The sequence below is a fragment of the Wolbachia endosymbiont (group A) of Clivina fossor genome, assembly GCF_964026865.1.
In the GTDB taxonomy this organism is placed as follows: Bacteria; Pseudomonadota; Alphaproteobacteria; order Rickettsiales; family Anaplasmataceae; genus Wolbachia.
In genome coordinates, this window is sequence record NZ_OZ034707.1 from 1,384,113 (window position 1) to 1,499,455 (window position 115,343).

Sequence of the window (115,343 nt, forward strand, 5' to 3'; positions counted from 1 at the left end):
CCTGTATATAAAGTTCGATTATTCTTGCTTGCAAGTATGTAAACGTAATAATTTTGCATATAACTTAGATCCCAGTGTCACGCACTGGGATGACAGGAGAGAGGACACTATATGTTTATTTGATTGACAAATAAACACTAACAAATAAGATACACACCACATTAAATTGTGGTGTGTACTAGCTGGTTAGAAAGAAAACTTCACACCAGTAAGAAGGAGAATTCCTTGGTTAGAAGGTGCCTCTTCTGTGGTACTACCTGCTTTTGTAATCTTATGATTTGCGTTTTGTTTCTCGTTAGTCATAAAATAATGGAGAGCTGCGTAAGGAACAAATTTGCTCTTACTGCAAGCAGGAGAAAGATCATATTGAACGCCAAGTGCACCATCATGAAGCATATCTCCATCATTCATTCTGCTACCAAAGTACGTCAAACTTGTGTAGATATTCTCATATTGATAGCCAGCTCCTACAGTCCAATACATGGTGTCCATACTATCTTCACCAAATTGAGCTTTCAGCCCTTCCATTCTTTTGTTAGCATCAGGAAGCAGTTCATATTTTTCAATTTTATTATTAGCATCTTTTGTCAGTATTTCAATACCTTTTGGTTGACCAGATTTACCCAAATATGCAAAAGAAGCGGCAAATTTTACGCCTTGGTCTTCATTAATCTTATAATCAGCGCTTACACCCAAATTAACACCCATAAGGTCATTGTACTCTACAAATTCCTTATAAAGATGCTTATCTTTACTTGGTTTTTTCGCTTGACCATACTCACCAACTGCAGAAGTTTTAACTTTCACCTTATATTTATCAAAGTCATATTCATATGATGCACCAGCACTTATTATGTGCTCATAGTCTGGACCGACATGTTTTATCTCTTCCTTATGTTTTATTTTATCATTATCTGTACTATCCTTGAAAGGAACTGTTTCTTTTACAGTAAACAAGCTACTATCATAACGAGGTGAGTAGCTGATACCAAATCTTGCGCCCATATAATTTGGTGAGTAGTAAGCAACTCTAAATGGCAGTGTAGTCATAACATCTTTGTTGTATTTCCCTGCCATGCGGAAAGAGAATTTTTCACTTTCACTCGAAAAACTTTCAGTGTAAAGACGTGGTGTTACATAAAATGGAAAGCTCGCAGCGCTTCCTTCTAAGTTCACTTTTCTGAACCAGTCACTATCTGCAGCTCCGTCAACAGTTGCAATTCTTGTTGCATCAAGTCTCATCAGAGCCTCAGGACCAAATTGATAACCAAGCTTTAGATCACCATGTTTTGAATTTAAAAATACATGTGCACTCCTGCTCCTTGCAGCGTAAACACCCTGTGAAGCCCCTTTGCCTTCTGTAACTGGGACGTGAAATTGCACGTCAGCACCATAAAGAAGACCTAAATCTTCATTTTTATTTTCTGCTCTGAGGTGTAATATCGTATCAGCAGTCATACCCATATCGTTGCTGTAATCACCAATATTTCCTATTCCACTAGGGAATACGGGATTTGCTCCTTGTATCCTATCCTGAGGGGCAGTATAATACTCTATAGATCTGTTTGGCATAACGTTGTAACGTTTATACTCTTCACCACTTGGCCCTGCTTTGCCATAGCTTTGAGCATCAACAACACCACCAAAAGTTATTCTTAAGCCATCTTTTCCTTGGTTGGTGTCGATAATATCAACTCCACCAACTGAAACAACAGGACTTGCCTTACCTTTTTCCTCTGTATTTTTGTTAACAATTTTTACATCCTTCTTTACATCTTTAGCTTTAATTTTAGCATTCTTAGTTTTAGAAGCCTTAGTTTTTGAAACTTTACCTTTTTCTATATTAGAATTCTTAGCATTTAGAGCTTTCGCTTTTGAATCCTCTATAAGCTTTGCTTTTTTCTCATTTGCTAGCCTGATCTCCTCTTTTTTCTTAAGCTCTTCAGCTTTTTTTCTTGGATCAGCATTACATATTCTGTCCATCTTTTCTTTCAGTTTTTTATTTGATGTTTTCATAACTTCTGTTTTTCCAGAAGTTTTTGTGCTCTCTTGCTTTTTTATTTCCTTCATACTCTCATCAGGAAAGTCAGCTGCAAAACTGCTGAAAGAACATAAAGTTAATAAAGAAACTAGAGCAGTTCTAGTATAAATAGATTTTTTCATGAAGTGCCCCCAAAAAATTTCGAAATCATTGTCTTAAATGTAAATATATAAAAATGTTGAAAATTCAACTTAAAGCAATCTTATAGCGAAAACAAAAGTAAAGTGCAACACCTTAAAAACAACTTTTTTAATATGCCTAACGTTTATATTAACCAAAATTTAGCACAAAGGTTAATATTTTTTGCTTGCTGGTGCATTATAACTCTACTATTTATTCTATGGAAGTAAAATTTTTTTATTCTAGCAATAGAAAGATTATAGAAAATACTATTGACAATAATATCAATCTACATTATAGTTAAATAAATTGTTTAGCTGATAGTAGATTGAGGTAGTTATGGATTTTAGTTTTTTACGCAATTGGTTTAGCACCACAGGTACTAGTGCAAGTAGTATAGATTCACAATTAGGTGATGTTGAACAATCAAGCTCCATCTTAGCAGATAACGGCAAATATAAGGTGGATGATGAGTTTGAGATCATTGAAGATTATGAATTTATAAATCCTGCTGATCCAAATGAACCACATTCTTTACCTTCTGCTTACCAGATAGATGAAAGTATCGCAGAAATTGCAGGGTTTGATAAGGAGAAATTATTGGAAATGAGTAATTTCTGTAAAATAAGCTATGGTGATAGTGACGATAAGTTAGATGAAAAAAAACATCATATATTAACTTGTAAAAATGTAAGTGAGGAAGATTTCATAGCTATTGAAGCAGATGGAAGAATGCACAAAGAAACTAATCCTTCTGAGGATATTATTTTTGAATTTAAAAAAATGTATAAAACTAGAGCTGAACTTTTTAGCGAAGGTTATAAAATCATTCCATTTGGTAATAGTTTCGAAGAAGATGCTGGGTATGTTTTCATAAAAGGTGAAGAAATAACAATAGCTTACCACGGTACTCGTGGCTTAAATGATGCAATCACTGATCTAAATGCATCTTTTACTACTTCAGAACTTTTACCTGACGGTGGAAGAATTCATCGTGGTTTTTATAATTCATTTACAGATTCATGGCCTAATCTTTATGGCATTTTGAAATCTCATGCTGAAAAACAAGGATCAGAAATCAAAGATTTTAAAATCAATCTCACAGGTCACAGTATGGGAGGAGCTATTGCTAAGATAGCTGCTTTATGCCTCAACAAAACAGAAGGCGCTGAAGATGTTCATGTTGCAACTTTTGCTGATCCAAGGGTTTTTGACCTGACTGCCAGTGAAATTTATAATGACGCTCTTCAGGAAAAAACCATAAGGGTCACTCACCATCAGCGAGATCCAGTGCCAGCATTGTGCCCTGGTTCGTTTGGTTATGCTCACGTAGGTGCACAATTAAGAGTATCGACACCAGAAAGATATTCTAGTCTAGTAAGTTATTTGCATGGAATAGATGGTTATCATGAGGCCGTTTATAGGATGGATGAAAGTGATTTTCGATCAAATAATAACGTATCTCTCTTTTACTATCCTGTTAGGATATTAAATCGAATTAACTCTGCAGTTTTAGGTAATGCTCAACATTATGCTGCAAAATTAGGAAGTTATATTCTCGGTGGAACAAATTTTTTTGAGGAAGTAAAAAAGGAATATCAAGATAATAAATTAAAAAATTCTTCTCAGGTTGAACAAGTAGAAGTTGAGCAGATAGCACATGAAAATTCCTCATCTATTCAGATTGAACAAGTAGAAGTTGTGCAAAGCAAGATAGCATATGAGAATTACTTGTCTACTGCAAGGAGTTTATAACTATTACTATGGAGCAATTATTAGATTGCTCCATAACATCTATTCATTTAAATTCAATATAAAAATTTCCACCACAAGTTATTTGCCATTCTTCTTTAAATTTCTTTAGGTATTCTTTTTTTTCGCACTCTAAAAGCAGCTCTTCCACGCTTTTGTTGTAGCTTTCAGTAGTGATCCTTCCCTGATGATGCATGAACCTTAAGTAAATCAAATAAGTATTAACCACATCTGTTTCACAATAATCTCGAATCTCTTGTATCTTGCCGCTATCGTATAAGCCCATAACTTGTGACCCATCAACTCCAATCTTACCAGGAAGATTAAACGCTGCACAAACTTCGTTCATTTTTACTCTTGCAGAGGCTCCAAAATCAGAGAGGGTTTCAAGTAAGTCACAATGCCAATCACTACTATATCTCTGATTGTAACTATTCCACTTATCACCAGCTTTATGAAAGTATTCTGCTTGAATGCCATGGACCATAGCACGATACTTCAGTACTGGTATATCAAAAGTGCGTCCGTTGAACGAAACTAATCTTGGCTTTTTCTCTGATATGTAGTTAAAAAATCCTTTCACTAGCTCCTTTTCACTGGAATTTAGTGTGCCTCCAGATCTTATTTCTTGCAGTGTGAACACCTCATAACCGCTCTGGTGGCTTATATTGCAAAGTAAAAAACTGATAACTACAATTTTGTGGAAGGGCTGACGCAGAAAAGAGTTTTGCCCGTTTGTTATTTCCAGGTGGTATTTTGTTAATGCATCCCTTTTCTCTTCTACACTACTATCATCACTAATATTGAGTAAATTTTTGCAGGAATTTACATCTGGTATAGTTTCAATATCAAATACTAACAAAGAATTAAGCATTGCCTATATACTCCTCAGGACAGTCGATCCAAGGTCGCACTTTCACAAATAAAAAGAGGTGTACCTTGCACTCAAATAATTTTTCTAGTTCATCACGTGCTTCGATATTAATTTTTTTAATATTACTGCCACCTTTCCCTAGCACTATTTTTTTATGACTATCTTTCAACACGAATACAATCTGTTTGATGACTAAACTCTTATCTTTTTTTTCCTCAAATTGTTCAGTTATAACAGCTGTAGAGTATGGCAATTCTTCACGCAAGTTCAAGAATAATTTTTCTCTTGTAATTTCTGCTGATAAAAAATTTGTCGAGGAATCGGTTATTTGATCTTCTTCATAAAACCAAGGGCTCACCGGTGCAACTTCAGACAAGTAATTCATTAAATCAGAAAGTCCATCATTCTTTAATGCTGATATCGTAAAAACTTTTTCAAATTTATAAAGCAAATTCAGATGCTCATGCGCCATCTTGAGTTCTGGCCTTTTTACCAAATCAGTTTTATTGATAACCAAAATGCATCTGCCTTTTGTGCGCTGCAGCCGCGTAAATATAGTCTTAATTCTTTCTATATTTTTCAAATAATTGCTTACATCAACAAGTAACAAAGTGATGTCATCACCCTTGATTGCTGACCATGCAGATTTGACTAAAGCTTTTTCAAGTTTTGTTTCTGCTGAGAAAATTCCTGGGGAGTCAGTAAAGACAATTTGTGTGTTGTTGCATGTTGCAATACCCCTTATTTGCGTCCTTGTTGTTTGCACTTTGGGTGTAACAATTGCAATTTTCTTGCCTATGATGTTGTTAATTAATGTAGACTTCCCAGCATTTGGTAAGCCAGCTATGGTTACAAATAAGCACTTTTGTTCTTTCACAAAGGAAATTATAAAGAAAACTGGATGCCAGTGTCAAGCACTGGAATGACAAGTTCTCGGCAACCCCTACGTCATACCGTCACGGTATCTCTAGATCCCGCTAACACGTAGCGGAATGACAGCAATCCTACGTCATACCGCCGCGAACCGTCATACCGTGATTTATTCACGGTATCTCATCCGCTAACAAGCAGCGGGATGACAGCAATCCTACGTCATACCGCCGTGGTATCTCTTAGCATAGATCCCGCTAACACGTAGCGGGATGACGATTGTCAGGGTGTCATCCCAGCGCCCCTATGATGTCATCCCAGCGCCCCTATGATGTCATTCCAGTGCCCCTATGATGTCATCCCAGTGCCCAGACACTGGGATCTAGTTTTCCATAAATGGTGCATTTTAACATAACTTTTATACTTGATAAAATTCCTGGATTCCAGCATCAAGTGCTGGAATGACACCTCTCTTTGAGCTATAAACATTAAGAAATTTACCAAATGAAAAAAAAGGCAAAAGAAGCCCCGAGTAGCGAGTTTTGACTCTATATTACTGTAAGTGGCGCTGTAATAATGTGCTGACGCTTAGTTTAAGCGCGGTTTGGCTGAATGTAGAAAAAATTTAAAAGACATGCAGCCGCTATAATTTTATGTAATCCGCCAATAAATACCCTGAGTTTTTTACTGAATTTTGTCATTGAGCCTGCAGGTCAAAAACAAGTTTTGAGTCATAAATACCCTTATTGTCATAATAAGGGCGCTGGCGAAATATGTCAAGGGATTTTTGACGAAATGATTTTGAAAGTAAAGAGCGGGAGAAGGGGTTCGAACCCTCGACCTCAACCTTGGCAAGGTTGCGCTCTACCAACTGAGCTACTCCCGCAATTAAATTAACCTAAATTTACTTAATTATAGGCATATACAGCGATTTGTAAACCCCGTGTACACGAAAAATGTGAGAGCCCATAAATTTGCGTGGTTCCTTCTATGATCTTTTCGTATACTTAAGGCTCATTTTTGATTATCATAGGTTTTCAATTGTGCCAAAAAATGTATTAATTTTATGGGAATATTTTTATATAAAGACGACTTGCCAGCTAGTTCAATACCAGATGATATAAGGTCTATAGCTGTTGATACCGAGGCAATGGGGCTACTTCATAGCAGAGATAGATTATGCCTTGTGCAGCTCTCTTTTAATGATGGCAACGTTCACTTAGTTCAACTCAAGAACGATTACACAGCGCCAAATTTGAGAAAAATATTAGAGGATAAAAATATAACTAAAATATTTCACTTCGCGCGATTTGATCTGAGCATAATACATTATTACTTGAAAACTTGGGCACTTCCGTGCTATTGCACAAAAATAGCTTCACGGTTAGTTCGCACTTACACAGATAATCATAGCTTAAAAGAATTGTGCTTAGAACTACTTGATACCAAATTAAATAAGCAACAGCAATCTTCTGATTGGGGAAATGAAAATTTGACAGACAAACAAAAAAATTATGCTGCATCTGATGTTTTGTATCTCCATAAGATAAAGGAAAAGCTAGATTTAATGTTGGAACGTGAAAATAGAAAAGAATTGGCCCAAAAGTGCTTTGAATTTCTTCCTACTCGCATTGAGTTAGACTTAATGGGTTGGGAAAACATGGATATCTTTAATCATCAGATATAACCATTTGTGAGAAGTTTTTTGTTTGTGCAAGACACTTTAGGGCAATTTTTCAGAAGAATTTAGTTGATTAACTGTTGATTGATGCGCTATATTTTACAAGCAATCGTTCTAAGTTTAGGTATTTTATGAGTGATGACATTATATCAGTAAATGATCAAAATTTCAAATCTGAAGTCACTGACTATAAAGGGTTTGTTCTGATAGACTTTTGGGCAGAATGGTGTGGGCCATGTAAAAGTCTAATGCCGCGTATTGAACAGTTGGCTAAAGACAGAAAAGGCAAGATTAAGATCTGCAAGTTCGACATAGATGAAGGGACTGAAGTGCCAAGTAAGTATGGAGTGCAATCTATACCCACTTTAATCATATTTCAAGATGGTAAGGAAATTGCACGCAAAATTGGTGCAACAAATGATTTGCTAAGTTGGGTTGATAGTGAAATAAGCTAATAGACAAATTTGCTTTTGTGTGTATTATAAATATTGATAAAAGGGATTGTAGCTCAGTCGGTTAGAGCAGTTCGCTCATAACGAATTGGTCGTAGGTTCGAGTCCTACCAATCCCACCATTGTGTTGATCTTAGCATGATCGTAACAATGAGAAAACTATAGTATATGAATTATATGTTGATATAATAGAGGAAATAATGGAATTTACTAAATCTTTGAATAATAAGTTAGATGAGTTGCACTTACTAAATCATCCATTCTACCAATCATGGAATACAGGAAGCTTAAGCTTGCAAGCTTTACAAACCTATGCTAAAGAATATTATCACCACGTTGCTGCGTTTCCTCGTTATATCAGTGGTATACATTTTTTGTGCCCAGATCTAAAAATGCGACAGGTTTTGCTTGGTAATTTGATAGAAGAAGAACAAGGTGATGAAAATCACCCAGAGTTATGGAAACGTTTTGCTGAAGGGCTTGGTGTAACACGGTCTGATCTCCATAAGGATGCACAGATTAAAGAGACACAGGAGTTAGTTGATGGTTACTTTGATATTGTACGATCAGACTTTGCTTCCGGTTTGGGTGCACTTTATGCTTATGAACGTCAAACTCCAGAGGTTTCTAAGTCTAAAATTGAAGGTTTAAAAAAACACTATTCAATAAGTGATGAGCGTTCTCTTCAATTTTTTACGGTTCATATGCATGCTGATGAATGGCATTCTGAGGAATGTGCAAATCTTATTGCAGACTTAAGCGAAGAAGAGCAAGAGAAAGCCATGCAAGGCGCTAAAAAAGGAGCAAAACTCTTGTGGGGTTTTCTTGACGGGATAATGAACACTAGTGTGTGTCATTAATTGTAAGTAGATTAAACTCAGTGATATTAAAATGCAATGTAATCTTCTTATATCTGACCTGCGGCTTTGGGTTCATTTAGGATGTAGTGCAGAAGAGAAGTTTCATTCTCAATTAGTTAGTGTTAATATTGATTTTACCTTTAAATCCCCCCCTTTAGGACTTACAACTGACCGGCTTGAGGATACTATATGCTACTTGGAGGTAGTTCAGAGTATTCAATCTCTCGTTCAAAGCAAGCAATTCAATTTAATCGAGCACTTAACCCATGATATATACAGAGCCATTAATAATCTTTTGGTGCAAAAAAAACATATTATTTCTTCCATAAGAGTGACTACTCACAAAGTTGCACCACCCGTTCCCGGTGTGCATGGAGGTGTTCTCTTTACTTATTGTAATACATTACAAGAACAGGAAGATAACTAATGATCTATATTTCTATTGGCTCAAATATAGGAAATCGCTTTTCCCATTTACAAAGGGCTGCTCAGTTACTAAAGGAACGCTATTTTAAAGATTTAAAGTCTTCGATCATTCTAGAAACTAAGGCCATTTTACCAAACGGTGCTCCACCTGAGTGGGATAAGCCATTTCTCAACATGATTGTCTATGGAAGTTGTTCTTCTTCTCCCGAAGAGCTATTAAAAGGTCTAAAACAAATTGAGTGTGATATTGGCCGTTCGCAGGTCTATGAAAAGTGGGCACCTCGCGTTATTGATTTGGATATTTTGTTATGGGATGATCTAACGCTCGATACACCCTACCTTAGAATTCCTCACCCAGAATTGATAAACAGACCATTTTTGCTTCACTTGATGGCAATGCTGAACCCTATGGATAATACTCCAATAATCAACAAGACGTTCGGTACTGTTGCTTATGATATCCCTAACATTCAAGATTGTTTTTTAAAGAGTTTTACGCTTTCACCAGAGCTTGTAGGTATTGTCAATATTACTCCTGATTCATTTTCAGATGGTGGTCTTTATTATGATTCAGATCAAGCAACCAAGCAGGCACTGCGGCTGTTATCAGATGGTGCAAGCATAGTTGAACTTGGTGCTCAATCAACAAGACCTGGATCTTTAATGCAGATCCCAGAGGAAGAGTATGCACGTCTAAAGCCAGTACTTGATAATCTTAGCGATTATATGAAAGCTGGCGATATTAAAGTTAGCATTGATAGTTTCTGGCCAGATGTTATTTTGAATGTTTTAAAACACTACAAAATTACCTGGGTAAACGATCAGAAGGAAGCTCTAGATAATAATACCTTAAAAGCAATTGCTAGTAATGGTTGCAGCATCGTTATTATGCATTCACTTTCAATACCACCACATAGAGACAACATTATTCCAGACGACACTGACCCAATTGATATCATAAATAATTGGGCAGAGAAGAGCATTAGCAGGTTACTTACCCTAGGTTTTGATCAAAGCTCGATAATTATTGATCCTGGTATTGGTTTTGGAAAATCTCTATATCAGAATATCTGGCTTTTACGCAATATAGAAGCATTGCAAAGTTTTGGCTGCAAAGTTCTGGTTGGTCATTCTAGAAAGTCATTTATTTCTTCTTTTTCTACAGAACCTGTCTTTAACCGAGATTTAGAAACAATTGCTTTATCATCTGCATTGCACAACAAGGTTGATTTCCTTCGAGTGCATAATGTGCGTGATCACATGCGATTTTTTGTAGCTCAAGCTGCTTTACAGGAATGAAGATTATCGGAATTATGGCTGTTGATCCCAAGGGGGTGATTGGAATAAATAATGGATTGCCCTGGCATTATCCAAGTGAGTTAGATCATTTTCGTCAGGCGACTGACAAACAAGTTATTGTTATGGGAAGAAAAACATTTGAAACAATACCACAAAACATATTAAAGCCTATTGTTTTTTCTCGTAACAAATTAAGTCCTTGTTTTAATAAAGGCATAGAATGCACTATTGTTTCTTCTATGCAAGAGTTCTTGTCAATCCAAGGTAATTGGAGTTACCCTCAAATCTTCATGATTGGTGGAGCACAAATAGCGCACCTTTTTTTGGAGTATGATCTAATTTCAGAGTTTATCATAACAGAAATTCACAGACTTTATAAAGGTGATGTATATTTCAACTTAACACTTCTTGATGGATGGTATAAAACCGCTCTTGCTAAAACAAAAGATTATACTATATGTAGGTTAACACGTGATAAAGATGGAAGAAAAAATTGTGAAGCTCATTAAGTCTCTTAATTGTAAATTATGCCAACTGAAACAACAGGCAAGAGGGCTTTTATGAGAAACTTTTTGATGTAATAGTATGTATGTTAAAGCAATTTATACCCACCGCATTGAATGTGGAGAAGTATTAGAGCAGGTTCTTGATCGCTATGTTTCAGAGTTGCTAAAAGAGGAAGTTGTTCTTGCTATCACATCGAAAATCATTTCCATTTGTCAAAAACAAGTGGTTTGCAAAACTGCTTGTTCTAAAGAAGAGCTAATCAAAAGAGAAGCTGATGCAATTGTTGATATGGCTCACAGTATCTGTTTAACGATTAAAGATAATATCTTAATTCCATCTGCTGGTATTGATGAATCAAATGGTAATGAGGTGTATATTCTATATCCAAAAGATGTTCAGAAAACAGCTCTATCAATATGGAACTATCTCAAGACAAAACACTGCATAAAACATCTTGGTATTTTGATTACAGATAGTAATGTAACACCTATGCGTCGTGGGGTTACGGGCGTTGCTCTTGGTTGGTGTGGATTTGAACCACTTTATTCCTATATAGGCAAGCCAGATCTTTATAATCAATCACTGCAAGTAACACAAGTCAATCTTCTTGATGCACTGGCAACATCTGCTGTTTTAGTTATGGGAGAAGGGGCAGAGCAAACACCAATGGCAATAATTAGTGGTGCACCAAAGGTTCACTTTCTTACTCGTCCGCCAACTACAAAAGAAGAAAAAAGTGTTAAGATATCTATGAAAAAAGATCTTTACTCTCCTCTCCTCATGGGAGCCCGTTGGTTGAAGAATTAAAGAGAAACTTAAAAAATTTGCTATTCCTTTATAAGGAGAAATAGTTAAAGGAATTTACTCTATTTCTCCCTCTTTTTTTATTATTTTTAATCTATAGTTAACGTAAAAGAGATATGCAAGAACTCTATTGATCCATAGTCTGCAAATTATTAATAACACTTACTTTAAAGAACCTTACTTTACGCTGATCTTTGAGCGCTCTTTTGTGGTATTTTGTAAGAGTATAACTTGTGAAATCGTCTTCCCTATAGATTAAAGAGTTACACTGCTTTATATGTGATGCTATCCACTCTGCATAGTCCTGATGATCGGTTGCAATGAATATTTCCCCTGTTATAAGTATTTTTTTTGCTAATAAATTTAAAAATTCCGTATTAATTAATCGTCTTTTATTGTGACTTCTTTTTGGCCATGGATCTGGAAAGAGGATAAAGAATCTTTCAACACTGTTGTCAGGAAAATTTGCAATCAATTCTCTTGCATCTTCTGTCCATATTAAAATGTTTTTTATGTTTTGTATTTCTATGTTTGTTAGCAAGCGAGAAACCCCCTTTAAGTAGGGCTCACATCCTATAAATAATAGATCAGGTTCATTGAGCACCTGGTAAAGCATATTTTCACCGTTGCCAAAGCCTATTTCTACCCATATTCTTTTTCGTGAATTTACAATCTTCTCTATAGATTCCTTGCTGTTTTGAATAGAATATTTTTCCAATATTTCATCAACATCCGGTTTTAACCTGGACCTTCTGGAGAACGATCTAATCCACTTGCTATTCTTAAATAGCATATTCTTGATACATATATAATTTTCTCACTATATTTTATATAGCTTAAACAATTCTCGAAATGAATTAACGAAAAATTACTTGTCAATAATTATTAATATTATATAATATATGAGTTCTAATAAAGTTTAAATTAAAGGTCACATTGCATGAATAATAATGATCCAGTTGTAAATCTACCGGTTACTATCAGAAAGCTATCATCAAACAAGTTTATAGAAGAGATATGTCAAGGCCAATTTGAGGATCAAGATAATGCCTTGTTTGAAGATTCTTTTGTTAACAAAATTAAAGAAGGAGATGTGGTAGAAGGTGTAATTACAAGAATAAACCCTAACGACGTTGTGGTTGATATTGGTTTAAAGTCTGACGGGAGAATTCTGATCAAGGAACTCGGTTGTAATGATGAGATCATTATTGGCTCGAAAATTAGAGTTTATGTGGAAAGAATTGAAGATTATCATGGTAATGTTGTTCTTAGCCGTGAAAAAGCAATTAGAGACGAGAAATGGAATAAGTTGGAAGAAGATACAGTTACAAGAGCTGAAGTAAGCGGAGTTATTAAACGCTCAATTAAATGTGGTTTTATTGTTGATCTTGGTGACGGAATAAGCGCTTTTTTACCGCTGAGTCATGTGGATTTGAAGCAAGTAAAAGACGCGAAGCACCTTATTGAAACTGAACAAAAGTTCATCGTGCTTAAAATGGATAAGAAGCAAGGTAATATTGTAGTATCAAGAAAGCTGGTGTTAGAAAAATTGCACGCTGGTGAAAAAATTAAATTTTTAGAATCTTTAAATGAAGGCGATATAATAGAAGGAAAAATAAAAAGCATCACTCATTACGGTGTATTTGTCGGTATTCATGAATCAGATGTAGTGGGAGTTATAGATGGATTGCTACATATTACAGATATCTCTTGGAGTAGAGTGAGTCATCCATCTGCAGTTTTTGCTTGTGGCCAGACTATAAAAGTTAAAATTATAAAAATAGATAAGGAAAATGCTAAAATTTCCTTGGGTGTGAAGCAGCTAGAAGATAGCCCTTGGCAAGATGCAGAGTCAAAATATCCAGTTGATAGTGTGCATAAGGGTTATGTAACAAGCATAGAAGATTATGGATTGTTTGTTGAGCTTAGACCTGGAATTGAAGGTTTAGTGCACTCGTCAGAAATAACTTGGGTTAAGAGTAATTTACCAGTTAGTAGTCTCGTAACAAGGGGACAAGAAGTATATGTAAAAATTCTCAGTATTGACATTGCTAAGAGTAGGATGAGTTTAAGCATGAAAAGGTGTGTAGACAACCCTTGGCAAGTATTTATCAAGAAATATCCTCCTGGTTCTATTGTTTCTGGTGAAGTGAAGAATAATACCGGCTCATATGTATCTGTTGCTTTCAATGATTCTGAAATAGATGAGAACGTAGAAGGGACAATATATGTGAAAGATTTAAGTTGGTCTAAAAATAGCTCAGATGAGATAAAGAAGTATAATGTAGGTGATAAAATAGAAGCAAAAGTAATAAGGGCTAACGTGAATCGGGCAAGAATTTATCTTGGAATAAAACAAATAGAGTATGATCCTCTTGAAGAACTGATAAAGAAAGTTAAGGTAGGCGATAAAATACAGGTTATTGTAGGTAAGAGAGAAGATAATGGACTAGTCGTTGAAGTTGAGAACGATGTAACCCTTCTAATAGATCAAGAGCATTTACCGGAAAATAAAAAGTTCTCTATATCAGAAAAAATAGAAGTTGAAGTATTGGGTGTTGAAGAATATAACATAGTATTATCTGCTAAGTGATAAGGTTTACTTATTTTGGCTTCATATAAATGGCAACAAAGTCTGATATAATAGCGAGGGTAGCAAAAAGACATCCTTTTTTAGATAAGATTGTTATAGCAGCTATAGTTGATAGATTTTTTGGGATACTTTCAAGCACATTGAAGCATCATAATAGAGTTGAAATTAGGGGATTTGGTTCTTTTTCAGTTAGAAGTTATAACTTGAAAGAAACAAGCCATTTAATGTTACAGAAGTTTACAAAGAATCAATACTTTAAAACATATTTTCGTAGCAGTAAAAAATTATCTGATTTGATAAATGAATAAAAATTTATACCATAAATAAGATGAAAGTAGGGGTTTGAGTTTATACTGTACGATAGAAATTTTTAGCACCATATGCAAGTAGTAGAAATAGTTATACGTAATAACACATACAAAATATCTTGCGAAAGTGGGAAAAAGAGCCATTTATTACGTCTTGCTAATAGTTTTGACAAGCTAGTTGGTTCTGTATCTCAAAAAACTGGAGGTAAGGGTTCGGATGCATTAAATTTCTTACTTGCAGCGCTAATTCTTGAGGATAAAATTTTAGAATTAACAAAGCGGTTGGATGAAGCAAATCAAGAGCGCGAAAAGTATAGAAACGAGAAAAGAATAGAATATATTGAGGTACTAGATAAGGTAAATAAGATTATCACTAATCTTGAGTGCATAAAGGATTAGCTTCAATAAAGCAAGCAATTAAATTGACTATCTGACTATTTAAGCCAGGAGGGAGGTTTGTCTTACGAGTTATGTAACAATATAATTCGTAATCATCAAGATCAACTATTTTTTCGTATTCGATTAGTTCACTCAAGGAAAATTTATCAAGATATTTCAATGCGAAATGCCCTAAAAGTATATCGGTTTCTTTGCAACCCCTATGCCAGCTTCTATACATCAATTTTCTTCTGAGTAGTGAGGTATCTGTCATTACAATTAAACTTTTTTTTAATTTAAAAGTTAAACTAAATACTTGTCAAGCGAGGCGTATTTTAATATACTTAAGATTTGGTTAAGATCTAAATATACAGGTGGAATTAATTTCTAATCTTATTCATCAATTTAGCGATGGAATATATTGTTTTTTGTCATTTGCCTTAATCATTTCTGTTATAGTGTTTGTGCATGAATATGGGCATTATGTTGTTGCCAAAGCATGCAAAGTTAAAGTTGAATCTTTTTCTATAGGTTTTGGTCCTGAAATTTTTGGTTTTAACGATAAGTCTGGAACTAGATGGAAACTAAGCGCTGTTCCATTGGGTGGTTATGTTAAAATGTTAGGGGATACTAATGCAGCGAGTGTCCCAGCTGATCAAAAAGAATTAACTGAAGAAGAAAAGTTGTATTCATTTCATACAAAACCGCGGTATAAAAAAGCAGCAGTGGTTTTTGCAGGACCTTTTGCAAATATGATACTTGCTGTTATAGCTTTTACAATATTTTTTAGCACGGCAGGTTATTACCGCACTCCACCGGTGATTAGGGATGTAATTGAAGGAAGTGCAGCCAAACAAGCTGGCCTATTACCAGGTGACACTATTACACAAATCAATGAACATAAAATAAAATACTTTGAAGATATTTCACGTGTGATAATGTCGAACCCCAAGACGAGAATGGAAATTAAATATAGCAGAAATAATGAGGAGCGTAGAACTAGCCTGACTCCATTGACAATTGAGAGTAGAGATGTTTTTGGCAACATAATAGAAAGAGAAACTATAGGGATTATTTCAGTCAATACATTAAAGCAGTCATCTTTTCTTGGGGCTGTGAGCTTATCAGTAAGTGAAACTTACCACACTATGTGCTTAACGATCAAAGCTATCTTTCAAATTATCGTTGGTAAGAGAAGTGCAAGTGAAATAGGTGGACCAATAAAAATTGCAAAATATTCAGGGCAATCAGCCAAAAAAGGATTTATTATGGTTGTGTATCTCATGGCAATTATTTCAGCTAATTTAGCTGCGATTAACTTGCTACCAATTCCGCTACTGGATGGTGGGCATTTATTTCGTTATATTATAGAAGCAGTTATACGTAGAGATTTAAGTTTGAAATATCAAAAATATGAGGCTACCTTTGGTGCTTTCATTTTGTTCTTGCTGATGGCAATTGCAATTTCGAATGATATTAGGAGTCTTTTTTAAAATAAATATGAAAAAGCTATTTTACATACTAATAGTAATTTTTATCTCCTTTCCCGCTCTACTTGTTGCTTTAGAAAATAAGGAAAAAGTACAGATAAAAGATATCAAATGCATTGGCAATGAGCGAGTAAGCAATCAAACAATAGGGTTTTATATAAAGTTAGAACCTGGTAGCTATGTAGACGACGATGATATAGATTCGATTATAAAAGGTTTATATAAAACAAAGTTGTTTGCTAGTGTTAACGCTTATATCGATGATAAAAAAAATTTAGTAGTAAAAATTCAAGAAAATCCACTAATTAACAAGATAATATTAAAGGGTAATAAATTATTTAACAGCAAAGAGCTGCTAAATAATGTAATTCAATCAAAATCGCTAACTATTTTCACTGAAACAAAATTGCAAAACGATTTAATGAATTTAATCACTACTTATAGAAATAACGGTAAGGTTGGTGTTAACGTTGCATATGAGCTGAATAAGCTTGATAGTAATAGGGTCAATCTAATTTTTAAAATAAAAGAAGGTAAAACCTCTAAAATTAAGGATATAAGATTTGTAGGTAACAAAAACTTTTCTGAAAACGAGCTAGAGCAAGCTATTAAAGTGCATAGTAATGACATATTTAGTAAGTTATTTAGAGCCATGTTTAAGGGCGGAACTCGTTATTCACCACAATATTTATTGATTAACACAGAATTGCTCGATCGTTTTTATTCGTCTAAGGGATATATTCAAAATAATATTCAACCGATTGTTGAGATTGATAATAACAATCAGATAGAATTGACTTTTTTGATTGACGAAGGACAGCAATATTTGTTTGGAAATAATGAGGTTAATATTGAAACTGAAATTCAGGATTTAAGCCTAAAAGAAGAAATATTGGACTTTATAACAGAGGAAAACGATAAGATATTTAATAGAGTTAAAATTAATAATACAGTAGAAAAAATAAACAAGTATTTAAATGAGAAAGGATATATATTTGCAAAAGTTAATCCAGAGTATGCACAACGTGACAATGTTGTAGATGTGACCTACAGAGTGCTGCCGGGTAAAAAGATTTATATAAATCAAATTACAATTGATGGTAACGATCGCACTTTAGATAAAGTGATCAGAAGTAAGCTAAGTGTAGCAGAAGGTGATGCATACAATATATCTGAGATTCAAAAATCACGTAAAAAACTAATTAGTAGTGATTTTTTTGAAACAGTAAAAGTAAATAGTTACGCAGTTAATGACAATGCAGTAAATCTTGACTTAAATGTTAAAGAAAAAAACACTACTTCGTTGTATTTGGGAGGAGGTGTGTCTCTTCCTGGTGGAGCATTGATTAAAATTAACCTCAAAGACCGTAATTTATTTGGTACTGGAAAAGAGCTCTCTTTTGCTCTCGAAAAAAGTCAATACGTATTTTCTACTGATTTAGAGTTTGTTGAAAATAATTTTAACGATTCTGATACGTCACTAGGCATGGGTGTATTTTATGAAAAACAAGATAAACCAAACACTACTTTCGATACTTGTAACTGGGGAGGAACAGCAAAATTATCATATAAAATCTCAGAAAATCTCATCAATTCCTTTCACTATTCTTATAAGTATAATCATATACACATGGATAATAAGGGTGGAAAAGATGAGGATATCTCTCAGATAATAAGAGATCAAAAAGATGAACATCAGATTTCATCAGTAGGATACACATTGGCATATAATAAACTGGATAATCTTTATGCTCCAAAAGAAGGATATTTATTGCGTATAAGTCAGGATATTTCAGGATTGGGAGGGAATGTAAACTTCCTAAAATCTGAGTTCTTGTCTTTTTACACGCATCCTATATTAAGTAAAATTGACGATAGCATAATACTACGCTTTAAGATGGCAGCAGGTCATATTTTTTCTTATACCGATGAAGATCTAAACATTGGCCAGCACTTTTTTAAAGGGGGTAATGAGATTAGAGGGTTTGACCTTTCCGGCATTGGACCAAGAGCAGAAGACAAAAATAAAAGCTCATTGGGAGGCAAAACTTATTTTAATTTAACACAGCAAGTAGATTTCCCACTACCAAAACTATATGACTATGCTGGTATCAAAGGCTCATTATTTGTTGACTATGCAACACTTTTTGGCTTAGATGATAAAAATGAGAAATATAAAGATCCATATAATGATAGTAAGCTTATAAGAGTGTCACCAGGTTTTGGCTTTTCAATGCCTTCTCCTTTTGGTAGACTTAGATTAGATTTTGGGTTTCCTTTAGTAAAGGAATCTTATGATATAATACCATCACCAAATGTTAAATTTTCTATTGAAGCGGGGATTTGAATGAAATATATACAGTTATTTATATCAGTTATTGCCTTAATTATTTCCTTATTTGTGGGGTATAAGTTTGCAGGATATCAACCTCAGAACACAAAGGCTGCCATTATTGATAGTGATAAAGTTATCAATGAATCTCTTGCTCTGCGAAACATACAACAACAAATAAAGGAGCAGAATTCTAGATTACAACAAGAATTTGAAAGTGAGTTAGAAAAACTTAAGCCATCAAAAGAAGAATTTGAACTTTTGTCAGAAGAAGCAAAAAAGGAAAAGACAGAACAGTTTAATAAGCATACTGTAAATGCTAGAGATGCTTACGCTGAAAAAATGTTGTATTTAGAAGAAAGTTATAGAGATGCAGTAGAGAGTGTTTTTAACAAGATAAAAGAAGTTGCTAAAAAAACGGCAGAAAAAAACAACATAGATTTGGTACTATTTATTTCAAAAAAGAACCAAGTTTTATACTCTATGGATGAAGTTGATTTATCGGATATGGTATTAAACAATATAAACAAGGAAATACCTGAATTTGCTTTAAAAGGCATTGAGTAGGCTTATGCAATTTAATATCAGTGATATTATAAAAATACTACCACATTCTTATCCGTTTCTCTTAGTAGATAGGGTTATAGAGTGTGATCCTGGTAAAAGTATAAAAGCAATCAAAAATGTGACTTTTAATGAGCCATTTTTTATTGGTCATTTCCCTGGTCATCCAATAATGCCAGGAGTCTTGATAATTGAATCTCTAGCTCAAGCATCTGCTATATGTGTTCTTGGTAAAGAAAGTCAAGGTACAATAGAAAACAAAGCTATTTACTTTATGTCTATTGAAAATGCAAAATTCAGAAAGCCAGTCACTCCAGGGGACACACTGATTCTGCAAGCTAATGTTAAAAACGCACGTTTAAGTGCATGTAAATTTGAGTGTATTGCGTGTGTTGGTGAAGAAAAGGTTGCAGAAGCAACGATTTTAGCTATGCTACAAAATACGTAATATACAAAAGACAGTGTGCATACTGTATAATGCAGCTTAATATCTCATTTTCAAATTTATATACTCGCAGTGGATTAATAAAATTGGATGAGACATTTTTGAATTATATTAAATCATGTGATGAAAGCTTGTTTTGTTCATTAATTGAAGCAAGGAAAAATCAGATTGGTGATAGCCAGTTAATAATAGACCTCTCATATTTATTTGACGAGTTCATTGCAAAACTTTTCAACATTGAAAAAGAAATAGAAGAGCTAAAGAAAAAACACAATGACTTTGCTGTGATATATAAATGCAAAAGGTTATTTGTCCAACGCTACGCATTGAAGAAATACATTAATGTGGCGAATATAGATATTACTAACAAACTAAGTCATTTTCTCACTTTGCCAACAACAGAAAAAAATTTTGCCGAGCAGGTGATGCATTGGTTTGAAGATAAAGAAAATCACAAAGAAGAAATAGAACTTGCGGCACAATATGCAGTGTGGAGAGTAAAAAATAAACAGAGTATATTATTCAGTATTCATAAAAAAATCGACCACGAAAACCTCATGCCATTTTCTAAAAAAGAAGTGGACAAAGTTGAAGTGCTGTATTCAAATGAAGTAAAAAGACGATATGGTTTTGATCTAACAAGCAAAAAGGTGAGTTTGAACAAAGCATTAGATAACGCTCACTACTGCATATTCTGTCATAAGCAAAATAAGGACAGCTGCTCAAAGGGGCTAATTAATAACGACAATACTTTTAAACAGTCCCCACTAAAAGTTGAGCTGCATGGCTGTCCACTAGAACAGAAAATATCAGAAATGAATCTGGTGAAAAGCGAAGGTTACAGCATAGCAAGCCTTGCAATTGTGATGATAGATAACCCATTATGTGCGGCTACTGGGCACAGAATATGCAATGACTGCATGAACTCGTGCATATATCAGAAACAAGAACCCGTGAATGTGCCAATGATTGAAACAAGGATTTTGGATGATGTGCTTAGTTTACCGTACGGATTTGAAATATATTCTCTGCTCAGCCGTTGGAATCCTTTAAATTTTCAGCGTTCATTGCCAAGAGAAAACACCGGAAAAAACGTTCTAGTTGTAGGCCTTGGTCCTGCTGGTTTTAATTTAGCTCATCATTTGTTGAATGATGGGCATAACGTTATCGCCATTGATGGACTAAAGATTGAACCTTTAATCGATAATTTCCAGCTAATTAAAGATTTTGAACACGAAAAATTGAGTGAACGCACGGCAGGTGGGTTTGGTGGAGTGGCAGAATATGGCATTACTTCTAGGTGGGATAAAAATTACTTAAAAATTATCAGGTTATTACTAGAAAGACGTGAAAATTTTGCAATTTATGGCGGCATTCGTTTTGGTGGCACAATTACCGTGAAAGATAGCTTCAATCTAGGTTTTGATCACATCGCCTTGGCGCTTGGCTCAGGTAAGCCTCGAATGATAAAAATAAAGAATATGCTAGCTCGTGGGGTGCGCATGGCATCTGACTTTCTTATGTCGTTACAACTGACTGGCGCTCTTAAATTTGATTCTATAGCAAATCTGCAAGTTCGTATGCCGATAGTTGTCATAGGTGCGGGGCTTACTGCGATTGACACTGCCACTGAAGCTTTAGCGTATTATCCAATTCAAGCAGAAAAATTTCTTCTTCGTTATGAGATATTAGTTGATAAGTATGGAAAGGACTGTGTTGAAAAAGATTGGACAGAGGAAGAGCGCGAAATTGCGAATGAGTTTATATCGCACGCACAATTGATCCGAGAAAAGCAAAAGTTAGCAAAAAAAGAGAGTAGAGAAATAAAAATATTAGAGTTAATGCAGAGTTTGGGGGGAGTGAAAGTTGTATATAGAAAAGAGCTAAAAGATTCGCCAAGTTATCGATTAAATAGCGAAGAGGTGCAAAATGCACTGTCAGAAGGGATTTACTTTATTGAAAACTTAGAGCCAGTTGAAGTTGTGACGGATAAATATAATCATGCTGAATCAATAAAACTAATAGACACAAAATCCGGCGAAATCAAATGCATGAAAGCACGTTCTATTTTTATAGCAGCAGGTACTGAGCCAAATACAGTTATTGCAACAGAAGATAAAAAGCATTTTAAATTAAGTAATGGGTATTTTACTCATTTGAATTCATCAGGAAAAGAAATAGATCCAATATTTTCTCCTAAAATGCAAAATAAAGATAGAATATTAGTGCATAAGCAAGGCAATAAAACAATTAGCTTTTTTGGTGATCTTCATCCTTCGTATAGCGGCAGCGTCGTGAAAGCTATGGCAAGTGCTAAGAACGGCTACCCTATTATTTCCCAGCTTTTGAATAGAGTTAATAGCTTCGTTTCTGTCACTCCAGCTAGAATCTCGGAGTCATATGCACAATTGTATGAATGTTGTAATGTAAGAGTAACTTTCACCAAAAAAGATGTCATCCAAGTAGCTGACACTGAGATCCAGAAAAAAAATGCGTGGTCAAGCGTTGAAGATCTGGCTAACAAAGAATTTTTCAATAAAATCAAAGAGCAATTCACTGCAAAGGTTATAAAAGTTCAATATTTAACAGACAAAGTTGTGGAAATAGTGATCAAAGCACCACTTGCGGCAAAGAATTTTAAACCTGGACAATTCTTTAGGTTGCAAAATTTTGAAACCAATAGCAGAAAAGCCAATAATACAAACCTTGCTATGGAAGGTATAGCCGTAACCGGCACTGAAGTAGACAAAAAAAAAGGAATTATTTCCACTATTGTGCTTGAAACTGGCGGTTCCACTAATTTATGTAAATGTTTTAAAGAAGGTGAACAAGTAATTCTTATGGGTCCAACTGGAAGCCCTACTGAGGTTTACTAAGTCTGGATATTAAAGTGATGCCAAATTTTATTTCAAAAAGTAAATAATTTACTAACGCTCGTGCACAAATTAAAAATAAATTATGCACGAGTGTAGCATTGTGAATTAAGAATGCTATATTAAAGCTTACCTCACTATTAAAGCTATCGGTCAGATTAGATTAAAAACCTAATCTGACCGGTTTCTCTATAACCCTCTAAACTCTGATATAATTATATGATAATTAGTTTAATTAGTGGTTAATATGCAAATTGATTTTATTCATATATTGAGATAGCATAAACCATATTGGTTTAAATTATTGTGCAACTTTGTAAATCGTCACTGTTACTCCTACTGACTATATTAATAGTTATAGTCCTAAAATTACCTGAAAATTTGAGCATTGCAGTAAATTGGTCTCTCCCAATTCTAGATTTTGATTTATCTTTTCGTATCATACTAATATCTTTTTTATCAGTTGCATTTTTAGCTGTTCTACCAGCACAAAATTTGACTTTTTCAGAGATGCTATCTTTTGCTGCTTACACTATTAGTTCACTTTATGCAGTTTTATCTAAACATATGATATTGGTTATAATATTTTGTGAATTAATGACTGTCAGTGCATTTTTTATTATCGCAGCTGGCTGTAGAGATAGTGGACCTGCAATAAGGTACGCTTGTGTACACTTTTTCGTTGGAGTTATATTAATAGCAGGATTGGCACTTCAAAGCACTGACCTGATAATTTTGGGTTTATTGATAAATTGCGCTTGTTTCCCTTTTTCGTTTTGGGTTGTTGATGCATATCCTGCTGCATCGCTACATGGCACTACATATCTCTCTTTATTTACCACTAAAGTCTCTTTTTTAGTAATGCTTTTACACACTTATAACCTATGGCAAGATTGTACTGAAATATTAGCGCTTGTAGGCGCCATCACTGCAATTTACAGCATTATATTTGCTTCTCTTGAGCAAAATATTCGTAGATTTTTATGCTATAATATTGTAGGACAAATGGGCTTGCTGATTATTGCAGGAGGTTTACTCAGCCCTTCGGAAAAGGCAATACCAATTTTGATACTGCATATAATCTTCTCTCTTGTTTATCAATCATTATTGTTTGTGGTCAGCAATTCGATTATTTCACGAACAAAAACAATTAGTTTTAATGGAGTAGGTAAACTGATGTCAGTGGAAGGCATGTGTGCTATAATCGCAATACTTACAATGGCTGCATTTCCTGGAACCGCTGGATTTATCAGTAAATCATATATCACAGCTGAAATTGAAATGAACACTGTTGCCTTAAAAGGGTATAAAAATTTATATAAGGTTCTAAATTTGCTGCTTCATTTAAGCGTGGGGCTAAAGTTTCTTTATTACTTATTTATTGCAAAAAGTAAGTCAAAACCGTTAGCAGAGAGGGGGGGCAAAATGACTATGATCATTTTAGCATTTATATGCGTAATCGCTGGCAATCCTTACTTACCTATTTACAATAAACCTTCGATTTTCGATTTTGTGTACAACACAAAAAATATTTTGTCGCAATTTAATTTGTTATTATGTACCACTTTATTGTTTATTCCTTTACGCAAGTTATTTTACCCGAGAATAAATTTTAAAATGGATGTTGATTGGACTTTTAGAGCTTTCATACCCTATATTGTCTTGCTGTTCAATCAGTTAGTCTCTAAAACTAGAGAAATGTTTGCCAGCATAGTGCAAAACTTGACTAATTCACTTGCTGGTTTATACTTTAATAATATTACTAAACTTAAAGAAGTGCTGGATTATAACTCAGTGAGTTTTGTTTCAGCTTCTTCTCTCTTTTTAATAAGTATTCTACTAACGCTATTATGTTTAAATCGTTAACTGAAAGTTTAAATTCTGTATTTAGTAAACTGAGAGGAAAGTCAATCATTTCTGAAGATGATTTTAATCTTGCCATGCGTGAAATACGTATAGCTTTAATTGAAGCTGACGTTTCACTTGAAGTTGCGAAAAAATTCATCAATGACATTAAAGATAAAGTGATTGGGGAAAAAGTCATAAAAAGTGTTTCTCCAGCACAAATGATAATTAAAATTGTGCAGGATAATTTAGTTGCAGTTCTCGGATCAGAGAAAAGTGACTTAAATCTAGCAGTTAAACCCCCTGCTGTGATTATGATGGTGGGCTTACAAGGTGCAGGTAAAACAACTACCTCAGGAAAGCTTGCTTTAAAGCTAAAAAAGCAAAAGAAAAAAGTGATGCTTGCCTCTTTAGACATTTATAGGCCGGCTGCCCAGAAACAACTTGAGGTGCTGGGTAAACAAATAGACGTACAAACTTTATCTATAGTAATAAATGAGGGGCCTATTGCAATTACAAAAAGGGCACTGGCAACAGCAAAGAACGATAATTGTGATGTATTAATACTAGATACCGCAGGCAGGCTTCATATTGACAATAATATGATGAATGAGTTGAAAGCCGTAAAGGAAATAGCTTCACCTGCAGAAGTTATTTTAGTAGCCGACGCAATGATAGGCCAGGATGCGGTCAACATTGCCAAATCATTCAATGAGGCAATAGGTGTAACCGGCATTATTCTTACCCGTGTTGATGGTGATGCACGTGGTGGTGCTGCTCTTTCTATGAAAATGATCGCCGATTGTCCAATTAAATTTATTGCTTGTGGTGAAAAATTAAGTGACCTCGATGATTTTTACCCCGATAGAATTGCAAAAAGGATACTTAGCATGGGTGATGTTGTCTCATTGGTTGAAAAAGCTGCTGAGATTGTTGGTCAGGAAGAAATTGATAAGTTACAAAAGAAAGTAAAAAAGGGTAAATTCGACCTAAACGACCTAGTGGGAATGTTAAAAACTCTGAGTAAAATGGATGGTATTAGCAACATAATGAAATTCATTCCTAGTTCATTCACAAAAAAGCTAAGTAGCAGTGTGCCAGATGACAATAAAGTGAAAAAATATATAGCTATCATAAACTCAATGACTGAAAAAGAAAGGCAAAATCCAGATATTTTAAATGGCAAAAGAAGACTTAGAATTTCTAAGGGGTCCGGAACAAGTGTAACTGAAGTTAATCTTCTGATTAAGCAGTATAATCAAATGAGCTCTGTGGTAAATAAGTTCAGTAAAGTTGACCATAGTAAACTCAAAGAATCTGATTTGATGGATATGCTAAGCAGAAAGTAAGTCAGCAGGTAGTGGAATGAGACGATTGTCAGTAAACCTTTAGCTATATCAAAAGCGGCTTAGGTCTCGCAAAAAAATTTACAGCTTCTTGCCAGCCAAGAAATTTATTATTAATTTTAAGAAATACTATAGCTGATCCAAGCAACATGTCATACCGCGATTCATTCGCGGTATCTCAGCCGCTAACAAGAGATCCCGCTAACAAGCAGCGGGATGACGAATTACTATCTACACCGTCATACCGCCGCGGTATCTCTAGATCCCGCTAACACGTGGCGGGATGACGGGTGTCAGGGTGTCATCCGAGTGGCCTCCTTCCCCTGTCATCCCAGTGCTTGACACTGGGATCCAGGAATTTTATTAAGTTGATAAGCATAAAAGTAGCCGTTTTATGTTAAAATACAACGTTTTGATGATTATGAAAAGGCTGGATCCCAGTGTCTGGGCACTGGGATGACACCCTACTAGCGGAAGTTACTCTCAAATGTTTGTTCATGTTAGCTACAAACATTAAGAAATTTACCAAACAAAAAAAAGGCAAAAGAAGCCCTAGTCATTGTCTATTTTCAATATTGGCGTTTTTTTATGTTTTAAACGTTTAATAACCGCGACTCAGCTGCTTTTTAATGCAACTAACCTTTAGTCATAAATGTTTAAGAAATTTACTAAGCAGAAAAAAAGGCAAAAGAAACCCCGTGGTAATTAGTGTTCACTCTCTAATCCTGCAAATTGGCGTACTATACTGTCTTAAACGACTTATAAGCGCGTTTCAGCTTATATAGGTAAAAACCTAGAAATATTGTGAAGACATAAGGTGCACATAGTGCAAAAAATTAAAAATAAGACGCCAACTACGTTGTTTTCTTGCTGTTTAATCTGCACAGATGAAGATAACTGAATACCTTCAGTACCATGATAAGGGGGCTGGCGGAGTTTGTCAAGTAGGTTTTTTCGTTTCTATTGTAATGACAGTTATGGCCTGTGCAAGAAATCTATTGATTTACAGCAGGTTCTTTGTTACAGTTCATAGTTATGCAAAGAAACTTAAAGCCTCATGAGTTTATTTACAGCCAGTGATTTACATAATTTGGAACTGTATAGCTGAGTATTGTATATGATAATATTGATAACAAACGATGATGGCTTTGGAAGTGAAGGAATAAAATTACTCAAAGAGATTGCACGGAATTTTGCGTCAGAAATATGGATAGTGGCACCAGATACTGATAGAAGCGGGGCTGCAAGATCTCTTGATTATCCAGTGAAACAATCTATTGGAATAAACCAACATAGTGAAAGGGAATTTAGTGTGTCTGGTACTCCTGCAGATTGTGTCATTATTGCGCTAAATAAAGTTATGAATAAAAAACCAGACTTAATATTGTCCGGAGTAAATATTGGATCAAATGTCGGGGACGATATTTGTTATTCAGGAACAATTGGTGCTGTAATGGAAGGTGCTGCAAGGTCTATACCTTCTATTGCGCTGAGCCAAGTTTATCATGATAAAATAGACTGGCACAATACAAAGGTTTTTGCACCAAAGGTTATTGCCAAGCTAGTTAAGGTTGGTTGGCCTAAAAACACAGTGATGAGTGTAAATTTTCCTGCTACGGAAAAAGTAAAAGGAGTAGAATTTGCTGAACAAGGTGAATATAACATTGATGGGGATTTAACTTTTACTGAAAATTCGAATGGCTTTTTTAGCTTAAATTGGTCTCGAGAGCACTCAGGCAGTGGTAGTGTAAATAAAATAAAAGAAGGATTTATTACTATCACACCAGTAAAATTAGATTTTACAGATTATGATACATTGAATGCTATGAAAAATTCTTGTGCAGACGAATTTTCTTCTATAGCTGACTAAGAAAAACATTTGCATTGCTCCTAATTGATGTTTTCTATTGTGTTATCGCGAGCAATTATTTTTTCTTCACCTGTATCCATGTTTTTAATCTTTAAAGTTTTACTACTCAATTCTTCATCGCCAAAGATTAAAGCAGCTTTAGCATTTGCTTGATTTGCTTTTTTCATTCGGTTTTTAAGTGCTCCGCTATATTCGTAGACTACATATAAACCATTTCTGCGCAATTCATTCGCAAGTGTTAGAGCATGTTCATCAGCCTCTCTGCCGATCGGAATTAGGTAAATAGGTCGCTCTTCTTTCGGAGAATAATTGATTAACTCCATTATGCGTTCAATACCTCCTGCAAATCCTATCGCTGGAGTGTGTTTTCCACCTACTGAAGATACTAGATTATCGTATCTTCCACCGGCAAAAACTGCCCCTTGTGCACCTAAATCTTCTGTGACAAATTCAAATACTGTGTGACAATAATAGTCTAGACCTCGAACTAATTTGCTATTCACAGTGTAAGGTATGCCAAGAGCTTGCAGTCCATTTAACACCTGGTCAAAGAAATATGAAGATTCTTTTGTATAGTGATCACTGATTTTAGGCGCATCAGAAATTATTAATCTATCTTTCTCATCCTTAGAATCCAGTATTCTGAGTGGATTTTTGATCAACCTATTTTTGCTATCTTCTGATAGATCGTTTTGATACTTTGTAAAGTATAAGATCAAAGCTTCTCTATACTTAGTTATTGTTTCACTATCACCTAAAGAGTTGATTTCCAGCTTTACATTTTTATTGATGCTAAATTCAGTTAGTAAGTGCTGAGCGAGTGATATCAATTCAACATCGGCTTTTGAATCTTCTACACCAAAAACCTCAAAATTTATCTGATGAAATTGCCTCTGTCTTCCCTTTTGCGGTCTTTCGTAACGAAATGCAGGCCCTGTTGAAAATAATTTTATCGGCGTTTGCAGTTTTTTTTCAATTAATAGCCTAACAACCGCTGCAGTGAACTCAGGACGTAAAGTTATGCTCTTTCCCCCTTTATCATTAAAGGTGTACATCTCTTTAGTGATGATGTCTGAGCTATCACCTAAAGTCTTTGTGAAAACTTCCGTATATTCAAATATCGGAGTTTGAGCAGGCAAAAAGCCATATAGACTTGAGATTCTGCTTGCTGTTTGCTCTATGTGTTTAGACTTGTACCATTCATCAAACAGGAGATCTTTTGTTCCTCTAACCGTTTGATTAGTCATAGTGTGGTCTCTATACCTGCAACCTCTGGTATGTGGTAGCTCAGCATATTCTGCACTCCTTGCTTTAAAGTAATTGCAGCACTTGGGCATCCAGAGCAAGCTCCTTGTAACTCAACATAAACTATCCCGTCTTTATAGCCACGAAATTTGATATCGCCACCATCTTGAGCAACTGCAGGTTTGATATAACTTTCCATCAATTCTTTTATTCTATTTACAATTTCTATATCATTTTTATCAAAAAATTCTTCATCCGGTATATTATTATCATTTACTCCTTCTTTATCTAGTGCTTTTCCACCTGAAGTAAAGTGATCCATGATTGTAGTTAAAATTTCTACTTTTAATGTATCCCAATTAATTCCACCCAATTTTGTTACTGAAATAAAATCATGACCAAAAAACACTCTTACCACATGTTCTATTTGAAAAAGATTTGCTGCTAGCTTGGAGTTTTTTATTTCATCTGCATTTGAAAAATCAGCCGTTTCTCCTTCGTTTAGAATTGCAAATCCAGGGAGAAATTTCAGTGTGTTTGGATTTGGTGTTTCTTCAATCTGGATGAACATGTTATTTACCATGACAATTATAATTGTTACTATTTAATCATAAAATGATAAAAAAATATACATGTCATTCATCTTTTTTCTTTTTTTAGTATTCATAGTAGTTACATTTGTTTTGCCTAGCGTTGTTGTATTTTTTCTTTTCCTGACAAAAAAAAATAACATAAGTTTCATGATGAACTCTATATTGAGTAAGTTTTTGAACGAATTTAATAGCAGTAGAAGTTATACTGAAAATTACACTGGTGATAACATGTCCAAAGATGAGGCATTAAAGATACTGGGGCTGAATCCTGAGGCAAGTCAAAATGAAATTAATAAAGCATATCAAAATTTAATGAAATTAGTTCATCCAGATAAAGGAGGCTCAGAGTATTTTGCACAAAAATTAAATGCGGCACGTGATAAATTGTTAAAAAAGTGATCTTAAAAAAAGTTTTCGTTTAACGAATTTCTTCCTTTGCTTTTTCTAAATAATCCAATATTGCTTCATGTAGTGCAGTCCATGTTATCTTCTCTTTCAAAGAGGGTATAAATTCTTTCTCCCAGGCATTCTTAAATTCCTGAAGCCATTGCTCCTCAAAATCCTGAAATTCTAAAGAAATATCTGCTTTAAAGCTATCAATTAAACTGGAGACTTCTGCAGCCTCAGAGCTATCTAGTGATTTTAAAGATAACACTCCACTCTTTAAAATGTCTAACTCTTCCAATAAATTAAGCTTAAATGGTTTATAGAGTGAAGACCATATGCGATATCTTAAATAAGAATCATAGTATAACTTAATTTTGTACATTAAAGTGGTAGATGCATCAGGAGAAATGTTATTCTCATATTGTGCAAGAGAAGATAATAAATTCTCATAATCTACTTTGCTTAAACATGATTGTAGAGTCGATTTAATTTTTTCACTAAAGGTTAGATAACTAGAAGAAATGCCATGACTATATTTACTAAAGAATTCAGGAAATATATCTGCTTGTTCTAATTTAAGAGGTAAATCTTTTCTAATTTCTCTTGGTAAACTATGTATTGAAAACTGATAAATAACCCATACAAAATTCTCATCAAACTCATCTGAGTAATCAGCATTATTATCAGGAAAAATTACATTACCTTTCTTATTATTCCAAGGTAATATCTTATAGAAAAATCTGTTCAGCCTTTGTTTTAATTTCAAAATACCTTCATTTCTATCACCTGCTTTATACAATATTTCGCCCATTTGCTGTTTAGCATCTTTAGGGTTTATTCTGTCACTTATGTGCAATCCAATTCCATTTTTCTCTAATAACTCCCAATCAAACAATTTGTGTGGATCTGGTTTACGCATTGTATAGCCAAGTTCTTGATTGTAAACTATGGTTCCTATTTCAGAATGACTAAATATCATATCCCTTTTAATTTTAAAACGCTCCATAAGGTATAAAATCAGCTCTTTAACGGACCTCATTTGCTCTTCCGGAAAAGGCTCAAGTCCTGTGTTTACAATCTCAATACCTACAGAATAGTTGTTAAGCTTCCGTAGCTCTTCAAGCTTGCTATCTATCTTAACTCTTGCATAACTAATACCAGCATGCCATGCTTCTTTCTCTAATGGAACCATTAAGGTGATGCTGCCATCCCTATCGACAATAAAATGAACTGACAATCCTCTAGCATTCAGCGTATCTTTTGTATCTTTTAATGTTGATGTTTCAGTATGGTGAACTATAACCATTAACACTTTTTCACCTGCCCTATCACCATAATTTAAAGCTGAAGCTGGACTTAAAAATAACAAATCCTGATCTTTCAATAATGGTAATTTTTCTTGTAAATCTTGAAAATCATTCTCGATACTGCTTGAACTGGATACTTGCCCAGATATGAGAAATGCTGAGACAGTAATCAGTAAAACTAATAAATATTTGTTGACTTTAGATAGTTGGATTTTCATACCATCTTTATAAACACTTTGTAGATAATTTTTCATTATATAGTTAGAATAGGGTTGTTGAATAAATTTACAAGACAAAATCATACTAGTTCGGTAGTAGTAACATGTCCAAAGATGAAGCATTAAAGATACTGGGGCTGAATCCTGAGGCAAGTCAAAATGAAATTAATAAAGCATATCAAAATTTAATGAAATTAGTTCACCCAGATAAGGGAGGCTCAGAGTATTTTGCACAGAAATTAAATGCGGCACGTGATAGGTTGCTGAAGAGGTAGTAATTAATATCGCTTTAAACTTTTTATTTGTGTGTAAAGGATAAGTTGCTACAATAAAACGAGTTAAAGGTAGAGAAAGCTTTAAGTTATGCAGAAAAAAAAAACAACGATAGAAGAAGAAAAAGGCATATTAGGGTGGATAGAATATAGATTGCCTATATTTTCTTTTTTGAAACACACTGCTTCTTACCAAGTGCCAAAAAACTTAAATTATGCTTGGAACTTTGGCTCTTTGGCTGGTATAGCGCTAATTTTACAAATAATAACAGGTATATTTCTTGCTATGCACTACACTCCGCATGTTGATTATGCGTTTAATAGTGTAGAGCGCATAATGCGAGATGTGAATTACGGGTGGTTAATACGCTACACTCACGCTGTTGGAGCATCGCTCTTCTTTATGGTAGTCTATGTTCATATAATGCGTGGATTATATTACGGATCTTACAAGAGGCCACGAGAGATGGTGTGGTTTATTGGTATATTTATATTTTTTGCAATGATGGCAACTGCCTTTATGGGATATGTATTGCCTTGGGGACAAATGAGTTTCTGGGGTGCAACAGTCATAACCAACTTATTTTCAGCTATACCTTTAATTGGCAATAAAATAGTTATATGGTTATGGGGTGGTTTTTCCGTTGATAATCCAACACTTAACCGTTTTTTCGCTCTGCATTATCTTCTGCCTTTTGTTATTATTGCTTTAGCTATGCTTCATGTGATAGCTCTGCATAGGTTTGGCTCCGGTAACCCAAGTGGAGTGGAGGTAAAATCAGATAAGGATACCATTCCTCTCTATCCTTATTATATAGTCAAGGATTGCATAACTTTTGGTCTGTTTTTTGTAGTTTTGTTTGCATTTGTTTTCTATGCTCCTAATTATCTTGGACATCCAGACAATTATATAGAAGCTGATTCTATGGTCACTCCGGTACATATAGTGCCAGAGTGGTACTTTTTACCTTTTTATGCAATGCTACGTTCAATTCCAGATAAACTTACTGGTGTGCTTACCATGTTTGCGTCTATTTTAGTTTGGTTTTTGTTACCTTGGCTTGATAAATCAAAAGTTAAAAGTGGTGCTTATCGCCCAGTGTTCAAAAAATTTTTTTGGGTTTTCGCAATAAATTTTGCACTTCTTGCCTGGCTTGGAGGACAAGAGGTGAAAGAGCCTTACATCACTATGAGTAGGCTATCCACTCTTTATTATTTTGCATATTTTGTAATAATTTTACCACTGCTTAGTAAATATGAAAAGCCAAAAGAACCACCAAAAACCTTAAGTGATTCTGTGCCGGAGATGAAGTAATGCTGATGAGAAGTATGTTAGCTATACTTTGCATATTGTTTTTTGCTAATTTTGTGTATGCAGAAGAATTCAAGCCATCACCAAATAAAAAAATGGACTGGAAATTTGATGGAATTACCGGATCTTTCGATAGAGAGTCAATTCAACGAGGCTATAAAGTGTATAAAGAAGTCTGTGCTGCTTGTCATTCAATGAATAGGATAGCATTTCGTAATTTGCAAGATGTTGGTTTTTCTGAAGAAGATATAAAACAGATTGCAGCTTCTTATCAAGTTAAAGATGGTCCGAACGATTTGGGTGAAATGTTCGATAGACCTGGAGTACCTTCGGATTATTTTATTGCACCTTTTGATACAAAAGAAGCAGCTGCAGCAAGCAATAATGGTGCAGTTCCACCAGACTTATCGTTAATTATTAAAGCAAGGCATGATGGTGCAAATTATGTCTATTCACTGTTAACAGGCTATCAAAACGGCGAGCACGATGAAAATGATTTATACTTCAACCCTTACTTTTCAACAGGCAGGTTAGCTATGGCGCCACCACTTTCTGAAGGAATGGTGGAATATGATGGTGCAAGACAAGCCACAGTTGAAAATATGGCGTATGATGTGATAAATTTTTTACAATGGGCAGCAGAGCCAGAATTAGAGCGCCGGCATAAACTTGGATTAAAAGTAGTGGCGTATTTTATAATTTTAACAGTGTTTTTTGTATTAACTAACAATAGAATTTGGAGCAAGCTCTATAAAAAGAAGTGATAGTCAATTTTGCCTCAAATACAATGGTTGTCATCCAAGTAGCTAACACTGGTTCCTTTATGACGGCAGTGCCCAGAGGTGTCATGCAAGTAGCTGACAACATAGAAACGAAAAACTTACTTGACAAACTCCGCCAGCCCCCTTATCATAACACTGAAGCTATTTATTTATCTTCGCAATCTCTGCAGTGGATTAATGACAAAAAAACTTAATGTATTTGGCGTAAATCATGCTTAATTTTTTGCACTATGTGCACCTCATGTCTTTATAAAACTTTTAGGTTTCTACCTATACAAGCCGAAACGCGCTTATAAAGCGTTTAAGACAGCAAAAAACGTCAAATAGACAAGGGAGAATTTGAATACTAGCTACCCTGGGGTTTCTTTGCCTTTTTTCCTGCTTGGTAAATTTCTTAAACACTTGCGGTGTAGGTTAGTTGCAAGTTAAAAGCAGCTAAATCGCTCTTAATCAAGCGTTTTAGAATAAAAAAAACGCCGATATTTTAGTACATAGTGAATAGCCAACCACCATGGGGCTTCTTTTGCCTTTTTTTTCGTTTGGTAAATTTCTTAAATATTTATAGCTAAAGATTGCACGAATGTTGCAATTACAAAAGCGATCTCTACTAGGAGGATGTCATCCCAGTGCCCAGACACTGGGATCCAGTTTTCTTTACAAATTCACCAAAAGTGCTTCATTTTATAACGCAAAACCCATACTCACCAAACCCAATGCATTACTTACAATTAAAATTCCTGGATCCCAGTGTCAAGCACTGGGATGACAGGAGATACCGTCTTGTTAGTCAACAAAAAAATTATAAAAATTTCCCAAGTTGCATCATAAAATCAAAAAATACTTCCAATTGTGTAACAGTACACAGATTATAGTTAGTGGATATGTTGATAAGTAAATTAGTTTTATACGCACAAAACAGATGAAGTTTACTTATCAACATATCCACTAACCAACAACATTCAATAAATTTGTGTAAGATACCACTTTACATAAGATAGATAGGAAGCATTTTTGATTTTAAAGTACTAAACCTTCAGTCAACCTCTTAGCCCTGTAGTTTTTGATATGGTTAGGATCAAAAGCACTTTTGGATGTCAGAATACCGAAAATGATATGGAGTAGCTTACGCATTGCAGCACCAACGATGGCCATATTATGCTTACCCTTTTCCTTTAATCTTTGGCAAAAGCTCATAATGATAGGATTGTGATTCTTAGCTACTATGGCAGGAAAGAAAAGTGCCTTACGTAATGTTTGTGAACCGGATTTACTTAATCTGGGTTTGGCATATACAGAGGAACCTGACGTCATATTTCGTGGTATAACTCCTGTATATGCTGCCAATTGCCTGGCATCTCTAAAAACCTCTATATCAGAAACTTCAGCTAAAATAGCTATTGCTGATTCTTCTCCTATGCCTGGAATAGTCAATAGAAGTTGAAAATTTTCCAACAATTCTTTGTGTTGATTTAATAGTTCACGTACGGAGTTTTTTATTGTTTCTATTTTTTGAGCTATATTCATTGCAAGGTCTTCCCAAGCATTTGCAACTTCTTTAGGCAGTCTCTCTTTTTTTTCTAAGTGGTTATTTACTAATGTTAACTCATCTTTTAACGCAACTGAGCAACGATAAAGATGTTTTAATTTTTTCATTTCAGGAGAAGGTGGTGTCCAACTAGAAGGTTCCTGTCTTTGGCAATAATCAGCAATAACTTCTGCATCGGTCTGATCATTCTTTTGTCGTATCAGCTTACTCCTTGCATAAGATTTTATGCAATAAGGATTTACAACACTTACAAAATGTCCAGCATTGTGTAGAAATTCAGCCAGTGCTTCGCTATAACAACCAGTAGATTCCATACAGGTTTTTGCTTTTTCTACATTATGTTTGTGTAGAAAATTCAGTAGACTTTGAAACCCATGATCATCGTTCTTAAAGCTTCTTTTTCTAGTTTCACGCTTTCCTTTTTTGCTTATAAATGAGAGAAAAACATCAAAGCGATCTTTTGATATATCTATGCCCAAAAAGTTGTTGATCATATATAACCCCATACGTTACCATTAAAAATGAAAAGTAAGGTTAGTCTTGTGAATACAGAATTAGAACCATTCAGGTCTTTCTACGATACCGTCCAGCCTATACTTTTGAGAAGGGAATTCTTATCTCCTCTACAGATTTTATATCTAAGAAGAAGCACAGAGTTCCTCCCTTCTCCACCTAATGCTTAAGCTTAAAACATTAGATGCTTTTGACAAGATACAAGTAGAAGGCTACTTAGAGGACCAAAAAAGGATGTCATTCCAGTGCTTGGCACTGGAATCTTGTTTCAATGTTAAACAAAATACCATAGAACTCAAGAAGACAATTCCTAGAAAATTTCTACATCCAAAAAAGGCAAATCGTGTTAATGCTGTTTAGATGTAAAAGATAAGCTAAATTTTTACAAAGAAAACATTTCAAGCAGCAAGACACATACTGTAATTGCTATTAAATGATGGAGAGACATACTCCATTATTTTAGCACGAAGTAACAAGTTCAATAGAATTAGTTCTTCAAAAATAATTTAAACTTTTACAGTAGGAGCAGTCTTATGAAATATTATAGTGGATTAGATGTCTCACTCAAGGAAACTTTTATCAGTATCGTTGATGAGAAAGGAAAAATTGTTAAAGAAGAAGTTATTGTAAGTGAAAGCAGTACAATAGCGGAGTATTTGCTTAGTCAAAGCAAAAAATATGAAGCAATAGGGATAGAAAGTGGACAACTATCAATATCAATGTGCAAAGAATTGAGGAGATTTGGATTGCCAGTAACTTGTGTAGATGCAAGGCATATGGCAGCAGCATTGTCTGCAAGAATCAATAAGAATGATAAAAATGATGCAAGAGGTATAGCACAAATGATGAGAGTTGGGCTATTTAAAGAGGTATTAGTAAAGTCAGATGAAGCTTGTCAGATTAAAATAATGCTTGGAAGCAGAAGACAATTAACACGTAGCAGAGAGAAAATTGAGGGAACAATAAGAGGATTATTAAAAATATACGGGATAAAAATTGATCAGCGTGCCAGATCTACAAGTTTCATTTTAAAAGTGCAAGAAATAATTAATGAGCTAGATGAAATTAGCAAGAACTCAATTGAAGCATTAGTACATAGCTTAGAAACAATAGAAGAATCGATAAGAAAACTTGACAAAATGCTCTCAGAGCAAGGTAAAAAAGATGAGGATTGTAAATTATTAACTACTGTTCCAGGAGTTGGTATTATAGTAGCAATGACATACAAAGCTGCGATAGATGATGCATATAGGTTTGAAACATCTTATGCAGTTGGAGCCTATATGGGATTGAGCCCAAGACAGTACGCTTCTGGAGAGATTGATCGGCATGGAAGTATATCAAAAATGGGACCAGTAGAATGTAGGAATGTGTTGTACGAAGCAGCACAAGTCTTACTGGTAAAATGTAAAAGGAAATTTAAATTGAGAAGCTGGGGATTGAGGCTTGCAAAAAAGAAGGGTATGAAGAAAGCAATTGTTGCCGTAGCGCGGAAGTTGTCTGTAATTATGCATAGGATGTTGGTTAGTAAAACAGAATTCTGTTATCAATAAATGCAAAAAGTAGATAATTTGATGTAAAGTAAAGATAGCAATGCCGATGGAAGGGATAAGCAAGATCCTAGGTTGAAGCATAGACTTCGTAAGACACATGTTGCCGTCCACTTCCGCCTAACAAGTATAGTGCGGCTTGGCTAAAATACAAATTAGCCATATCAGACCGCGGAGAGAACCATGGAAGCATGCTATTTTAACTTATATTAAGACTATGAAGGGAAAGAATGATACCTTAGTTTTTATAAGCTTAATGAATATGTGGATAAATACTTTAAATGTGTGTGGCGTATTTATCCACATATTCATTGGCTGCATAATTTAAAAGAGATTAATTAGAAATTTAGTGCTGGTGTTTTGATTGCCAATAAAACCCCTTTTGATTGAATAAGATAATACGATAGTAAATAAAAGGTTGTATCAGACCTGAGTTTTACATCAAAAAATATTTTTCATGATACAAAAAATTATTATTGACTTTCATGCAATTAGAGAACCTTTGATCAAAAGAGAGCACCAAATTTATGGGGTGAGCAACTGCGCTATTTCAACTACTACAACTAAATCAATAAATCTTAATAGGAGGAAAAAGCACTGTGAAACCGCCAAAACTGACTGGTGAATTAGTATGTGATATATATGAATTAACAAATAAAGATAGAAAGAATATTCAAAAACTAGCAAGAGAAATAGAGGAAGGGAAAGGTGTTGCTGGAAAGTTCAGAAATAGAATATTCAAAAGGTCCAGCTATAACGCGAGCACGATTCTTTTAGCAAAAATAACTCGCAAGTATCAGGGTAGAGAGAAGACGTTGTCACTACTACATTATGCTATAATACCAAATCTCATAAATAAGTAGGCAAATAACTCACAGAACAAATGGTTTTGATCGAACTTTCCGTAATATTACGAATGAATGCACATACAGTATCCTCCAATAAACTAACAGAGTCATATATTCTATTTTTAATGAGATTGTCTTTCAAATATTGCCATAAACGCTCTACTGGATTTAACTCTGGTGAATATGGAGGTAAATAGATTAAGGTAATATTTTGTGGTATTTTTAAACCTTTGGATCTATGCCATCCTGCACAATCCACAACAAGAAATGCCTCCCTTGTTCCTAAATATTGTGACATCTGCTCAAGGAATATATTCATACAATCAGTATTGACGTTTGGTACGAATAAGCTAGAACTCTCTCCATTTCTAGGATTAACTGCACTATAGAGATAAAAGTTTTGCCTACCTAATTTTACCTTAACCTGTGTCCTAATGCCTTTTTTAAACCACCCGTGTCCAATCTTTGAATGTGTGCCAAACCGCGACTCATCGAAGAAAAATAGCTCTTTTTCGGGATACGTGACAATAGTTTCATTAAGATTTTTTTTTAAACTCTTCTTGTTTATTTTTATCCTGTTTATTGTGCACAGGCCTTGGAGTAATATACGAAAAACCTAACTTTTGCATCAGTCTATGTGCTGTAGACTTACTTACCTCAATAGAAAACATTTTCTCAATTATGATTTTTAATTTCTTAGCCGTTAGGTTGGCTCCTTCTTCTGCTATGACATTTTTAATTTCTTCTTGCTGCTTGTAGCTCAACTTCGGCTTTACTCCACGTCCTGGTTGTATTTTAAACGCATTGACTCCTCCTTCCTTAAATCTTGTAATCCACTTCATCAATGTAGTTCTAGTAATTCGGTATATTTGAGCAACTTTTGTTATTCCATATTCTTTTGCAGATATTATTGCCTGTAATCTTCTTCCTATCTCTCCTCTTATGCCGTGCTTCTTTAATTCCAGGTTACACTTATTATATAATTCTTCTCCTATTGCTTTACTTTTTCCTGCCATAACTCCCCACTAATTCTTAAATTATTCTATTTTAGAAATTTTTCTTTATTCGTCTATTTATTTTTAGGAATTGGTATAAGTCATAAGAATAATCAAGCTGTAAAAGATCTTTTGGAAGAAGCCAAAAAACAAAAACTATTAAAGGAAGTTCTGAATGAAGAAATGACCACAAAATATTCAGATGGTCGGGAAGAAACTCATACAATACTTACAGATGCTATATCACGTAGAGACAATGACATTATGAGAGTAGTTGTACAGTTCCAGAGTGTGATGGTATGATAAAATGTGAGAAAAAAATATCATCAAGGGAGGAATTATGGGACAAGTATTACATGGGTGCGCCAGAACAACAGAGACAATTCGTAGAGCAATACAAAATAGTAAAGAGAGCATAGCAAAACTCTCCAAGTGTTATAACCTTAAACCAAAAACTATTATTAAGTGGAGAAAACGCTCATTTACCAAAGATGCTGGTATGGGTCCAAAGCATCCAAGATCAACTGTTTTAACTTTAGAAGAGGAGTGTTGCATTTCGTAAGCATACTCTATTGCCATTAGATGACTGTCTCTACGCTTTGCAAACCTCAATCCCACATTTGAGTCGCTCCAGCTTATACCAAACTTCGTTATTGGGAAGACAAATAGAATATACGATAAATTCACTTAAACCTCCAGTTATAGGCGGAAAGCACTCTTTTTCATTTGTCTCATTATTATTGAGAATTGGTATTACATCGTTGTTTACAAAGGCACAACATTAGCAGACTACCAGATGTCGATGGTGAAGTTAAATCAAGAAAGAAATTCAAACAATATCCTATAGGCTATTTCCATATTGATATCGTGGAAGTTAGAACAGAAGAAGGAAAGCTGTATTTGTTTGTTGCAATAGATCAAATTCACCTACGTTGAGTTGCACAAAAGTGCTACAAAACCCATAGCTGCTGAGTTTTTAGGTAATCTGATTAGAATTTTACCGTATAAAATCCACACTATTTTGACAGATAATGGCATACAATTTACAAATCAGAAGCGCCATAAATACGCCTTCCAACACATATTTGATAGAGTTTGTGAAGAAAATAACATTGAACATCGTCTGACAAAAGTTAGCCATTCTTGGACAAATGGACAAGTTGAACGTATGAATAAAACTTTAAAGAATGCTACAGTTAAGAAATATTACTATCGTTCGCATCAGCAACTTAAGGAGCATCTTTATGACTTTGTTATGGCCTACAATTATGCAAAGAGACTCAAAGCTCTTAGGGGTCTTACGCCTTTTGAATTTATATGTTCTCAGTTGACAAAGTCTCCTGAATTATTTATAATAGATCCACACCATCACACTCTGGAACCATACATCTTATTCGTCTCAAAGACTGGTGGCAAATACTCAAAGCCAAACTAAGAGGACACTATAACTACTTCGGGATTAGCGGAAATTATCGATGGCTCAATAAGTTTAATTGGGCAGTAAAGAAACTAACGTTTAAGTGGATAAACCGACGTAGCCAGAAAAAGAGCATGAATTGGGAGCAATTTATTCATTATACACAAGTCAATCCACCACCAAAACCAAAAATATGTTTTTCCTTGTATACACAGGAGGTATGTCGTGAACGCTAATATTGTGGAGCCGTGTGCGGGAAAGCTGCATGCACGGTTCTTGCGCTTACTATTACCCACAAGTATAGAATTCATGAGCAAGTCTCCATCCTTCTGCTAAATCAAAGAGACGTTTCCATCCCTTCCACAAAGCTATAGCTAAGTCATTTTTGCGAGCTAAAAACCCTCCTAACTTGGCCACCCACCTCACAATTTCTCTTATAGGTGCAGGATAGTTTTTTGTCTTAAGCATTTTGGTATATAAAACCTTCCATTCGTCATCAGTCAGTATGACAGTGCAAGAAAGATTCGCTAGCTACCAATGTGATAAAAAATATTCTCCATGCAATTATACTCATAATTGTAAGAAAGCGGATCAATCTATCTGCTGTTTGGAGCCTACATTCTTCAACTTTAAGACCGGATTTCAAAATTTTATGAAAAACCTCTATTCTCCATCTTAAGCAATACCATTGTATTTTTTCTACTGCTTCTTCAAAATTATTAATATTTATATTTGTTAACAAAATCCAGTTCATGGGCTCTTCGCCAAATGGGGGATATTTTTCTATAACATAGACAGCATTTAAATTTAAATTAGGAAGTTTTTGGGTTTTACGTCTAGCGTTGTTTTTTGATGCATTCATCACAAAGTTACTAAACTTTACTTCTAAAACTGTTGTTCTTTGAGGTTTGTTATCGCGAGCAGACTTGAATTTCTTCTTGACAAGACATGCGATTCATCAAATCCCACAATCTTTCACCACCTTTTTCAGAATAAGTCGACTTCTTGTTTACTGTTCTGTTTTGATTTCCTCTTACTACAAAAAGAGATTGATTAGTGGAAGCAACTTCAAATAAATCATAAATATCTGCTTCTCTATCACAAACGGTAACTACCTTAACATCCTTTAATCCAGGATGTTTAGTAGAATCTTTAAGTGCACCGTATGCTTTCTTTCTCTTCTATGGGAAGAGCAGTATTATGGCTTCTTCTTTTCAACTCCTTTAGGTCTTCAGCTAAGGAAGGTCTAGTACTAATTTTTTGATCCAATAATCCTATCTTCTGTTGTAACTGCAAACGTTGTATGCATCATGGGTTTTAAAATTAGTTGTTTTAGATGTTAATCTTGCTGCTATAATCCCTAATCCTTCGGTCTTTTTATGATTTTTATATGAAATATAACTCGTGTCCTGGATAGCTAAGATAGTTGAGTATTCTTTAGCTCTTTCAACAGTTTTAATTATATGACTGTCTAATATCTTTCTTTCAGAAATGGCATCGTTTTGGAAAAATCTATAAGCTGCTTTACTTTGATGCCAATCTTCACAAGCTTGATTTATTGAACGCTCAGGCGATTCAGCAAAACTATTAACTATTTTTAGAAGCCTTTTACTTAATCTTATATCACCAAAATTAACAATTCCAAATTCACTTTCTGCCCATTCGCCAGTTGAGGTATTTATAGTTCTTTTCATCATATATTCCATTTTTAGACCATAGATCTATTTATAATAGAAAGTTGAATTAGTAAAATAGCAGCTTTTTCTCCATTTTTAGATTTATGGGTAATAGTAAGGTTCTTGCGGGGGAGTTATAGAAGTAAAACTCAATCAAGGGGGATAGGACTATGACTTCTACCGAACGATCAGGATTTACGTTCTGTGGAATAACATTTGAGGAGTACAGAGGACAAGCAACCGATCCTGAAGGAATTGTGAGAAGGTTTATAGAAAAAGATACAGGACATTGTTTTCCACTAGGAACAGCAAGCACATTTACTACTTACTTTGCGCCAGCGGACTTTAATGAAACGGTTTGGTCAGCCATTGTATGCAAAACAAGAGCCAAGAAGATTTGATAGAGGAACTGACCTTCATACCCAATCCAACCTTTGCCGATGTGCCACCGTCCGGGGATATTAGTAAAAATCGTTGCAGCATAGAGGAGCCAAAAAGGAGATTTCCTCCTACCAATATAGCCACTTTCTTAGCGTGCTTCTTAAGTTACTATATAAAGGTAAAATGGTTTCCATGTTTGAGCAGGTAGATCAGCTATAAAAAAGAAGTGAGGTAAGGAAGTGGTCTACCCTGCTCCAAGTAAAGGCTAGTACATAAAAGCAAAAGATGCAAGAAAAAATAAAAAGATTATTGAAAGATTGTTTTGCACATTTAGGAGAGCAAGCGTTGTATGAGTCAAGGGATAAGTCGTACATGGTGCAGATATTAAAGCAACAGCCAGATAAATTATACGGAAGGACAATTTGTAGGAGAAATTTTGACTTTAGAAGTAAGTGTGTTTGATGTATTAAAGCCAATGGTGGGAGATACTTTTTCCATAGGTAGTTGTAGATACAGAGTACACTCACCGCCACTCAGAGATAACTCTGGAATGATCTGGAAAATTCAAGCGTCAGGAGTATAAATGCGTATTAACATCGAAGTCACCGATAGCATCGAAAAAGTTATGCAAAGCATAGATGCTGAAAGAAGAAAAATAGAATTAGCAACAGTGAGAGCATTAAACAAAACAGCACTATGGGTAAGGTCACAAACTGTCAAACAAGTAAACGAAGAAAAACAAATACCAAAAAAAGCAATGAGAAAAAAGTTAAGTGTGGATAAAGCAAATAGAAAGCGTTTATGGTCAGTAGTGAAGCTGAGTTCGCAGTGGATAGGAGTAGCAAAACTTGGGAGTATAAAACAGACAAAGATAGGAGCAAAGGTAGGAAGCCGTACGTATGAAGGAGCATTCATAGCAACAATGAAAAATGGTCATATAGGAATATTCAAAAGAAGGTACATGACACCGTTACCAATAGATGAAATTAAAGTAAACACGCAAGCTCGGGAAATAATGAAAGAGTTAGTTGATAATGAAGTAGAGAGAGTATTTGAGAAGTATTTTGATCAGCAAATGAGTTATACCAATTCCTAAAAATAAATAGACGAATAAAGAAAAATTTCTAAAATAGAATAATTTAAGAATTAGTGGGGAGTTATGGCAGGAAAAAGTAAAGCAATAGGAGAAGAATTATATAATAAGTGTAACCTGGAATTAAAGAAGCACGGCATAAGAGGAGAGATAGGAAGAAGATTACAGGCAATAATATCTGCAAAAGAATATGGAATAACAAAAGTTGCTCAAATATACCGAATTACTAGAACTACATTGATGAAGTGGATTACAAGATTTAAGGAAGGAGGAGTCAATGCGTTTAAAATACAACCAGGACGTGGAGTAAAGCCGAAGTTGAGCTACAAGCAGCAAGAAGAAATTAAAAATGTCATAGCAGAAGAAGGAGCCAACCTAACGGCTAAGAAATTAAAAATCATAATTGAGAAAATGTTTTCTATTGAGGTAAGTAAGTCTACAGCACATAGACTGATGCAAAAGTTAGGTTTTTCGTATATTACTCCAAGGCCTGTGCACAATAAACAGGATAAAAATAAACAAGAAGAGTTTAAAAAAAAATCTTAATGAAACTATTGTCACGTATCCCGAAAAAGAGCTATTTTTCTTCGATGAGTCGCGGTTTGGCACACATTCAAAGATTGGACACGGGTGGTTTAAAAAAGGCATTAGGACACAGGTTAAGGTAAAATTAGGTAGGCAAAACTTTTATCTCTATAGTGCAGTTAATCCTAGAAATGGAGAGAGTTCTAGCTTATTCGTACCAAACGTCAATACTGATTGTATGAATATATTCCTTGAGCAGATGTCACAATATTTAGGAACAAGGGAGGCATTTCTTGTTGTGGATTGTGCAGGATGGCATAGATCCAAAGGTTTAAAAATACCACAAAATATTACCTTAATCTATTTACCTCCATATTCACCAGAGTTAAATCCAGTAGAGCGTTTATGGCAATATTTGAAAGACAATCTCATTAAAAATAGAATATATGACTCTGTTAGTTTATTGGAGGATACTGTATGTGCATTCATTCGTAATATTACGGAAAGTTCGATCAAAACCATTTGTTCTGTGAGTTATTTGCCTACTTATTTATGAGATTTGGTATTACCTCAATAGAAAACATTTTCTCAATTATGATTTTTAATTTCTTAGCCGTTAGGTTGGCTCCTTCTTCTGCTATGACATTTTTAATTTCTTCTTGCTGCTTGTAGCTCAACTTCGGCTTTACTCCACGTCCTGGTTGTATTTTAAACGCATTGACTCCTCCTTCCTTAAATCTTGTAATCCACTTCATCAATGTAGTTCTAGTAATTCGGTATATTTGAGCAACTTTTGTTATTCCATATTCTTTTGCAGATATTATTGCCTGTAATCTTCTTCCTATCTCTCCTCTTATGCCGTGCTTCTTTAATTCCAGGTTACACTTATTATATAATTCTTCTCCTATTGCTTTACTTTTTCCTGCCATAACTCCCCACTAATTCTTAAATTATTCTATTTTAGAAATTTTTCTTTATTCGTCTATTTATTTTTAGGAATTGGTATAACAGGAGATTTAACAGGTGTTAATTATTCATCCATTCGGGCAGGGCTGATAGAGTTTCGCAGAAGGTGTGCAATGTTACAGCATAACGTGATAGTGTTCCAGTTTTGTAGACCTATTTGGAATAGATGGCTAGAATTAGCAGTGCTTTGTGGAGAACTGAGTATAGATGAAAAAGTAGTAAAAGCAGCGAAAGAAGAAGTAAAATGGATACCACAGGGATTTGATTGGGTGGATCCACTGAAAGATCAGCAAGCACAACAAATGGCAGTAAGAAATGGATTTAAGAGTCGATCGGAAGTAGTATCAGAAATGGGTTACGATGTTGAAGAAATTGACCAAGAAATAGCAGAAGATCAAAGACGTGCAAGCGAACTGGGCTTAAGTTTTGATTCTGAGGTTACTGCAAATCAAGAGGTGATATGAAACAACAATGGCTAAACAGATGTGTAATGGTAGAACCAAGGAGTTTTGAGTTACTGTCACTACAAACAGGAAAGCAGCCTATCTTTAAAAATATAAAACATGCAGTAAGAAATAGTGAAAGAGGAATAATACCGATACATGGCATTTTAACTAAAAAACCTGGTGCATTTGATGAAATGCTCGGAATGACATCATATGAGCAAATAGAAGAACAAATTACACAAGCATTAGCAGATAGTAGCATAGAGACAATTATACTGGAAATAGATAGCCCCGGAGGAGAGGTAAACGGTATATTTGACCTAGCTGACTTTATTTATGAATCAAGAGCAAAAAAGAGGATAATAGCGATAGCAAATGATGATGCATATTCTGCTGCGTACGCTATAGCCTCTAGCGCTGAAAAGGTATTTGTGAGCAGAACCTCAGGAGTAGGAAGCATAGGGGTAATTGCAAGTCATATAGATCAAAGTGGATTTAATGAAAAATGTGGAATAAAATATACCACAGTATTTGCAGGAAGTAGAAAAAATGATTTAAATCCACATGAGCCAATGACTTCTGAAAGTCTGGAAAGCTTACAAAAAGAAGTAGACCGACTATATGAAATGTTTGTGCAGCTAATAGCGAGGAACAGAGGTCTTTCAATTGAAAAGATTCGATCAACGGAGGCAGGGCTATATTTTGGCGAGAGAGCAATAGAAATAGGTCTTGCAGATGGAATTACAATTCTTTCATCTATTAATAAAAACAGGAGTATTACTATGAATGAACAAACTACAACTGACCTAGAAACTGATAATTTAACTAAGTATCGTACTGAAGTTCTTGAATTAATACGTTTATGTAACTTATCACGAATGCCAGAGAAAATAGAAGAATTTATAGAGCAAGGCGTAAGTATTGAGCAAGCCAGGGAAGTTTTAATGGAATTACTTGCAGAGAGAACGAAAAAGACAGAGATACTGAGTGCAATACCGCAGAATTCAGGAGAAGAGTTGATGATGGAGGTAGCAAGGACTAGAGCGCAATCAAGTATTTAAGTTTTTTTATAACCGCCGCGTACAACAATTACAAACATGGCGGTAAAACTAAAGGGGAAAATAAATGAGGAAATTTTATGAGTTGTATAATCGAACAAAATAATCTAGGTGACTTATTAAAGTATGAGGCATCAAGTCTATATTCAAGAGACCAAATAACGGTAGCCAAGGGACAAAATCTTAAACTTGGTACAGTTGTTGGTAGTGATAAGGATAACATGATTAAGATAATAAATCCAACTGCAACAGATGGTACACAAACAGCAATAGGTGCGATAGTAAGTGATGTAAATGCGACAGAAAATGCCAAAGCAGTAATCATTACACGTATAGCAATGCTAGCAGATCATGCAATTGTGTGGCCAACAGGTATCACTGAAGAGCAAAAAGCTGCAGCAATAAAGCAACTTGAAGGACGAGGGATCATTGTCCGCAAGGGAGTGTAACTTAAATTAATAAGGGGGAAAAAGAATGCAAAATCCATTTACGAATACAGCATTTAGCATGACGGCACTAACAAATGCGATGAATATATTGCCGATAAATTATGGACGTGTTGAAAATTTAAATTTGTTTCCAAGTAGGTCAGTAAGATTTAGACATATTACGATAGAAGAACACAACGGAGTGTTAAGTTTACTACCAACGCAAGTACCCGGAGCACCAGCAACAGTAGGAAAAAGAGGAAAAAAAAAGATAAGAACATTTACGATTCCGCACATTCCGCATGATGATGTAGTGCTGCCAGAAGAAGTACAAGGAATAAGGGCATTTGGATCAGAGAGTGAACTTAAAGCGCTTGCAGATGTAATAACTGATCATTTGCAGCTAATGAGAAACAAACATGCAATAACATTAGAGCATTTGCGAATGGGAACGCTCAAAGGAATAATTTTAGATGCTGATGGGTCAGAATTATTAAATCTGTACAACGAATTTGAAATAACACCAAAAGTAGTAAATTTTGCCCTTGGAACAGCAACAACTGACGTAAAACGTAAGTGTCTGGAAGTACTCCGGCACATAGAAGATAATCTAAGTGGTGAATATATGACTGGAATTCATGCCTTGGTAAGCCCTGAGTTTTTTGATGCATTAACTTCTCATGCTAAAGTAAAAGAAGCATATGAAAGATGGCAAGAAGGAGCAGCACTTCGAAATGATATGAGGTCAGGATTTACGTTCTGTGGCATAACATTTGAGGAATATAGAGGGCAAGCAACTGACCCTGAAGGAACCGTAAGAAGATTTATTGAGAAAGATACAGGGCACTGTTTTCCAGTAGGAACAGCAAGCACATTTACAACATATTTTGCACCAGCAGATTTTAATGAAACAGTGAATACTCTTGGACAGCCACTCTATGCAAAACAAGAGCCAAGAAGATTTGATAGAGGAACTGATTTACATACGCAGTCGAATCCATTGCCAATGTGCCATCGTCCGGGAGTTTTGGTAAAAATTAGTTCTAGTTGATGAATATAGGAAAATTATTGGAAGATTGTTTTGAGCATTTAGGAGTGGAAGCCACATATTGTAATAAAAATAAGGAGGGCATTCGTAGAATAAAAGTGCTAATTAAACGTCCTGAGACTACGTACTCTCTAGGTGCAGATGGAGCATTAACTCAGCAAATTGCTTCTATAGAAATACGTGATCAGGACGTTACTTCCTTTAGCATAGGTGATTATATCAAGATTGAAAAAAGGTTCTACAAGATTTTTGAACCACCGTTAAAAGATTCTTCGAGTGAAATATGGAAAATTGAGGCAATAGAAAGTGTTTGATATTAAAATTAGTAACAATATTAATGAAATAGTCTACAATATTGACGAAAAAGAGCAGAAAGTAAAACTGGCAGCTATAAAAGCACTAAATAGAACAGCACTATGGTTAAAAGCGCAAGCAGCTAAGGAAATCAGTGAGGAAAAGAAGATAAAATTAAGTTTGATAAGAAAGAGATTAAGAATTTTTAAAGCAAAAACAAGCAGATTAGAAGTGTTAATTAGAGCAAATCTCTACGACATTAGAGCATCGACAATTGGCAAAATACAAAAAACAAGAAGAGGATCGAAAGTAGGAAAGCATGAGTTTATAGGAGGATTTGCAGCAGTTATGCCAAAAGGAAATAGCGGTATGTTTAAACGTGAAGGAAGAGCAGCATTGCCAATAAAGGAAGTTAAATTGTCACTCGAACCTGAGGCTTCAAGGATAATAGGGAATCTTGTTAATTATGAGGTTGAGGAAGTGTTTGAAAAGTTCTTTGAACGTGATATTACAAGAAATATATGAATTTTAAAGATTTGCATAACGCAATCTGCACTACGCTGAAGAAAGAAATACCAGCAATTCAAACTTGTGAAATTTATCCATCGATAAGGAAAGAATTATTAGCGCCAGCGTTATTTGTAGAGCTTGTGAGTTTAGAATCGGGAAAAGATCCAGGAACAGAAGAATTAGCACTGAAAGCAAGATTTGAAGCACGAATTGTGATTGATAGCACAATAGAAAATGCAGCTATTATTGTCAGAACATTAGCTGCTGAGGTGGCAAAAGTTGTAAACAAAAATACATGGAATATAAAAAATGTTTCACCAGGAGAATTTATCTCTGCAGAAATTGACGGATTTAGACCCGAATTAGATGCATATTTGGTGTGGATGGTTGATTGGAGTCATCAGCTTCATTTAGGTAAATCGATATGGACAGAAAATAAGATTAAGCCACATACGATTATAATAGAAGAAAATGTTAGAGAGTAATTTTGCTATTTCAGAGCTGCAAAGAAAGTTAGCAAACATTGTACGAATAGGAGTTGTAAAAGAAGTAGATTATGAGAAAGCAAAAGTAAGAGTGAAGATAGGAGAACTTTTAACAGATTTTCTTCCATGGATAACTTCTAGAGCAGGAGAGGAAAGAAGCTGGCTACCACCAAGCATAAATGAACAGGTAGTAATATTGTCACCATTGGGAGAGTTATCATTAGGAGTAGTACTAGCTGGAATATATCAACAGAAGTATGCTGCACCAGAGAATAAAAAAGAAATAAATAGTGTGAAGTTTCAGGATGGAACAAGATTGTTATATGATAAAGAGAAGCATCATTTAGAGATTGAAGTAGTAGACAAAATAACACTGAAAGCTGGGGAATCGAGCATAGCACCGAACAGAAAAATCTGTCAAACCAGGAAGAAACTCTCCAATTTAAGTTTTTAGCAGTTTTTAAGTACAATTGTACAGGAGGTGCTTTTGCAGTTATAACCGAATTTTTCACTGGTGCCATAAGTGCCCGTTTCATAGCATGGTTTTGGGAGGAACGTTCGAACCATTGATGGAGCCATATTTTATGACTACCTCGTTTAGGAGATTGTATAATCTTAACCATTCCCAAGCTGAAGCACTTCGTTATTACAAATTATAGGAGCTACCATGAAAAAAGCAAAAAGTAAATTAGAGATAATGAATCCTAACGCAGCAGGAATAGATATCGGTTCATCTGTGCATTATGTATGTGTACCTGAAGAAAGAGATGAACAACGTGTACAAAAGTTTAGCTGCTTCACAGAAGATCTTCACAATATAGCAAAGTGGTTAAAGAAGTGTAAAGTTACTACAGTAGCTATGGAGTCAACAGGAGTATATTGGATTCCTTTGTTCCAAGTACTTGAATCGTATGGATTCGAAGTAAAACTGGCAAATGCAAGGCATGTAAAAAATGTACCTGGGAGAAAATCAGACGTCCAGGATTGCCAATGGCTACAACAACTACACAGTTATGGGTTAATCCAAGGATCGTTTAGGCCAGATGATCAAATGTGCATATTGCGTAGTTATGTTCGGCAACGTAAAAATCTTACAGAAAGTGCGACTACACATATTAATAGGATGCAAAAGGCGTTAGTACAAATGAATATTCAGTTACATAAAGTAATAAGCCATATAACAGGTGTCACTGGAATGCAAATTATTAAGGCTATAATCGAAGGTGAAAGAAATCCTAATAAATTAGCTGAATTAAGGGATGTGCGAATAAAGAGTGATAAATCGGCTATTGCCAAAGCACTAACAGGTGACTACAGAGAGGAACATTTATTTGCATTACAGCAGGAATTTGAACTATACAATGTTTATCAGGAAAAAATAGCAGAGTGTGACAAAAATATTGAAAACCACTATAAGACATTTGAAGCGAAATCTGACGAGAGTAAAGAGTTAAGCAAGGAAAGAAGTAAGTATCGAAAAGATAAGCCAAACTTTGCCTTGCGTGAAGAATTGTATCGAGTAACCGGTATAGATTTTACTAAAATTCCTGGATTTGATGTACTAACTGTACAAGCTATTATTTCGGAAATTGGTATTAACTACAGTAAATGGCGATCAGAAAAGCATTTTACTTCATGGTTAGGGCTAAGTCCTGCTAATAAGATTACAGGGGAAAAAGTATTTAGGACAAGAACTCGTGAGGTTATCAATCGTGCTGCAAATGCCTTTCGAATGGCTGCTTATGCCGTGGGAAAAAGTAAGAGTGCATTGGGTGCATATTATAGAAGATTAAAAAAGCAACTAGGATCCCCAAAAGCAATTACTGCTACAGCAAGGAAATTAGCGTGTATCTTCTATCAAATGTTGAGATACGGACAAAAGTATGTAGAAAAAGGAATGAACTATTACGAAACACGTTACAAAGAGAGAGTCGTGAAAAATTTGATCAAAAAGGCACGGGATTTTGGTTATATCTTGGTGCAACAGGAAGAGCTAGTTGAGGGAGTTTCTTAGGAGAGATGACGAAGAGCGAAATAAAACTGAAAGCAGATAGAATAAACCTTAATTAAATGAATAAATCGGTTGTACGAGTAGGAGATTATTGTGTAGAAGTAACACCGCATTTTTGCATTAGTGGGAGTAACAATGTTTTTGTAAATGGTAAGCCAATGTGCAGACAAGGAGAAAGTTTTAGTGAAGGAGAAGTAATGGTTCAAGGATCAAAAACAGTGTTTGCAAATGGGTTTGGAGCGGGAAGAGTAGGAGATATAGTTTCATGTGGGTTTAAAGTAATAAAAGGCAGTGAAAACGTGTTTGCAGGCTAAAAATGAAAGGGATGGACTCCAAAACAGGAAAAGAATTAGAAGGAATAGAACATCTGAAACAATCAATAATTGATATACTGACCACTCCTATTAACAGTAGAATAATGAGGAGAGATTATGGGTCAAGACTATTTGAATTAGTAGATAAGCCAATAAATAGAGATTTAACTTTGGAAATCTATTCAGCAGTAGCAGAAGCTCTACAAAGGTGGGAGGAAAGATTTAAGCTAGAAAAAGTAAAAATGACAGAGGTGAAAGAAGGAAAAGTAACGCTTGATCTAGAAGGATTATACTTACCAAGCGGGAAAAACATTCATTTTGATGAAATTGTAGTTTAAAGATGAAGCAGCTAAATATTGTAGAAAAGCTGAGTTATGAAGAAATCTTTTCGAGAATGAAAGAAGAGTTAGTCCGTAGAGATGAAACCTTTTCAGGATTAGTAGAATCGGATCCAGCAATGAAGGTATTAGAAGTAGCAGCATGGAGAGAGTTGTTACTCAGACAAAGGATAAACGAAGCTGTAAAGGGTAATTTACTAAAATTTGCAACGGGAGAAGATCTTGATAATTTAGCTGAGTTTTATGGAGTGGAGAGGCAAAAAGAAGAAGATGATGAACGATTTAGAAAAAGAATTAAAGCAAAGATAGTAGGCTCAAGCACGTGTGGAAGCAAGGAGTATTATAGGTATCATGCACTGTCGGCAGATAGTAGAGTAAAAGATGCATTAGTAGAATCACCTATACCAGGAAAAGTACAAATTTCAATCTTATCAACACAATTATCCACAACTGGCATATTGTCAGAAGAGCTACTAGAAATTGTAAAAAAGCAGGTTACTAGAGATGATATAAGGGTTTTAACAGATACAGTAACAGTAGTTGGTTGCAATATTACGGAAATAGATATTCACAGCAGAATGAGCATAAGTCCTGTGATATCGAAGGAGGAAATCAAGAAGCAGTTCATTAAGAAGTTTGAAGCAAATAGAAGGCTGGGATGGAGTGTGACAAGATCATGGATAATAGCGAATCTATTTGTAGAGGGTGTAGAAAATGTGGAATTAATCGAGCCAAAAGAAGATGTTGTAGTGCTAGGAAATGAATGTGCAAATTTGCGAAATTTAAAGATTGAGTTGAATTAATGTTACTGCCACCAAATGCAACAAAACAGGAAAAAGCGCTAGTAGATGCGATAGATTATAAAGTAGATCCAAGCTGTATCAGGGGATTTAAGTTTAGATTGGAAGAAGAAACATTGCCGTGGATAATAGAAGAATATGGTTTAGAAGAAATACTACGCTGGGTAAAAGATAAAAGAAGAGCCATAGTAGAAGGAGTAAAATTTCAAAGACTGCGAGGAACACCTAAATCACTTAAAATAGCACTCAAGTGGGCAAATATAGAAGACATTACAATCATCGAAGAACCACCCGGTAAACACTTTTTTGAGTTGCAAGTAGGGATAAAAGAGGTACCAAATGACTTCTTCGTAGATGCAGTAGTAGAGCTGGCAAAACTATCACTGCCTGTAAGATCCAGATTGATGAGGATTTTTAACGATTATTATAATGCGCAAAGATTTATATTGGATGAGAGTTTATTTGGAGATCTTCTTTCTGACTATTCAGGGGTAAAAATAGAAAAAGATGGACCGGTGTTATCGTTTGGAAGAGTAAATTTCTTCAGGTTTAGTGTTACGTCAATTAAGGTTATAGAGAGTTATCTACGCAACCATTATGAACAAACATTTAGTAATGACATATATCGATTAGATGTAGCAGTACTTGGAGAAACAGAGCCTCATACAAAAGATTACAAAGGCGTCTATGAAAGAAGTCATCAGTGGTATAACTTAAAAGCACTATATCCATTACCACAGAGTTTATTACCAGAAATTAAGTTTGCGAAGGCGCAAGTTATATTATCGGACAGTTGGAACTTAGAAGAAATAAATGCGTGCTTTCCGGTTGGTAGCATAGAAGAAGAAGGAAATAAATTTGTATTGGGAAACGATAAACTTTCATGGCAACGTTGGAATTTAAAACACAAACCAATTTTAGAAAGGTTTAGCGTTACTCACAACTATAAAGTAGAAAATTATACAGATCAGAAGGTCAGAAAATATGTTTTAGCAGAACACAACGTTTACTATAAAAATGATTTGGATTCAGAGCAAAAAGACTCAATACACGAATTAGAAAAGCACATTTTAGTATTTTACCCGGGAGTACTGAAGTGGCATGAACATCGACATTTGCACAGAAGTTGGAAAGATAGTCGAATAATATCTCTAATAAGTTAAGTACTTATATTTAGATACTCATATATTATATTAATAATAGGTAAAAGTGTATGAAATAAAAAGAAAAAGACTTGCTTTCTCATGCTAAAAAGGACATGACTTGAATAGCAGCAGGTAAATATAAGAAATTTGTCTGGTGCTAGAAAAGCTAATTTTGTGAGGTATGAAATGAGTTTTAGCAAGAGTAAGTTTTTTAAAGAAGTATCAAGTAACGGATTTAAAGACATTAATAAAAGAAATGAAGAAGGAGAGACGATCTTGCATCAAGCAGTAGAAATCTCTGATTACAAAACAGTGAGATTATTAATAAAAAAAGGAGCAGAGGTAAATGCAAGAGATAAAAATGGTTATACACCTCTACACTGTGCAGTATTCGCAAAGAGTTTAGAAAATGTAAAAGTGCTGCTAAGGTCGGGAGCAGAAGTAAATGCCACTCAATATGTCACTGGATGTACGCCACTCCACTCTGCGTGCAAGATGGGAGGAGCAGGAGTTGAAATAATAAAAGAGCTGGTAAAGGCTGGAGCTGAAGTTAATCAACTGAATAAGTACGGCGCAACGCCAATGTATTACATCTGGGAAAGTGAAAAGTATCGTCTATGTGATAGCAAAGAGAGTGAAAAGGCGAGTAAATTTTTGAGAGAAAAAGGAGGAATAACAAAAAGTAGAGAACTGACGTGCTATGGAATAGAGGGGCTAGTGGGAGAAATAGCAGACATGTTGAATGGAAGCTACATGCCGGAGCTAAAAATAATAGAGATAGGAGAAATAAGGAAGAGAGACAAATCGCTAATAAAGAAAGAATGTCAAAATTTAGCAAGCAAGATAATCAGCCAAGTGAATGCAATGATAGATGAGGTGGTAAAAAGGAAGGCTTAGGTTTAAAGAAAAGGTGGGGTAAGTTATGGTAAAGCTGGGTAAAAAAGATAAGTCACTATTAGAGAACTCGTTTAAAAATATTTATGAAAGAGACGAAAAAGGAAGAACAGCTCTACATTATGCAGTAGAGGTAAAAACAGTGAGGTTATTAATCGAAAAAGGAGTAGATGTGAATGCAGCAGATGTAAGAGGACATACAGCACTGCATCTAGCGATAATGGAGAAACGTCTAGAAACAGTTAGAGAATTGATAAAATCAGGAGGGAATGTAAATGCTGAAGAGTATGGCAATAAATGCACTCCGCTGCATCTTGCATGTATGGTAGGAGAAAAAGAAATAGTGGAGGAGCTAGTAAAAGCAGGGGCTGAAATAGAGCAAGCAGATAAATTTGGAATAACAGCGATGGATTATGCGAAAAATAGCAAAGAAATAGCCGAGGTATTAAAGAAAGAAACAGAGAAAATGGAAAGTTTGTTAAAAAAATAAGAGTCGTATCAGAAAGCGCAACAGCAGTTGGCAAAGGAAGGGCTAGACCAAATTTGAAGGCTGTAGCTGATAAAAGTTGGTCTTTTTCATAAGAGTAAATGGATTGATGGAAAAAAGGAGTGGTAAGGCTCCTTGCACTACAAAAACATTTGCAGGAGAAACTATGAGAAAAAGAACATTAACTTGCCGATACGAGCCAGATGAATTAGCGGAACAACATCTAGCAGACGCCTATGAGCTGTTACTAAGGTATGCGGTAAAAAGAAACAATGAAAAGGAGATAAAGAAAAATGATAACAGTGGCCTTATATGCAAGAGTTTCATCGAAGAGTCAAGCGCAGAACAATACAATAGAGAGTCAAATTGCCGAGCTCAAGCATAGCAACGAACCAACAAACTGTTGGTTATACCAGAAAGAAACTCCTCTCTTCATTTATACGATCTTAGTATAATCGTGACGAAGAAGCTGCTTCTGCAGTTATAGCCGAACATTTCAGTGGTGTCGTAAGTCCCGTAGCATAGCATGGTTTTGAAGGTGACGGTTAAACCATTGATGGAGTCTATTCAGACTACCTCGTTTAGGAGAGTGCCTTAATTTTACCGTCCCAAGCTGAAGCGCTTCTTCAATTATAAATTATATACTAGAGGTGTAAAATGACAAAAGTAAAAAATAAGTTGGAAGTAATGAACCCTGATGCGGCAGGGATTGATGTTGGCTCAGCCGTGCATTATGTATGTGTTCCAGAAGGAAGAGATAAGCAACATATCCAAAAGTTTGGCTGTTTTACAGTGGATCTACATAACTTAGCAAAATGGTTGAAGAAATGTGAAATTAAAACAGTAGCTATGGAATCAACAGGAGTATATTGGATTCCTTTGTTTCAGATACTTGAATCATATGGATTTGAAGTAAAATTAGTGAATGCACGACATGTTAAAAACGTACCTGGTAGAAAATCTGACGTTCAAGATTGCCAATGGTTGCAGCAGTTACATAGCTATGGACTGCTCCGAGGATCATTTAGACCAGATGACCAAATTTGCGTACTGCGTAGCTACGTCAGACAACGTAATAATCTAATTAGAAGTGCAAGTACACATACTCAACGTATGCAAAAAGCATTAATTCAGATGAACATTCAGTTACATAAGGCAATTAGTGATATTAACGGTGTAACAGGTATAAGAATTATTAAAGCGATAATTGAAGGTGAAAGGAATCCTGAAAAATTAGCTGAATTTAGAAGTGTAAATATGAAGAATGATAAGGCTACTATAGCAAAAGCATTAACAGGCGATTATAGAGAAGAACACTTGTTTACACTTAAGCAAGAATATGAAGCGTATATTTTCTTCCAAGAGCAAATAAAAGAATGTGATAGAAGTATTGAAAACTATTATAAAACATTTGAAACACAATCTGATGAAAGCAAACCAGTAAGTAAAGCAAAAGGCAAGAAAAAAAATGATCCAAACTTTACTTTGCATGAAGAATTATACCGAGTTATAGGGATAGATTTTACTAAAGTTCCAGGATTCAATGTACTAAGCATACAGACCATAATCTCAGAGACTGGTATAAACCATAACAAATGGCCAACAGAAAAGCACTTTTCGTCTTGGTTAGGGCTAAGTCCAGGTAATAAAATCACTGGAGAAAAAGTGTTTAGTACGAAAACTTGTAAAGTCATAAATCGTGCTGCAAATGCCTTACGACTTGCTGCACATTGTGTATCAAAAAGTAATACCGCTCTGGGCGCACAGTGCAGGAGATGGAAAAAACGACTAGGAGCCCCAAAGGCAATTACTGCTATGGCAAGGAAATTAGCATGTATCTTTTACAGTATGCTAAAATATGGACAGGAGTACGTGGAAAGAGGAATTGATTATTATGAAAAGCTTTTTCAAGATAGAGTTATGAAAAATCTGAGTAAAAAAGCCTCTGAACTTGGCTATATACTGGTTAAGAAAGATGAATTAGTTGAGGGAGTTTCTTAGGAGAATTGCTGCAGATAAGCATGAGTTATTGAATGAGTATGAATTTAAGGATGATGGGCTTAGTGGGTGGAGTTTAGAACGTGAAGGTTTAGATGCATTACGTGATAAAGTAGGAGAAGATCAAATTGATAAAATTTATATTCATTCACCTGACCGACTATCAAGAAAATCTGCACATCAAATGATACTACTTGATGAATTTGAAAAAGCAGGAGTAGAAGTAATATTCTTAAATCATAAGACTGAAAATAATCCAGAGTCTAAATTGTTATTGGGAATGCAAGGATTAGTGGCAGAATATGAGTGTACAAAGATTATGGAACGTAGTCGTAGGGGAAAACTCCATAGAGCAAAAAAAGGCTGTGTAAGTGTAATTGGCATTGCACCTTTTGGTTATAATCGTATAAAGCATGTAGATAGAGAAAAGACAAAGTTTGAAATAAATGAAGAGGAAGCAAAAATAGTAAAGCAGATATTCATGTGGGTAGGGCAAGAGAGAATAAGTATAAGGGAAGTGATACGTAGACTAAGAGATAAGTCAATTAGAACAAGAACTGGAAAGAAGGTGTGGTGTCCAATAATAATTTGGAAGGTATTAAGAAATCCAGCATATAAAGGACAAGCAGCGTTTGGTAAATTAAAGAGGGTTGAAAGAAGAGAAAGAAATAAACAAAAGGTTTCTATCTGTCGCACAGATGAGGACAGCTGGATTTATATACCAGTACCAAAAATAGTTGATGAAGGGTTATTTAATAAAGTACAAAAGCAACTGGATGAAAATAGAAAAAGAGCAAGGATGCAGAGAGAGGGAGGAAAAAAGAAATATCTATTACAAGGTCTAGTTGTGTGTCAAAACTGTGGATATGCGTATAGTGGTGCACAATGTGGAGTTGAAGGAAAAAAGTTTAGCTATTATCGCTGTAGTAGTACTATACGTATTACTGATGGTAGGGAGAAGTGTACTAATAAATTGGTCCGTACAGATATGTTAGAAACAGCTATATGGGAAAAGGTGAAAAATTTACTAAAAAACCCAGAGATAATAAAAAATGAGTATCACCGTAGAATTGCAGAAAATAAAAATGATGAATCATCAGATAAGAAGTTTGCAAGAAGGGAAAATCAAATAAAACAAGGCATCGAAAAGTTAATGGAAGACTATTATAGTCAAGAAAATGTAGGAGATAAAGGATATATAAGTGAGGAAGAATTTAAACAGACGATGAAAGGAATGAGGGAACGCTTAAGAGGGATAGAAGAAGAGAAGAAAAAGGTAGTTGATCAAAAAGCAATAGAGAAGGGAATGAACCTTATCATCAACAGTATAAAGAGTCTTTATTCCAGTGTAAAATCTAATTTGGAACAGCTAGATTGGCAAACTAAGCGTGGCATCATTAAAGCATTAGTAGAACGAATTCAGATTGGTTATGACCAGGTAGAAGTGGCGTTTAGAATCGAAGAACCAGCACAGGATGGAGAGATTTTTAATTTGCAACATTGTACTGGACGTCATAATAAGGGGGCTGGCGGAGTTTGTCAAGTAAGTTTTTTCGTTTCTACCAGCTACTTGGATGACACCACATAAATTAATAAATAGGAAAATTACTACAAATCTTTTCAACTTTAGTTTTTACTGCTTTTTCGACACTTGAGCTATTTCCGCTGATTAATCCCTGAACTACTTCATTTACTAGGCTGGCTATCTCTTTAAAATTTTCTGCCTCAAGTCCGCGTGTTGTCTCAGCAGCGGTGCCAAAACGGAGCCCTGAAGTGATGGTTGGCTTTTCTGTATCAAATGGTACAGAGTTTTTATTGCAGGTAATGCCAGTCCTCTCAAGGCTATCTACAACGTCTTTTCCAGTTAATTTCTGCGATCTTAAGTCAACTAGCACTATATGAGAGTCAGTGCCACCGGTTATAATGTCGAGTCCATGCTTTTGCAATTCTTGAGCTAGTACTTTCGCATTTTCCACGATTTTCTTGCTATAAGTTTTAAACTCTGGCACTAATGCTTCTTTAAATGCAACAGCTTTTGCAGCTATTACATGCATAAGTGGCCCGCCCTGCAATCCTGGAAAAACTGCAGATTGAATTTTTTTGTGTAATATTTCATCATTGGTCATCACTATTCCACCACGAGGACCACGCAAAGTTTTGTGAGTCGTGGAAGTCATAACATGTGCATATTCAGCAGGAGATGGATATTCGCCCGCTGCAATAAGCCCTGCATAGTGAGCAATGTCTGCAAGCAAATAAGCACCAACTTTATCTGCAATTTCGCGAAAGCGTTTGAAGTCCATTTTTCTCGGATAAGCAGAAGCACCAGCTATGATCAATTTTGGTTTATGCTCCAGCGCCAGCTTTTCTATCTCATCCATATTGAGCAGATAAGTGTCTTTGTTAACTGTATACTGAATTGACTTAAACCATTTACCAGAAAGGCTTGGTGCCGCACCATGAGTTAGATGTCCACCGCAACTCAGTGATAATCCAAGTATTGTATCGCCTGGAGTAAGCAGTGAAGCAAATACCGCCTGATTTGCCTGAGAACCAGAGTGAGGTTGAACGTTTGCAAATTTAACACCGAACAGCTTACAAAGTCTTTCTATAGCTAGACTTTCAACTTTGTCCACATGCTCACAACCACAGTAATACCTTTTGCCTGGATAGCCTTCTGCATATTTATTAGTCAGAAAAGAGCCTTGTGCTTCCATTACTGCTTTACTTGCAAAATTCTCTGATGCAATTAATTGCAATTGTGACTTTTGACGTTGTAACTCTTTTTCTATAAACTGATAAACCTCGTTATCAAAAGACTTTAAACTATTTTTAGAGCCACAGATTTTTTTTAAAACACTCATCATAGATCAAACCTCGCTTTAATTTTAAGATGCACAAGCAATTTTAAGACTACTTATCCTGCTTTTTTAACCATAAGAGCCCAAAAACAGCTATTAGCAAACATACAGGAATAATAGATGTTGCTTTTATCAGCAATTCAGCACTATACACAGGATTTCCTTGTATTACTGTTCTATCCCAACACAAATTTATTATTTTTGCGATTCCAGTGTGAAAAAAATAGCCAAAACCCATGACTATCATGTTTGACACAGCTGTAGCTAAGCCTACTAAGTTATTATTTACATAACTTAGTGCTTTATAAATTGTAACTACTTGATATCCAGATGCAAAGCCGATAATAAAAAGCGTAGGTAATACAACATACAAGCCACCAATCTGAGTAAAAAGTAATAGAAAACCGGCGATCATTGCAAATGAGCATGAAATTATTACTTCATAATGCTTATTTTTATACTTTTCCAATAAATAAGCCAAAGAGAATGATCCTGTTAACATTCCTATCAATATTACGGAAGAGAGAGAAGATGCCAAGCCTTCATTCATTTCATATACTTCAAAAAAGAATGCTTTCGCCCAACCATCAGCAAAACCTTGCATTGGACCGACCATGAGTCCACCAAAAAAGCTAATTAGAATAATATGCTTGTTGAAAAGTATGTTTTTCAAGTCTCTAATGCTAACTTTTTCCTGTTGAGCATTGCTTTCAGGCGTTACTAAGAACAGTAACAGAGCAAGTAAACACCCGAATGCTGAGAAGGTATAGATAACATAATTCCAGCCAAATTTATTGAGTAAGAAGTCTAACGGTAATCCGCCACATATCCCCCCCAAAGTTCCTATAATTATGGATAAACTAGCCATTCTTGCTGATTTTTCTTGCGCAAAATACATGCTTGCAACTTTAAAAAGCCCAATTGCTGAAGCGGATGATCCAATTCCAACGACTATTCTGCCAAGTATTGAATAATACCACTCATCAAAACATATAAGCGGTAATGTTCCGGTAAATGTTAAAACAATACAAGCAGGCAAAACAAATTTTGGCCCAAATCTATCAAGGAAAAGACCAACAGGTATATGAGCTAGCGTATAGCCTACATAGTATAACCCACCAAACTGGCCAACATCTGTAATACTTATGTTAAATTTTGTTATCAATCCAGGCGCAATTATGTTTGGAATTACGCGTAATATATATTGGTACGCATAAAACAGTGACGCCAACAACCAGATTAAAAAATTCCTCTGCAGTACTTTACCCCAAAGCTAGTATTATAGATACTCTGTTTATAGAAAACAATATTTTTATGAATACTTATTTTAATTTACCGGAATTTTATACAGTTGAACTCATAGCCAACATAAGTAGTTTATGCATTAACTAAATTTTCCAGGTTCAAGTTTGGATGATGGAAAAAGTTCACTTTTTCTATTTTTAAAAGAGACCTTTTATTTTACTTATAATTTTTTCTACCATATCTACAACTGGCTCATGAATAAGGTATATGAAAAAAATTACACCACAAATGACAAGTATATTTATGATTTTGCCCTTATTCATCTTTATCTTGAGCTTCACTTTTGTTACAAGATCCATTTTATTTATGTTTTTATTTCATGCTAACAATTATATATTAAATACTATAATTTTCAGTAAAATTTGACTTTAGAAGTACCCTATTAACTCAATATTAACCTTTCTACATGTAAAATAGTTAATATAACATTGAGGTAGGTTGATGAACATAAGCACAATAGATAATACATTGCAAAATTACATAACAAAATACATTGAACAAACATTCGCTACACATGTGTCAGGCAATAGATATGACAAATTGTATAGGGAACTTCTAAGTGGCATAGAAGAGATAATAAAACTCACTATAAACGAAGCAAAACATTATGACAAAAGTTTGGAAAATCTATATAACGATTCAAGATTTAATAAGAAATTTATTCAAGCTGTTGCTAAACATCAGGTGTCGGAATTTTTAAATACTCACCCGAAAAGAAAAGAAATTGTTGCAGAATTTTACAATGAACATCACATTAACGAAAGTGATTTAAAGACTCTGGAGAAAGGGAAAGATTTAGTAAATAAAATAAATAACATTAACTTACTGCAACGAAATGAAAAAAATGAGGAATTCAATATTAGAAAGACACTTGCTCACTCAATAAAAACGCCTTCCATAGAAAAATACAAGTTAGAACATTCAAGATAACCTTAGTGAATATTTTTGACGCGGTGAAATGGGTAATTTATGGATAGTCTATTTCATTTTAACTCCTGGCACGCTTTAGTAATACTATCACATCCAATTTCTAATTGTTCCTGAGAGGTTGCATAAGAAATTCTGATAAAATTTTCTAGACCAAACGCAATTCCTGGAACCACAGCAACTAAATGATCCTCTAGCAGGTATTCAGTGAAATCAAGATCATTATTTATTACTTTACCACTTTTTGTACTCTTACTGAGCAATCCTTCACACGAGACAAATAAATAAAATGCGCCTTGCGGAATGGATGCTGATAATCCCGGAGCAGAATTTAGCTTTTTCACCATAAAATCTCTACGACTCTTAAAAATCCTTGTTCTTTCTTTCAAAAAACTATGGTCACCGTTTAATGCTGCTGCTGCTGCTGCTTGTGCTATCGAATTTGGGTTAGAAGTGCTCTGAGACTGCAGCGTAGAGATAGCTTTTACTACATCACTTCTACCTGCAATATACCCTATTCTCCAGCCTGTCATTGCATAGGCTTTTGACACTCCATTGACTACAAAAACTCTGTTGTAAAGCTTTGGCTCAACCTGAGTGATAGTAAAAAACTTTTCGTCGTATATTATATGCTCATAAATATCATCTGTAACGACATTCACATGTGGATATTCAAGCAATATTTGTGCTATGTCTTTCAATTCATCATATGTGTACACAACTCCTGCAGGATTGTTCGGTGAGTTAAGAATTAACCATTTAGTTTTTTTAGTTATCCTGCTTTTCAATAATTCCGCTGTCAGTTTAAAATTTTGTTTGCATTCCACTACAACTGGTAAGCCCCCAAAAAGATTTACCATATCAACATATGAAACCCAATAAGGAGCTGGAATAATAACTTCATCTCCAGAGTTAATTGTTGCCATAAACAAATTGAATAACACCTGCTTAGCGCCAGTACCAACACAGATTTGGTTAAACGTGTACTCGAGGTTATTATCCCTTCTTAACTTATTAATTATTGCTTCTTTCAGCTCACGCGTTCCATCAACAGCAGTATACTTAGTTTTACCTTCACTTATTGCTTGAATAGCTGCTTTTTTTATATGATCTGGAGTATCAAAATCCGGTTCTCCTGCAGCTAAAACACAGATCTTTTTTCCTTCATTTTTCAACTTATTTGCCTTATCAGCTACAGCAATCGTAGGTGATGGTTTTATTAGGGACATTCTTTTTGCAAGGTCTGACATATCTTACTGAAGCTAAATTCAAATGATAAACCCTGTACAGCAAAAAAGCTAGGAATTTTGTGTATTGTATTAGTAGCTTTTTACCAAATCCACCAACGCAGTGATATTTTCAACTGGAGTATCAGGAAGTACTCCATGTCCGAGATTAAATATGAAGGGTGAATCTCTAAAGCAATCTATTATACGTTTTGCTTCTTTTATTGCTTCCGTTTTATTATAGGCTAAAAGATTAGGATCAAGATTTCCTTGTAGAGGGATTTTTAGATTCGCTTTCGCCCATTCTATTGGGACATTATAATCTATACTTACTGCAGATACACCTGTTTGTTCGCAGTAATCCTTATAAAGATTTCCAGCAGACCTTGGAAATCCTATTATTGGAAAATCAGAAAATCTATCCTTTATTGCCAAGGTAATTCTCTTTGTTGGTTCGATAACATATTCTTTAAACAATGGTTCCGATAATGCACCAGCATTACTGTCAAATAGCTGAATAACATCTGCTCCAAATTCTATCTGTTTAATTAGATAAATAATCGTTGCTTCCGTTATTCGTTCAATTATTTCCTTCAAATACGAAGGGTAAAAATTTAATACTTTGGAAAAAGTTTTGCTGCTTCCACCTTCTATGATATATGAAGCTACTGTCCATGGGCCACCAGCAAATCCTATAAGAGGCTTTTTTTTTGATAGCTGACTTCTGACTTTCTTTATAGCGTTTAGAATTGGTAAAATTTTAGCTTCAATGTCTTGTGGACTTTTCAATTCTTTAGGATTCTTTATAGGTTTTATTCTCGGGCCCACATTGCGCAGGAAATTCACGTCACAACCCAAAACATCAGCTATTATTAAAATGTCTGAAAAAATTATCGCCGCATCCACGTCAAATCTTGTCACTGGCTGTAACGTCAATTCTGTCACTAAATCTGTGTTGTAGCATATCTCCATAAAATTATTCATATTTTCCACTGCTTTGCGGTACTCAGGAAGAGACCTGCCAGCCTGACGCATTAGCCAAATAGGCACTCTTTCACCTGGCTCATTTTGTTTGATAACTTCTACTATTGTTGTTTTGCTGCTTTCCAATCTATTTTATCTATTCTTCTGTATACTAAAGTATAGTAGTAATAATAGTTCTATCAACAACTTGTTACTAACTTAAAATTCAGTAAAAATTGGCGTTGTTTAATTTGTGGATAAATATGTTAACAACTTCTATATGCTATTGATTTTCTGTTATGATTTATGTGTATAAGTAAGATGTTCAGAGTGTTAGTAATTTTCTTTTATGGAAAATATTTTACCATCATGCATTGTTACATAACTATGTATATGTCGTTGAAAAAATTGTTGATCAATTGTTGGTATTTTATATCAACAAATAATTCACAAATTAATTTGACATTATTCACATGCTTATTAAACATTTAATAACAGTTTTCTTGATAAATCTGATCTGAAAACGTTTTTGCCATTACAGGGAATAAATTGAGTAAAAAAGGAACCTTAGTAGAAAAAATAGCATATAGAATTTTTCTCTTCCTTTTCAAAAAAGCTTCTGTGTTGAAAAAGTGTGCGACTGAAGCATTAATGAAAGATCTGCCAGACCTTAATATATTTAATGGTCTATTAAAATTCCGCGATTGTGGTATAATGGATATAATGACTCCACGTACAGAGATATGCGCAGTAGACATTGAGTCAAGCGAGCGTGAAATAATAAAGAAGATAAAAAACACTTGCCACACTAAAATACCAATTTATAGAAATAACTTTGATAACGTAATACGCTTTTTTTATGTAAAAGATGTTATTTTTAATAGGGATAAAAACTTTAATCTGAGAAATATTATACAAAGCGTAATATTTGTTCCGCCCTCGATGAAGACAACTAATCTTTTTGTTAGGATGAAATCTTCTAAATCATACTTAGCTATTGTATTGGATGAATATGGTGGAACTGATGGTTTAATTTCAATGACCGATCTTATAGAGGAGCTAATACCAAACATTGATAGTGAGAACGAAATAAATTCAGAATATACCATTACTGAATTGTCTCAAAATAAGTTTGAAGTGTCAGCAAGGGTTCTTATAAAGGATATAGAAGAGGATCTAAAAATAGAATTACGTGACCCTGAAGAAGACTATGTTACACTTGGTGGTTTGATTCTTTCGATTGCTGGTAAAGTGCCTTCTGTAGATGAAGTCATTAAATATAAAAATGGTATGAAGTTTATCATCAAAGATGCAAATGAGCGCTACATTAATAAAATAGTACTAGACTTAAGTGATTACAAAAATTAGATTTGGTACCCCTTGTCGGGGAATGTCTTGCCTTGAAACAAAGAAAAAGTTGTAATAACCAAATATGCAACTCAAGGTATAGTTAAACCTATCTCCAGCAAATTATTTTCGCAAGTACAATGCATTTCAGTTTTATAGTACTCTAATAATAAAGAGATCATATAGATATTAATATCTTTTGTATTTAAATTAGTGTCATTTTTTTTGATTAATTTGTCTACTAATGATTTGCTTATTGGTTTGTGTTCATTTAGAATTTTTATAGTTAATAGCATTTTATCTTCTGTTTGACTCAGTAAAACAGACACTAGTTCAACTTCCGCCACTGCGCTGGCTATAGTTAGCACCATATTAGAAATTATCTTATTTATCTTTTCAATTAAATCTTCCTTATTTTTTGCAGAGTATGCGTCTATTTTCCACGTAAGCTTTACTTTTTTTTTAATAAATAATTTTCGATATTAGATTTGGTCTGATCAAAGCTGTAATTATCTGCTGAAGAAGAATATGCCTGCTTCATAACTTTATGTTTATATATTAAATCATCGGAGCTTTCTTTAAGAAACGACAACGCTTCCTTCTGCGCATCAGCATCGTTCTTATCTATTACTTCAAGCTCTTCTAAGCCAAACATTATTCCATTCATAGAGTTAGCAAAGTCATGAAGCAGCCGTCCTGATAGCAGCTCCGTTATTAACAGTATGTTTTTGATGTTTTTGTTCATTGGATAATTATAAATGATTTAAGTTACCCTATATTGGTAAACATATAATAGTCAATTAAGAGAAAGTTTCGTTGCACTTTTTATATCAAGGCATTAATATAGTATTAACAATTTTAAAATTTATAGAAGGATTATGAATACTTATATCAGATCAGGAATAGATCTTGAACTATATAATAAGTTAATAAAAGAAGTCAAGCCTATTGCTCAAGAAACTACTAGAGAAGAAGTAATCAGCGAAATAGGTTCATTTTCTGCGTTGTTTGATTTTGCTGCACTAAGTAAGGAATATGACCATCCAGTACTTGTTTCCTCAACTGATGGAGTAGGTACGAAACTATTGATAGCTCAAGAAGTGAATAGGCATGGTACTATAGGTATAGATTTAGTTGCAATGTGTGTAAATGACTTACTTGCACAAGGAGCAACGCCTTTATTTTTCCTTGATTACTTTGCAACAGGCGTTTTGAGCAAGGACGTTTTATTATCTGTGGTCCAAGGCATTGCAAAGGGGTGCAAGCAAGCTAAAATAGCATTGGTTGGTGGGGAAACTGCAGAAATGCCTGGAATGTATGATAATAATCACTATGACCTTGCAGGGTTTGTGGTTGGTGTAGTTGATCGAAAGCAAATTCTTCCAAACTGTAGCATGATGAAAGTAGGTGATTATATAGTTGGCTTAGAGTCAAGTGGAATTCACTCAAATGGGTTTTCTTTGGTGCGCCATATTTTCAAAGGCTTAGGTATAAATTATAACGACTCATCTCCATGGAATAATCAGCTTTGGAAAGAAGTGTTGCTCGAACCAACAAAAATATATGTTGATTCTTTGTTGCCTATTATGCCAAAGGTAAAAGGCATTGCACATATAACAGGTGGTGGCTTGATAGATAATATTCCGCGGATTCTTCCAAAAAACTTATTTGCAAACATAGACATTAATTCCTGGAAATGGCCAGATATATTTTTATGGCTAACAAAGGAGGGTAAAATAGAGAAGAAAGAAATGCTAAAAACATTTAATTGTGGTATTGGCATGGTATTGATCGTAAGTCCTGAGAATATGCAAAACGTGAAAAATCATTTCCAAAAACGTGGAGAAAAAATTGAAATTATTGGAAAACTTGATGAGGCATGTAACCCTCCACTTGATAGAGTAGTATTTAGTTAGTCTAACTTTACTGACAGTCTTTTTGCAACTTCTAGGTACGCTTCCTTTAAATCTCCTAAATTCAAACGAAAGACGTCTTTATCTAGCTTTTTATAAGTATTTTTATCCCATAACCTGCAGTTATCAGGGCTGATTTCATCGGCTAAAATGATTTTAGTACTGTCATTTATTAATCTGCCAAATTCTAACTTGAGATCAACTAAATATATACTTGCATTTGAAAATAGGTGGACTAAGATTTCGTTGATTTTTAAAGTTGTAGTTTTAACTTCATCCATTTCTTTGCTAGATAGCCAATCAAAATACAGTATGTGATTTTCATTCACCATTGGGTCGGCTAGGTCATCATTTTTGTAAAAAAACTCGATTATAGGAGATGTAAGTGCCTCACCTTCTTTGATATTAAAACGTTTGCAAAAGCTGCCAGCTGCAACATTTCTAACTACCACCTCAAGAGGTATTATCTTGAGCTTTTTGACTAGCTGTTCTCTTTCGTTTAGAGTTTTTATAAAGTGCGTGCTAGTTCCTGCTTCTTCAAGCTTTTCCATGATAAAAGCACTAACATAATTATTAATTATTCCTTTGCCCTCAATAATTTCATATTTTTTCTTATTGAATGCTGTAACATCATCTTTAAAGTGCTGTATAACAGTTGATGAGTCTTCAGTTTCAATAATGGCTTTCGCTTTACCTTCGTATATTGTTTTATTCAGTGACATGCTTAATTTAACTATATATTATATCAATTTACTGTTCTTAGAGTATAGCTCCAAATAACTTAAAATAAACCTTAATGGCATTCAATGTTACAATATTAACCATATTTCCAGAAATGTTCCCCGGGTTTTTGAACTATTCTCTTGCCGGAAAAGCGTTAGAAAAAAAAATATGGAACCTTGAAGTAATAAATATTCGTTCTTTTGCGAAAGATAAACATTCAGCTGTGGATGATGTTCCATATGGAGGTGGAGCAGGAATGGTTATGCGTTCTGATGTAGTTGGTGATGCAGTAGATAGTATGCTCTCTGTTCATAAAAATACTAAGTTTATTTACATGACTCCATCTGGAACTAAGTTTAATCAGAATATTGCCAGAGAATTATTAGAGTTTCCTCATATAACAATATTGTGTGGTCGATTTGAAGGTATTGACCAAAGGATAATTGATGCGTATACTCCTTATGAATTAAGTATCGGAGATTATATACTTTCAGGAGGTGAGCCAGCTGCGATGGTGGTTCTCGATGCATGCATTAGACTTCTTCCAGGTGTAGTAAATAATTCCGATAGTATTATTGAAGAAAGTTTTAGTTATGATGGTGGTATGCTTGAATATCCTCAATATACTAGACCTGAGCAGTGGAAGGGATATAAAGTACCTGAGGTTTTGTTATCTGGCAATCACAAAAAAATAAGTGATTGGAGGCAGAAGCAGTCTCATGTTATAACAAAAAAGCGTAGGCCTGAATTATTGAATGGAGAGATAAATGACAAATTTACTTAAAAAATTTAACGAACAGCAAATGCAAGTGTTAGCTAAAGAAATACCAGAATTTCGTCCTGGTGATGATTTGAAGGTCACTTTTAAAGTAGTTGACGGTGCAAGTGAACGTATACAGATATTTGGAGGTGTATGTATATCAAAAAGGAACCGCGGGTTACATTCTTCTTTTGCAGTCAGAAAAGTGAGCCATGGAGAAAGTATAGTGTCTCAATTTTTTGTTTATTCTCCTGCACTGGTTTCAGTGCAAGTGACAAGAAAAGGAAAGGTTCGTAGAGCAAAACTGTATTATCTATGCAAACTATTTGGAAAAGCTGCAAGGATCAAAGAGCGTACTACTTATGTTAAAAAGAAATCTAATACCAAACTTCGTTATTGGGAAGACAAATAGAATATACGATAAATTCACTTAAACCTCCAGTTATAGGCGGAAAGCACTCTTTTTCATTTGTCTCATTATTATTGAGAATTGGTATAAGTAGATACAATAGGGAGTGATGTCAATTGTGTCATCCCAACACTTCCCCAGTGTCATCCAAGTAGCTGATACTGGGATCTACCTTATTCTATATCATGGATGTTATTTTTAGCATGGAGTCTGTTACCAATTGCCTGATTTGTAAATATTTTTATAACTGGATTCCAGTGTCAAGCACTGGAATGACATCAACGTTTATTAAACTGGACGTTTGTACAACTGTGGGCTTGACGATAGGATCCAGGAAAAATAAATGAGTATAAAGAAAAAATTCCTTAAATTACTTCAGTCAAGGCGTGTACATGCTCGTATAAAAAGGAAAAATAAAAAGAACAGAGCGTTACGCTTTTGCTCTTTCACGGCACTAGTTATCTCACTTGGCTGTCCTGTGTGTATATTGTTGAGTATATTAGTTAACTCTTACAGTGCCTTAACAGTAACGAAAATTTTATTGCCAATTGAAATAAGTGCTGATCTTACTTTAACAAATAATCCTAGTGATTTGCGGTATAAGTCCATTGGCTTACTCAACGATTCTTTACGTAAGGTGTTTAAAGGAACTGATTTTAAAGACAGTGACGAAATTTTAAGTCGTAATTCTTACAAAGAACTAGAGAAATTTTTTCGTAAGAAAGTAAAAGATAGTGGTGAATATGAGATCTGGTTTACCGCGTCAAGTATAATTAATTCAATAAATAAAGATAAACATTTGAATGATCGTTATGCTAAATTACTTGATTGGCTAAAAGAAAAGAGGAGAGTGAAAAAATTTTTTAATAAGTCTTTATTCCTTAAATCTGACTCTCGTGAACCTGAGAATGCAGGGATTTTAGGGGCATTTATCGGTTCATTAATGACAATTATAGTGTGCCTAGCATTAGCATTACCAATAGGAATTATGTCGGGCATCTGTCTTTACGAATTTATGCCTAAAAATAGGCTAATGACTAATATTGTAGAAATTAGCATGAATAATCTTGCTGCAGTGCCTTCAATAATATTTGGTGTAGTGGGCTTAACTCTCTATCTTGGCATATTTGGGCTACCACGCTCTTCACCACTTGTTGGTGGAATGACTCTTTCATTTATGATGTTACCTAATATTATAATTGCAACAAAAAATGCCTTTGCGAATGTTCCTATTACGATAAAAGATGCAGCGTTTGCGCTCGGTGCGCCTCACATCAAGGTGATATTAGATCACTCTTTACCGATTGCGTTACCAAGAATAATACATGGTACTGTGCTTGCAATTGCAAGGATTTTAGGTGAATCTTCCCCTTTACTTATGATAGGTATGGTGGCATTTATTGCTGATACACCTACGTCCTTTTTCGATCCGGCGACTGTTCTGCCTGTACAAATATACATATGGTCAAGTAGTCCTGAAATTGCATTTATTGAACTTGCTGCTATTGCAATTATAGCTTTATTATTGGTGTTATTTGCGTTAAATTTAGTAGCAAATTTTGTAAAAAAGAAATTCGAATTTTTTAATTTTTAGCAATTCATGAAGATCACAGTCCTATCTGGTTATGGCTTAAATTGCGAAAAAGAAACCGCATTTGCATTTATGGAATGCAGCAGAAAACTTGGTATTAGCAATATTGAAGTAAAAATCGTTCACATTAATGATATCATAGATAATCCAAGTGAACTGAAATTAAGCAATATACTTGCAATTCCAGGAGGTTTTTCCTATGGTGATGACACTGGTGCTGGTAATGCGTTTGCTTTACGTATTAAAAACAACTTGTTGGATGAGTTTCAAGAGTTTTTATCTCAGGACAAGCTGATTATAGGAATATGTAATGGTTGTCAGATATTAGTAAAATTAATTCCAGAGTTCTCTAGTCTAGCTTTAATCCATAATGATATAGGCAATTATCAATGCCGTTGGATTAGAGTGGGAGTTAATCCGCAGAGTAATTCTGTTTGGCTACGGGGCCTGAGTGAACTATATCTCCCTATTGCTCATGGGGAAGGCAAATTTTTTATGGATCAAGATATTTTGAACCAATTGATTGAGAGCAATTCCACCGCATTACGTTACATTGATGAAAATGGCAACTATGCTAACCTACAATTTCCTTACAATCCGAACGGATCTACATACGACCTAGCAGCTTTATCAGATAAAAGTGGAAGAGTGCTAGCTTTAATGCCCCATCCAGAGAGGGGAATATTTTTTACTCAGCAAGATAATTGGCCTCTTGAAAAAGAAAAGAGCAAGCGTTTAGGTATTGCTGTGCCAAAATATGGTGATGGAATGCTTATATTTGAAAATGCACTAAAGTATTTTTGTTAAAATTTATTGGTAGGGGTTTATGGTCGAAATTGAACAAATATCTCCTGATATTGCAGAAGATTTATGCTGCAAGATTACAGCTGATTTATCAGAGTATTTTGGTTTGCCAGAGTGTAATGAGCATTATGCTGTGGGTGTTCGTTCTTGCAAAAATTTAGCTGCAAAAATTGATGGAAACTATATCGGACTTCTCAGTTTAGATTTTCCCTATCCTAATAACAGCAATATCTATTGGATGGCTGTCTTTCGTAATTACCAACGCCAAGGAGTAGGGTATAAGTTAGTCGAAGCAGCATGTAGTTTGGTAAATACTGCCAGAAAAATGACTGTTGAAACCCTGAGCCCAAATGCATCAGATGAAAATTACCTAAAAACTTACAAATTTTATGAGTCTTGTGGATTTGAACCATTATTCAATTTAAAACCCCAAGGTTACAAGTGGAACATGGTTTACATGATGAAAAATCTCAACCAAATTTATCAGAACAGACCAGAAAAATATAGCTAAAGTGGCTTAGGTTTACCTACAATTTGAAAAACAACAAATTCGTCATTCCGCTACTCGTTAGCGGAATCTATGCTGAGATACCGCGGCGGTATGACGTAGGGACTCCGCCAACAATATTGGAAGAAATCTGAAACTTGAGAAAACTATTTCCCGAAAGCTTCTACAAAAAGAACAGAGAGTTGAATTTATTTATAGAGCTAGTGATCAAATAACCATATGTCTCGATGAATAACATATGGGAGAGCTAATGGGCAACAAGAAATTAATAGTTTGTATTCGTTGTAGTTATGAAGTGAATAGATTAGCAGAGTTGTATCTATTAGATGCATATGAAAAATTAGTGTTAAGTAAACCAATAAAAGTGAGCAAAAAGGAAGAAAACTCTGAATGTAAGAAAGTAGATTTGAGGAGGGTTAAATGGTAACAGTTAGATTATATGCAAGAGTTTCTTCAGGGAGACAAGCACAAGAAGGTACAATAGCAAGTCAAATTGCTGCTATAGAGAATCAAATTAGTATGGACGGACATAAATTATTAAATGAATATAAATTTATTGATAATGGTTCTAATATAATCCGTCCTGGTTTAGAAAAATTACGTGATAAAATAGCAGAAGGTAGCATTGATAAGGTTTATATTCATTCTCCTGATCGTTTATCTCGCAAGTATGCATATCAGATGGTATTACTTGAAGAGTTCAAGAAACTAGGAGTAGAAGTCATTTTTTTAAATTAGCGATAATCCAGAATCTCAATTACTATTACAAATGCAAGGTATGATAGCAGAATATGAACGTGCAAAAATCATGGAAGGAAGCTGCCGAGGAAAGATTTATGCAGCCAATAAGGGTTATATAAGTGTAATGAGAGCTGCTCCTTATGGCTATCATTATATAAATAAAAATACAGAGACAGGACAAGCCTTATTTGAAATTTATGAAGAAGAAGCTAAAGTTGTGCGTAAAGTATTTTTTTGGGTAGGAAGAGAAAGAGCGAGTATAGGAGAAGTATGTCGTGGGCTAAGTGCTATGTCCGTTATGACGCGAACAGGAAAAGAATATTGGGATAGGGCTGTAGTTTTGAGTATGTTAAAAAACTCTGCTTATAGAGGACAAGCAGCTTTTGGTAAAACAAGGTTAGGCGTAAAATTAAAATATATAAGACCAAAAAAAACTCCTGCGAGCAACCAAAAGATAATTATTCTACTTATCCTGTTCCAAAAGAGGATTGGATTTATATTAAAGTACCTAGTATAGTAAACGAAGATTTATTTGATATAGTTCAAGAACAATTAGCTGAGAATAGAAAAATAGCAAGAACAAGACAAAGAGGAGCAAGATATTTATTGCAAGGTTTAGTAGTATGTAAGCTTTGTAATTATGCATATTATGGTACTAGCACTGCAAGGAATAAGGAGGGAAAAAAACTAATAATCAGGTGTATTATCGTTGTATTGGCACGCCGTTTTGGTGGTAATAAAATGTGTAACAACAAATTAATTCGTACAGATACATTAGACATAGCTGTGTGGGAAGAAGTAAAGCATCTATTAAAAAATCCGAATAGAATATTAGAGGAGTATAAACGAAGACTTTCAGAACTTACCACTAGATCAAAAAAGCGCTTTGCTTGAAGCACAAGAAGATAAATTAAAACGTGGTATTGCAAGGTTAATTGATAGTGATGCTCAAGAATATATTGATCAAGAAGAATTTGAGCCAAGAATTAAAGCAATGAAACAAAACTTAAAAATGGTTGAAGAACAAAAGAAAAAAACATTTGATCAGAAAAAACTCACACAAGAGTTCACTCTAGTAGTAACAAATTTAGAGGGATTTTCCTCTAGTATTAACTCAAGTCTTGATAATGCAGACTGGCTAACTAAACGTGATATTATTAGAACGTTAGTTAAGCGAATTGAGATTAATTTTGAGGATGTGAACATCGTGTTTAGAGTGAAAGAGCTTCCAGACTCTTCTCATGGGGAGAGAAATCAATACTTGCAATGTTGTTGTAGGGGTAGTCATCCCGCTGCTTGTTAGCGGGATCTAGAGATACTGCGGCGGTATGACGTGTTGCTTGGGTCAGCTATACCTTTTTTCTACTTAGTTTGGGTTATGCAAGAAGTCTATTATAATCAGGCTTTAAGTTTGCGGAAGTAATTTTTTGCATTAGAGTAAAAAATTTTTTCTATAGCTAATCAAAGTGGGATCAAGAGAAACTTACCACTTTCTTTACAAAGGGTTTGATGTTACCATTTGATGAACTATTCTGAATTTATTGAATGAACATTAACATAAAGAATCTAGTTCATGCTTTTTCTAAATTGCCAAGTTTAGGACCATCATCATCACGCAGGTTGGTTATACATTTACTCCAAAACAAAGAGAAAGTTATGCTACCACTTGTATCTTTGATTAAAGAGCTAGCAGATCTTATAATAGAGTGTGAAGTTTGCGGAAATCTAGATACTAAGTCACCTTGTTCTATTTGTACTAACCCAAAACGTGACACTAAGTTACTGTGTGTAGTAGAAGAATTGGGTGATCTATGGGCGTTTGAAAAAGGAAATATATATTCAGGTTTATACCATGTTTTGGGGGGCAGATTGTCTGCGATAAATGGCATAGGTCCAAAAGAACTTAACCTTGATACTATTCTGGAAAGAGTGACAAAATCTAAAATTGAAGAGATAATTATCGCAATTAATCCGACATTAGAGGGCCAAGTTACTGCACAATATATAATTGAATTGCTAAAAAATTTGGATGTGAAAATATCACGTCTTGCTTGCGGCATACCAATGGGCGGAGAAATTGACTACCTAGATGAAGGAACGCTGAGGATAGCACTTACTTCAAGACAGGATATTAAATAATTATCACAGTCATTCCATTTCTTTTTAGCAAGCTATAAGTTTCTTACCATACTACCACTACTTATAAAACACTAAATTTTAGTGACATACTTCAGCCTAAAAACTTGCTTTACTAATTGAAAATATTGTACACTTAAAACATAGTGTTTTAAAATGAGGAGTTATGTTAACTTTTGTATTAGATGGAGTACGTAATACTTATAATTGGTTAATCAAAAAATTAAGATCAACCGCTCTTGATTTCATTGCGTTATTTAACAAAGAATACGCAGATAGTAAACGAATTGGATACATATTAAAGGATATAAAGATTGACTTAGGACTACAAATGCCTAATTTAGAAGTGAAAAAATTAAAAGAGTTTGATTTTAAATCAAATGATCTACTTTTAACAAAAAGCGATATTAATTTTCACAATACAGATTTATTAAAGGATATTATTATTAAACCTGATTTCAGCAAAATAATAAGAGAATTAAATCAAGACGAATATGCTCGATATGAGGATATTATTATTAAACCTTATTTCAATTTCAGCGAAATAACAAGAAAATTCAATCTAGACGAATACGAATATGCTCGATATAAGGATATTATTATTAAACCTAATTTCAGCAAAATAATAAGAAAAGTAAATCAAGACGAATATGCTCGATATATTGATAACCTAAGCTTTATATTTCCATTAATGCTGGTGTATAAAAACTTTGTGCATAGTGACTGGGTATCTGATAAGTATGGTAATTCTGCACTAATAGAATTAATAAAAACTTGTGATAGTAGGAAAATCATGGAGGAAAAAATAGACTTATGGAAGGAAAAAGGAAAGTTAACAATAGATATCAGTTTGGATGCAGGAAGCTTAGCTTATATAAACGGGATGTTTCCTTTAATACAAAAAGCTATTAAAAACAGGAGTTTTATAATTCAAAACTATTCTGGACTCTATGAAAGTGGAATTGAACAACTAGTAACTGAATTCAAAGATTGTAAAAGTTTAAAGGAAACACAGGAAGTAATAGACGATCTTACACAAAATTACGTGCAATACATGGAAAGATGCATAGAAGAAAAAACAGGAATAAAAACTATCACATATGATCCATATGGTGTGCTTGATCCTGTAAGTAGCTTGAAAAACATTTCTATTAATGTGTTAGAAAAACATGGATTACTAAGTAAATGATTGTCTGGACTCTTAACTTATAAAATACTATAGTAAAATATAGCGTAAGGGTCTTATGTGCTTAAAAAAACTTGCATCGTTAATAACGTTCAAGAAGAAAGAAACAGCGCCACCACTTCAAGTGGCGGCTTGGGAAAATGACCGTCTAAACTATAAGCAATTTTCAGGCAAATTCAACACTATAATTAAAACGATTGATCAGTTTTTTACAATAATATCTTTAGAAGGATATGACGGATGGGGTAAGACGTTTTTTCTGAAAGAGTGGGTAAAAGAGTTAAAACAGCAAAATGAAATTGCAGCTTACTATAACGCATGGGATATCAATGCACTGGATCAACCACTTCCTTCTTTTTTAAATTTTCTATTTGAAGATTTATTTGCATCGTATGAAGTAAAAAGAAGCGTTATACAACAGTTCAAGAACATAAACCAAGAACTATTTTCTCTAAACACACTAGGAAAGCTGATCAGTAAATCTCCACTTGCTATGCTTTCCGTATTGCTTGACGCTACAAAAGAGGCTGATAGGAAAGATATTGGTTCTGTACTGAGAGAGTTGAATACTCTTCAAAGAAGAGAAGAAAACATTAAGGATTTTAAAACACAATTGGCAAAAGTAGTTAATAGAATTAGAAAAGACAAAAACATTTATATAATGGTGGATAATCTTGATGTGTGCCGCCCTAAATTCGTTGTCGATTTTTTGGAATCTATAAAGTATATGCTTGATGTGGAGGGGCTGGTTTTCATTATTTCTGTAAGTAAAGATAAGAGCAATGTGCATAAAGCCATTAGCACGATACTTGGACCAAATTTTGACCTAAAATCTTTTACTGATCTCTCTTTACATTTACCGAAGCAACCGATAGAAAAATTTACAAAAGAACTATTTGAAAATATTAAATTACCGAAAAAGTCAAAAAATTTGATTGTAGATAGTTTTATATTTTATGCAGAAAGCCTTTTACTATCGTTAAAAACAATAGAATACTGCGTAAAAAAAATAAAGCTGTGTCTTCTGAATTACACAAGAGAAGAATTACCTGCTCCAAATTTGTTTTCGTTTTTGGTAATACTGCAATCAGTAAATACTGATTTGTATGAGGAGTTATACCAAATCTCATAAATAAGTAGGCAAATAACTCACAGAACAAATGGTTTTGATCGAACTTTCCGTAATATTACGAATGAATGCACATACAGTATCCTCCAATAAACTAACAGAGTCATATATTCTATTTTTAATGAGATTGTCTTTCAAATATTGCCATAAACGCTCTACTGGATTTAACTCTGGTGAATATGGAGGTAAATAGATTAAGGTAATATTTTGTGGTATTTTTAAACCTTTGGATCTATGCCATCCTGCACAATCCACAACAAGAAATGCCTCCCTTGTTCCTAAATATTGTGACATCTGCTCAAGGAATATATTCATACAATCAGTATTGACGTTTGGTACGAATAAGCTAGAACTCTCTCCATTTCTAGGATTAACTGCACTATAGAGATAAAAGTTTTGCCTACCTAATTTTACCTTAACCTGTGTCCTAATGCCTTTTTTAAACCACCCGTGTCCAATCTTTGAATGTGTGCCAAACCGCGACTCATCGAAGAAAAATAGCTCTTTTTCGGGATACGTGACAATAGTTTCATTAAGATTTTTTTTTAAACTCTTCTTGTTTATTTTTATCCTGTTTATTGTGCACAGGCCTTGGAGTAATATACGAAAAACCTAACTTTTGCATCAGTCTATGTGCTGTAGACTTACTTACCTCAATAGAAAACATTTTCTCAATTATGATTTTTAATTTCTTAGCCGTTAGGTTGGCTCCTTCTTCTGCTATGACATTTTTAATTTCTTCTTGCTGCTTGTAGCTCAACTTCGGCTTTACTCCACGTCCTGGTTGTATTTTAAACGCATTGACTCCTCCTTCCTTAAATCTTGTAATCCACTTCATCAATGTAGTTCTAGTAATTCGGTATATTTGAGCAACTTTTGTTATTCCATATTCTTTTGCAGATATTATTGCCTGTAATCTTCTTCCTATCTCTCCTCTTATGCCGTGCTTCTTTAATTCCAGGTTACACTTATTATATAATTCTTCTCCTATTGCTTTACTTTTTCCTGCCATAACTCCCCACTAATTCTTAAATTATTCTATTTTAGAAATTTTTCTTTATTCGTCTATTTATTTTTAGGAATTAGTATTAGATTCCTCATGTCAAAGAGCATTGGAAAAAATTGAAAATGAATATAAATCTTTAATTCTAAATGGTCAAGAGGAATGGGAAAAACTTAAAACCTCTCTAGAAGCTGCTTTTGCAGAGAAGGAATCAAAAATTAACAAAGCTATAAAGGATATAATATTTTGAAAAGATACCCTACCTTTGCATATACAAAGATAGGGTAATATTTGATTAACGCCCCTTTACTATGTCATTACCTTGTTCAAACTTTCTGATTAATTCGCTTACATTGACATTAGATAATTTTTTGCCTGCAGATTTGTCATTATATGAAGCATCAGGTTTACGAAGGTCTTCCTTACTGTTACTCCTAGTAATATTACATCTGACAATGTTTGAATTATTAGACTTATCGCTTATATCTGAAATATTACTTTTTTCACTACATGAAGACGAATTACTCGACGTATTGCCTAAGCTAAAGAGCTTTTTACCTTGATAGATTGGATTCCAATCAAGAGGATTATAAGTTTTTTTGTTAGTCTCAACCTTTTGGTTATTTTGCTGTTTAGGAGAAAAACCTAGGTTTTCTCTTTCTTTCTCTCTTGCATTTAATTTATTAGTGCTTTCATGAATGTCAATATTATGATTTTTCATCAAATTTTGCATTCTTGGACCAAATGTTCTCTCAAGATTATCAGAGGTGTTTTTAGCTGGTTGTTTTGGTGTTCCATTCTGCTCAAAAATTGCTCGCCTTCCAGCAAATTTAGCTTGGGAAGATTTCGGAGGAACAGGTGGAGCAACTTTCTTAAGCTTTACTATTTTTTCTAACTCATTCTGCGACGATAACTTGGTCTCTGGTGCTCTTGGTGGTACCGGTGGGGCAACCATGCCTTTTGAGTTAATCTTTCCTTCATTTTTAGGAAAAATTTTTGGATTATTTTTTTCTACTGTAGTATTCATTTTTTTACCTCTAAGCCTATTAACTAGTAGAATTATAAACTTAGAGGTATTAATTTTGTAATAACGATGCTAATAGGTTTCAAATAAGCATCGCCAGAGGACTCTCTATATAATGCTTAAAGGCATTTAAAAATTTTGCTCCTAATGCTCCATCAACTGCTCTATGGTCAACAGAAAGTGTTACTGTCATTATTTCTGCTATCTCTATTTTCTCATTCATAACAATTGGTTGTTTTTTGGATGCACCAACTGCCATAATGCAAGATTGCGGCGGATTGATTATAGCACTGAAGGCTTTTATACCAAACATTCCTAAATTGGAAATAGTAAACCCACCTCCTTGAAATTCTTCTGGCCTTAATTTTCCAGATCTTGCTCTGCTTACTAAATCTTTCACTTCTTTTGATATAGATAAAATACCCTTTTTATCAGCATTTTTTACTATAGGAGTAATTAGCCCATCTTCAAGTGCCACAGCGATTGAAATGTCTACATTCGAGTATTTAAGTATTTTATTATCTATCCACGAAGAATTTATATCAGGAAATTTTTTCATGCTGAAAGCTGCAGCTTTTATGATTAGGTCATTAATTGTTACTTTGTTATTTTCATCTGCTGAGCTAATCTCGTTTTTTAACGATATTAACTTATCAACCTGGCAGTCTACAGTTAAATAAAAATGTGGAACATTCTGTTTGGATTCAGTTAAGCGCTGTGCTATCACTTGGCGCATATTGCTTACTTCAACCATGGTATCTTCCTCGAGCCTTTCACGACTTTCAATGCGTGTACCACTACCTAAAGACTCCAACACATCAGCCTTAATTATGCGACCATATGGTCCTGTACCTTTTAATTGCTGCACATTAACCCCTTCATTTTGAGCTATTTTCTTAGCTAATGGGCTTATTTTTATTCTACCTTCTACATAACCCTCTGTCATCCCAGTGCTTGACACTGGGATCCATGCTTCTTTTCTTCTGGATTCCAGCGTCACGCGCTGGAATGACACCGAAGAATGACTTGTTGGCTTTCCGTTTAAATCTTGGTGTTCTGATTTTTGATTATCAACAGCACTTTTTGTCACTTCCTTTTTAACTGCACTATTGATGGAAGTTGAAGTATAGTTGTTAAGTGCACTTTCATCTTCTCCTTCTTCCAGCATTAAAGCTATTGGTTGATTTACAGGCACGCCACTTGTTCCTTCTGTTACTAAAATTTTTGCTAAAACTCCTTCATCTATAGATTCAAACTCCATTATGGCTTTATCAGTCTCTATCTCAGCAATTACGTCGCCTACTTCAACTTTGTCTTGTTCTTTTTTATGCCACTTTACAATTTTTCCTCCAGTTTTGCTCATTGTCGGTGAAAGAGCAGGCATTAATATTTCTATAGGCATTGATTTTGCATTTAAAGATCTATTCAATTTTTAATTTACTCTTTATCTTATGTCAATCTAATCGTGAATTATGATGAATAAGTCTGTTACACTATCCCTCACGTCATCCCAGTGCGTGACACTGGGATCTTGGTTCAGTACTATTATCCTATTGTTTTTATTATTTAGCCATAGCTTGTTTGCTAATAACTTTGTTTCAACCAAATCAAATAAAATCAACATGAGAACGGGGCCAGGGTTTCACTATCCTGTAAAATGGATATACACTTGCAAAAATCTGCCCCTGAAAGTGATAGAAGAGTTTGAGAGTTGGAAAAAGGTCTGCGATATAGATGAAGACTGCGGATGGATAAAAGGCAATCTGCTTAGTGATAAGCACCACGCAATGATAAAAGAAGATACTTATGGATATCAAAAACAGAGTGTAGACAGCAAGATTACTATGAAAATAGACAAGTTTGTTGTAATAGAAATAAAAAAATGCAGTGAAAAATGGTGTTTGCTGTCCTCATCGAAACGCAAAGCATGGGTACAGAAAGAATCTATATGGGGAGTTGATTAGACTGGCGAAAGACCTTGATTAGTAGTAGTTTCCAAACCTTCTGTAGCAGACTCTTCAGATGAAGCAGGAGTTGCACTAACTTCTTGAGGTTCTGGAGAATTATTTTGCCATATAGTGCTGTCACAAAAACTCTGTAACATCTCCTCAGCAGATGAGTTTAAAATTTGTACAATAGACTTTTCACTTTGTTCTCTTAGCGATTGATCCATTCTAGAAATCAACTTAAGAAACTCACTACCTGATTTTTCAGCTTCACTTTTTATTTTGCTTTCTATGCTTGCAATATTATCTTGATCAATTTCTTCTTTTGTTATGTTGAATGAATTTGCAACATCTTGATATCCAATCTTGCAATTTCCACAACCAATTATGCAAAAAGCAATAGAATTAGATATTTCATTTGCAGCCCACTTATGTATAGTGGTAGCCAAATAATTGTCATGGTATTTAATGCTAAATTGTTGTTCTATTAGCTCAGAAATTTTATTCTTTAGAGACATAAAGCACCCTCCTACATTCGTTATACCTTTTTGTTAAGATACACCATTTACTACATGCTTTACTTTAATTAATTATTAAAACGAGAGCATAATTTTCAGAGTTATATCTTTTTACCTTAACAATTCTTTTTTGAGTTCCTCTTCAATCATCTTAGTTAAACTCGTGTCAAACTCACTCCTCGAAAAATCCCTAACCTCCCCGGGATCATATTGATTTCCTATTTTTTTTCAATAGCATCCTTTATTATGTTTTTGTCAAATCCCTTTATAATAGGCGTTACCTTCACCTGCCCTGCAGAACCTTTACCATAAATTCCTTTGCTTTTATCAATGCAACCACCTGCACCAGGTTTACTGCTTCTAAAACCCTTGCTACACTTTACTGTTTCATACTTGATTTCACCATTTTCTATATATGTTATTTTATTATCTTCAGTAACCCGCAATCCTGTTGTTTTGGTTTCTTTTTTTAATTTTACACTATCATCAATTATTGTTTCCATATAACTCTTATAACTCCTATAATCATTATAATTATTTCCATGCGGATACATTTTATAGATACCTCCACCTCCCATAGTGATTAAATCCTTGCACTCTTTTTTGCCTACACTACACTTTCTTACAAAAATAGGCCCCCCATCCTTATCTGTGTATCTAGATTCTTGGTTACCTCCTCCCTCCGAAACTTTAACCTCAATGATAGGATAATCAGGATCAATTTCCAATTCAGCTTTAATATAATCTCCTGGCATTCCTGCTCTAGTTTCAGTGGAACAGGCATCCTTATTGGCGTGCATATCCATATACTGTTTGGGTGTATTTTCTATGTGACCTGCTTCACCACTTCCCCACACTTCTATTTCAACATGGCTAGATATTATTTGTGAGCCATCCACATCATGATTTCCATTTCCAAAATCATGGGACTTTTCGCTCTTTTTTTTCGGTTCTTGTTTCTCTTTTTCCGGTTGTTTCTCGATTATCTCTTTTAACTTCTCTTTGAGACCTTCTAAATCGAACCTACACAATTTATCAGCGTAAAAGACCTCTGTTCTATCTGCTTTAATCAGTTGATCTTTTAATTGTGTACACTTTTGTACTTCATTTTTTTCATCTCTTAATACTTTACCATCCTTATCTTTACAATCCACTTCCTCATACCTTAAGTAAAATTGCTTATCATTTTCATTTTTATTCAAATATTGTTTTGAACGGCTGCATTTTCCATCAGAGCAGATGCAACCATCATCACCTTGATTACATTTTTCTCTATGCTCTACATCCGTCAATTTGTATACTACTTTCAGTCCTTTACTAGATTTAAATGCATCGTCTATTTCATCATTTCTTTTTACACAGTAACTGCATTTCCCCTTTTCCTGTTTATTGTCGTCAGGGAAGAAAACATACCCTTGCTTATTAAATATTATTTTATCCAACTGATCTTGAAGTCTTTTTATTTTTAAGAGGTCGACTGTTTCCCTTTCCTTGCTTGGAAGATAATAGAACTGATTTGATTCCTTTGAGTAAACAGCATTGTATTGAATATATTTTGTTCCCATTAATTTTAGTGGTATTATTTTATTTTCTCTTTCAAGAACAAACTCCTCTGGTTCTGGCTGCCATCCAGAAAGACAAAGCATTCTACTGTTAGAATTTTCTTTATATTTTATTTCTACTTCTGGTTGTCCTAAGCTGTTCAATTTGCACTTATCTCCCTGAAACTCTTTACATTCCGTTTCAATATCAGGAACATAGCCATATTTTTTCAGAACTTTAAATTGTTGCGGATTACTTTCTAATATACCTTCTATAATATTATCAATATAACTTTTTTCGTTATTACTATCAGTTGTTTTTTTAACTATTCTCGGTTTTACTACCTTTAAAGATAGAGGGCCAATGTTTGTAGAAGAACCAACATTAACATTAAAAGTACATAAACCATTGCTGTAAGTTCCACGTGCTTCATAAGTACAAGTGTTCTCACTCATCTTCATTCTTATCTTTAACGTGTTACTCTGCTTTCCAGGCGTGTTACTTTTTACTATCTCTACTACCTCAGGCTCCGGAGCAGGTGGTGCCGGGAAACAGCGGACGAACTGTGGATTTTTTTCATCTATACTTTGAGTTCCAAGGTATTCAGCACAGAGCTTATCTTTTTCTCTATAAGTTTTGAAGTAATGTGTCGTGCCATCTTTATCCAAAATAGAATGCTTCCTAACTTCATCCGAAGTAGGGCGTTCCTTAGCTTTATCTTTTTTGTATTTTCTGGGAAAATCTAATGCTTTTCCAATCTTTCCGTCTTCTTTTATTAGATCACCAGCTATTACCTTAACTTTAGGGTTAAAGTAATCATTTTCTTCATCTGTTATAGGAACAATTCTAACTTGTGGAGGTGACATCGCAAGTTGTTCACAAAACGGAGGGGGGGCAGGTGCAAGTGGAATAGGAGCACATTTTATTTTCTCTTGGTAGCAAGTATCACAAACATTTTCCATTCTTCCAGGGCGAAAAATATTTGCTCCTTCACCTACTTTATCAGCCCATTCAAAAATACCACTTATACAAGCCGCTTTTTGGCTACAAGCACATATTTTAGGAGAATTAGCAAATTTCCTTTTTTCTTCATCAGTAACATTATCTACCCACTCCCACTCGAGACCTTTTGCAATTCCTTCCTTAATTTTTCCATCACCTAACATTTTATCTCCTTCCCAGTCGATAAAAACTACTGCAGAAACTCCAGCTCCACTTGTCTGTGTTCCATATATTTGGCGGCAGGATGTTCCGTTACCTAATTGATAGCAGTTATCTTTTCCTTCGTAATCACAGACTTGAATCCTTGGATTGAAATAACCATCAATTCCTTGGTCTTTTATTGCTGTGACTCTAATGTATTGTAATAACTTTTCATCAAAATCTAGATTGCTCCAATTAAAGGTAAAAAAATTTGCTGAGCCTTTTCCAGTTTTGTTAGCCGCAGCTTCAGCTTCAGTGTGAAAACGTATCTTTCCACAGGTATCAGAATATCCATTACTTGCAATTAGCAAAATTAATACTAGGAAAAAAAAATTAGCTTTAAGCTTTACACTTTTCATAAAACACCGGTAACCACTCATTAACTTCTTCTCCTTTTTCCTTTATTGCCTCGTACATATACTTTATCGTCTCTTTGTTAGCTGAAAGTACATGTATTTCTTGCATATTCTTTAAATCTAAATTTAAAGTTACTAACCCTTTATACTGCTTTATCAAAAATAAACCTTCCTGTGTTGGCGTCTGCAGAATTATATTCAGCTCCTCTTTCGATAAAGAAAATGCTTTCATGTATAACCTATTTGCATTGACGTTTGGCATCAAGATCCTTGTATCAACATGTTTATCTAAATATTGAGTAAATTTGCTAGCAAATGTGAGGTTTAAGTTTTCAGTACTTAGGATTACTACAACATTTAGTTCCGTCATTCTTTGCATCCAGTTATCAAACTCTTTCTCTGTAGGAAAGATATTACTTATCTCCCATGCTTCATCCAAAACAAGTATTGCAGGCGAGCCATCACATTTTGCCTCAAAAGAATATAAAAAATAGTAAAGTATCACGGACATACATTCTTTTCGTTTTGTGAGGTTTGCGGTGTTGAGAGATATAATTTTTGTTTCCCAGTCAATATCTGATTCATTACCATCTTGAAATAAGTAAGCAAACTCACCACCGTCACACCATCTACTTATTTTACCCCCGAGGAGCAAAAGCACCTCAGAAATTTGCGCAATAGAACGTGACTCCTTGGGTATAGCAAATATAGAATCCACAATTTTTCTTATCTTTTCTTCTACGTCCACCAAGCTCGTATCGGCTACCATTCTTTTGATCAGTTCAACCAACATATTGCGATTGGAAGCACTATCTTCAATGTTTAGTGGATTAAATTTTAGGCTTTTGTCCTTATACTTCGGATCGATTATATAATATTTACCACTCACTGCTTTAGTAAAAATTATCGACTTTCCAGTGTTATCCAATATGACAATTCTTGGGTTAAACTTTCTTGATTCTGATAATAGGAAATTAATGAGTGAAGTTCTGCCTGAATTTGGAGCTCCAAGTATCGTAGTATGGCCATTATTTCTTTTTCCATAGAAATTAAAGAAGTAAGGATTTCCTTCTTTTGAGAAAAAAACTGTTACCGCTTCTTTCCACCTTCCTCCTTTTAATGTACCTGACGTAAAATCATGCAGCATAGCAAAACTGCAAGCATATTTTGCTAATATATTTTTCGGTTGTGTAATAAAGGTAAAATTGCCCGGAAGTTGTGCCCAAAAATGACTTTCCATATGTAGATCAGTTCTAAATATCATGAAGCCAATTAATGACATTATAGAAGATAAATCACTAATATTTTCGGCTAACTTATTCCTATCGTCTGCAAATATTGTAAAAATAATTTTCTGTTGGCAGAAGTCTAGACTAGAGGTCTTTTCAAGCTCTATTATTTCTTCAATTCCTGAGCTTTTAAGTAAGGTATTATCCTCACTAATTTGCAGCATGTTAATTTGTTTATTAAATTCTTTTATTGCCTTACTATTACTAGTAAATATCATTATTTCTGTAATGATAAATTCAGATTCAAGCTGCAAGCACCTATCTATATTGCCTAAGGAGATTTCTCGGTATTCCTTTATGCTGAAAACAGAGCCAAATTTCTGTTGATTTTCAAAGATTGTCTGAAACGTATTGAAACCAAAAGCTATTTTAAAATTTCTAATATATTGCGACAGGTCCCTTTCATGTATTGGATAATCTTTGTGCGTTAATGTAACAATATAGTGGAGAAATTCTATCATTTCAGAATATATTTTACCTTCACTAAATCTTAGACCCAGTTTTTTAGCTCCAAAAGGTTCTAAATCATCGTGAATTAAGTCAGTTATCTTTTGCAACTCCTGGTGGCTTTCTTGTAAAGACAGCTTATGCTTATTCTTTATTCTATTAAAAAAAAATGAATTATTAGTATGCTTACCAAAATCGCTAAACAATATTACAATATATAATTCATTTATATACTGTAATTTACTATCAGTGAGTTTATCAAACCGCGCTGAATGTAGCTTATCAGAGAAGTCTTCAGTTTTATTCCATTTTAAGCTCAATTTATTGCGCTTTCGGACAGTATGAATCCAAACGGTAAAATATAGGCTATTAATATTTTTTGATATGCTTTTTCTAATTTCAGTTCTAAGGTCGCTGTAATTATCAACAGAAGAATAATCTTCTAACTTGATTATTTTTAACAACTCTCCCTGTTTTGTTAGTATAGTTTCTTCATTGTAATGACAAGCATAAGGAATGAAATCTAAATCAATGCTCTCTAGTAATGCTAAGTTGTTCTTTTTTTCAAACTTAGAGTTAATTGCTTGTACTTTTAGCTGCATATGCGTATTCAATAAAGATAATTAAAAAAGATAAAAATACTATCTTAATTTTTATCTTTTTTTTCGCTATCGGATTGTAATTTTATATCTTTTGCAAAATTAAATTTTTCTTTTAAGTAGTCTGTTGCCTTTTCTGTACTACCAAACATCATGATCAGTACACCAAACATTATCATAAAAAAGATTAGACCTCTGAACACTACTGCAAGTATCACCGCAGCTATACACAACCCTATGATTGTTGAAGGACTCATATTTTCTACAGTATCTTTAATTGAAAATGAAGAAATAAAATCTTTTACCGTTTCTTGTACATCCTTTAATTCATCACTCACCGAAGCTTCGCTAGAATATGATGCAAAAATGAAACTTAATAAGGCTATAAAAACCAAAACTTTATTCAATTGAATGCGCATCAACTAAATACCCTTTAAATATTCCTCAAATATAACAACTTTTATATCAATAGGCAAGAACTGAATTCACTTATCCACTACAAGTAACACATATTTAATTTTTACAGATGTGAACATGCTGTAAGCTTTTTATCATCAACAAGAGGTTCCACATTAATGGATGTTAATTTACTTGATAGGAAGTTTGAATGCAATTCAGCTACTGCTGCTATAGCAAACACTGCAGCCATAGCAAGTAGTCCTGCTCCTACCAGTCCTGATGTCATTGCTCCTGCAACAATGCACCCTATTGTAGAGAGAGCACAACCTGCTACGAGTGCAACGTGAAGATTTCTGTTATTGGGTTGTTTAAGTGGAATATCTTCACCCTTTTTCTTATTCACAGAAAATTTCTGCACGGTTGTAGTGGCGTTTTTTCTATCCCTTTTTTCTTCGGGTTGCGTTGAATCCTGTGTCTGACCGCCTGTCATCTGAGTAGTTTGACTATTTGGATCCATACTTTCTTTTTCTCTGGATCCCAGTGTCACGCACTGGGATGACACCTGTGGCTCTTCTTCTGCAGTCTGCTCTGGTTGCATTTGATTCCCAGTATCTTCTTTTTGTGGATCGTTATTTTCTCCAGCAGAGCTTAATATTGAGCTCATACTGCTCCTTCTACTACTTATTGGTGATTCTAAACTTTCTTCACTCGGTTTGCGTGAACTTATACCAAATCTCATAAATAAGTAGGCAAATAACTCACAGAACAAATGGTTTTGATCGAACTTTCCGTAATATTACGAATGAATGCACATACAGTATCCTCCAATAAACTAACAGAGTCATATATTCTATTTTTAATGAGATTGTCTTTCAAATATTGCCATAAACGCTCTACTGGATTTAACTCTGGTGAATATGGAGGTAAATAGATTAAGGTAATATTTTGTGGTATTTTTAAACCTTTGGATCTATGCCATCCTGCACAATCCACAACAAGAAATGCCTCCCTTGTTCCTAAATATTGTGACATCTGCTCAAGGAATATATTCATACAATCAGTATTGACGTTTGGTACGAATAAGCTAGAACTCTCTCCATTTCTAGGATTAACTGCACTATAGAGATAAAAGTTTTGCCTACCTAATTTTACCTTAACCTGTGTCCTAATGCCTTTTTTAAACCACCCGTGTCCAATCTTTGAATGTGTGCCAAACCGCGACTCATCGAAGAAAAATAGCTCTTTTTCGGGATACGTGACAATAGTTTCATTAAGATTTTTTTTTAAACTCTTCTTGTTTATTTTTATCCTGTTTATTGTGCACAGGCCTTGGAGTAATATACGAAAAACCTAACTTTTGCATCAGTCTATGTGCTGTAGACTTACTTACCTCAATAGAAAACATTTTCTCAATTATGATTTTTAATTTCTTAGCCGTTAGGTTGGCTCCTTCTTCTGCTATGACATTTTTAATTTCTTCTTGCTGCTTGTAGCTCAACTTCGGCTTTACTCCACGTCCTGGTTGTATTTTAAACGCATTGACTCCTCCTTCCTTAAATCTTGTAATCCACTTCATCAATGTAGTTCTAGTAATTCGGTATATTTGAGCAACTTTTGTTATTCCATATTCTTTTGCAGATATTATTGCCTGTAATCTTCTTCCTATCTCTCCTCTTATGCCGTGCTTCTTTAATTCCAGGTTACACTTATTATATAATTCTTCTCCTATTGCTTTACTTTTTCCTGCCATAACTCCCCACTAATTCTTAAATTATTCTATTTTAGAAATTTTTCTTTATTCGTCTATTTATTTTTAGGAATTGGTATAAGAGGTTTTAATAAGAGCAAACTTGTATGATGTAAGGGCTTCATCTATTGGCAGTATGAGAGAAACAAAAAGAGGTACGAAAATAGGAAATCATGAGTTTATAGGAGCATTTACTGCAACGATGCCAAGAGGTTATAAAGGAGCTTTCAAACGCGAGGGAAAAACAGCATTACCAATAAAGGAAGTTAAGTTGCCACTAGAACCTGAGGCTTCAAGGATAATAGGGAATCTTGTTAATTATGAAGTTGAAAAGGTATTTGAAAAATATTTTATACATTACATGAGTTAAATTATATGCATGACAAAGTTCTGGAAAGATTTACATCAAGCAATTTGCAGCACACTGAAGGAAGAAATACCAGCAATTCAAACTTGCGATCAATCACCTTAATACCCCCTTCAACAACCAAAAAGAAATTACAGTTACAGATCCAACACATCCGCTATTCGGTAGGACTTTTCCCATATCATCTGCCAGTGTAAAAGCCTATAACAGTGGTAATGTACTCGTTATTTACCGTAGTAATATAACTCTGCGTATTCCTTTTTCTGCTACCAACTTGGCCGGTAAGCAAGATTTACTCACCAGTAAGTTAACATGGAATTCATTATACGAATTTGTTTCTCTAGCAAAGGAGTATAAATTATGCCATGTAAACCAAATAGAGTGTGGAAGAAAATGCCGCAACACCTCAAGTCAGAAGTTTTAGAAAATATATTACTAGGATCAAAAAAGGTTATTCATGAGTACATCAGAGCTAATCACAGTACAACATCTAGCACGCGAAGCAATAATTTACATCAGACAATCAACACCTCATCAAGCACTGAGCAATCAAGAAAGTTTGGAGTTACAGTATGCACTGAAACAAAGAGCAATTGACCTTGGGTGGAAAGCTGATAATATTGTTGTTATTGATAATGATCTCGGCTTAACTGGTGCTAGTGCTGAAAAGCGCGAAGGATATAAAGAGATTCTCGCTAAAGTCGCTTTATCAAAGGTAGGGATTATCCTATCTTACGATGTGACTCGTTTGTCACGTAATTGTTCTGACTGGTATCCGTTATTGGATATATGTGGCTATAAACAGTGTTTGATAGCTGATCGGGATGGTGTTTATGACCCTGGTACTATTAATGGTCGGTTGTTACTTGGTCTGAAAGGACAGCTTGCTGAAATGGAGTTATCTACTATAAGAGCCAGACTAAATGCTGGACTGCTAAATAAAGCAACCAGAGGAGATACCGTCTTGTTAGTCAACAAAAAAATTATAAAAATTTCCCAAGTTGCATCATAAAATCAAAAAATACTTCCAATTGTGTAACAGTACACAGATTATAGTTAGTGGATATGTTGATAAGTAATACCAATTCCTAAAAATAAATAGACGAATAAAGAAAAATTTCTAAAATAGAATAATTTAAGAATTAGTGGGGAGTTATGGCAGGAAAAAGTAAAGCAATAGGAGAAGAATTATATAATAAGTGTAACCTGGAATTAAAGAAGCACGGCATAAGAGGAGAGATAGGAAGAAGATTACAGGCAATAATATCTGCAAAAGAATATGGAATAACAAAAGTTGCTCAAATATACCGAATTACTAGAACTACATTGATGAAGTGGATTACAAGATTTAAGGAAGGAGGAGTCAATGCGTTTAAAATACAACCAGGACGTGGAGTAAAGCCGAAGTTGAGCTACAAGCAGCAAGAAGAAATTAAAAATGTCATAGCAGAAGAAGGAGCCAACCTAACGGCTAAGAAATTAAAAATCATAATTGAGAAAATGTTTTCTATTGAGGTAAGTAAGTCTACAGCACATAGACTGATGCAAAAGTTAGGTTTTTCGTATATTACTCCAAGGCCTGTGCACAATAAACAGGATAAAAATAAACAAGAAGAGTTTAAAAAAAAATCTTAATGAAACTATTGTCACGTATCCCGAAAAAGAGCTATTTTTCTTCGATGAGTTGCGGTTTGGCACACATTCAAAGATTGGACACGGGTGGTTTAAAAAAGGCATTAGGACACAGGTTAAGGTAAAATTAGGTAGGCAAAACTTTTATCTCTATAGTGCAGTTAATCCTAGAAATGGAGAGAGTTCTAGCTTATTCGTACCAAACGTCAATACTGATTGTATGAATATATTCCTTGAGCAGATGTCACAATATTTAGGAACAAGGGAGGCATTTCTTGTTGTGGATTGTGCAGGATGGCATAGATCCAAAGGTTTAAAAATACCACAAAATATTACCTTAATCTATTTACCTCCATATTCACCAGAGTTAAATCCAGTAGAGCGTTTATGGCAATATTTGAAAGACAATCTCATTAAAAATAGAATATATGACTCTGTTAGTTTATTGGAGGATACTGTATGTGCATTCATTCGTAATATTACGGAAAGTTCGATCAAAACCATTTGTTCTGTGAGTTATTTGCCTACTTATTTATGAGATTTGGTATAAATTAGTTTTATACGCACAAAACAGATGAAGTTTACTTATCAACATATCCACTAACCAACAACATTCAATAAATTTGTGTAAGATACCACTTTACATAAGATAGATAGGAAGCATTTTTGATTTTAAAGTACTAAACCTTCAGTCAACCTCTTAGCCCTGTAGTTTTTGATATGGTTAGGATCAAAAGCACTTTTGGATGTCAGAATACCGAAAATGATATGGAGTAGCTTACGCATTGCAGCACCAACGATGGCCATATTATGCTTACCCTTTTCCTTTAATCTTTGGCAAAAGCTCATAATGATAGGATTGTGATTCTTAGCTACTATGGCAGGAAAGAAAAGTGCCTTACGTAATGTTTGTGAACCGGATTTACTTAATCTGGGTTTGGCATATACAGAGGAACCTGACGTCATATTTCGTGGTATAACTCCTGTATATGCTGCCAATTGCCTGGCATCTCTAAAAACCTCTATATCAGAAACTTCAGCTAAAATAGCTATTGCTGATTCTTCTCCTATGCCTGGAATAGTCAATAGAAGTTGAAAATTTTCCAACAATTCTTTGTGTTGATTTAATAGTTCACGTACGGAGTTTTTTATTGTTTCTATTTTTTGAGCTATATTCATTGCAAGGTCTTCCCAAGCATTTGCAACTTCTTTAGGCAGTCTCTCTTTTTTTTCTAAGTGGTTATTTACTAATGTTAACTCATCTTTTAACGCAACTGAGCAACGATAAAGATGTTTTAATTTTTTCATTTCAGGAGAAGGTGGTGTCCAACTAGAAGGTTCCTGTCTTTGGCAATAATCAGCAATAACTTCTGCATCGGTCTGATCATTCTTTTGTCGTATCAGCTTACTCCTTGCATAAGATTTTATGCAATAAGGATTTACAACACTTACAAAATGTCCAGCATTGTGTAGAAATTCAGCCAGTGCTTCGCTATAACAACCAGTAGATTCCATGCAGGTTTTTACTTTTTCTACATTATGTTTGTGTAGAAAATTCAGTAGACTTTGAAACCCATGATCATCGTTCTTAAAGCTTCTTTTTCTAGTTTCACGCTTTCCTTTTTTGCTTATAAATGAGAGAAAAACATCAAAGCGATCTTTTGATATATCTATGCCCAAAAAGTTGTTGATCATATATAACCCCATACGTTACCATTAAAAATGAAAAGTAAGGCTAGTCTTGTGAATACAGAATTAGAACCATTCAGGTCTTTCTACGATACCGTCCAGCCTATACTTTTGAGAAGGGAATTCTTATCTCCTCTACAGATTTTATATCTAAGAAGAAGCACAGAGTTCCTCCCTTCTCCACCTAATGCTTAAGCTTAAAACATTAGATGCTTTTGACAAGATACAAGATTTAGCCTTATCCCTTCCAGTCGGTTTCGTTCGTAACATTGATGATTCTGTGCATAAGGATCCTAACCTTGAAGTTCAGCACCGTATTAAGCTTATTTTTGAAACTTTTTTAGAAAAGCGAACAGTAGCAAAAGTTCTAAGATACTTTAACAACAACCAACTTACCATTCCTAGGTATGACAAATTTAAAGAATTGCAATGGAAAAAACCGACGATTACAGCAATTCTCTCAACACTAAAAAATCCAGCTTATGGAGGAGCATTTGTTTATGGTCGTTCTTGTACTACACGTCACAAACCATCTTCTGCTGACAAAACAACAAAGAAATTGCCAATGGAGGAATGGAAAGTTCTGATTAAAGATAAATATCCAGCTTATATAGATTGGGAAACTTTTATAAAGATTCAGGGAATACTAAAAGATAATCATGCAGAGTATAATCACAATAGAACACGTGGTATAGCTAGACCAGGTGCAGCATTATTACATGGAATAATCTATTGTGGAGAATGTGGACACAAAATGAGAGTGAAGTATAAAGGAGGAAATCATTATTTATGCAAGTACTTACACCAACAATATCTTTTACCTGCATGTCAATTTTTACCTGCTGATATTATTGACAATGAAGTAGTTCCTAAATTTTTTGCAGCACTTAGTCAAATCGAGCTAGACGCTTATACCGAGGCTATTAATTCGCAACTACAATCTGAACAAGCAGTTAATAAAGCTTATTTACAACAATTAGAACGCCTGAGATACCAAGTGGGATTGACAGAACGACAATTTAATCAAGTTGATCCTGATAATCGTCTTGTAGCTGCAGAACTTGAAAGACGTTGGGAACAAGCGTTGAATGAACTTAAGCAAGCGGAAATTACATGTGAACGTCAGTATCCAAGTAAACCGATTCCTCAATTATCTGAGGAACTGAAAACAGTATTTTTAGATGTAGGTAAGAAATTACCTGAAATTTGGCATCAATCAGTTCTGTCACGTCAGCAACAAAAATCTTTTCTTCGTTGTCTAATTGATAAGGTGGTAGCACACCGGATCAGACGTGATTGCCTTCAAGTACGCATTGTATGGCATGGCGGTGAAACTACGACTTCTCACGTTCCTATTCCAGTACGCTCCTTCCACACATTGACTAGAGCAGCAGAAATGGAACAGTCTATAATAGAGTTGAGTAAAGAAGGTAAAACAGATGCAGAAATCGCTAAGTACTTAGAAAAACAAGGACATCGTTCTCCCTCATGCTCAAAGAATATCGTTTTAGAATGTACAGTAGCAAATATTCGATTAAAAAATAATATTATGCGAGAAAAGAATAAATCACAACCACTTAAAGTACCTGGATACCTTACTGTTCCACAAATTGCAAAAATCCTCAATGTTACTAAATATTGGCTTTATTATAGAATCGATAATGGCCAAATTAAAATACGAAAAGATTATAGTAAAACCAAAGGCAAATATTTATTTGAAGATACGCCAGAGACTGTTAGAATCCTTACGGATTTTAAAAATGGTAAACTCAACAACCCAAATTTTTTATAGGAGCATCAATATGTATAATCATGTGAAGTATATCCTGCAATAAGGAAAGAATTATTAGCGCCAGCGGTGTTTGTAGAGCTTGTGAGTTTAGAGCCAGGAAAAGATCCGGGGACTGAGGAATTAGCGTTGAGGGCAAGATTTGAGGCAAGAGTAGTAGTTGATGGAACAGTTGAGGATTCTCAGGTAGTGGTAAGGTCACTGGCAGCGGAAGTTGCGAGAGTAGTGAATAAGAATACTTGGGACGTGGAAAATGTTTCAGCAGGTGAATTTATATCAGCAGGAGGAGATGATTTTAGGCCAGAATTAGATGCATATCTAGTGTGGATGGTTGAATGGGTGCATGAAATCCATGTAGGCAAGTCAATATTTTCAGGCGGAGTTACGCCGCATATTATAGAGATAGGTGAAGTACATGTTAGACCATAATTTTGCCATTGCAGAGCTAAATAGAAGGCTAGCGAACATTATTCGTATAGGTCTAGTTAAAGAGATAGACTATGAAAAGGCAAGAGTGCGGGTAAAAGTAGGAGAATTTTTGACCGATTGGTTACCGTGGATAACAACAAGAGCGGGAGAAGATAGAAGTTGGTTTTCCCCAGATATTGATGAGCAGGTGATGGTATTATCGCCATATGGAGAGTTGTCATTAGGGGTGGTGTTACCGGCAATATATCAGGAAAAGTATCCTCCTCCGGAAAGTAAAAAAGAAGTAAGTAGTGTAAAATTTCAAGATGGAACAAAATTATCGTACGACAAGGAGAATCATCATCTTGAGATTGATGTAGTAGATAAAATAACGTTGAAAGTAGAAGGATCAAGCGTAGAGATGACAAAGGATGGAATAAAACTTAAGGCACAAAGAATAAATCTAAATTAGGAAAAGGAATGAATAAATCAGTTATATGCCTAGGAGATCACTGCGGGGAAGCGTTGCCGCATTTTTGTATAAGTGGAAGCAGAGATATATTTGTAAACGGAAGACCAGTTTGTCGGCAAGGAGATAGTTTTACAGAAGGTAAGGTAATGGCACAAGGGTCAAAAACAGTGTTTGCAAATGGTCATGGTATAGGAAGAGTTGGGGATTCAGTATCTTGTGGGTTTAAAGTAATAAGTGGAAGTGAAAACGTGTTTGCGAGCTAAAAATGAGAGGTATGGATGCTAAAACAGGAAAAGAGTTAGAAGGAATAGAACATTTAAAGCAATCAATAGTTAATATTTTAACTACTCCTATTAACAGCAGAATAATGCGCAGGAGCTATGGGTCAAGATTACTTGAGTTAGTTGACCGGCCAATCAATCGTGATTTTACGTTAGAAATTTACGCAGCAACAGCAGAAGCACTACAAAAGTGGGAAAAGAGATTTAAGTTAGAAAAAGTAAAAATAACAGAAGTGAAAGAAGGAAAAGTAACGCTTGACCTAGAAGGATTGTACTTACCAATGGGGGAAAAGATTCGCTTTGATGGAGTTGTGGTATAAAGATGGAGCAGCCTAACATTATTGAGCCACTGAACTTCGAAGAAATCTTTTCACGTATGAAGGAGGAGTTGATACGTCGAGACTCAAGTTTTACAGTATTGGTAGAAAGTGATCCAGCAATAAAGATTTTGGAAGTAGCAGCGTGGAGAGAGCTTTTGCTGAGACAAAGAATAAACGAAGCGGTAAAAAGTAATTTACTGAAGTTTGCAGGAGGAGAAGACCTAGATCGTTTAGCTGAGTTTTACGGAGTTGAAAGAGAAAAAGAAGAGGATGACGAACGATTTAGGAAAAGGATTAAAGCAAAGATAGTTGGCTGGTCAACAGGAGGAAATTATCGGTATTATGCATTATCAGCAGATACGAGAGTAAAAGATGCATTAGTAGAATCACCTGTACCAGGAAAAGTACAAGTTTCAATCTTATCCACAGAATTATCCACACTGCCAGAAGAATTACTAGAAATTGTCAGAAATCAGCTAAACAGGGAGGATGTGAGGATTTTAACAGATACAATAGAAGTGGTAAGTTGCAATATTATAGAAATAGATATCCACAGTAAAATTAGCATTAAAAGACCAGATATTATTGAAACGGTGAAGAAGAAATTTATCGAAAAATTTGAATTAGCAAAAAGATTAGGATGGAGTGTGACAAGATCATGGATAATAGCGAATTTGTTTGTGGAAGGAGTGGAAAACGTGGAATTAATAGAGCCAAAAGAGGACGTTGTGGTACTGGGGAATGAGTGTGCTTTCTTAAAAAGTTTAAATGTTGAGTTGAATTAATGCTATTACCACCAAACGCAACAAAGCAAGAAAAAGCGCTGATTGATGCAATCGATTACAAAGTAGACCCAAGCTGTGTAAAAGGATTTAAATTTAGCCCAGGGGAAAAAGTATTGCCGTGGATAATAGAGGAATATGGGTTAGAAGAGATTCTGCGTTGGGCAAAAGAGAAAAGAAGAGCGATAAAAGAAGGGGTAGAATTTCAGCGTTTAAGAGGAACACCAGCGTCACTAAAAATAGCATTAAAATGGGCAAATATAGAAGATATTACAATTATTGAAGAGCCACCCGGAGAACACTTTTTTGAATTACAGATAGGGATAAAAGATGTTCCGAAAGACTTCTTTGTTGATGCAGTAGTAGAACTAGCAAAACTATCATTACCTGCAAGATCACGGCTAATGAGGATTTTTAACGATTATTATAATGCGCAGAGATTTATATTGGATGAGAGTTTATTTGGAGATCTTCTTTCTGACTATTCGGGGGTAAAAATAGAAAAAGATGGACCAGTGTTATCATTTGGAAGAGTAAATTTTTTCAGGTCAGAAGGTCCATTAGTAGAGATTATAGATAGTTACTTGCGAGATCATTATGAACAAGCTTTGAGCAATGATATATATCGCCTAGATGTAGCAATCCTTGGAGAAACCGAGTCCCACATGAAGAATTACAGAGGCATCTATGAAAGAAATCATGTGTGGTATAACTTCAAAGCGTTATATCCGCTACCACAGAGCTTATTACCGGCAATTAAGTTTGCGAAAGCGCAGATAGTATTATCGGACAGTTGGAGTTTAGGAGAAATAAACGCATGTTTTCCAGTAAGTAGTATAGAAGAGAGGGGAAAAAGGTTTTTACTAGGAAGTGATAAGCTATCTGAACAAGTGTGGAATTTAAAATACAAGCCAATTTTAGAAAGGTTTAGCGTTACCTATCATTACAAAGTAGAAAACTCTACCGATCAAAAAGTTATAAGATTTGGTTTAGCAAAGCACTATGTTCATTTTGAAAGCGAATTAAATTCAGAGCAAAAGGATGCAATACAGGAGTTAGAAAATTACATTTTAGTATTTTACCCAGGTGTACTAACTTGGCATGAACATCGACATTTGAACAGGTCCTGGGAAGAAAAACAACCTATATGCTTAATGAATTAAATACATATATTTATATCTTCATACACTACATTAACATTCGGTAAAAATGTGTGTTTTTTGAAAAAAAGAAGTTGCTTTTCCATGCCAAAACAGCTATAAATTAGGTAGGTGTAGGTAAACATAAGAAATTGATCTTGCACTGAAGTGAGCCAAATTGGCGACTTTATGTATGTTTTTATAGTGAGGTAACTAAAATGTTCAATTTAAATAAAAGACTGGAAAAATTAAAGGAGAATTCATTTCGTGGAATAAATGAAAAAGACGCAGCAGGTTGCACAATATTGCACCGAGCAGCACAAGTGTCAAATCCAGAAGTAATAAAGTTATTAATAGAAAAAGGTGCAGGTACAAACGATAGAAACAATAGAGGCGAGACACCATTGCACCTAGCGGCATTCTATGGAAAGGTAGAGAATGTAAAAGCACTGATAGAAGGAGGAGCAAATGTAAATGCTATAGATGATGGAGGATATACGGCATTACATAGTGCGAGCTTAATGAGTTGTGAAAAGACAGTAAGGGAGCTAATAAAAGCAGGGTCAAATATTAATACTGGGAACTACATAGGAAGGACCCCCCTACATGAAGCAGTATTTATGAGGGAAATAGGGAACGTGAGGGCAATATTAGAAGCGGGAGGTGACGTAAATGCGAAAGACCAAAAAGGATACACGCCAATAGATCTGGCATATATGGCAAATAGTGAGGAGATAATGAGAGAGTTAGTGGCGAAGCAGAAGGTTATGGAAGTTGATTGAGAAAAGGAAGGAAATAGTGGAAAAGGAGGTGTTGTCATTAGAGAGAAAACCGTTGGCAGAGCTGAGGGAAAAGGCACAATTATTTGATGATTTGGGAGAGTGCTCAATTGATGAAAGATAGCGCTATGTGTTTCCAAAATTGTGCATAAAAGTAAAACAAAACGAAGGTTAACAGTTGCGTCTTTTTCGCAAGAGTAATGGATTTATGGAAAAAAGGAGTGCCCGAACTATAAAAATATTTACAGGAGAAACAATGAGAAAAAAGGTATTAACTGTAACTTGTCGATATGAGCCTGATGAGTTAGCAGATAAACGCTTATCGGATGTATACGGGCAACTGATAGAGAGATTGATAAAGAGAAAAAAAGAAAATAGAGAGAAAGAAACAAATGAAAGTAGTGAGTTTATATGCGAGAGTGTCATCGTGCAAAAAATTAAGCATAGTACGACAAATACAAGTTTTCTTGTCGTTTTAATCTGCACAGATTGCGAAGTTAAATGAAATAGCTTCAGTTTCATGATAAGGGGGCTGGCGGAGTTTGTCAAGGAAGTTTTTCGTTTCTATTCCCAATAAAAGTTTGTTATATGGTTATGCAAGAAGTCTATTGTTGGTTAATGTTTTATGGCTTTACGGAAAGTTTATAGCTATACAACTTATCTTAAAAGCAATATAGTGTTCACTATGCAATGAATCAAAGATAGTAAGTAAAGTCTATGAAATTTCAAATCACTACACATTTTCAACCCGCTGGAGATCAACCGCAGGCAATCGATAGTTTAATTGCGGGGCTAAATAGCAATAAAAGAGACCAAGTTTTACTTGGGGTTACTGGTTCTGGGAAAACTTTCACTATGGCAAATGTTATAGCAAGGACAAACAGACCTGCGCTGATCATGGCACACAATAAAACCTTAGCAGCACAACTTTATGAGGAAATGAAAGGATTATTTCCCAATAATGCTGTTGGATATTTCATTTCTTATTATGATTACTATCAGCCCGAAGCTTATTTGCCGCAAACTGATACTTATATCGAAAAAGACTCTGCAATCAACGACAGAATTGACATGCTGCGTTATTCTGCCGCCTGCTCCCTCTTGGAGCGCAGGGACACGATCGTAGTTGCCAGTGTTTCTTGCATATACGGTCTTGGTTCGCCTGAAAGCTACCGCAGCATGACTATATCTTTAAGTGTTGGAGATAAAATTCATGTTAATGATTTCTTGAGTAACTTAGCTGATCTCCAATACAAGCGCTCTGATACCAGGTTTGAGAGAGGATATTTCAGAGTGCGTGGCGATATTATCGATATATTTCCTGCCTATTATGAAAATAAAGCTTGGCGTTTATCGCTGCTTGGTGATGAAATAGAAGAAATTTCTGAAATTGATGCTATAACGAGTAATATTACCAAAAGCCTAAATACAATCACCATTTTTCCAAACAGCTATCACATTACATCACGTGAGACTCTGTTGCAGACAGTTGAGCTAATCAAAAAAGAGCTGCATGAATGCTTGGATTATTACTACTTGCAAAACAAGATTGTTGAAGCAAAGCGCCTCGAGCAACGCACTAATTTTGATATTGAAATGATGAGAACAACAGGAATATGTAAAGGTATTGAAAATTATTCGCGTTATCTCTATGGAATGGAAGCTGGGGATCCACCGCCTACTTTGTTTGAATATTTACCCAAAGATGTAATTTTGTTTGTTGATGAAAGTCATGTCACCGTTCCTCAGATTGGTGCGATGTACAGTGGTAATGAGGCACGTAAAAAGAAATTGATTGACTATGGCTTCAGGCTCCCTTCCGCTTTTGATAACCGTCCATTAAAATTTGAAGAATGGGAGAAAGTTAGGCCGCAGACTATTTACATTTCAGCTACTCCTGGAAAGTATGAGTTGGCAAAGACCAATAATGTATTTATAGAGCAAGTTATCCGTCCAACAGGGCTTACAGACCCAATCTGCATTGTGAAACCAATAGAGAGTCAAATTGATGATGTAATTCATGAGGCACAAGTGACAATAGGAAAGGGATTTTGTGTTTTAATCACTACACTGACAAAAAAAATGGCTGAAAATTTAGCTGAATATATGAGTGAATTAAATATGAGAGTGAGTTATTTGCATTCTGATATTGGTGCGCTGGAGAGAATAGAAATTATATGTAAATTAAGATCTAAAGAAATTGACGTTTTAGTAGGTGTTAACTTGCTTAGGGAAGGTCTTGATATTCCAGAGTGTGGTTTGGTTGCAATTTTAGATGCTGATAAAGAAGGATTTTTGCGATCAGAAACATCGCTCATTCAAACGATCGGTCGTGCTGCGCGTAATGCTGAAGGTAGAGTAATTTTGTATGCAGATAAAATCACTGGTTCTTTAGATCGTGCATTAAGAGAGACTGAAAGAAGAAGAAAAAAACAAGAAGAACATAATATATTGCACAATATTGTCCCGAAGACTATAATAAAACCTATATCAAACACCTTACAGGAGAGGGCAATAGCAGAACCAAAAGTAAATACTAATAAGGATGACTTGAGAAAGCAAATGATAGAGCATGCTGAAAATTTAGAGTTTGAAGAAGCAGCAAGAATAAAAAAATTATTGCAAGGTTAAGTAATATATGATGCTATGGGCATAGCATGAAAGTGTAAACAACTAAACTTCCACTATTCTTCTTTTTATTTTAACTCATCTTTTTGAGACTTTTGACAATTTCTTAGAACTGAAGAAGGAAAGGTGTATTTTTTTATTGACTTACCTATGTATTACGGTAATCACTAAAGAATTAGTGGGTAATGGTTATACAATATGAATGGTGGGGTACCAAGCGAGGGATTAAATGAAACTTTATTTAACATTTTAGATCAGTTAGAAAGCGATAGCAATCTATTAGATAATTCCGATAATATTAAATATATAATTTTTCTTCTAGGAGAAGGAGCTGATAAAAATACAAAAAACCAAGCTGGAAAAACTCTGTCAGATTACTTAAATGAAAAATTATCTGACATTTTAAATAAGTTAGAAAGCAATAGAGCTCTATTAGGTAATCACAATTGTACTCAACATATACTGTTTCTTCTAGGAGAAGGAGCTAATCGAAATACAAAAAATCAAGATGGAAAAACTCTGTCATATTACTTAGATGAAAAACTACTTAACATTTTAAATAATTTAGCAGACAATGGAGGTCTATTAGATAATTATGCTCAACATATAATGTTTCTTCTAAGAGCAGGAGCTGATCCAAATACAACAGGAACCCAAGGTGAAAAAACTCTGTCAGATTACTCAAGTGAAAAATTACGTGACATTCTAAATGAGTTAGCAATGAAGAGAGATGAATTAGATAATCCTGATCGTATTCAATATATAATGTTTCTTCTAGAAGCAGGAGCTAATCGAGATACAAAAAACCGACATGGAAAAACTCTGTCATATTACTTAGATAAAAGATTATCTGACATTTTAGAAAGCAATAGAGCTCCATTAAATAATATTCAACATATAATTCTTCTTCTAGAAGCAGGAGCTAATCCAAATGTACAAAACCGAGAAGATGGAAAAACTCTGTTACATTACGTTGCTGAACATAACGATACTGGCGGTATACGTTTTCTTTTAGGAGCGGGTGCTAATCCAAATGTGCAAGATCAAAGTGAAAAGACTCCGTTACATTATGCTGCTGAAAATAACTGCCTTCAAGCTATAGAACTTCTTTTAAAAGCAAAAGCTGATCAAAATGTGCAAGATCAAAGTGGAAAGACTCCATTTGAATATGTTACTGAACATGAGTGCCGTCAAGCTATTAAGGATTTGGGTTATGATTTAGATGATTCTCATGAAAATGAAGGGAATCCGACAACACCTGATGATTCGGTAGATGATTGTTCAAATAGCTCTGGTGATGATAGTCAGATAGAGTCTGTTAAATTGAGTGATTGTAACACAGAAGAAGATTCGGACTATCATTCAGATGGTTCTTGTGAAAATGAAGAGAATTCGACAAATAACTCTAGTAATTACCCTAACAAGCACAATGATGATCAGACACTTCGTGATGATCCAGGGTATAGCTCCGGTGACGATAATAAAACAATTTCTACTGAACCGAGTGATTGTGACCGGAAAGACGAGGATTCGAGCTGTAGTTCAAGTGATCATCTTTTTCTAGAAGACTCACTTTCGATGAAGCTAGAAATACCATTAACTACAAGCGAAGAGGGGCTAATTAAAGATTTTTGTGAGAAGATAAGAGGTATAACAGCACAAAATAAACAAGAATCTGAAGAAAGTATTCTAGAAAGTATTGAGAAAATAGTAAATGAGTACTTGAAGAAAGGAATAAGGTTGAATTCAAGTTGTAGTAATGGTAATGAAAATGACAATGGTGATAAAGAAACTGTAACAAGTTTAATACTTGAAGAAATAGAAGGTGTTCTTAATAATCGTGTGAAACCACGCGATGAAACCAGAGCGCGTGAAAGGCAGTCTGATGGTATCGCCGACCAAGACGATGGCAACGAAGATAAAGTTTCAGGCATCATAGAAAGCATCACTAACAAGTTATTGTTAAAAGGTGGGAAAGCAAGACAAAAATTTTTCTCCGGTAATACTGAGCTAGCACAAAATTATGGATCTAATTATATAAATGATCTCTCTAAGAAATATAAAGAAACTAAAGACAAGCTAAAGAGTATAGCATATGAAATTATTGTAGGCAGAGATAGACAAGCTCAAAAGGGGGAGCCAGAAGAGGTAGACATAGATAATGTATGTTTTTATGTGAAATATTCACAAGATAGTATTATTGAACCTGTGAAAATCTTTAACAAAGCTGAAGATTTAAATTTAAAAGTCGGCATACTTCAAGTTGGGGAGAGTATAGTAAGAGTTGAAGGTACAAAAGATGGAAAAAGAAATTACACAGATGTCTTAGAAAGTAGCATTAAAATGTCTTTTACCACTGAGGCAGGAGAGATTAATATTTATCTAAGTCCTAGTGAGAAAGATAGTAATAAAATAGAAGTAGAAATTGATGATGAGAGTGAAGAAAGGCTTAACAAGTTAAAAGCTGAGAAGAAAAGTTTAGGAGAAAACTGTCTTTTGGGAGGAAAAAGTGTTCTGGAAGCTATAGAAGAGAAAGGTTTTAAGAAAAATGGTAATGTACCTACAGAGTCAATCGAGACTATTAAGGATGTTCCACGTACTGATGTTACGCAAGCTTGTTCGCAGCAAATTAACACAAGAGCTAAAGGCAAATAGCGATCTACCGATTATTGAAATAGTACCACACAATGACAAACTCACTCGATTTTATCAAATTGTTCCAATTATAGAGTCTGGCAGGGTTTTTCTGCCGCATCAAGCAGTATGGCTCAGCGATTTCGAATATGAGATTTTAATGTTCCCAGAAGCCCGTTATGATGATCAGGTGGACAGTACGGTGCAATATTTACAATGGATGAGAAAAATTAACACCAGTGCTTTCAGGGTCAGAGACTTTGGTCCCAACCCTAATAAACCATTTAGATGGTTAAGGTATATCTAAAAACCTAAATTTATTTCCCCAAAGCTTCTGACATATGCTTTACCTGTTGCGGCTGTTTAAGCTCTGAAGAGACACTTCCCTTATGTGGCACAGCAGGAGAAGCCGATCCAATAGAACAAAAGCCACTATCTCTATTAACTTTTTGAGAACTAATACCAAATCTCATAAATAAGTAGGCAAATAACTCACAGAACAAATGGTTTTGATCGAACTTTCCGTAATATTACGAATGAATGCACATACAGTATCCTCCAATAAACTAACAGAGTCATATATTCTATTTTTAATGAGATTGTCTTTCAAATATTGCCATAAACGCTCTACTGGATTTAACTCTGGTGAATATGGAGGTAAATAGATTAAGGTAATATTTTGTGGTATTTTTAAACCTTTGGATCTATGCCATCCTGCACAATCCACAACAAGAAATGCCTCCCTTGTTCCTAAATATTGTGACATCTGCTCAAGGAATATATTCATACAATCAGTATTGACGTTTGGTACGAATAAGCTAGAACTCTCTCCATTTCTAGGATTAACTGCACTATAGAGATAAAAGTTTTGCCTACCTAATTTTACCTTAACCTGTGTCCTAATGCCTTTTTTAAACCACCCGTGTCCAATCTTTGAATGTGTGCCAAACCGCGACTCATCGAAGAAAAATAGCTCTTTTTCGGGATACGTGACAATAGTTTCATTAAGATTTTTTTTTAAACTCTTCTTGTTTATTTTTATCCTGTTTATTGTGCACAGGCCTTGGAGTAATATACGAAAAACCTAACTTTTGCATCAGTCTATGTGCTGTAGACTTACTTACCTCAATAGAAAACATTTTCTCAATTATGATTTTTAATTTCTTAGCCGTTAGGTTGGCTCCTTCTTCTGCTATGACATTTTTAATTTCTTCTTGCTGCTTGTAGCTCAACTTCGGCTTTACTCCACGTCCTGGTTGTATTTTAAACGCATTGACTCCTCCTTCCTTAAATCTTGTAATCCACTTCATCAATGTAGTTCTAGTAATTCGGTATATTTGAGCAACTTTTGTTATTCCATATTCTTTTGCAGATATTATTGCCTGTAATCTTCTTCCTATCTCTCCTCTTATGCCGTGCTTCTTTAATTCCAGGTTACACTTATTATATAATTCTTCTCCTATTGCTTTACTTTTTCCTGCCATAACTCCCCACTAATTCTTAAATTATTCTATTTTAGAAATTTTTCTTTATTCGTCTATTTATTTTTAGGAATTGGTATAAGGTTATCAGATGACGGTAATTGTGCGTTTACACATCGCCTTAAGTTCTCTTCTGGACTCTCGAAAGATTACCTCTACTCCTGCTTTTTCAAATTCGTCGAGCAAGATCATTTGATATACAGTTTTTCGTGATAACCTATCTGGTGAATGAATATAAATTTTATCAATTTCTCCTTTTCCTACTTTATCGCGTAACCTATCTAAACCGGGACGCTCTAAATCTGATCCACTATACCCATTGTCTATGAATCTATACTCATTTAGTAGCTTGTGCTCATCTTCACTAATTCTACGCTCCAACTCCGCTATTTGACTCTCTATTGTTCCCTTCTGTGCTTGCTTTTCTGATGACACTCTCGCATATAAACTCACTACTTTCATTTGTTTCTTTCTCTCTATTTTCTTTTTTTCTCTTTATCAATCTCTCTATCAGTTGCCCATATACATCCGATAAGCGTTTATCTGCTAACTCATCAGGCTCATATCGACAAGTTACAGTTAATACCTTTTTTCTCATTGTTTCTCCTGTAAATATTTTTATAGTTCGGGCACTCCTTTTTTCCATAAATCCATTACTCTTGCGAAAAAGACGCAACTGTTAACCTTCGTTTTGTTTTACTTTTATGCACAATTTTGGAAACACATAGCGCTATCTTTCATCAATTGAGCACTCTCCCAAATCATCAAATAATTGTGCCTTTTCCCTCAGCTCTGCCAACGGTTTTCTCTCTAATGACAACACCTCCTTTTCCACCATTTCCTTCCTTTTCTCAATCAACTTCCATAACCTTCTGCTTCGCTACTAACTCTCTCATTATTTCCTCACTATTTGCCATATATGCTAGATCTATTGGTGTGTATCCTTTTTGGTCTTTCGCATTTACTTCTCCTCCTCCCTCTAAAATTGCTCTCACGTTCCCTATTTCCCTCATAAATACTGCTTCATGTCTTCCTATTTCATTTCCTATATTTACTTTTGACCCTCCTTTTATTAGCTCCCTTACCGTCTCTTCATACCCCATTAGGCTCGCATAATGTAATGCCGTATTTCTCTTACCGTTTCTAGCATTTACATCTGCTCCTTCTTCCAACAGTACTTTTACATTCTCTACCTTTCCATAGAATGCTGCTAGGTGTAATGGTGTTTCTCCGCTATTGTTTTCTATATTTACTTTTGCTCCCTTTCTTATTAGTAACTTTATATCAGAAAGGTATGCTGCTAAATGCAACACAGTGTTACCATCTTCTCCTAAGAAACTCACTCAACTAACTCTTCTTGTTGAACTAATATGTAGCCAAATTCGCTCGCTTTTTTGATCAAATTTTTTACAGTTCTATCTTTATAGCGTGTTTCATAGTATTCCATTCCTTTTTCTACATATTCCTGTCCGTATTTGAGCATACTATAAAATATGCATGCCATTTTTCTTGCAGTAGCTGTTATTGCTTTTGGTGCTCCTAGTCGTTTTTTCAATCTTCTGTAGTATGCACCCAACGCACTTTTACTATTTCCTACAGAATGAGCAGCTATTCGCAAAGCATTCGCAGCACGGTTAATGACTTTACGTGTTCTTGTGTTAAACACTTTTTCCCCTGTAACTTTATTAGCAGGACTGAGTCCCAACCACGACGAAAAGTGCTTTTCTGTTGGCCATTTACTATGGTTTATACCAACTTCTGAAATTATGGTTTGTATACTTAATACATCAAATCCAGGAATTTTAGTGAAATCCATACCAGTTATTCGGTGCAGTTCCTCATACAAAGCAAAGCTTGGCTTACTTTTGCTATTTTTATTCTTTTGCTTACTTAGCTGTTTGCTTTCACAAGACTTTGTTTCAAACGTTTTATAATAGGCTTCAATATTTCTATCACATTCTGCTATTTTTTCTTGATAAATATTATATAATTCAAATTCTTGCTTTAGCGTGAATAAGTGTTCCTCTCTATAGTCACCAGCTAACGCTTTTGCAATAGTAGACTGATCATTTTTCATTCGCACGTCCCTGAATTCTGCTAATTTTTCAGAATCTCTTTCGCCTTCAATTATAGCTTCAATGATTTTCATACCAGTTATCCCAGTAATATGACTAATAACCTTGTGTAATTGTATATTCATTTGAATTAATGCCTTCTGCATACGCAGAATATGTGTAGATGCACTTTCAGTGAGATTTTTGCGTTGCCGCACGTAACTGCGCAATACACACATCTGATTATCTGGCCTAAACGATCCATGAAGCAGTCCGTAGCTATGCAGTTGTTGGAGCCATTGGCAATCTTGAACGTCAGACTTCCTACCAGGTACATTCTTTACATGCCGTGCATTTACCAATCTTACCTCGAATTTGTATGACTCAAGTATTTGAAATAAAGGAATCCAGTATACTCCTGTTGATTCCATAGCTACTGTTGTAACTTTACACTTTTTCAACCACTGTGCTAAGTTATGAAGGTCTTCAGTAAAGCAGCCAAATTTCTGAACGCGTTGTTCATCTCTTCCTTCAGGTACACACACATAGTGTACAGCTGAACCAATGTCTATTCCTGCTGCATTAGGATTCACTATTTCTAATTTACTTTTTGCTTTTTTCATGGTAACTCCTACATATAATTTGTAATAGGGAAACGCTTCAGCTTGGAACGGTTGATAGTACAATCTCCTAACCGAGGTAGTCTAAATGACTCCATCAATGATTTGACCGTTCCTTCCAAAACCATGCTTGCATACGGGCACTTAGGCACCATTGAAAATGTCGGTCATAACTGCAGAGGCGCTCCCTGTACAACTATACTTGAAAACTACTAAAAACTTAAATTTGTGTGTTTCTTTCTGATTTGACAGATTTCGTCTGTTCGATGCTTGTATCTTGTCAAAAGCATCTAATGTTTTAAGCTTAAGCATTAGGTGGAGAAGGGAGGAACTCTGTGCTTCTTCTTAGATATAAAATCTGTAGAGGAGATAAGAATTCCCTTCTCAAAAGTATAGGCTGGACGGTATCGTAGAAAGACCTGAATGGTTCTAATTCTGTATTCACAAGACTAACCTTACTTTTCATTTTTAATGGTAACGTATGGGGTTATATATGATCAACAACTTTTTGGGCATAGATATATCAAAAGATCGCTTTGATGTTTTTCTCTCATTTATAAGCAAAAAAGGAAAGCGTGAAACTAGAAAAAGAAGCTTTAAGAACGATGATCATGGGTTTCAAAGTCTACTGAATTTTCTACACAAACATAATGTAGAAAAAGTAAAAACCTGCATGGAATCTACTGGTTGTTATAGCGAAGCACTGGCTGAATTTCTACACAATGCTGGACATTTTGTAAGTGTTGTAAATCCTTATTGCATAAAATCTTATGCAAGGAGTAAGCTGATACGACAAAAGAATGATCAGACCGATGCAGAAGTTATTGCTGATTATTGCCAAAGACAGGAACCTTCTAGTTGGACACCACCTTCTCCTGAAATGAAAAAATTAAAACATCTTTATCGTTGCTCAGTTGCGTTAAAAGATGAGTTAACATTAGTAAATAACCACTTAGAAAAAAAAGAGAGACTGCCTAAAGAAGTTGCAAATGCTTGGGAAGACCTTGCAATGAATATAGCTCAAAAAATAGAAACAATAAAAAACTCCGTACGTGAACTATTAAATCAACACAAAGAATTGTTGGAAAATTTTCAACTTCTATTGACTATTCCAGGCATAGGAGAAGAATCAGCAATAGCTATTTTAGCTGAAGTTTCTGATATAGAGGTTTTTAGAGATGCCAGGCAATTGGCAGCATATACAGGAGTTATACCACGAAATATGACGTCAGGTTCCTCTGTATATGCCAAACCCAGATTAAGTAAATCCGGTTCACAAACATTACGTAAGGCACTTTTCTTTCCTGCCATAGTAGCTAAGAATCACAATCCTATCATTATGAGCTTTTGCCAAAGATTAAAGGAAAAGGGTAAGCATAATATGGCCATCGTTGGTGCTGCAATGCGTAAGCTACTCCATATCATTTTCGGTATTCTGACATCCAAAAGTGCTTTTGATCCTAACCATATCAAAAACTACAGGGCTAAGAGGTTGACTGAAGGTTTAGTACTTTAAAATCAAAAATGCTTCCTATCTATCTTATGTAAAGTGGTATCTTATACCAATTCCTAAAAATAAATAGACGAATAAAGAAAAATTTCTAAAATAGAATAATTTAAGAATTAGTGGGGAGTTATGGCAGGAAAAAGTAAAGCAATAGGAGAAGAATTATATAATAAGTGTAACCTGGAATTAAAGAAGCACGGCATAAGAGGAGAGATAGGAAGAAGATTACAGGCAATAATATCTGCAAAAGAATATGGAATAACAAAAGTTGCTCAAATATACCGAATTACTAGAACTACATTGATGAAGTGGATTACAAGATTTAAGGAAGGAGGAGTCAATGCGTTTAAAATACAACCAGGACGTGGAGTAAAGCCGAAGTTGAGCTACAAGCAGCAAGAAGAAATTAAAAATGTCATAGCAGAAGAAGGAGCCAACCTAACGGCTAAGAAATTAAAAATCATAATTGAGAAAATGTTTTCTATTGAGGTAAGTAAGTCTACAGCACATAGACTGATGCAAAAGTTAGGTTTTTCGTATATTACTCCAAGGCCTGTGCACAATAAACAGGATAAAAATAAACAAGAAGAGTTTAAAAAAAAATCTTAATGAAACTATTGTCACGTATCCCGAAAAAGAGCTATTTTTCTTCGATGAGTCGCGGTTTGGCACACATTCAAAGATTGGACACGGGTGGTTTAAAAAAGGCATTAGGACACAGGTTAAGGTAAAATTAGGTAGGCAAAACTTTTATCTCTATAGTGCAGTTAATCCTAGAAATGGAGAGAGTTCTAGCTTATTCGTACCAAACGTCAATACTGATTGTATGAATATATTCCTTGAGCAGATGTCACAATATTTAGGAACAAGGGAGGCATTTCTTGTTGTGGATTGTGCAGGATGGCATAGATCCAAAGGTTTAAAAATACCACAAAATATTACCTTAATCTATTTACCTCCATATTCACCAGAGTTAAATCCAGTAGAGCGTTTATGGCAATATTTGAAAGACAATCTCATTAAAAATAGAATATATGACTCTGTTAGTTTATTGGAGGATACTGTATGTGCATTCATTCGTAATATTACGGAAAGTTCGATCAAAACCATTTGTTCTGTGAGTTATTTGCCTACTTATTTATGAGATTTGGTATTACACAAATTTATTGAATGTTGTTGGTTAGTGGATATGTTGATAAGTAAACTTCATCTGTTTTGTGCGTATAAAACTAATTTACTTATCAACATATCCACTAACTATAATCTGTGTACTGTTACACAATTGGAAGTATTTTTTGATTTTATGATGCAACTTGGGAAATTTTTATAATTTTTTTGTTGACTAACAAGACGGTATCTCCTCTCTCATCTATTTTTCTAAATGAATTCTCCTTTAATTTTTCCAGTCTTTTATTTAAATTGAACATTTTAGTTACCCCACTATAAAAACATACATAAAGTCGCCAATTTGGCTCACTTTAGTGCAAGATCAATTTCTTATGTTTACCTACACCTACCTAATTTATAGCTGTTTTGGCATGGAAAAGCAACTTCTTTTTTTCAAAAAACACACATTTTTACCGAATGTTAATGTAATATATGAAGATATAAATATAAGTATTTAGCGTATTAAACATATGGGCTGTTTTTCTTCCCAGGACCTGTTCAAATGTCGATGTTCATGCCAAGTTAGTACACCTGGGTAAAACACTAAAATGTAATTTTCTAACTCCTGTATTGCATCCTTTTGCTCTGAATTTAATTCGCTTTCAAAATGAACATAGTGCTTTGCTAAACCAAATCTTATAACTTTTTGATCGGTAGAGTTTTCTACTTTGTAATGATAGGTAACGCTAAACCTTTCTAAAATTGGCTTGTATTTTAAATTCCACACTTGTTCAGATAGCTTATCACTTCCTAGTAAAAACCTTTTTCCCCTCTCTTCTATACTACTTACTGGAAAACATGCGTTTATTTCTCCTAAACTCCAACTGTCCGATAATACTATCTGCGCTTTAGCAAACTTAATCTCAGGTAATAAGCTCTGTGGTAGCGGATATAACGTTTTTAAATTATTCCACTGATGACTTCTTTCATAAATACCGTTATAATTCTTTGTGTGAGGCTCGGTTTCTCCAAGTATTGCTACATCTAGCCTATACAGATCATTACTTAATGCCTGCTCATAATGATCGCGTAGATAGTTTTCTATAATCCTAATAACTGGACCACTAGACCTGAAAAAATTTACTCTCCCAAATGATAACACTGGTCCATCTTTTTCTATTTTTACCCCCGAATAGTCAGAAAGAAGATCTCCAAATAAACTCTCATCCAATATAAATCTCTGCGCATTATAATAATCGTTAAAAATCCTCATTAGCCGTGATCTTGCAGGTAATGATAGTTTTGCTAGTTCTACTACTGCATCAACAAAGAAGTCTTTCGGAACATCTTTTATCCCTATCTGTAATTCAAAAAAGTGTTCTCCGGGTGGCTCTTCAATAATTGTAATATCTTCTATATTTGCCCATTTTAATGCTATTTTTAGTGACGCTGGTGTTCCTCTTAAACGCTGAAATTCTACCCCTTCTTTTATCGCTCTTCTTTTCTCTTTTGCCCAACGCAGAATCTCTTCTAACCCATATTCCTCTATTATCCACGGCAATACTTTTTCCCCTGGGCTAAATTTAAATCCTTTTACACAGCTTGGGTCTACTTTGTAATCGATTGCATCAATCAGCGCTTTTTCTTGCTTTGTTGCGTTTGGTGGTAATAGCATTAATTCAACTCAACATTTAAACTTTTTAAGAAAGCACACTCATTCCCCAGTACCACAACGTCCTCTTTTGGCTCTATTAATTCCACGTTTTCCACTCCTTCCACAAACAAATTCGCTATTATCCATGATCTTGTCACACTCCATCCTAATCTTTTTGCTAATTCAAATTTTTCGATAAATTTCTTCTTCACCGTTTCAATAATATCTGGTCTTTTAATGCTAATTTTACTGTGGATATCTATTTCTATAATATTGCAACTTACCACTTCTATTGTATCTGTTAAAATCCTCACATCCTCCCTGTTTAGCTGATTTCTGACAATTTCTAGTAATTCTTCTGGCAGTGTGGATAATTCTGTGGATAAGATTGAAACTTGTACTTTTCCTGGTACAAGTGATTCTACTAATGCATCTTTTACTCTCGTATCTGCTGATAATGCATAATACCGATAATTTCCTCCTGTGCTTGAGCCAACTATTCTTGCCTTGATTCTTTTTCTAAATCGTTCATCCTTTTCCCCGTTCTCCCTTTCCACTCCGTAAAATTCAGCTAAATCATCAAGTTCTTCTCCCCTTGCAAACTTAAGTAAGTTGCCCCTTGCTGCTTCGTTTATTCTTTCTCTGAGCAAAAGTTCTTGCCATGCTGCTACCTCTAAAATCTTTATTGCTGGATCACTTTCTACCAATACTGTAAAACTTGAGTCTCGACGTATCAACTCCTCCTTCATACGTGAAAAGATTTCTTCGAAGTTCAGTGGCTCAATAATGTTAGGCTGCTCCATCTTTATACCACAACTCCATCAAAGCGAATCTTTTCCCCCATTGGTAAGTACAATCCTTCTAGGTCAAGCGTTACTTTTCCTTCTTTCACTTCTGTTATTTTTACTTTTTCTAACTTAAATCTCTTTTCCCACTTTTGTAGTGCTTCTGCTGTTGCTGCGTAAATTTCTAACGTAAAATCACGATTGATTGGCCGGTCAACTAACTCAAGTAATCTTGACCCATAGCTCCTGCGCATTATTCTGCTGTTAATAGGAGTAGTTAAAATATTAACTATTGATTGCTTTAAATGTTCTATTCCTTCTAACTCTTTTCCAGTATTAACGTCCATTCCTCGCATAAACACGTTGCCTTTTGTGTTATATCTGTTTAATCATTTTCTTCTTAGTACTTGCGTATTTTTCACGAGCTATAGAGATAGCTTTTCTCAACTTCTCCTCAAGGATTTCCTTAGGAGGCAACTGTCTTAAATACTGTGCAACATGAATATTAGATCCTTCAAGCTCCAGGTATTCTATATCTTCTTGATCCTTATCAGCACACAAAATAATCCCTAGGGGTTTTTCTTCATCTGGTTTTCGTTCATTTTTATCTAACCAATTTAAGTACCATTCCATCTGTCCTTTATAAGCTGGTTCAAATCGACCAATTTTTAGTTCTATTGCAATAAGGCGCCTTAATCCCCTATGAAAAAATAGCAAGTCTAAATACCTATCAATTCTTTCGGTACTCATCCTTTTTTGACGTGTCACAAAACAAAAATCATTACCAAACTCTTGTAAAAATTTTACCAATTCATCCAAAATCGTATTTTCTAGATCAGTCTCACTATGACTTGATGGCAATTCCACAAAGTTAAGGAAGTATGGATCGTGAAAAATGAATTCGGGGGCTAACGTATTTTCTTCACGTAACTGTTTGATGCTTTGTCTTATGAAGTCCTCAGGCTTTTTTGCTAGTGCTGTACGTTCATACAACATGGTAT

119 protein-coding genes, 2 tRNA genes and 10 pseudogenes (2 of these 131 cut by a window edge) are annotated in these 115,343 nt (G+C 34.7%); 89 read left to right on the forward strand and 42 right to left on the reverse strand.

Annotated elements, in window-relative coordinates; genetic code table 11:
- Together AAGD99_RS06860 and AAGD99_RS06865 are read right to left on the reverse strand one after the other, a co-directional pair.
- Positions 1-59, reverse strand: the 5' portion of a protein-coding gene (locus tag AAGD99_RS06860) for a GIY-YIG nuclease family protein (RefSeq protein WP_253309591.1). Its footprint begins 232 nt before the window's first position; 59 of the gene's 291 nt are visible here — the first part of the coding sequence; the start codon lies at positions 57-59; its stop codon lies beyond the left edge, outside the window.
- A 127-nt stretch (positions 60-186) separates the two neighbouring features.
- The gene (locus AAGD99_RS06865; protein WP_341822961.1) at positions 187-2,163 is read right to left on the reverse strand and encodes a porin; all 1,977 of its coding nucleotides are present in this window, start codon (positions 2,161-2,163) and stop codon (positions 187-189) included.
- A gap of 337 nt (positions 2,164-2,500) precedes the next feature.
- Between AAGD99_RS06865 and AAGD99_RS06870 the strand changes: the two genes are divergently transcribed.
- A complete protein-coding gene (locus tag AAGD99_RS06870) occupies positions 2,501-3,916 on the forward strand; it encodes a lipase family protein (protein WP_341822962.1) in 1,416 nt (471 codons plus the stop codon).
- Between the two features lie 43 nt (positions 3,917-3,959).
- On the opposite strand, the gene AAGD99_RS06875 is transcribed toward AAGD99_RS06870, so the two are convergent.
- The 3 genes from AAGD99_RS06875 to AAGD99_RS06885 all read right to left on the reverse strand — a co-directional run bounded on the left by AAGD99_RS06875 (position 3,960) and on the right by AAGD99_RS06885 (position 6,543).
- Positions 3,960-4,787: a 3'-5' exonuclease gene (locus AAGD99_RS06875; protein ID WP_341822963.1), complete on the reverse strand. Its 828-nt coding sequence runs from the start codon at positions 4,785-4,787 to the stop codon at positions 3,960-3,962.
- Positions 4,780-5,664: a GTPase Era gene (era, locus tag AAGD99_RS06880; protein WP_341822964.1), complete on the reverse strand. Its 885-nt coding sequence runs from the start codon at positions 5,662-5,664 to the stop codon at positions 4,780-4,782. Before era ends, AAGD99_RS06875 begins: the two co-directional genes overlap by 8 nt.
- A gap of 806 nt (positions 5,665-6,470) precedes the next feature.
- Positions 6,471-6,543, reverse strand: a tRNA-Gly gene (locus AAGD99_RS06885).
- Positions 6,544-6,723: 180 nt separating this feature from the next.
- Here AAGD99_RS06885 and AAGD99_RS06890 point away from each other — a divergent pair.
- The 8 genes from AAGD99_RS06890 (at position 6,724) to AAGD99_RS06925 (ending at position 11,689) form a co-directional block, all read left to right on the forward strand.
- Positions 6,724-7,344, forward strand: a complete 621-nt coding sequence (locus AAGD99_RS06890) for a ribonuclease D (RefSeq protein ID WP_341822965.1) — start codon at positions 6,724-6,726, stop codon at positions 7,342-7,344.
- Positions 7,345-7,469: 125 nt separating this feature from the next.
- Complete coding sequence (gene trxA, locus AAGD99_RS06895) at positions 7,470-7,793, forward strand: thioredoxin (protein WP_253309585.1); 324 nt, start codon at positions 7,470-7,472, stop codon at positions 7,791-7,793.
- Between the two features lie 42 nt (positions 7,794-7,835).
- Positions 7,836-7,912: transfer RNA gene (locus AAGD99_RS06900), tRNA-Ile, on the forward strand.
- A gap of 78 nt (positions 7,913-7,990) precedes the next feature.
- Entirely contained in the window at positions 7,991-8,650 is a 660-nt protein-coding gene (locus AAGD99_RS06905) for a CADD family putative folate metabolism protein (protein WP_341822966.1), read from the forward strand.
- A gap of 31 nt (positions 8,651-8,681) precedes the next feature.
- Positions 8,682-9,077 (forward strand): dihydroneopterin aldolase, encoded by a 396-nt coding sequence (locus AAGD99_RS06910; RefSeq protein WP_253309583.1) that lies wholly within the window; start codon positions 8,682-8,684, stop codon positions 9,075-9,077.
- Entirely contained in the window at positions 9,077-10,375 is a 1,299-nt protein-coding gene (gene folP / locus AAGD99_RS06915; RefSeq protein WP_341822967.1) for a dihydropteroate synthase, read from the forward strand. Before AAGD99_RS06910 ends, folP begins: the two co-directional genes overlap by 1 nt.
- Entirely contained in the window at positions 10,372-10,884 is a 513-nt protein-coding gene (locus AAGD99_RS06920; RefSeq protein ID WP_341822969.1) for a dihydrofolate reductase, read from the forward strand. The genes folP and AAGD99_RS06920 overlap by 4 nt, the downstream gene beginning before the upstream one ends.
- A 76-nt stretch (positions 10,885-10,960) precedes the next feature.
- Positions 10,961-11,689: a putative folate metabolism gamma-glutamate ligase gene (locus AAGD99_RS06925; RefSeq protein ID WP_341822970.1), complete on the forward strand. Its 729-nt coding sequence runs from the start codon at positions 10,961-10,963 to the stop codon at positions 11,687-11,689.
- 124 nt (positions 11,690-11,813) lie between these two features.
- Here the strand turns inward: AAGD99_RS06925 and trmB are convergent, their stop codons facing one another.
- Positions 11,814-12,479 carry a tRNA (guanosine(46)-N7)-methyltransferase TrmB gene (trmB, locus tag AAGD99_RS06930; protein ID WP_253309594.1) on the reverse strand — a complete coding sequence of 222 codons (666 nt, stop codon included), beginning with the start codon at positions 12,477-12,479 and terminating at the stop codon, positions 11,814-11,816.
- 147 nt (positions 12,480-12,626) lie between these two features.
- Here trmB and AAGD99_RS06935 point away from each other — a divergent pair, with 147 nt between their 5' ends.
- The 3 genes from AAGD99_RS06935 (at position 12,627) to AAGD99_RS06945 (ending at position 14,986) form a co-directional block, all read left to right on the forward strand.
- On the forward strand, positions 12,627-14,279 hold the full coding sequence (locus AAGD99_RS06935; RefSeq protein WP_264687904.1) for a 30S ribosomal protein S1: 1,653 nt from the start codon (positions 12,627-12,629) through the stop codon (positions 14,277-14,279).
- Between the two features lie 29 nt (positions 14,280-14,308).
- Positions 14,309-14,587 carry an HU family DNA-binding protein gene (locus AAGD99_RS06940; protein ID WP_010963035.1) on the forward strand — a complete coding sequence of 93 codons (279 nt, stop codon included), beginning with the start codon at positions 14,309-14,311 and terminating at the stop codon, positions 14,585-14,587.
- 72 nt (positions 14,588-14,659) lie between these two features.
- Positions 14,660-14,986 (forward strand): cell division protein ZapA, encoded by a 327-nt coding sequence (locus AAGD99_RS06945; protein WP_182183710.1) that lies wholly within the window; start codon positions 14,660-14,662, stop codon positions 14,984-14,986.
- Here AAGD99_RS06945 and AAGD99_RS06950 read toward each other — a convergent pair.
- Positions 14,961-15,239, reverse strand: coding sequence for a succinate dehydrogenase assembly factor 2 (locus AAGD99_RS06950; protein WP_182158663.1), 279 nt, complete (start codon positions 15,237-15,239; stop codon positions 14,961-14,963). The two genes, AAGD99_RS06945 and AAGD99_RS06950, sit on opposite strands and share 26 nt — an antisense overlap.
- A gap of 100 nt (positions 15,240-15,339) precedes the next feature.
- Here AAGD99_RS06950 and rseP point away from each other — a divergent pair, with 100 nt between their 5' ends.
- The 8 genes from rseP to surE all read left to right on the forward strand — a co-directional run bounded on the left by rseP (position 15,340) and on the right by surE (position 27,730).
- Positions 15,340-16,458 carry an RIP metalloprotease RseP gene (gene rseP, locus AAGD99_RS06955; RefSeq protein ID WP_341822971.1) on the forward strand — a complete coding sequence of 373 codons (1,119 nt, stop codon included), beginning with the start codon at positions 15,340-15,342 and terminating at the stop codon, positions 16,456-16,458.
- Positions 16,459-16,465: 7 nt separating this feature from the next.
- Positions 16,466-18,802: an outer membrane protein assembly factor BamA gene (gene bamA, locus AAGD99_RS06960; protein WP_341822972.1), complete on the forward strand. Its 2,337-nt coding sequence runs from the start codon at positions 16,466-16,468 to the stop codon at positions 18,800-18,802.
- On the forward strand, positions 18,803-19,354 hold the full coding sequence (locus AAGD99_RS06965; protein WP_264731237.1) for an OmpH family outer membrane protein: 552 nt from the start codon (positions 18,803-18,805) through the stop codon (positions 19,352-19,354). It begins immediately after the preceding gene.
- 4 nt (positions 19,355-19,358) lie between these two features.
- Positions 19,359-19,799, forward strand: a complete 441-nt coding sequence (gene fabZ, locus AAGD99_RS06970; protein ID WP_253309601.1) for a 3-hydroxyacyl-ACP dehydratase FabZ — start codon at positions 19,359-19,361, stop codon at positions 19,797-19,799.
- 29 nt (positions 19,800-19,828) lie between these two features.
- On the forward strand, positions 19,829-22,672 hold the full coding sequence (locus AAGD99_RS06975) for an FAD-dependent oxidoreductase (protein WP_341822973.1): 2,844 nt from the start codon (positions 19,829-19,831) through the stop codon (positions 22,670-22,672).
- A gap of 303 nt (positions 22,673-22,975) precedes the next feature.
- Positions 22,976-24,535, forward strand: a complete 1,560-nt coding sequence (locus AAGD99_RS06980; RefSeq protein WP_341822974.1) for a proton-conducting transporter membrane subunit — start codon at positions 22,976-22,978, stop codon at positions 24,533-24,535.
- On the forward strand, positions 24,520-25,863 hold the full coding sequence (gene ffh, locus AAGD99_RS06985; protein WP_341822975.1) for a signal recognition particle protein: 1,344 nt from the start codon (positions 24,520-24,522) through the stop codon (positions 25,861-25,863). Before AAGD99_RS06980 ends, ffh begins: the two co-directional genes overlap by 16 nt.
- A 1,114-nt stretch (positions 25,864-26,977) precedes the next feature.
- The gene (gene surE, locus AAGD99_RS06990; RefSeq protein WP_341822976.1) at positions 26,978-27,730 is read left to right on the forward strand and encodes a 5'/3'-nucleotidase SurE; all 753 of its coding nucleotides are present in this window, start codon (positions 26,978-26,980) and stop codon (positions 27,728-27,730) included.
- 20 nt (positions 27,731-27,750) lie between these two features.
- Here the strand turns inward: surE and hisS are convergent, their stop codons facing one another.
- Both hisS and AAGD99_RS07000 read right to left on the reverse strand, forming a co-directional pair.
- The gene (gene hisS / locus AAGD99_RS06995; RefSeq protein WP_341822977.1) at positions 27,751-28,977 is read right to left on the reverse strand and encodes a histidine--tRNA ligase; all 1,227 of its coding nucleotides are present in this window, start codon (positions 28,975-28,977) and stop codon (positions 27,751-27,753) included.
- Positions 28,974-29,546 (reverse strand): NifU family protein, encoded by a 573-nt coding sequence (locus AAGD99_RS07000; protein ID WP_264731225.1) that lies wholly within the window; start codon positions 29,544-29,546, stop codon positions 28,974-28,976. Before AAGD99_RS07000 ends, hisS begins: the two co-directional genes overlap by 4 nt.
- A gap of 196 nt (positions 29,547-29,742) precedes the next feature.
- Here AAGD99_RS07000 and AAGD99_RS07005 point away from each other — a divergent pair, with 196 nt between their 5' ends.
- The gene (locus tag AAGD99_RS07005; protein WP_341822978.1) at positions 29,743-29,967 is read left to right on the forward strand and encodes a DnaJ domain-containing protein; all 225 of its coding nucleotides are present in this window, start codon (positions 29,743-29,745) and stop codon (positions 29,965-29,967) included.
- A 19-nt stretch (positions 29,968-29,986) separates the two neighbouring features.
- Here the strand turns inward: AAGD99_RS07005 and AAGD99_RS07010 are convergent, their stop codons facing one another.
- Positions 29,987-31,516, reverse strand: a complete 1,530-nt coding sequence (locus tag AAGD99_RS07010) for an N-acetylmuramoyl-L-alanine amidase (protein ID WP_264731222.1) — start codon at positions 31,514-31,516, stop codon at positions 29,987-29,989.
- 68 nt (positions 31,517-31,584) lie between these two features.
- On the opposite strand from AAGD99_RS07010, the gene AAGD99_RS07015 reads away from it, so the two are divergent.
- The 3 genes from AAGD99_RS07015 (at position 31,585) to AAGD99_RS07025 (ending at position 33,828) form a co-directional block, all read left to right on the forward strand.
- Positions 31,585-31,755: a DnaJ domain-containing protein gene (locus AAGD99_RS07015; RefSeq protein ID WP_264731219.1), complete on the forward strand. Its 171-nt coding sequence runs from the start codon at positions 31,585-31,587 to the stop codon at positions 31,753-31,755.
- An 88-nt stretch (positions 31,756-31,843) separates the two neighbouring features.
- On the forward strand, positions 31,844-33,067 hold the full coding sequence (locus AAGD99_RS07020) for a cytochrome b/b6 (RefSeq protein WP_341822979.1): 1,224 nt from the start codon (positions 31,844-31,846) through the stop codon (positions 33,065-33,067).
- On the forward strand, positions 33,067-33,828 hold the full coding sequence (locus AAGD99_RS07025) for a cytochrome c1 (RefSeq protein WP_406833358.1): 762 nt from the start codon (positions 33,067-33,069) through the stop codon (positions 33,826-33,828). The genes AAGD99_RS07020 and AAGD99_RS07025 overlap by 1 nt, the downstream gene beginning before the upstream one ends.
- Positions 33,829-34,863: 1,035 nt before the next feature.
- Here AAGD99_RS07025 and AAGD99_RS07030 read toward each other — a convergent pair.
- On the reverse strand, positions 34,864-35,886 hold the full coding sequence (locus tag AAGD99_RS07030; protein WP_341822627.1) for an IS110 family transposase: 1,023 nt from the start codon (positions 35,884-35,886) through the stop codon (positions 34,864-34,866).
- Between the two features lie 181 nt (positions 35,887-36,067).
- On the opposite strand from AAGD99_RS07030, the gene AAGD99_RS07035 reads away from it, so the two are divergent.
- From AAGD99_RS07035 to AAGD99_RS07045, 3 genes are all read left to right on the forward strand, one after another.
- Positions 36,068-36,265 (forward strand): hypothetical protein, encoded by a 198-nt coding sequence (locus AAGD99_RS07035; RefSeq protein WP_341822980.1) that lies wholly within the window; start codon positions 36,068-36,070, stop codon positions 36,263-36,265.
- A gap of 173 nt (positions 36,266-36,438) precedes the next feature.
- Positions 36,439-37,458 carry an IS110 family transposase gene (locus AAGD99_RS07040; protein WP_341822222.1) on the forward strand — a complete coding sequence of 340 codons (1,020 nt, stop codon included), beginning with the start codon at positions 36,439-36,441 and terminating at the stop codon, positions 37,456-37,458.
- Positions 37,459-38,054: 596 nt separating this feature from the next.
- Positions 38,055-38,318, forward strand: coding sequence for a hypothetical protein (locus AAGD99_RS07045; protein WP_341822981.1), 264 nt, complete (start codon positions 38,055-38,057; stop codon positions 38,316-38,318).
- Here the strand turns inward: AAGD99_RS07045 and AAGD99_RS07050 are convergent.
- Positions 38,305-39,319 (reverse strand): IS630 family transposase gene (locus AAGD99_RS07050; protein ID WP_341822214.1). Its coding sequence is split into 2 segments (ribosomal slippage): positions 38,305-38,853 and positions 38,855-39,319, totalling 1,014 coding nucleotides; the frame shifts between segments, so codons are not numbered across the junction. The two genes, AAGD99_RS07045 and AAGD99_RS07050, sit on opposite strands and share 14 nt — an antisense overlap.
- Positions 39,320-39,430: 111 nt before the next feature.
- On the opposite strand from AAGD99_RS07050, the gene AAGD99_RS07055 reads away from it, so the two are divergent.
- The 3 genes and pseudogenes from AAGD99_RS07055 to AAGD99_RS07065 form a co-directional block, all read left to right on the forward strand.
- Entirely contained in the window at positions 39,431-39,601 is a 171-nt protein-coding gene (locus tag AAGD99_RS07055; RefSeq protein WP_341822982.1) for a hypothetical protein, read from the forward strand.
- 37 nt (positions 39,602-39,638) lie between these two features.
- Positions 39,639-39,933 (forward strand): annotated as a pseudogene (locus tag AAGD99_RS07060) (IS481 family transposase); the annotation flags it as partial.
- A gap of 118 nt (positions 39,934-40,051) precedes the next feature.
- Positions 40,052-40,733 (forward strand): annotated as a pseudogene (locus AAGD99_RS07065) (integrase core domain-containing protein); the annotation flags it as partial.
- A gap of 270 nt (positions 40,734-41,003) precedes the next feature.
- Here the strand turns inward: AAGD99_RS07065 and AAGD99_RS07070 are convergent.
- Positions 41,004-42,412 (reverse strand): annotated as a pseudogene (locus tag AAGD99_RS07070) (IS4 family transposase).
- Positions 42,413-42,543: 131 nt separating this feature from the next.
- On the opposite strand from AAGD99_RS07070, the pseudogene AAGD99_RS07075 reads away from it, so the two are divergent.
- The 4 genes and pseudogenes from AAGD99_RS07075 to AAGD99_RS07090 all read left to right on the forward strand — a co-directional run bounded on the left by AAGD99_RS07075 (position 42,544) and on the right by AAGD99_RS07090 (position 44,946).
- Positions 42,544-42,876 (forward strand): annotated as a pseudogene (locus AAGD99_RS07075) (major capsid protein).
- Positions 42,877-43,057: 181 nt separating this feature from the next.
- Positions 43,058-43,355: pseudogene (locus AAGD99_RS07080) on the forward strand (hypothetical protein).
- Positions 43,356-43,868 carry a phage tail protein gene (locus tag AAGD99_RS07085; RefSeq protein WP_341822983.1) on the forward strand — a complete coding sequence of 171 codons (513 nt, stop codon included), beginning with the start codon at positions 43,356-43,358 and terminating at the stop codon, positions 43,866-43,868.
- A 63-nt stretch (positions 43,869-43,931) separates the two neighbouring features.
- Positions 43,932-44,946 (forward strand): IS630 family transposase gene (locus AAGD99_RS07090; protein WP_341822214.1). Its coding sequence is split into 2 segments (ribosomal slippage): positions 43,932-44,396 and positions 44,398-44,946, totalling 1,014 coding nucleotides; the frame shifts between segments, so codons are not numbered across the junction.
- On the opposite strand, the gene AAGD99_RS07095 is transcribed toward AAGD99_RS07090, so the two are convergent.
- Entirely contained in the window at positions 44,933-45,319 is a 387-nt protein-coding gene (locus AAGD99_RS07095) for a helix-turn-helix domain-containing protein (RefSeq protein ID WP_341822984.1), read from the reverse strand. The two genes, AAGD99_RS07090 and AAGD99_RS07095, sit on opposite strands and share 14 nt — an antisense overlap.
- A gap of 75 nt (positions 45,320-45,394) precedes the next feature.
- On the opposite strand from AAGD99_RS07095, the pseudogene AAGD99_RS07100 reads away from it, so the two are divergent.
- The 18 genes and pseudogenes from AAGD99_RS07100 to AAGD99_RS07185 form a co-directional block, all read left to right on the forward strand.
- Positions 45,395-45,820: pseudogene (locus AAGD99_RS07100) on the forward strand (phage portal protein); the annotation flags it as partial.
- Positions 45,817-46,863 (forward strand): S49 family peptidase, encoded by a 1,047-nt coding sequence (locus AAGD99_RS07105; RefSeq protein ID WP_213863532.1) that lies wholly within the window; start codon positions 45,817-45,819, stop codon positions 46,861-46,863. The pseudogene AAGD99_RS07100 and the gene AAGD99_RS07105, both read left to right, overlap by 4 nt.
- A 77-nt stretch (positions 46,864-46,940) precedes the next feature.
- The gene (locus AAGD99_RS07110; RefSeq protein WP_077188124.1) at positions 46,941-47,309 is read left to right on the forward strand and encodes a head decoration protein; all 369 of its coding nucleotides are present in this window, start codon (positions 46,941-46,943) and stop codon (positions 47,307-47,309) included.
- Positions 47,310-47,334: 25 nt separating this feature from the next.
- Positions 47,335-48,339 carry a major capsid protein gene (locus AAGD99_RS07115; RefSeq protein ID WP_341822985.1) on the forward strand — a complete coding sequence of 335 codons (1,005 nt, stop codon included), beginning with the start codon at positions 47,335-47,337 and terminating at the stop codon, positions 48,337-48,339.
- The gene (locus AAGD99_RS07120; protein ID WP_264686591.1) at positions 48,339-48,650 is read left to right on the forward strand and encodes a hypothetical protein; all 312 of its coding nucleotides are present in this window, start codon (positions 48,339-48,341) and stop codon (positions 48,648-48,650) included. The genes AAGD99_RS07115 and AAGD99_RS07120 overlap by 1 nt, the downstream gene beginning before the upstream one ends.
- A gap of 19 nt (positions 48,651-48,669) precedes the next feature.
- Positions 48,670-49,155: a phage tail protein gene (locus AAGD99_RS07125; RefSeq protein ID WP_370274078.1), complete on the forward strand. Its 486-nt coding sequence runs from the start codon at positions 48,670-48,672 to the stop codon at positions 49,153-49,155.
- Positions 49,152-49,625, forward strand: a complete 474-nt coding sequence (locus tag AAGD99_RS07130; protein ID WP_138265010.1) for a hypothetical protein — start codon at positions 49,152-49,154, stop codon at positions 49,623-49,625. The genes AAGD99_RS07125 and AAGD99_RS07130 overlap by 4 nt, the downstream gene beginning before the upstream one ends.
- Positions 49,612-50,079: a phage baseplate assembly protein V gene (locus AAGD99_RS07135; RefSeq protein WP_341822986.1), complete on the forward strand. Its 468-nt coding sequence runs from the start codon at positions 49,612-49,614 to the stop codon at positions 50,077-50,079. The genes AAGD99_RS07130 and AAGD99_RS07135 overlap by 14 nt, the downstream gene beginning before the upstream one ends.
- Before the next feature lie 213 nt (positions 50,080-50,292).
- Positions 50,293-51,639 (forward strand): IS110 family transposase, encoded by a 1,347-nt coding sequence (locus AAGD99_RS07140; RefSeq protein ID WP_341822314.1) that lies wholly within the window; start codon positions 50,293-50,295, stop codon positions 51,637-51,639.
- Positions 51,640-51,695: 56 nt separating this feature from the next.
- Complete coding sequence (locus AAGD99_RS07145; RefSeq protein ID WP_213863528.1) at positions 51,696-51,950, forward strand: PAAR domain-containing protein; 255 nt, start codon at positions 51,696-51,698, stop codon at positions 51,948-51,950.
- A gap of 2 nt (positions 51,951-51,952) precedes the next feature.
- Positions 51,953-52,288, forward strand: coding sequence for a GPW/gp25 family protein (locus AAGD99_RS07150; protein ID WP_065095147.1), 336 nt, complete (start codon positions 51,953-51,955; stop codon positions 52,286-52,288).
- Between the two features lie 2 nt (positions 52,289-52,290).
- A complete protein-coding gene (locus AAGD99_RS07155; protein WP_265017595.1) occupies positions 52,291-53,091 on the forward strand; it encodes a baseplate J/gp47 family protein in 801 nt (266 codons plus the stop codon).
- Positions 53,091-54,251 (forward strand): phage tail protein, encoded by a 1,161-nt coding sequence (locus tag AAGD99_RS07160; protein WP_341822987.1) that lies wholly within the window; start codon positions 53,091-53,093, stop codon positions 54,249-54,251. The genes AAGD99_RS07155 and AAGD99_RS07160 overlap by 1 nt, the downstream gene beginning before the upstream one ends.
- A gap of 168 nt (positions 54,252-54,419) precedes the next feature.
- Positions 54,420-55,130, forward strand: a complete 711-nt coding sequence (locus tag AAGD99_RS07165) for an ankyrin repeat domain-containing protein (protein WP_065095389.1) — start codon at positions 54,420-54,422, stop codon at positions 55,128-55,130.
- A 25-nt stretch (positions 55,131-55,155) separates the two neighbouring features.
- Positions 55,156-55,617, forward strand: coding sequence for an ankyrin repeat domain-containing protein (locus AAGD99_RS07170; RefSeq protein WP_341822988.1), 462 nt, complete (start codon positions 55,156-55,158; stop codon positions 55,615-55,617).
- A gap of 106 nt (positions 55,618-55,723) precedes the next feature.
- Complete coding sequence (locus AAGD99_RS07175; RefSeq protein WP_017532679.1) at positions 55,724-55,999, forward strand: hypothetical protein; 276 nt, start codon at positions 55,724-55,726, stop codon at positions 55,997-55,999.
- A gap of 272 nt (positions 56,000-56,271) precedes the next feature.
- Entirely contained in the window at positions 56,272-57,615 is a 1,344-nt protein-coding gene (locus tag AAGD99_RS07180; protein ID WP_341822755.1) for an IS110 family transposase, read from the forward strand.
- On the forward strand, positions 57,599-59,200 hold the full coding sequence (locus AAGD99_RS07185) for a recombinase family protein (protein WP_341822989.1): 1,602 nt from the start codon (positions 57,599-57,601) through the stop codon (positions 59,198-59,200). The genes AAGD99_RS07180 and AAGD99_RS07185 overlap by 17 nt, the downstream gene beginning before the upstream one ends.
- A gap of 1 nt (position 59,201) precedes the next feature.
- Here the strand turns inward: AAGD99_RS07185 and glyA are convergent, their stop codons facing one another.
- Both glyA and AAGD99_RS07195 read right to left on the reverse strand, forming a co-directional pair.
- The gene (glyA, locus tag AAGD99_RS07190) at positions 59,202-60,479 is read right to left on the reverse strand and encodes a serine hydroxymethyltransferase (protein ID WP_341822990.1); all 1,278 of its coding nucleotides are present in this window, start codon (positions 60,477-60,479) and stop codon (positions 59,202-59,204) included.
- A gap of 46 nt (positions 60,480-60,525) precedes the next feature.
- Positions 60,526-61,731, reverse strand: coding sequence for an MFS transporter (locus tag AAGD99_RS07195; protein WP_253307380.1), 1,206 nt, complete (start codon positions 61,729-61,731; stop codon positions 60,526-60,528).
- 488 nt (positions 61,732-62,219) lie between these two features.
- Here AAGD99_RS07195 and AAGD99_RS07200 point away from each other — a divergent pair, with 488 nt between their 5' ends.
- The gene (locus AAGD99_RS07200) at positions 62,220-62,708 is read left to right on the forward strand and encodes a hypothetical protein (RefSeq protein WP_253307381.1); all 489 of its coding nucleotides are present in this window, start codon (positions 62,220-62,222) and stop codon (positions 62,706-62,708) included.
- Positions 62,709-62,761: 53 nt separating this feature from the next.
- On the opposite strand, the gene AAGD99_RS07205 is transcribed toward AAGD99_RS07200, so the two are convergent.
- Complete coding sequence (locus tag AAGD99_RS07205) at positions 62,762-63,955, reverse strand: pyridoxal phosphate-dependent aminotransferase (protein ID WP_341822992.1); 1,194 nt, start codon at positions 63,953-63,955, stop codon at positions 62,762-62,764.
- Between the two features lie 69 nt (positions 63,956-64,024).
- Positions 64,025-65,041 carry a uroporphyrinogen decarboxylase gene (gene hemE / locus AAGD99_RS07210; protein WP_341822993.1) on the reverse strand — a complete coding sequence of 339 codons (1,017 nt, stop codon included), beginning with the start codon at positions 65,039-65,041 and terminating at the stop codon, positions 64,025-64,027.
- 402 nt (positions 65,042-65,443) lie between these two features.
- Between hemE and AAGD99_RS07215 the strand changes: the two genes are divergently transcribed.
- Positions 65,444-66,262: a transporter associated domain-containing protein gene (locus AAGD99_RS07215; protein WP_341822994.1), complete on the forward strand. Its 819-nt coding sequence runs from the start codon at positions 65,444-65,446 to the stop codon at positions 66,260-66,262.
- A 71-nt stretch (positions 66,263-66,333) separates the two neighbouring features.
- Here the strand turns inward: AAGD99_RS07215 and AAGD99_RS07220 are convergent, their stop codons facing one another.
- Together AAGD99_RS07220 and AAGD99_RS07225 are read right to left on the reverse strand one after the other, a co-directional pair.
- Positions 66,334-66,612: a hypothetical protein gene (locus AAGD99_RS07220; protein WP_341822995.1), complete on the reverse strand. Its 279-nt coding sequence runs from the start codon at positions 66,610-66,612 to the stop codon at positions 66,334-66,336.
- An 80-nt stretch (positions 66,613-66,692) separates the two neighbouring features.
- Complete coding sequence (locus AAGD99_RS07225; RefSeq protein WP_253307226.1) at positions 66,693-66,986, reverse strand: hypothetical protein; 294 nt, start codon at positions 66,984-66,986, stop codon at positions 66,693-66,695.
- Positions 66,987-67,119: 133 nt separating this feature from the next.
- On the opposite strand from AAGD99_RS07225, the gene purM reads away from it, so the two are divergent.
- Positions 67,120-68,157 (forward strand): phosphoribosylformylglycinamidine cyclo-ligase, encoded by a 1,038-nt coding sequence (gene purM / locus AAGD99_RS07230; RefSeq protein WP_341822996.1) that lies wholly within the window; start codon positions 67,120-67,122, stop codon positions 68,155-68,157.
- Here purM and purC read toward each other — a convergent pair.
- On the reverse strand, positions 68,154-68,876 hold the full coding sequence (gene purC, locus AAGD99_RS07235) for a phosphoribosylaminoimidazolesuccinocarboxamide synthase (RefSeq protein WP_341822997.1): 723 nt from the start codon (positions 68,874-68,876) through the stop codon (positions 68,154-68,156). The genes purM and purC overlap by 4 nt on opposite strands.
- A 74-nt stretch (positions 68,877-68,950) precedes the next feature.
- Here purC and trmD point away from each other — a divergent pair, with 74 nt between their 5' ends.
- From trmD to AAGD99_RS07305, 14 genes are all read left to right on the forward strand, one after another.
- Positions 68,951-69,661: a tRNA (guanosine(37)-N1)-methyltransferase TrmD gene (gene trmD, locus AAGD99_RS07240; RefSeq protein WP_253307223.1), complete on the forward strand. Its 711-nt coding sequence runs from the start codon at positions 68,951-68,953 to the stop codon at positions 69,659-69,661.
- Positions 69,645-70,049 carry a 50S ribosomal protein L19 gene (rplS, locus tag AAGD99_RS07245; RefSeq protein ID WP_341822998.1) on the forward strand — a complete coding sequence of 135 codons (405 nt, stop codon included), beginning with the start codon at positions 69,645-69,647 and terminating at the stop codon, positions 70,047-70,049. The genes trmD and rplS overlap by 17 nt, the downstream gene beginning before the upstream one ends.
- Entirely contained in the window at positions 70,034-70,156 is a 123-nt protein-coding gene (locus AAGD99_RS07250; protein WP_341822999.1) for a hypothetical protein, read from the forward strand. Before rplS ends, AAGD99_RS07250 begins: the two co-directional genes overlap by 16 nt.
- Positions 70,157-70,389: 233 nt before the next feature.
- A complete protein-coding gene (locus AAGD99_RS07255; RefSeq protein WP_253307221.1) occupies positions 70,390-71,640 on the forward strand; it encodes a PstA family ABC transporter permease in 1,251 nt (416 codons plus the stop codon).
- A gap of 6 nt (positions 71,641-71,646) precedes the next feature.
- Entirely contained in the window at positions 71,647-72,444 is a 798-nt protein-coding gene (locus AAGD99_RS07260; RefSeq protein WP_164225023.1) for a phosphoribosylformylglycinamidine synthase subunit PurQ, read from the forward strand.
- A gap of 19 nt (positions 72,445-72,463) precedes the next feature.
- Positions 72,464-72,952, forward strand: a complete 489-nt coding sequence (locus AAGD99_RS07265) for a GNAT family N-acetyltransferase (RefSeq protein ID WP_341823001.1) — start codon at positions 72,464-72,466, stop codon at positions 72,950-72,952.
- 247 nt (positions 72,953-73,199) lie between these two features.
- Positions 73,200-73,376, forward strand: coding sequence for a hypothetical protein (locus AAGD99_RS07270; RefSeq protein WP_264687851.1), 177 nt, complete (start codon positions 73,200-73,202; stop codon positions 73,374-73,376).
- On the forward strand, positions 73,370-73,687 hold the full coding sequence (locus tag AAGD99_RS07275) for a recombinase family protein (protein WP_264328686.1): 318 nt from the start codon (positions 73,370-73,372) through the stop codon (positions 73,685-73,687). The genes AAGD99_RS07270 and AAGD99_RS07275 overlap by 7 nt, the downstream gene beginning before the upstream one ends.
- A gap of 31 nt (positions 73,688-73,718) precedes the next feature.
- Positions 73,719-74,207 (forward strand): recombinase family protein, encoded by a 489-nt coding sequence (locus AAGD99_RS07280; protein WP_264735839.1) that lies wholly within the window; start codon positions 73,719-73,721, stop codon positions 74,205-74,207.
- A gap of 89 nt (positions 74,208-74,296) precedes the next feature.
- The gene (locus tag AAGD99_RS07285; RefSeq protein WP_253307215.1) at positions 74,297-74,584 is read left to right on the forward strand and encodes a zinc ribbon domain-containing protein; all 288 of its coding nucleotides are present in this window, start codon (positions 74,297-74,299) and stop codon (positions 74,582-74,584) included.
- Positions 74,577-74,993 carry a hypothetical protein gene (locus tag AAGD99_RS07290; protein WP_341823002.1) on the forward strand — a complete coding sequence of 139 codons (417 nt, stop codon included), beginning with the start codon at positions 74,577-74,579 and terminating at the stop codon, positions 74,991-74,993. The genes AAGD99_RS07285 and AAGD99_RS07290 overlap by 8 nt, the downstream gene beginning before the upstream one ends.
- Positions 74,994-75,235: 242 nt before the next feature.
- Positions 75,236-75,829: a recombination mediator RecR gene (gene recR, locus AAGD99_RS07295; protein WP_410529925.1), complete on the forward strand. Its 594-nt coding sequence runs from the start codon at positions 75,236-75,238 to the stop codon at positions 75,827-75,829.
- A 163-nt stretch (positions 75,830-75,992) separates the two neighbouring features.
- Positions 75,993-77,015, forward strand: a complete 1,023-nt coding sequence (locus tag AAGD99_RS07300; RefSeq protein WP_341823003.1) for a hypothetical protein — start codon at positions 75,993-75,995, stop codon at positions 77,013-77,015.
- Between the two features lie 55 nt (positions 77,016-77,070).
- Positions 77,071-78,144: a P-loop NTPase fold protein gene (locus AAGD99_RS07305; protein ID WP_341823004.1), complete on the forward strand. Its 1,074-nt coding sequence runs from the start codon at positions 77,071-77,073 to the stop codon at positions 78,142-78,144.
- Here AAGD99_RS07305 and AAGD99_RS07310 read toward each other — a convergent pair.
- A protein-coding gene (locus AAGD99_RS07310) for an IS630 family transposase (protein WP_341822214.1) occupies positions 78,139-79,153 on the reverse strand; the annotation gives its coding sequence in 2 pieces (ribosomal slippage) (positions 78,139-78,687 and positions 78,689-79,153; 1,014 coding nt in all). The two genes, AAGD99_RS07305 and AAGD99_RS07310, sit on opposite strands and share 6 nt — an antisense overlap.
- Before the next feature lie 100 nt (positions 79,154-79,253).
- Between AAGD99_RS07310 and AAGD99_RS07315 the strand changes: the two genes are divergently transcribed.
- Complete coding sequence (locus AAGD99_RS07315) at positions 79,254-79,394, forward strand: hypothetical protein (protein ID WP_410529926.1); 141 nt, start codon at positions 79,254-79,256, stop codon at positions 79,392-79,394.
- A 45-nt stretch (positions 79,395-79,439) separates the two neighbouring features.
- Here AAGD99_RS07315 and AAGD99_RS07320 read toward each other — a convergent pair whose 3' ends face one another.
- Entirely contained in the window at positions 79,440-80,171 is a 732-nt protein-coding gene (locus AAGD99_RS07320; RefSeq protein ID WP_341823005.1) for a hypothetical protein, read from the reverse strand.
- A gap of 79 nt (positions 80,172-80,250) precedes the next feature.
- A complete protein-coding gene (locus AAGD99_RS07325) occupies positions 80,251-81,570 on the reverse strand; it encodes a pyruvate dehydrogenase complex dihydrolipoamide acetyltransferase (protein ID WP_341823006.1) in 1,320 nt (439 codons plus the stop codon).
- A gap of 151 nt (positions 81,571-81,721) precedes the next feature.
- On the opposite strand from AAGD99_RS07325, the gene AAGD99_RS07330 reads away from it, so the two are divergent.
- A complete protein-coding gene (locus AAGD99_RS07330) occupies positions 81,722-82,132 on the forward strand; it encodes an SH3 domain-containing protein (RefSeq protein ID WP_341823007.1) in 411 nt (136 codons plus the stop codon).
- Here the strand turns inward: AAGD99_RS07330 and AAGD99_RS07335 are convergent.
- The 6 genes and pseudogenes from AAGD99_RS07335 to AAGD99_RS07360 form a co-directional block, all read right to left on the reverse strand.
- Positions 82,129-82,632, reverse strand: coding sequence for a hypothetical protein (locus tag AAGD99_RS07335; protein ID WP_341823008.1), 504 nt, complete (start codon positions 82,630-82,632; stop codon positions 82,129-82,131). The genes AAGD99_RS07330 and AAGD99_RS07335 overlap by 4 nt on opposite strands.
- A 218-nt stretch (positions 82,633-82,850) precedes the next feature.
- Complete coding sequence (locus AAGD99_RS07340) at positions 82,851-85,688, reverse strand: hypothetical protein (RefSeq protein WP_341823009.1); 2,838 nt, start codon at positions 85,686-85,688, stop codon at positions 82,851-82,853.
- A 28-nt stretch (positions 85,689-85,716) separates the two neighbouring features.
- Complete coding sequence (locus AAGD99_RS07345) at positions 85,717-88,071, reverse strand: type VI secretion protein (protein ID WP_341823010.1); 2,355 nt, start codon at positions 88,069-88,071, stop codon at positions 85,717-85,719.
- Positions 88,072-88,115: 44 nt separating this feature from the next.
- Positions 88,116-88,487 (reverse strand): hypothetical protein, encoded by a 372-nt coding sequence (locus tag AAGD99_RS07350; RefSeq protein WP_187297371.1) that lies wholly within the window; start codon positions 88,485-88,487, stop codon positions 88,116-88,118.
- 101 nt (positions 88,488-88,588) lie between these two features.
- Positions 88,589-88,825, reverse strand: a pseudogene (locus tag AAGD99_RS09030) (hypothetical protein); the annotation flags it as partial.
- A gap of 377 nt (positions 88,826-89,202) precedes the next feature.
- Positions 89,203-90,217, reverse strand: a protein-coding gene (locus AAGD99_RS07360; RefSeq protein ID WP_341822214.1) for an IS630 family transposase whose coding sequence is annotated in 2 segments (ribosomal slippage) — positions 89,203-89,751 and positions 89,753-90,217 — 1,014 coding nt in all. Because the reading frame shifts where the segments join, the coding sequence is not laid out codon by codon here.
- A gap of 79 nt (positions 90,218-90,296) precedes the next feature.
- Here AAGD99_RS07360 and AAGD99_RS07365 point away from each other — a divergent pair.
- The 3 genes and pseudogenes from AAGD99_RS07365 to AAGD99_RS07375 all read left to right on the forward strand — a co-directional run.
- Positions 90,297-90,584 (forward strand): annotated as a pseudogene (locus tag AAGD99_RS07365) (phage tail protein); the annotation flags it as partial.
- 454 nt (positions 90,585-91,038) lie between these two features.
- On the forward strand, positions 91,039-91,593 hold the full coding sequence (locus AAGD99_RS07370) for a recombinase family protein (protein WP_341822745.1): 555 nt from the start codon (positions 91,039-91,041) through the stop codon (positions 91,591-91,593).
- Between the two features lie 143 nt (positions 91,594-91,736).
- Positions 91,737-92,751, forward strand: a protein-coding gene (locus tag AAGD99_RS07375; RefSeq protein ID WP_341822277.1) for an IS630 family transposase whose coding sequence is annotated in 2 segments (ribosomal slippage) — positions 91,737-92,201 and positions 92,203-92,751 — 1,014 coding nt in all. Because the reading frame shifts where the segments join, the coding sequence is not laid out codon by codon here.
- Between the two features lie 134 nt (positions 92,752-92,885).
- Here the strand turns inward: AAGD99_RS07375 and AAGD99_RS07380 are convergent.
- Entirely contained in the window at positions 92,886-93,908 is a 1,023-nt protein-coding gene (locus tag AAGD99_RS07380) for an IS110 family transposase (protein ID WP_341823012.1), read from the reverse strand.
- Between the two features lie 181 nt (positions 93,909-94,089).
- Here AAGD99_RS07380 and AAGD99_RS07385 point away from each other — a divergent pair, with 181 nt between their 5' ends.
- The 13 genes and pseudogenes from AAGD99_RS07385 to terL form a co-directional block, all read left to right on the forward strand.
- Positions 94,090-95,694, forward strand: a complete 1,605-nt coding sequence (locus AAGD99_RS07385) for a recombinase family protein (RefSeq protein WP_341822747.1) — start codon at positions 94,090-94,092, stop codon at positions 95,692-95,694.
- An 18-nt stretch (positions 95,695-95,712) separates the two neighbouring features.
- Positions 95,713-96,120: pseudogene (locus AAGD99_RS07390) on the forward strand (hypothetical protein); the annotation flags it as partial.
- Positions 96,107-96,571: a phage baseplate assembly protein V gene (locus AAGD99_RS07395; RefSeq protein ID WP_341823013.1), complete on the forward strand. Its 465-nt coding sequence runs from the start codon at positions 96,107-96,109 to the stop codon at positions 96,569-96,571. The pseudogene AAGD99_RS07390 and the gene AAGD99_RS07395, both read left to right, overlap by 14 nt.
- A gap of 8 nt (positions 96,572-96,579) precedes the next feature.
- Positions 96,580-96,834: a PAAR domain-containing protein gene (locus tag AAGD99_RS07400; RefSeq protein WP_341823014.1), complete on the forward strand. Its 255-nt coding sequence runs from the start codon at positions 96,580-96,582 to the stop codon at positions 96,832-96,834.
- A gap of 2 nt (positions 96,835-96,836) precedes the next feature.
- Complete coding sequence (locus AAGD99_RS07405; protein WP_341823015.1) at positions 96,837-97,172, forward strand: GPW/gp25 family protein; 336 nt, start codon at positions 96,837-96,839, stop codon at positions 97,170-97,172.
- A gap of 2 nt (positions 97,173-97,174) precedes the next feature.
- Positions 97,175-97,957, forward strand: coding sequence for a baseplate J/gp47 family protein (locus tag AAGD99_RS07410; protein WP_341823016.1), 783 nt, complete (start codon positions 97,175-97,177; stop codon positions 97,955-97,957).
- Positions 97,957-99,117 carry a phage tail protein gene (locus tag AAGD99_RS07415; protein WP_341823017.1) on the forward strand — a complete coding sequence of 387 codons (1,161 nt, stop codon included), beginning with the start codon at positions 97,957-97,959 and terminating at the stop codon, positions 99,115-99,117. Before AAGD99_RS07410 ends, AAGD99_RS07415 begins: the two co-directional genes overlap by 1 nt.
- 194 nt (positions 99,118-99,311) lie before the next feature.
- The gene (locus AAGD99_RS07420) at positions 99,312-99,875 is read left to right on the forward strand and encodes an ankyrin repeat domain-containing protein (protein ID WP_341823019.1); all 564 of its coding nucleotides are present in this window, start codon (positions 99,312-99,314) and stop codon (positions 99,873-99,875) included.
- On the forward strand, positions 99,868-99,996 hold the full coding sequence (locus AAGD99_RS07425) for a hypothetical protein (protein ID WP_341823020.1): 129 nt from the start codon (positions 99,868-99,870) through the stop codon (positions 99,994-99,996). Before AAGD99_RS07420 ends, AAGD99_RS07425 begins: the two co-directional genes overlap by 8 nt.
- Positions 99,997-100,080: 84 nt before the next feature.
- Complete coding sequence (locus AAGD99_RS07430) at positions 100,081-100,377, forward strand: hypothetical protein (RefSeq protein WP_264735990.1); 297 nt, start codon at positions 100,081-100,083, stop codon at positions 100,375-100,377.
- Between the two features lie 212 nt (positions 100,378-100,589).
- Positions 100,590-102,503 carry an excinuclease ABC subunit UvrB gene (uvrB, locus tag AAGD99_RS07435; protein WP_341823022.1) on the forward strand — a complete coding sequence of 638 codons (1,914 nt, stop codon included), beginning with the start codon at positions 100,590-100,592 and terminating at the stop codon, positions 102,501-102,503.
- A gap of 762 nt (positions 102,504-103,265) precedes the next feature.
- Positions 103,266-105,155 (forward strand): ankyrin repeat domain-containing protein, encoded by a 1,890-nt coding sequence (locus AAGD99_RS07440; protein WP_341823225.1) that lies wholly within the window; start codon positions 103,266-103,268, stop codon positions 105,153-105,155.
- Positions 105,130-105,441 (forward strand): annotated as a pseudogene (gene terL / locus AAGD99_RS07445) (phage terminase large subunit); the annotation flags it as partial. The gene AAGD99_RS07440 and the pseudogene terL, both read left to right, overlap by 26 nt.
- Before the next feature lie 10 nt (positions 105,442-105,451).
- Here terL and AAGD99_RS07450 read toward each other — a convergent pair.
- The 6 genes from AAGD99_RS07450 to AAGD99_RS07475 form a co-directional block, all read right to left on the reverse strand.
- On the reverse strand, positions 105,452-105,607 hold the full coding sequence (locus tag AAGD99_RS07450; protein ID WP_341823023.1) for a hypothetical protein: 156 nt from the start codon (positions 105,605-105,607) through the stop codon (positions 105,452-105,454).
- A protein-coding gene (locus AAGD99_RS07455; RefSeq protein WP_341822214.1) for an IS630 family transposase occupies positions 105,604-106,618 on the reverse strand; the annotation gives its coding sequence in 2 pieces (ribosomal slippage) (positions 105,604-106,152 and positions 106,154-106,618; 1,014 coding nt in all). Before AAGD99_RS07455 ends, AAGD99_RS07450 begins: the two co-directional genes overlap by 4 nt.
- An 84-nt stretch (positions 106,619-106,702) precedes the next feature.
- Complete coding sequence (locus AAGD99_RS07460; protein ID WP_341823025.1) at positions 106,703-107,068, reverse strand: recombinase family protein; 366 nt, start codon at positions 107,066-107,068, stop codon at positions 106,703-106,705.
- Complete coding sequence (locus AAGD99_RS07465; protein WP_341823027.1) at positions 106,986-107,261, reverse strand: hypothetical protein; 276 nt, start codon at positions 107,259-107,261, stop codon at positions 106,986-106,988. The genes AAGD99_RS07460 and AAGD99_RS07465 overlap by 83 nt, the downstream gene beginning before the upstream one ends.
- Before the next feature lie 205 nt (positions 107,262-107,466).
- The gene (locus tag AAGD99_RS07470) at positions 107,467-107,958 is read right to left on the reverse strand and encodes an ankyrin repeat domain-containing protein (RefSeq protein WP_341823028.1); all 492 of its coding nucleotides are present in this window, start codon (positions 107,956-107,958) and stop codon (positions 107,467-107,469) included.
- Positions 107,955-109,292 carry an IS110 family transposase gene (locus tag AAGD99_RS07475; protein WP_264704179.1) on the reverse strand — a complete coding sequence of 446 codons (1,338 nt, stop codon included), beginning with the start codon at positions 109,290-109,292 and terminating at the stop codon, positions 107,955-107,957. The genes AAGD99_RS07470 and AAGD99_RS07475 overlap by 4 nt, the downstream gene beginning before the upstream one ends.
- Before the next feature lie 490 nt (positions 109,293-109,782).
- Here AAGD99_RS07475 and AAGD99_RS07480 point away from each other — a divergent pair, with 490 nt between their 5' ends.
- Both AAGD99_RS07480 and AAGD99_RS07485 read left to right on the forward strand, forming a co-directional pair.
- A complete protein-coding gene (locus AAGD99_RS07480; RefSeq protein ID WP_341823012.1) occupies positions 109,783-110,805 on the forward strand; it encodes an IS110 family transposase in 1,023 nt (340 codons plus the stop codon).
- A gap of 120 nt (positions 110,806-110,925) precedes the next feature.
- A protein-coding gene (locus tag AAGD99_RS07485; protein ID WP_341822214.1) for an IS630 family transposase occupies positions 110,926-111,940 on the forward strand; the annotation gives its coding sequence in 2 pieces (ribosomal slippage) (positions 110,926-111,390 and positions 111,392-111,940; 1,014 coding nt in all).
- 157 nt (positions 111,941-112,097) lie between these two features.
- On the opposite strand, the gene AAGD99_RS07490 is transcribed toward AAGD99_RS07485, so the two are convergent.
- The 5 genes from AAGD99_RS07490 to AAGD99_RS07510 form a co-directional block, all read right to left on the reverse strand.
- Positions 112,098-112,223 (reverse strand): hypothetical protein, encoded by a 126-nt coding sequence (locus tag AAGD99_RS07490; protein ID WP_341823029.1) that lies wholly within the window; start codon positions 112,221-112,223, stop codon positions 112,098-112,100.
- A gap of 194 nt (positions 112,224-112,417) precedes the next feature.
- Positions 112,418-113,578, reverse strand: a complete 1,161-nt coding sequence (locus AAGD99_RS07495; protein WP_341823030.1) for a phage tail protein — start codon at positions 113,576-113,578, stop codon at positions 112,418-112,420.
- Positions 113,578-114,360 carry a baseplate J/gp47 family protein gene (locus AAGD99_RS07500; RefSeq protein WP_341823031.1) on the reverse strand — a complete coding sequence of 261 codons (783 nt, stop codon included), beginning with the start codon at positions 114,358-114,360 and terminating at the stop codon, positions 113,578-113,580. The genes AAGD99_RS07495 and AAGD99_RS07500 overlap by 1 nt, the downstream gene beginning before the upstream one ends.
- Before the next feature lie 2 nt (positions 114,361-114,362).
- Complete coding sequence (locus AAGD99_RS07505) at positions 114,363-114,698, reverse strand: GPW/gp25 family protein (protein WP_341823033.1); 336 nt, start codon at positions 114,696-114,698, stop codon at positions 114,363-114,365.
- Positions 114,699-114,717: 19 nt separating this feature from the next.
- Positions 114,718-115,343, reverse strand: the 3' portion of a protein-coding gene (locus tag AAGD99_RS07510) for a YhcG family protein (RefSeq protein ID WP_253308962.1). It continues 478 nt past the right edge of the window; the window shows 626 of its 1,104 coding nt (coding positions 479-1,104); the start codon falls outside the window, past its right edge; it ends in the stop codon at positions 114,718-114,720.

Excerpts from the sequence above, each read along its gene's own strand:
- AAGD99_RS07170 (WP_341822988.1), top strand. The coding sequence starts at position 55,156 with ATGGTAAAGCTGGGTAAAAAAGATAAGTCACTATTAGAGAACTCGTTT.
- AAGD99_RS06905 (WP_341822966.1), top strand. The coding sequence starts at position 7,991 with ATGGAATTTACTAAATCTTTGAATAATAAGTTAGATGAGTTGCACTTA.
- AAGD99_RS07015 (WP_264731219.1), top strand. The coding sequence starts at position 31,585 with ATGTCCAAAGATGAAGCATTAAAGATACTGGGGCTGAATCCTGAGGCA.
- AAGD99_RS07030 (WP_341822627.1), bottom strand. The coding sequence starts at position 35,886 with ATGATCAACAACTTTTTGGGCATAGATATATCAAAAGATCGCTTTGAT.
- AAGD99_RS06870 (WP_341822962.1), top strand. The coding sequence starts at position 2,501 with ATGGATTTTAGTTTTTTACGCAATTGGTTTAGCACCACAGGTACTAGT.
- fabZ (WP_253309601.1), top strand. The coding sequence starts at position 19,359 with ATGCAATTTAATATCAGTGATATTATAAAAATACTACCACATTCTTAT.
- AAGD99_RS07000 (WP_264731225.1), bottom strand. The coding sequence starts at position 29,546 with ATGTTCATCCAGATTGAAGAAACACCAAATCCAAACACACTGAAATTT.
- AAGD99_RS07505 (WP_341823033.1), bottom strand. The coding sequence starts at position 114,698 with ATGCGAGGAATGGACGTTAATACTGGAAAAGAGTTAGAAGGAATAGAA.
- AAGD99_RS07385 (WP_341822747.1), top strand. The coding sequence starts at position 94,090 with ATGCTTAAGCTTAAAACATTAGATGCTTTTGACAAGATACAAGATTTA.
- glyA (WP_341822990.1), bottom strand. The coding sequence starts at position 60,479 with ATGATGAGTGTTTTAAAAAAAATCTGTGGCTCTAAAAATAGTTTAAAG.
- AAGD99_RS07175 (WP_017532679.1), top strand. The coding sequence starts at position 55,724 with ATGGAAAAAAGGAGTGGTAAGGCTCCTTGCACTACAAAAACATTTGCA.
- AAGD99_RS07405 (WP_341823015.1), top strand. The coding sequence starts at position 96,837 with ATGAGAGGTATGGATGCTAAAACAGGAAAAGAGTTAGAAGGAATAGAA.
- AAGD99_RS07495 (WP_341823030.1), bottom strand. The coding sequence starts at position 113,578 with ATGCTATTACCACCAAACGCAACAAAGCAAGAAAAAGCGCTGATTGAT.
- AAGD99_RS06865 (WP_341822961.1), bottom strand. The coding sequence starts at position 2,163 with ATGAAAAAATCTATTTATACTAGAACTGCTCTAGTTTCTTTATTAACT.
- AAGD99_RS06920 (WP_341822969.1), top strand. The coding sequence starts at position 10,372 with ATGAAGATTATCGGAATTATGGCTGTTGATCCCAAGGGGGTGATTGGA.
- AAGD99_RS07370 (WP_341822745.1), top strand. The coding sequence starts at position 91,039 with ATGAGTACATCAGAGCTAATCACAGTACAACATCTAGCACGCGAAGCA.
- AAGD99_RS07395 (WP_341823013.1), top strand. The coding sequence starts at position 96,107 with ATGTTAGACCATAATTTTGCCATTGCAGAGCTAAATAGAAGGCTAGCG.
- AAGD99_RS06975 (WP_341822973.1), top strand. The coding sequence starts at position 19,829 with ATGCAGCTTAATATCTCATTTTCAAATTTATATACTCGCAGTGGATTA.
- AAGD99_RS07265 (WP_341823001.1), top strand. The coding sequence starts at position 72,464 with ATGGTCGAAATTGAACAAATATCTCCTGATATTGCAGAAGATTTATGC.
- AAGD99_RS07140 (WP_341822314.1), top strand. The coding sequence starts at position 50,293 with ATGAAAAAAGCAAAAAGTAAATTAGAGATAATGAATCCTAACGCAGCA.
- AAGD99_RS07200 (WP_253307381.1), top strand. The coding sequence starts at position 62,220 with ATGAACATAAGCACAATAGATAATACATTGCAAAATTACATAACAAAA.
- AAGD99_RS07475 (WP_264704179.1), bottom strand. The coding sequence starts at position 109,292 with ATGAAAAAAGCAAAAAGTAAATTAGAAATAGTGAATCCTAATGCAGCA.
- purM (WP_341822996.1), top strand. The coding sequence starts at position 67,120 with ATGAATACTTATATCAGATCAGGAATAGATCTTGAACTATATAATAAG.
- AAGD99_RS07480 (WP_341823012.1), top strand. The coding sequence starts at position 109,783 with ATGATCAACAACTTTTTGGGCATAGATATATCAAAAGATCGCTTTGAT.
- bamA (WP_341822972.1), top strand. The coding sequence starts at position 16,466 with ATGAAAAAGCTATTTTACATACTAATAGTAATTTTTATCTCCTTTCCC.
- folP (WP_341822967.1), top strand. The coding sequence starts at position 9,077 with ATGATCTATATTTCTATTGGCTCAAATATAGGAAATCGCTTTTCCCAT.
- AAGD99_RS07040 (WP_341822222.1), top strand. The coding sequence starts at position 36,439 with ATGAAATATTATAGTGGATTAGATGTCTCACTCAAGGAAACTTTTATC.
- trxA (WP_253309585.1), top strand. The coding sequence starts at position 7,470 with ATGAGTGATGACATTATATCAGTAAATGATCAAAATTTCAAATCTGAA.
- AAGD99_RS07280 (WP_264735839.1), top strand. The coding sequence starts at position 73,719 with ATGCAAGGTATGATAGCAGAATATGAACGTGCAAAAATCATGGAAGGA.
- AAGD99_RS07350 (WP_187297371.1), bottom strand. The coding sequence starts at position 88,487 with ATGCGCATTCAATTGAATAAAGTTTTGGTTTTTATAGCCTTATTAAGT.
- recR (WP_410529925.1), top strand. The coding sequence starts at position 75,236 with ATGAACATTAACATAAAGAATCTAGTTCATGCTTTTTCTAAATTGCCA.
- uvrB (WP_341823022.1), top strand. The coding sequence starts at position 100,590 with ATGAAATTTCAAATCACTACACATTTTCAACCCGCTGGAGATCAACCG.
- AAGD99_RS07025 (WP_406833358.1), top strand. The coding sequence starts at position 33,067 with ATGCTGATGAGAAGTATGTTAGCTATACTTTGCATATTGTTTTTTGCT.
- AAGD99_RS07270 (WP_264687851.1), top strand. The coding sequence starts at position 73,200 with ATGGGCAACAAGAAATTAATAGTTTGTATTCGTTGTAGTTATGAAGTG.
- AAGD99_RS07500 (WP_341823031.1), bottom strand. The coding sequence starts at position 114,360 with ATGGAGCAGCCTAACATTATTGAGCCACTGAACTTCGAAGAAATCTTT.
- AAGD99_RS07020 (WP_341822979.1), top strand. The coding sequence starts at position 31,844 with ATGCAGAAAAAAAAAACAACGATAGAAGAAGAAAAAGGCATATTAGGG.
- AAGD99_RS07145 (WP_213863528.1), top strand. The coding sequence starts at position 51,696 with ATGAATAAATCGGTTGTACGAGTAGGAGATTATTGTGTAGAAGTAACA.
- AAGD99_RS07095 (WP_341822984.1), bottom strand. The coding sequence starts at position 45,319 with ATGGCAGGAAAAAGTAAAGCAATAGGAGAAGAATTATATAATAAGTGT.
- AAGD99_RS07325 (WP_341823006.1), bottom strand. The coding sequence starts at position 81,570 with ATGCCTATAGAAATATTAATGCCTGCTCTTTCACCGACAATGAGCAAA.
- AAGD99_RS07205 (WP_341822992.1), bottom strand. The coding sequence starts at position 63,955 with ATGTCAGACCTTGCAAAAAGAATGTCCCTAATAAAACCATCACCTACG.
- AAGD99_RS07440 (WP_341823225.1), top strand. The coding sequence starts at position 103,266 with ATGTTTCTTCTAGAAGCAGGAGCTAATCGAGATACAAAAAACCGACAT.
- AAGD99_RS07225 (WP_253307226.1), bottom strand. The coding sequence starts at position 66,986 with ATGAACAAAAACATCAAAAACATACTGTTAATAACGGAGCTGCTATCA.
- AAGD99_RS07165 (WP_065095389.1), top strand. The coding sequence starts at position 54,420 with ATGAGTTTTAGCAAGAGTAAGTTTTTTAAAGAAGTATCAAGTAACGGA.
- AAGD99_RS07275 (WP_264328686.1), top strand. The coding sequence starts at position 73,370 with ATGGTAACAGTTAGATTATATGCAAGAGTTTCTTCAGGGAGACAAGCA.
- AAGD99_RS07115 (WP_341822985.1), top strand. The coding sequence starts at position 47,335 with ATGCAAAATCCATTTACGAATACAGCATTTAGCATGACGGCACTAACA.
- AAGD99_RS07320 (WP_341823005.1), bottom strand. The coding sequence starts at position 80,171 with ATGAATACTACAGTAGAAAAAAATAATCCAAAAATTTTTCCTAAAAAT.
- AAGD99_RS07410 (WP_341823016.1), top strand. The coding sequence starts at position 97,175 with ATGGAGCAGCCTAACATTATTGAGCCACTGAACTTCGAAGAAATCTTT.
- AAGD99_RS07335 (WP_341823008.1), bottom strand. The coding sequence starts at position 82,632 with ATGTCTCTAAAGAATAAAATTTCTGAGCTAATAGAACAACAATTTAGC.
- AAGD99_RS06890 (WP_341822965.1), top strand. The coding sequence starts at position 6,724 with ATGGGAATATTTTTATATAAAGACGACTTGCCAGCTAGTTCAATACCA.
- AAGD99_RS06925 (WP_341822970.1), top strand. The coding sequence starts at position 10,961 with ATGTATGTTAAAGCAATTTATACCCACCGCATTGAATGTGGAGAAGTA.
- AAGD99_RS06875 (WP_341822963.1), bottom strand. The coding sequence starts at position 4,787 with ATGCTTAATTCTTTGTTAGTATTTGATATTGAAACTATACCAGATGTA.
- AAGD99_RS07155 (WP_265017595.1), top strand. The coding sequence starts at position 52,291 with ATGAAGCAGCTAAATATTGTAGAAAAGCTGAGTTATGAAGAAATCTTT.
- AAGD99_RS07010 (WP_264731222.1), bottom strand. The coding sequence starts at position 31,516 with ATGAAAAATTATCTACAAAGTGTTTATAAAGATGGTATGAAAATCCAA.
- surE (WP_341822976.1), top strand. The coding sequence starts at position 26,978 with ATGATAATATTGATAACAAACGATGATGGCTTTGGAAGTGAAGGAATA.
- AAGD99_RS06910 (WP_253309583.1), top strand. The coding sequence starts at position 8,682 with ATGCAATGTAATCTTCTTATATCTGACCTGCGGCTTTGGGTTCATTTA.
- AAGD99_RS07130 (WP_138265010.1), top strand. The coding sequence starts at position 49,152 with ATGAATTTTAAAGATTTGCATAACGCAATCTGCACTACGCTGAAGAAA.
- AAGD99_RS07220 (WP_341822995.1), bottom strand. The coding sequence starts at position 66,612 with ATGGTGCTAACTATAGCCAGCGCAGTGGCGGAAGTTGAACTAGTGTCT.
- AAGD99_RS07415 (WP_341823017.1), top strand. The coding sequence starts at position 97,957 with ATGCTATTACCACCAAACGCAACAAAGCAAGAAAAAGCGCTGATTGAT.
- AAGD99_RS07300 (WP_341823003.1), top strand. The coding sequence starts at position 75,993 with ATGTTAACTTTTGTATTAGATGGAGTACGTAATACTTATAATTGGTTA.
- AAGD99_RS07160 (WP_341822987.1), top strand. The coding sequence starts at position 53,091 with ATGTTACTGCCACCAAATGCAACAAAACAGGAAAAAGCGCTAGTAGAT.
- AAGD99_RS06945 (WP_182183710.1), top strand. The coding sequence starts at position 14,660 with ATGCAAGTAGTAGAAATAGTTATACGTAATAACACATACAAAATATCT.
- AAGD99_RS07135 (WP_341822986.1), top strand. The coding sequence starts at position 49,612 with ATGTTAGAGAGTAATTTTGCTATTTCAGAGCTGCAAAGAAAGTTAGCA.
- AAGD99_RS06965 (WP_264731237.1), top strand. The coding sequence starts at position 18,803 with ATGAAATATATACAGTTATTTATATCAGTTATTGCCTTAATTATTTCC.
- AAGD99_RS07105 (WP_213863532.1), top strand. The coding sequence starts at position 45,817 with ATGAAACAACAATGGCTAAACAGATGTGTAATGGTAGAACCAAGGAGT.
- rplS (WP_341822998.1), top strand. The coding sequence starts at position 69,645 with ATGACAAATTTACTTAAAAAATTTAACGAACAGCAAATGCAAGTGTTA.
- AAGD99_RS07345 (WP_341823010.1), bottom strand. The coding sequence starts at position 88,071 with ATGCAGCTAAAAGTACAAGCAATTAACTCTAAGTTTGAAAAAAAGAAC.
- AAGD99_RS06935 (WP_264687904.1), top strand. The coding sequence starts at position 12,627 with ATGAATAATAATGATCCAGTTGTAAATCTACCGGTTACTATCAGAAAG.
- AAGD99_RS07490 (WP_341823029.1), bottom strand. The coding sequence starts at position 112,223 with ATGTTCAATTTAAATAAAAGACTGGAAAAATTAAAGGAGAATTCATTT.
- AAGD99_RS07120 (WP_264686591.1), top strand. The coding sequence starts at position 48,339 with ATGAATATAGGAAAATTATTGGAAGATTGTTTTGAGCATTTAGGAGTG.
- AAGD99_RS07260 (WP_164225023.1), top strand. The coding sequence starts at position 71,647 with ATGAAGATCACAGTCCTATCTGGTTATGGCTTAAATTGCGAAAAAGAA.
- AAGD99_RS06940 (WP_010963035.1), top strand. The coding sequence starts at position 14,309 with ATGGCAACAAAGTCTGATATAATAGCGAGGGTAGCAAAAAGACATCCT.
- AAGD99_RS07400 (WP_341823014.1), top strand. The coding sequence starts at position 96,580 with ATGAATAAATCAGTTATATGCCTAGGAGATCACTGCGGGGAAGCGTTG.
- AAGD99_RS07465 (WP_341823027.1), bottom strand. The coding sequence starts at position 107,261 with ATGGAAAAAAGGAGTGCCCGAACTATAAAAATATTTACAGGAGAAACA.
- ffh (WP_341822975.1), top strand. The coding sequence starts at position 24,520 with ATGTTTAAATCGTTAACTGAAAGTTTAAATTCTGTATTTAGTAAACTG.
- AAGD99_RS07380 (WP_341823012.1), bottom strand. The coding sequence starts at position 93,908 with ATGATCAACAACTTTTTGGGCATAGATATATCAAAAGATCGCTTTGAT.
- trmB (WP_253309594.1), bottom strand. The coding sequence starts at position 12,479 with ATGCTATTTAAGAATAGCAAGTGGATTAGATCGTTCTCCAGAAGGTCC.
- AAGD99_RS07450 (WP_341823023.1), bottom strand. The coding sequence starts at position 105,607 with ATGAGATTTGGTATTAGTTCTCAAAAAGTTAATAGAGATAGTGGCTTT.
- AAGD99_RS07420 (WP_341823019.1), top strand. The coding sequence starts at position 99,312 with ATGTTCAATTTAAATAAAAGACTGGAAAAATTAAAGGAGAATTCATTT.
- purC (WP_341822997.1), bottom strand. The coding sequence starts at position 68,876 with ATGTCACTGAATAAAACAATATACGAAGGTAAAGCGAAAGCCATTATT.
- AAGD99_RS07430 (WP_264735990.1), top strand. The coding sequence starts at position 100,081 with ATGGAAAAAAGGAGTGCCCGAACTATAAAAATATTTACAGGAGAAACA.
- AAGD99_RS07085 (WP_341822983.1), top strand. The coding sequence starts at position 43,356 with ATGCGTATTAACATCGAAGTCACCGATAGCATCGAAAAAGTTATGCAA.
- AAGD99_RS07305 (WP_341823004.1), top strand. The coding sequence starts at position 77,071 with ATGTGCTTAAAAAAACTTGCATCGTTAATAACGTTCAAGAAGAAAGAA.
- AAGD99_RS06950 (WP_182158663.1), bottom strand. The coding sequence starts at position 15,239 with ATGACAGATACCTCACTACTCAGAAGAAAATTGATGTATAGAAGCTGG.
- AAGD99_RS07180 (WP_341822755.1), top strand. The coding sequence starts at position 56,272 with ATGACAAAAGTAAAAAATAAGTTGGAAGTAATGAACCCTGATGCGGCA.
- hisS (WP_341822977.1), bottom strand. The coding sequence starts at position 28,977 with ATGACTAATCAAACGGTTAGAGGAACAAAAGATCTCCTGTTTGATGAA.
- AAGD99_RS07255 (WP_253307221.1), top strand. The coding sequence starts at position 70,390 with ATGAGTATAAAGAAAAAATTCCTTAAATTACTTCAGTCAAGGCGTGTA.
- trmD (WP_253307223.1), top strand. The coding sequence starts at position 68,951 with ATGGCATTCAATGTTACAATATTAACCATATTTCCAGAAATGTTCCCC.
- AAGD99_RS07150 (WP_065095147.1), top strand. The coding sequence starts at position 51,953 with ATGAAAGGGATGGACTCCAAAACAGGAAAAGAATTAGAAGGAATAGAA.
- AAGD99_RS07110 (WP_077188124.1), top strand. The coding sequence starts at position 46,941 with ATGAGTTGTATAATCGAACAAAATAATCTAGGTGACTTATTAAAGTAT.
- AAGD99_RS07035 (WP_341822980.1), top strand. The coding sequence starts at position 36,068 with ATGCTTAAGCTTAAAACATTAGATGCTTTTGACAAGATACAAGTAGAA.